The 112,118-nt window shown below is 57.0% G+C and carries 114 protein-coding genes and 1 pseudogene (1 of these 115 only partly in view); 49 read left to right on the top strand and 66 right to left on the bottom strand.

What is annotated here, in order from left to right:
• On the top strand, window positions 1–573 hold the end of the coding sequence (gene hmpA / locus B0B07_RS11715) for an NO-inducible flavohemoprotein (RefSeq protein ID WP_076759125.1). Its footprint begins 612 nt before the window's first position; only the last 573 of its 1,185 coding nucleotides appear in the window; its start codon lies off the left edge, out of view; the stop codon is at window positions 571–573.
• Window positions 574–635: 62 nt separating this feature from the next.
• On the opposite strand, the gene B0B07_RS11710 is transcribed toward hmpA, so the two are convergent.
• The 5 genes from B0B07_RS11710 to B0B07_RS11690 form a co-directional block, all read right to left on the bottom strand.
• Complete coding sequence (locus B0B07_RS11710) at window positions 636–1,454, bottom strand: GNAT family N-acetyltransferase (protein ID WP_076759124.1); 819 nt, start codon at window positions 1,452–1,454, stop codon at window positions 636–638.
• A gap of 179 nt (window positions 1,455–1,633) precedes the next feature.
• Window positions 1,634–2,929 (bottom strand): arsenic transporter, encoded by a 1,296-nt coding sequence (locus tag B0B07_RS11705; protein WP_076759122.1) that lies wholly within the window; start codon window positions 2,927–2,929, stop codon window positions 1,634–1,636.
• Entirely contained in the window at window positions 2,926–3,258 is a 333-nt protein-coding gene (locus B0B07_RS11700) for an ArsR/SmtB family transcription factor (RefSeq protein ID WP_076759121.1), read from the bottom strand. The genes B0B07_RS11705 and B0B07_RS11700 overlap by 4 nt, the downstream gene beginning before the upstream one ends.
• 164 nt (window positions 3,259–3,422) lie before the next feature.
• Window positions 3,423–3,941: a type 1 glutamine amidotransferase domain-containing protein gene (locus tag B0B07_RS11695; RefSeq protein ID WP_076759304.1), complete on the bottom strand. Its 519-nt coding sequence runs from the start codon at window positions 3,939–3,941 to the stop codon at window positions 3,423–3,425.
• A 63-nt stretch (window positions 3,942–4,004) separates the two neighbouring features.
• Complete coding sequence (locus tag B0B07_RS11690; RefSeq protein ID WP_076759119.1) at window positions 4,005–4,598, bottom strand: DNA-3-methyladenine glycosylase; 594 nt, start codon at window positions 4,596–4,598, stop codon at window positions 4,005–4,007.
• 89 nt (window positions 4,599–4,687) lie between these two features.
• Here B0B07_RS11690 and B0B07_RS11685 point away from each other — a divergent pair, with 89 nt between their 5' ends.
• Genes B0B07_RS11685 through B0B07_RS11675 form a run of 3 tightly spaced genes read left to right on the top strand, consistent with a single transcriptional unit; the run spans window position 4,688 to window position 6,391 of the window.
• Window positions 4,688–5,002: a nucleotide pyrophosphohydrolase gene (locus B0B07_RS11685; protein ID WP_076759118.1), complete on the top strand. Its 315-nt coding sequence runs from the start codon at window positions 4,688–4,690 to the stop codon at window positions 5,000–5,002.
• Entirely contained in the window at window positions 4,999–5,790 is a 792-nt protein-coding gene (locus B0B07_RS11680; RefSeq protein WP_076759116.1) for an SGNH/GDSL hydrolase family protein, read from the top strand. Before B0B07_RS11685 ends, B0B07_RS11680 begins: the two co-directional genes overlap by 4 nt.
• 31 nt (window positions 5,791–5,821) lie before the next feature.
• Window positions 5,822–6,391 carry a DUF7010 family protein gene (locus B0B07_RS11675; RefSeq protein WP_076759115.1) on the top strand — a complete coding sequence of 190 codons (570 nt, stop codon included), beginning with the start codon at window positions 5,822–5,824 and terminating at the stop codon, window positions 6,389–6,391.
• 227 nt (window positions 6,392–6,618) lie between these two features.
• Here B0B07_RS11675 and B0B07_RS11670 read toward each other — a convergent pair whose 3' ends face one another.
• The 13 genes from B0B07_RS11670 to B0B07_RS11610 form a co-directional block, all read right to left on the bottom strand.
• Complete coding sequence (locus tag B0B07_RS11670) at window positions 6,619–7,095, bottom strand: peptide-methionine (S)-S-oxide reductase (RefSeq protein WP_076759303.1); 477 nt, start codon at window positions 7,093–7,095, stop codon at window positions 6,619–6,621.
• A gap of 43 nt (window positions 7,096–7,138) precedes the next feature.
• The gene (locus tag B0B07_RS11665; RefSeq protein ID WP_076759113.1) at window positions 7,139–7,480 is read right to left on the bottom strand and encodes a DUF6054 family protein; all 342 of its coding nucleotides are present in this window, start codon (window positions 7,478–7,480) and stop codon (window positions 7,139–7,141) included.
• Window positions 7,481–7,661: 181 nt separating this feature from the next.
• Window positions 7,662–8,108, bottom strand: a complete 447-nt coding sequence (locus B0B07_RS11660) for a GNAT family N-acetyltransferase (protein ID WP_076759112.1) — start codon at window positions 8,106–8,108, stop codon at window positions 7,662–7,664.
• A 112-nt stretch (window positions 8,109–8,220) separates the two neighbouring features.
• A complete protein-coding gene (locus B0B07_RS11655; RefSeq protein WP_076759111.1) occupies window positions 8,221–9,444 on the bottom strand; it encodes an MFS transporter in 1,224 nt (407 codons plus the stop codon).
• A 79-nt stretch (window positions 9,445–9,523) separates the two neighbouring features.
• Window positions 9,524–10,333, bottom strand: a complete 810-nt coding sequence (zupT, locus tag B0B07_RS11650; protein ID WP_076759109.1) for a zinc transporter ZupT — start codon at window positions 10,331–10,333, stop codon at window positions 9,524–9,526.
• Between the two features lie 110 nt (window positions 10,334–10,443).
• Complete coding sequence (locus B0B07_RS11645) at window positions 10,444–12,159, bottom strand: sensor domain-containing protein (protein ID WP_076759108.1); 1,716 nt, start codon at window positions 12,157–12,159, stop codon at window positions 10,444–10,446.
• Window positions 12,160–12,194: 35 nt separating this feature from the next.
• Window positions 12,195–12,857, bottom strand: a complete 663-nt coding sequence (locus tag B0B07_RS11640) for a uracil-DNA glycosylase (protein WP_084186673.1) — start codon at window positions 12,855–12,857, stop codon at window positions 12,195–12,197.
• An 81-nt stretch (window positions 12,858–12,938) separates the two neighbouring features.
• On the bottom strand, window positions 12,939–13,553 hold the full coding sequence (locus tag B0B07_RS11635; RefSeq protein ID WP_084186672.1) for a phosphatase PAP2 family protein: 615 nt from the start codon (window positions 13,551–13,553) through the stop codon (window positions 12,939–12,941).
• 162 nt (window positions 13,554–13,715) lie between these two features.
• A complete protein-coding gene (locus tag B0B07_RS11630; RefSeq protein WP_076759105.1) occupies window positions 13,716–14,684 on the bottom strand; it encodes a siderophore ABC transporter substrate-binding protein in 969 nt (322 codons plus the stop codon).
• A gap of 34 nt (window positions 14,685–14,718) precedes the next feature.
• Window positions 14,719–15,480, bottom strand: a complete 762-nt coding sequence (locus tag B0B07_RS11625; RefSeq protein ID WP_076759104.1) for an iron ABC transporter ATP-binding protein — start codon at window positions 15,478–15,480, stop codon at window positions 14,719–14,721.
• Window positions 15,477–16,427: an iron chelate uptake ABC transporter family permease subunit gene (locus B0B07_RS11620; protein WP_076759102.1), complete on the bottom strand. Its 951-nt coding sequence runs from the start codon at window positions 16,425–16,427 to the stop codon at window positions 15,477–15,479. Before B0B07_RS11620 ends, B0B07_RS11625 begins: the two co-directional genes overlap by 4 nt.
• Complete coding sequence (locus tag B0B07_RS11615) at window positions 16,420–17,370, bottom strand: ABC transporter permease (protein ID WP_076759100.1); 951 nt, start codon at window positions 17,368–17,370, stop codon at window positions 16,420–16,422. The genes B0B07_RS11620 and B0B07_RS11615 overlap by 8 nt, the downstream gene beginning before the upstream one ends.
• Before the next feature lie 316 nt (window positions 17,371–17,686).
• Window positions 17,687–18,553, bottom strand: a complete 867-nt coding sequence (locus tag B0B07_RS11610; protein ID WP_076759099.1) for a DUF6612 family protein — start codon at window positions 18,551–18,553, stop codon at window positions 17,687–17,689.
• A 162-nt stretch (window positions 18,554–18,715) separates the two neighbouring features.
• Between B0B07_RS11610 and B0B07_RS11605 the strand changes: the two genes are divergently transcribed.
• Window positions 18,716–20,434: an ABC transporter ATP-binding protein gene (locus tag B0B07_RS11605; protein ID WP_076759097.1), complete on the top strand. Its 1,719-nt coding sequence runs from the start codon at window positions 18,716–18,718 to the stop codon at window positions 20,432–20,434.
• A 155-nt stretch (window positions 20,435–20,589) separates the two neighbouring features.
• Window positions 20,590–21,645 (top strand): permease, encoded by a 1,056-nt coding sequence (locus tag B0B07_RS11600; protein WP_076759096.1) that lies wholly within the window; start codon window positions 20,590–20,592, stop codon window positions 21,643–21,645.
• A 958-nt stretch (window positions 21,646–22,603) separates the two neighbouring features.
• Here B0B07_RS11600 and B0B07_RS11595 read toward each other — a convergent pair.
• Genes B0B07_RS11595 through nikC form a run of 4 tightly spaced genes read right to left on the bottom strand, consistent with a single transcriptional unit; the run spans window position 22,604 to window position 26,516 of the window.
• Window positions 22,604–23,671, bottom strand: a complete 1,068-nt coding sequence (locus B0B07_RS11595) for an ABC transporter ATP-binding protein (RefSeq protein ID WP_076759094.1) — start codon at window positions 23,669–23,671, stop codon at window positions 22,604–22,606.
• On the bottom strand, window positions 23,607–24,632 hold the full coding sequence (locus B0B07_RS11590) for an ABC transporter ATP-binding protein (protein WP_076759093.1): 1,026 nt from the start codon (window positions 24,630–24,632) through the stop codon (window positions 23,607–23,609). Before B0B07_RS11590 ends, B0B07_RS11595 begins: the two co-directional genes overlap by 65 nt.
• Window positions 24,633–24,667: 35 nt before the next feature.
• The gene (locus B0B07_RS11585) at window positions 24,668–25,609 is read right to left on the bottom strand and encodes an ABC transporter permease (RefSeq protein ID WP_076759092.1); all 942 of its coding nucleotides are present in this window, start codon (window positions 25,607–25,609) and stop codon (window positions 24,668–24,670) included.
• A gap of 16 nt (window positions 25,610–25,625) precedes the next feature.
• Window positions 25,626–26,516: a nickel transporter permease gene (gene nikC, locus B0B07_RS11580; RefSeq protein WP_076759090.1), complete on the bottom strand. Its 891-nt coding sequence runs from the start codon at window positions 26,514–26,516 to the stop codon at window positions 25,626–25,628.
• Window positions 26,517–26,800: 284 nt separating this feature from the next.
• Between nikC and B0B07_RS11575 the strand changes: the two genes are divergently transcribed.
• The 5 genes from B0B07_RS11575 (at window position 26,801) to B0B07_RS11555 (ending at window position 32,147) form a co-directional block, all read left to right on the top strand.
• A complete protein-coding gene (locus B0B07_RS11575; protein WP_076759089.1) occupies window positions 26,801–28,435 on the top strand; it encodes a glutathione ABC transporter substrate-binding protein in 1,635 nt (544 codons plus the stop codon).
• A 215-nt stretch (window positions 28,436–28,650) separates the two neighbouring features.
• Window positions 28,651–29,052, top strand: coding sequence for a DUF4181 domain-containing protein (locus B0B07_RS11570; protein ID WP_076759087.1), 402 nt, complete (start codon window positions 28,651–28,653; stop codon window positions 29,050–29,052).
• A 72-nt stretch (window positions 29,053–29,124) separates the two neighbouring features.
• Entirely contained in the window at window positions 29,125–29,526 is a 402-nt protein-coding gene (locus tag B0B07_RS11565) for a DUF4181 domain-containing protein (RefSeq protein ID WP_076759086.1), read from the top strand.
• 155 nt (window positions 29,527–29,681) lie between these two features.
• The gene (locus tag B0B07_RS11560; protein ID WP_076759084.1) at window positions 29,682–30,407 is read left to right on the top strand and encodes a Bax inhibitor-1/YccA family protein; all 726 of its coding nucleotides are present in this window, start codon (window positions 29,682–29,684) and stop codon (window positions 30,405–30,407) included.
• 135 nt (window positions 30,408–30,542) lie between these two features.
• Window positions 30,543–32,147 carry a glutathione ABC transporter substrate-binding protein gene (locus tag B0B07_RS11555; protein WP_076759082.1) on the top strand — a complete coding sequence of 535 codons (1,605 nt, stop codon included), beginning with the start codon at window positions 30,543–30,545 and terminating at the stop codon, window positions 32,145–32,147.
• A 53-nt stretch (window positions 32,148–32,200) separates the two neighbouring features.
• Here the strand turns inward: B0B07_RS11555 and B0B07_RS11550 are convergent, their stop codons facing one another.
• Window positions 32,201–33,385: a cupin domain-containing protein gene (locus tag B0B07_RS11550; protein ID WP_084186683.1), complete on the bottom strand. Its 1,185-nt coding sequence runs from the start codon at window positions 33,383–33,385 to the stop codon at window positions 32,201–32,203.
• Window positions 33,386–33,612: 227 nt separating this feature from the next.
• Here B0B07_RS11550 and B0B07_RS11545 point away from each other — a divergent pair, with 227 nt between their 5' ends.
• Window positions 33,613–34,299: a YoaK family protein gene (locus B0B07_RS11545; RefSeq protein ID WP_084186670.1), complete on the top strand. Its 687-nt coding sequence runs from the start codon at window positions 33,613–33,615 to the stop codon at window positions 34,297–34,299.
• A gap of 80 nt (window positions 34,300–34,379) precedes the next feature.
• On the opposite strand, the gene hflX is transcribed toward B0B07_RS11545, so the two are convergent.
• Window positions 34,380–35,645 (bottom strand): GTPase HflX, encoded by a 1,266-nt coding sequence (gene hflX, locus B0B07_RS11540; protein WP_407643871.1) that lies wholly within the window; start codon window positions 35,643–35,645, stop codon window positions 34,380–34,382.
• A 49-nt stretch (window positions 35,646–35,694) separates the two neighbouring features.
• Window positions 35,695–36,399: a VOC family protein gene (locus B0B07_RS11535; RefSeq protein WP_084186669.1), complete on the bottom strand. Its 705-nt coding sequence runs from the start codon at window positions 36,397–36,399 to the stop codon at window positions 35,695–35,697.
• A 151-nt stretch (window positions 36,400–36,550) separates the two neighbouring features.
• On the opposite strand from B0B07_RS11535, the gene B0B07_RS11530 reads away from it, so the two are divergent.
• Window positions 36,551–38,113, top strand: a complete 1,563-nt coding sequence (locus B0B07_RS11530) for a BCCT family transporter (protein WP_076759077.1) — start codon at window positions 36,551–36,553, stop codon at window positions 38,111–38,113.
• 47 nt (window positions 38,114–38,160) lie between these two features.
• Here the strand turns inward: B0B07_RS11530 and putP are convergent, their stop codons facing one another.
• Complete coding sequence (gene putP / locus B0B07_RS11525; protein ID WP_076759075.1) at window positions 38,161–39,648, bottom strand: sodium/proline symporter PutP; 1,488 nt, start codon at window positions 39,646–39,648, stop codon at window positions 38,161–38,163.
• Between the two features lie 373 nt (window positions 39,649–40,021).
• Here putP and B0B07_RS11520 point away from each other — a divergent pair, with 373 nt between their 5' ends.
• A complete protein-coding gene (locus B0B07_RS11520; protein ID WP_076759074.1) occupies window positions 40,022–40,390 on the top strand; it encodes a DUF2188 domain-containing protein in 369 nt (122 codons plus the stop codon).
• Window positions 40,391–40,477: 87 nt separating this feature from the next.
• Here the strand turns inward: B0B07_RS11520 and B0B07_RS11515 are convergent, their stop codons facing one another.
• From B0B07_RS11515 to B0B07_RS11505, 3 genes and pseudogenes are all read right to left on the bottom strand, one after another.
• Window positions 40,478–42,442, bottom strand: a complete 1,965-nt coding sequence (locus tag B0B07_RS11515) for a catalase (RefSeq protein WP_200805806.1) — start codon at window positions 42,440–42,442, stop codon at window positions 40,478–40,480.
• A gap of 253 nt (window positions 42,443–42,695) precedes the next feature.
• A pseudogene (locus B0B07_RS11510) lies at window positions 42,696–44,348 on the bottom strand (AMP-binding protein); the annotation flags it as partial.
• A 166-nt stretch (window positions 44,349–44,514) separates the two neighbouring features.
• On the bottom strand, window positions 44,515–46,065 hold the full coding sequence (locus tag B0B07_RS11505) for an FMN-binding glutamate synthase family protein (RefSeq protein WP_234982387.1): 1,551 nt from the start codon (window positions 46,063–46,065) through the stop codon (window positions 44,515–44,517).
• 139 nt (window positions 46,066–46,204) lie between these two features.
• Here B0B07_RS11505 and nfsA point away from each other — a divergent pair, with 139 nt between their 5' ends.
• The 4 genes from nfsA (at window position 46,205) to B0B07_RS11485 (ending at window position 49,740) form a co-directional block, all read left to right on the top strand.
• Window positions 46,205–46,936, top strand: a complete 732-nt coding sequence (nfsA, locus tag B0B07_RS11500) for an oxygen-insensitive NADPH nitroreductase (RefSeq protein ID WP_076759067.1) — start codon at window positions 46,205–46,207, stop codon at window positions 46,934–46,936.
• A 225-nt stretch (window positions 46,937–47,161) separates the two neighbouring features.
• A complete protein-coding gene (locus tag B0B07_RS11495; RefSeq protein ID WP_076759066.1) occupies window positions 47,162–48,340 on the top strand; it encodes a class I SAM-dependent methyltransferase in 1,179 nt (392 codons plus the stop codon).
• A gap of 99 nt (window positions 48,341–48,439) precedes the next feature.
• The gene (locus B0B07_RS11490; protein ID WP_076759064.1) at window positions 48,440–49,261 is read left to right on the top strand and encodes a purine-nucleoside phosphorylase; all 822 of its coding nucleotides are present in this window, start codon (window positions 48,440–48,442) and stop codon (window positions 49,259–49,261) included.
• A gap of 113 nt (window positions 49,262–49,374) precedes the next feature.
• Window positions 49,375–49,740 carry a helix-turn-helix domain-containing protein gene (locus tag B0B07_RS11485; RefSeq protein ID WP_076759062.1) on the top strand — a complete coding sequence of 122 codons (366 nt, stop codon included), beginning with the start codon at window positions 49,375–49,377 and terminating at the stop codon, window positions 49,738–49,740.
• A 15-nt stretch (window positions 49,741–49,755) separates the two neighbouring features.
• Here the strand turns inward: B0B07_RS11485 and B0B07_RS11480 are convergent, their stop codons facing one another.
• The 7 genes from B0B07_RS11480 to B0B07_RS11450 all read right to left on the bottom strand — a co-directional run bounded on the left by B0B07_RS11480 (window position 49,756) and on the right by B0B07_RS11450 (window position 56,733).
• Window positions 49,756–50,370, bottom strand: a complete 615-nt coding sequence (locus tag B0B07_RS11480; protein WP_076759060.1) for a tetratricopeptide repeat protein — start codon at window positions 50,368–50,370, stop codon at window positions 49,756–49,758.
• Complete coding sequence (locus tag B0B07_RS11475; protein WP_076759058.1) at window positions 50,367–51,026, bottom strand: Dph6-related ATP pyrophosphatase; 660 nt, start codon at window positions 51,024–51,026, stop codon at window positions 50,367–50,369. Before B0B07_RS11475 ends, B0B07_RS11480 begins: the two co-directional genes overlap by 4 nt.
• A 67-nt stretch (window positions 51,027–51,093) precedes the next feature.
• On the bottom strand, window positions 51,094–51,639 hold the full coding sequence (locus tag B0B07_RS11470; RefSeq protein ID WP_076759296.1) for a PCYCGC motif-containing (lipo)protein: 546 nt from the start codon (window positions 51,637–51,639) through the stop codon (window positions 51,094–51,096).
• 372 nt (window positions 51,640–52,011) lie between these two features.
• Window positions 52,012–53,394, bottom strand: a complete 1,383-nt coding sequence (gene fumC, locus B0B07_RS11465) for a class II fumarate hydratase (protein WP_076759295.1) — start codon at window positions 53,392–53,394, stop codon at window positions 52,012–52,014.
• Window positions 53,395–53,558: 164 nt separating this feature from the next.
• On the bottom strand, window positions 53,559–54,650 hold the full coding sequence (locus B0B07_RS11460) for a nitric oxide synthase oxygenase (RefSeq protein ID WP_076759057.1): 1,092 nt from the start codon (window positions 54,648–54,650) through the stop codon (window positions 53,559–53,561).
• A gap of 111 nt (window positions 54,651–54,761) precedes the next feature.
• On the bottom strand, window positions 54,762–56,045 hold the full coding sequence (locus B0B07_RS11455) for an ABC transporter permease (RefSeq protein WP_076759056.1): 1,284 nt from the start codon (window positions 56,043–56,045) through the stop codon (window positions 54,762–54,764).
• Window positions 56,035–56,733 carry an ABC transporter ATP-binding protein gene (locus tag B0B07_RS11450; protein WP_076759054.1) on the bottom strand — a complete coding sequence of 233 codons (699 nt, stop codon included), beginning with the start codon at window positions 56,731–56,733 and terminating at the stop codon, window positions 56,035–56,037. The genes B0B07_RS11455 and B0B07_RS11450 overlap by 11 nt, the downstream gene beginning before the upstream one ends.
• Before the next feature lie 343 nt (window positions 56,734–57,076).
• Here B0B07_RS11450 and B0B07_RS11445 point away from each other — a divergent pair, with 343 nt between their 5' ends.
• Complete coding sequence (locus B0B07_RS11445) at window positions 57,077–58,060, top strand: EAL domain-containing protein (protein ID WP_076759294.1); 984 nt, start codon at window positions 57,077–57,079, stop codon at window positions 58,058–58,060.
• A gap of 66 nt (window positions 58,061–58,126) precedes the next feature.
• Here B0B07_RS11445 and B0B07_RS11440 read toward each other — a convergent pair whose 3' ends face one another.
• Together B0B07_RS11440 and B0B07_RS11435 are read right to left on the bottom strand one after the other, a co-directional pair.
• Window positions 58,127–59,698 carry a flotillin family protein gene (locus tag B0B07_RS11440; protein ID WP_076759052.1) on the bottom strand — a complete coding sequence of 524 codons (1,572 nt, stop codon included), beginning with the start codon at window positions 59,696–59,698 and terminating at the stop codon, window positions 58,127–58,129.
• A gap of 65 nt (window positions 59,699–59,763) precedes the next feature.
• Window positions 59,764–60,306 (bottom strand): NfeD family membrane protein, encoded by a 543-nt coding sequence (locus B0B07_RS11435; protein ID WP_076759050.1) that lies wholly within the window; start codon window positions 60,304–60,306, stop codon window positions 59,764–59,766.
• Between the two features lie 277 nt (window positions 60,307–60,583).
• On the opposite strand from B0B07_RS11435, the gene B0B07_RS11430 reads away from it, so the two are divergent.
• The gene (locus B0B07_RS11430) at window positions 60,584–60,784 is read left to right on the top strand and encodes a cold-shock protein (protein ID WP_040225409.1); all 201 of its coding nucleotides are present in this window, start codon (window positions 60,584–60,586) and stop codon (window positions 60,782–60,784) included.
• A gap of 105 nt (window positions 60,785–60,889) precedes the next feature.
• Here B0B07_RS11430 and B0B07_RS11425 read toward each other — a convergent pair whose 3' ends face one another.
• Genes B0B07_RS11425 through B0B07_RS11415 form a run of 3 tightly spaced genes read right to left on the bottom strand, consistent with a single transcriptional unit; the run spans window position 60,890 to window position 61,822 of the window.
• Window positions 60,890–61,117 (bottom strand): hypothetical protein, encoded by a 228-nt coding sequence (locus tag B0B07_RS11425; protein ID WP_076759048.1) that lies wholly within the window; start codon window positions 61,115–61,117, stop codon window positions 60,890–60,892.
• A gap of 18 nt (window positions 61,118–61,135) precedes the next feature.
• The gene (locus B0B07_RS11420) at window positions 61,136–61,351 is read right to left on the bottom strand and encodes a hypothetical protein (protein ID WP_076759047.1); all 216 of its coding nucleotides are present in this window, start codon (window positions 61,349–61,351) and stop codon (window positions 61,136–61,138) included.
• A 27-nt stretch (window positions 61,352–61,378) separates the two neighbouring features.
• A complete protein-coding gene (locus B0B07_RS11415) occupies window positions 61,379–61,822 on the bottom strand; it encodes a MarR family winged helix-turn-helix transcriptional regulator (RefSeq protein ID WP_076759046.1) in 444 nt (147 codons plus the stop codon).
• Between the two features lie 147 nt (window positions 61,823–61,969).
• Between B0B07_RS11415 and B0B07_RS11410 the strand changes: the two genes are divergently transcribed.
• A complete protein-coding gene (locus tag B0B07_RS11410) occupies window positions 61,970–62,467 on the top strand; it encodes a CarD family transcriptional regulator (RefSeq protein WP_076759044.1) in 498 nt (165 codons plus the stop codon).
• Window positions 62,468–63,002: 535 nt separating this feature from the next.
• Window positions 63,003–65,126 carry an MMPL family transporter gene (locus B0B07_RS11405; protein ID WP_076759043.1) on the top strand — a complete coding sequence of 708 codons (2,124 nt, stop codon included), beginning with the start codon at window positions 63,003–63,005 and terminating at the stop codon, window positions 65,124–65,126.
• A gap of 75 nt (window positions 65,127–65,201) precedes the next feature.
• Here the strand turns inward: B0B07_RS11405 and B0B07_RS11400 are convergent, their stop codons facing one another.
• On the bottom strand, window positions 65,202–66,140 hold the full coding sequence (locus tag B0B07_RS11400) for an EamA family transporter (protein WP_076759041.1): 939 nt from the start codon (window positions 66,138–66,140) through the stop codon (window positions 65,202–65,204).
• 154 nt (window positions 66,141–66,294) lie between these two features.
• On the opposite strand from B0B07_RS11400, the gene B0B07_RS11395 reads away from it, so the two are divergent.
• The 4 genes from B0B07_RS11395 to B0B07_RS11380 all read left to right on the top strand — a co-directional run bounded on the left by B0B07_RS11395 (window position 66,295) and on the right by B0B07_RS11380 (window position 69,027).
• Window positions 66,295–66,738, top strand: a complete 444-nt coding sequence (locus B0B07_RS11395) for a VOC family protein (protein WP_076759040.1) — start codon at window positions 66,295–66,297, stop codon at window positions 66,736–66,738.
• A gap of 82 nt (window positions 66,739–66,820) precedes the next feature.
• Window positions 66,821–67,309, top strand: coding sequence for a nucleoside deaminase (locus tag B0B07_RS11390; protein ID WP_076759039.1), 489 nt, complete (start codon window positions 66,821–66,823; stop codon window positions 67,307–67,309).
• A gap of 217 nt (window positions 67,310–67,526) precedes the next feature.
• Entirely contained in the window at window positions 67,527–68,054 is a 528-nt protein-coding gene (locus B0B07_RS11385; protein WP_076759037.1) for a sigma-70 family RNA polymerase sigma factor, read from the top strand.
• A gap of 133 nt (window positions 68,055–68,187) precedes the next feature.
• Entirely contained in the window at window positions 68,188–69,027 is an 840-nt protein-coding gene (locus B0B07_RS11380) for an LCP family protein (protein ID WP_234982372.1), read from the top strand.
• A 112-nt stretch (window positions 69,028–69,139) separates the two neighbouring features.
• Here B0B07_RS11380 and B0B07_RS11375 read toward each other — a convergent pair whose 3' ends face one another.
• The 4 genes from B0B07_RS11375 to B0B07_RS15495 all read right to left on the bottom strand — a co-directional run bounded on the left by B0B07_RS11375 (window position 69,140) and on the right by B0B07_RS15495 (window position 72,194).
• Window positions 69,140–70,531, bottom strand: a complete 1,392-nt coding sequence (locus tag B0B07_RS11375) for a VanZ family protein (RefSeq protein ID WP_076759034.1) — start codon at window positions 70,529–70,531, stop codon at window positions 69,140–69,142.
• Between the two features lie 172 nt (window positions 70,532–70,703).
• On the bottom strand, window positions 70,704–71,171 hold the full coding sequence (locus tag B0B07_RS11370) for a hypothetical protein (RefSeq protein ID WP_076759032.1): 468 nt from the start codon (window positions 71,169–71,171) through the stop codon (window positions 70,704–70,706).
• 250 nt (window positions 71,172–71,421) lie between these two features.
• On the bottom strand, window positions 71,422–72,069 hold the full coding sequence (locus tag B0B07_RS11365) for a pentapeptide repeat-containing protein (RefSeq protein WP_076759031.1): 648 nt from the start codon (window positions 72,067–72,069) through the stop codon (window positions 71,422–71,424).
• Window positions 72,066–72,194, bottom strand: a complete 129-nt coding sequence (locus B0B07_RS15495) for a hypothetical protein (RefSeq protein WP_268753124.1) — start codon at window positions 72,192–72,194, stop codon at window positions 72,066–72,068. Before B0B07_RS15495 ends, B0B07_RS11365 begins: the two co-directional genes overlap by 4 nt.
• Before the next feature lie 105 nt (window positions 72,195–72,299).
• Here B0B07_RS15495 and B0B07_RS11360 point away from each other — a divergent pair, with 105 nt between their 5' ends.
• From B0B07_RS11360 to B0B07_RS11350, 3 genes are all read left to right on the top strand, one after another.
• Complete coding sequence (locus B0B07_RS11360; protein WP_076759029.1) at window positions 72,300–73,445, top strand: zinc-dependent alcohol dehydrogenase; 1,146 nt, start codon at window positions 72,300–72,302, stop codon at window positions 73,443–73,445.
• Between the two features lie 226 nt (window positions 73,446–73,671).
• Window positions 73,672–75,132: a polysaccharide deacetylase family protein gene (locus B0B07_RS11355; protein ID WP_159438444.1), complete on the top strand. Its 1,461-nt coding sequence runs from the start codon at window positions 73,672–73,674 to the stop codon at window positions 75,130–75,132.
• Between the two features lie 244 nt (window positions 75,133–75,376).
• Entirely contained in the window at window positions 75,377–76,519 is a 1,143-nt protein-coding gene (locus B0B07_RS11350; protein ID WP_076759027.1) for a CAP domain-containing protein, read from the top strand.
• 99 nt (window positions 76,520–76,618) lie between these two features.
• Here B0B07_RS11350 and B0B07_RS11345 read toward each other — a convergent pair whose 3' ends face one another.
• Together B0B07_RS11345 and B0B07_RS11340 are read right to left on the bottom strand one after the other, a co-directional pair.
• Window positions 76,619–77,176 (bottom strand): superoxide dismutase family protein, encoded by a 558-nt coding sequence (locus B0B07_RS11345; protein WP_076759025.1) that lies wholly within the window; start codon window positions 77,174–77,176, stop codon window positions 76,619–76,621.
• A gap of 344 nt (window positions 77,177–77,520) precedes the next feature.
• Window positions 77,521–80,808 carry an efflux RND transporter permease subunit gene (locus B0B07_RS11340; protein WP_076759024.1) on the bottom strand — a complete coding sequence of 1,096 codons (3,288 nt, stop codon included), beginning with the start codon at window positions 80,806–80,808 and terminating at the stop codon, window positions 77,521–77,523.
• A 173-nt stretch (window positions 80,809–80,981) separates the two neighbouring features.
• On the opposite strand from B0B07_RS11340, the gene B0B07_RS11335 reads away from it, so the two are divergent.
• Complete coding sequence (locus B0B07_RS11335; RefSeq protein WP_076759023.1) at window positions 80,982–81,872, top strand: TetR/AcrR family transcriptional regulator; 891 nt, start codon at window positions 80,982–80,984, stop codon at window positions 81,870–81,872.
• Window positions 81,873–81,992: 120 nt separating this feature from the next.
• Here the strand turns inward: B0B07_RS11335 and B0B07_RS11330 are convergent, their stop codons facing one another.
• Both B0B07_RS11330 and B0B07_RS11325 read right to left on the bottom strand, forming a co-directional pair.
• A complete protein-coding gene (locus B0B07_RS11330; protein ID WP_076759021.1) occupies window positions 81,993–82,679 on the bottom strand; it encodes a phosphoribosylaminoimidazolesuccinocarboxamide synthase in 687 nt (228 codons plus the stop codon).
• 99 nt (window positions 82,680–82,778) lie between these two features.
• Window positions 82,779–83,816 carry a GGDEF domain-containing protein gene (locus B0B07_RS11325; RefSeq protein WP_076759020.1) on the bottom strand — a complete coding sequence of 346 codons (1,038 nt, stop codon included), beginning with the start codon at window positions 83,814–83,816 and terminating at the stop codon, window positions 82,779–82,781.
• A 494-nt stretch (window positions 83,817–84,310) separates the two neighbouring features.
• On the opposite strand from B0B07_RS11325, the gene B0B07_RS11320 reads away from it, so the two are divergent.
• From B0B07_RS11320 to B0B07_RS11310, 3 genes are all read left to right on the top strand, one after another.
• On the top strand, window positions 84,311–84,769 hold the full coding sequence (locus tag B0B07_RS11320) for a cupin domain-containing protein (protein WP_234982370.1): 459 nt from the start codon (window positions 84,311–84,313) through the stop codon (window positions 84,767–84,769).
• A gap of 372 nt (window positions 84,770–85,141) precedes the next feature.
• A complete protein-coding gene (locus B0B07_RS11315; protein ID WP_076759018.1) occupies window positions 85,142–86,023 on the top strand; it encodes a DMT family transporter in 882 nt (293 codons plus the stop codon).
• A 17-nt stretch (window positions 86,024–86,040) separates the two neighbouring features.
• Entirely contained in the window at window positions 86,041–86,841 is an 801-nt protein-coding gene (locus B0B07_RS11310) for a DUF1835 domain-containing protein (protein ID WP_076759016.1), read from the top strand.
• Between the two features lie 35 nt (window positions 86,842–86,876).
• Here the strand turns inward: B0B07_RS11310 and B0B07_RS11305 are convergent, their stop codons facing one another.
• From B0B07_RS11305 to B0B07_RS11295, 3 genes are all read right to left on the bottom strand, one after another.
• Entirely contained in the window at window positions 86,877–87,749 is an 873-nt protein-coding gene (locus B0B07_RS11305) for a D-alanyl-D-alanine carboxypeptidase family protein (protein WP_076759015.1), read from the bottom strand.
• Between the two features lie 38 nt (window positions 87,750–87,787).
• On the bottom strand, window positions 87,788–88,303 hold the full coding sequence (locus B0B07_RS11300; protein WP_076759014.1) for a hypothetical protein: 516 nt from the start codon (window positions 88,301–88,303) through the stop codon (window positions 87,788–87,790).
• Window positions 88,304–88,381: 78 nt separating this feature from the next.
• Entirely contained in the window at window positions 88,382–89,047 is a 666-nt protein-coding gene (locus tag B0B07_RS11295; RefSeq protein ID WP_076759012.1) for a hypothetical protein, read from the bottom strand.
• Window positions 89,048–89,455: 408 nt separating this feature from the next.
• On the opposite strand from B0B07_RS11295, the gene B0B07_RS11290 reads away from it, so the two are divergent.
• Entirely contained in the window at window positions 89,456–89,773 is a 318-nt protein-coding gene (locus B0B07_RS11290) for a YbjQ family protein (protein WP_076759011.1), read from the top strand.
• A 206-nt stretch (window positions 89,774–89,979) separates the two neighbouring features.
• Here B0B07_RS11290 and B0B07_RS11285 read toward each other — a convergent pair whose 3' ends face one another.
• From B0B07_RS11285 to B0B07_RS11275, 3 genes are all read right to left on the bottom strand, one after another.
• Entirely contained in the window at window positions 89,980–91,005 is a 1,026-nt protein-coding gene (locus B0B07_RS11285) for an NAD(P)H-dependent flavin oxidoreductase (RefSeq protein ID WP_076759009.1), read from the bottom strand.
• A 78-nt stretch (window positions 91,006–91,083) separates the two neighbouring features.
• Window positions 91,084–92,220: a PstS family phosphate ABC transporter substrate-binding protein gene (locus tag B0B07_RS11280; protein WP_234982385.1), complete on the bottom strand. Its 1,137-nt coding sequence runs from the start codon at window positions 92,218–92,220 to the stop codon at window positions 91,084–91,086.
• A gap of 151 nt (window positions 92,221–92,371) precedes the next feature.
• Window positions 92,372–93,742 carry an alkaline phosphatase gene (locus tag B0B07_RS11275; protein WP_076759007.1) on the bottom strand — a complete coding sequence of 457 codons (1,371 nt, stop codon included), beginning with the start codon at window positions 93,740–93,742 and terminating at the stop codon, window positions 92,372–92,374.
• A gap of 176 nt (window positions 93,743–93,918) precedes the next feature.
• Between B0B07_RS11275 and B0B07_RS11270 the strand changes: the two genes are divergently transcribed.
• Together B0B07_RS11270 and B0B07_RS11265 are read left to right on the top strand one after the other, a co-directional pair.
• The gene (locus B0B07_RS11270) at window positions 93,919–94,077 is read left to right on the top strand and encodes a YfhE family protein (protein ID WP_076759005.1); all 159 of its coding nucleotides are present in this window, start codon (window positions 93,919–93,921) and stop codon (window positions 94,075–94,077) included.
• Between the two features lie 52 nt (window positions 94,078–94,129).
• Complete coding sequence (locus B0B07_RS11265; RefSeq protein WP_076759004.1) at window positions 94,130–94,774, top strand: SDR family oxidoreductase; 645 nt, start codon at window positions 94,130–94,132, stop codon at window positions 94,772–94,774.
• A 45-nt stretch (window positions 94,775–94,819) separates the two neighbouring features.
• Here the strand turns inward: B0B07_RS11265 and B0B07_RS11260 are convergent, their stop codons facing one another.
• From B0B07_RS11260 to B0B07_RS11250, 3 genes are all read right to left on the bottom strand, one after another.
• Window positions 94,820–95,020 carry a YwbE family protein gene (locus B0B07_RS11260; RefSeq protein WP_076759291.1) on the bottom strand — a complete coding sequence of 67 codons (201 nt, stop codon included), beginning with the start codon at window positions 95,018–95,020 and terminating at the stop codon, window positions 94,820–94,822.
• A gap of 226 nt (window positions 95,021–95,246) precedes the next feature.
• Window positions 95,247–96,494: a phosphotransferase family protein gene (locus B0B07_RS11255; protein ID WP_076759002.1), complete on the bottom strand. Its 1,248-nt coding sequence runs from the start codon at window positions 96,492–96,494 to the stop codon at window positions 95,247–95,249.
• Between the two features lie 20 nt (window positions 96,495–96,514).
• Window positions 96,515–98,092, bottom strand: coding sequence for an amidohydrolase (locus B0B07_RS11250; protein ID WP_076759001.1), 1,578 nt, complete (start codon window positions 98,090–98,092; stop codon window positions 96,515–96,517).
• A gap of 166 nt (window positions 98,093–98,258) precedes the next feature.
• Between B0B07_RS11250 and B0B07_RS11245 the strand changes: the two genes are divergently transcribed.
• Window positions 98,259–98,570 (top strand): hypothetical protein, encoded by a 312-nt coding sequence (locus B0B07_RS11245; RefSeq protein ID WP_076758999.1) that lies wholly within the window; start codon window positions 98,259–98,261, stop codon window positions 98,568–98,570.
• A 268-nt stretch (window positions 98,571–98,838) separates the two neighbouring features.
• On the opposite strand, the gene copZ is transcribed toward B0B07_RS11245, so the two are convergent.
• Together copZ and B0B07_RS11235 are read right to left on the bottom strand one after the other, a co-directional pair.
• A complete protein-coding gene (gene copZ, locus B0B07_RS11240; protein WP_076758998.1) occupies window positions 98,839–99,048 on the bottom strand; it encodes a copper chaperone CopZ in 210 nt (69 codons plus the stop codon).
• A 131-nt stretch (window positions 99,049–99,179) separates the two neighbouring features.
• Window positions 99,180–99,476 (bottom strand): metal-sensing transcriptional repressor, encoded by a 297-nt coding sequence (locus tag B0B07_RS11235; protein WP_076758996.1) that lies wholly within the window; start codon window positions 99,474–99,476, stop codon window positions 99,180–99,182.
• Window positions 99,477–99,607: 131 nt separating this feature from the next.
• Between B0B07_RS11235 and B0B07_RS11230 the strand changes: the two genes are divergently transcribed.
• Window positions 99,608–100,516, top strand: coding sequence for a cation diffusion facilitator family transporter (locus B0B07_RS11230; RefSeq protein ID WP_076758993.1), 909 nt, complete (start codon window positions 99,608–99,610; stop codon window positions 100,514–100,516).
• Window positions 100,517–100,693: 177 nt separating this feature from the next.
• Here the strand turns inward: B0B07_RS11230 and B0B07_RS11225 are convergent, their stop codons facing one another.
• Window positions 100,694–101,293: a TlpA disulfide reductase family protein gene (locus B0B07_RS11225; RefSeq protein ID WP_076758991.1), complete on the bottom strand. Its 600-nt coding sequence runs from the start codon at window positions 101,291–101,293 to the stop codon at window positions 100,694–100,696.
• Between the two features lie 195 nt (window positions 101,294–101,488).
• Here B0B07_RS11225 and B0B07_RS11220 point away from each other — a divergent pair, with 195 nt between their 5' ends.
• The 3 genes from B0B07_RS11220 (at window position 101,489) to B0B07_RS11210 (ending at window position 102,633) form a co-directional block, all read left to right on the top strand.
• Entirely contained in the window at window positions 101,489–101,668 is a 180-nt protein-coding gene (locus B0B07_RS11220) for a PspC domain-containing protein (RefSeq protein WP_076758989.1), read from the top strand.
• Window positions 101,669–101,691: 23 nt separating this feature from the next.
• Window positions 101,692–102,204 carry a GNAT family N-acetyltransferase gene (locus B0B07_RS11215; protein WP_144264345.1) on the top strand — a complete coding sequence of 171 codons (513 nt, stop codon included), beginning with the start codon at window positions 101,692–101,694 and terminating at the stop codon, window positions 102,202–102,204.
• Between the two features lie 99 nt (window positions 102,205–102,303).
• Complete coding sequence (locus B0B07_RS11210) at window positions 102,304–102,633, top strand: DUF3817 domain-containing protein (RefSeq protein ID WP_076758987.1); 330 nt, start codon at window positions 102,304–102,306, stop codon at window positions 102,631–102,633.
• A gap of 205 nt (window positions 102,634–102,838) precedes the next feature.
• On the opposite strand, the gene B0B07_RS11205 is transcribed toward B0B07_RS11210, so the two are convergent.
• Window positions 102,839–103,204, bottom strand: coding sequence for a hypothetical protein (locus B0B07_RS11205; RefSeq protein WP_076758985.1), 366 nt, complete (start codon window positions 103,202–103,204; stop codon window positions 102,839–102,841).
• A 146-nt stretch (window positions 103,205–103,350) separates the two neighbouring features.
• Between B0B07_RS11205 and B0B07_RS11200 the strand changes: the two genes are divergently transcribed.
• The 5 genes from B0B07_RS11200 to B0B07_RS11180 all read left to right on the top strand — a co-directional run bounded on the left by B0B07_RS11200 (window position 103,351) and on the right by B0B07_RS11180 (window position 106,610).
• The gene (locus B0B07_RS11200) at window positions 103,351–103,755 is read left to right on the top strand and encodes a hypothetical protein (protein WP_076758983.1); all 405 of its coding nucleotides are present in this window, start codon (window positions 103,351–103,353) and stop codon (window positions 103,753–103,755) included.
• A gap of 231 nt (window positions 103,756–103,986) precedes the next feature.
• On the top strand, window positions 103,987–104,487 hold the full coding sequence (gene queF, locus B0B07_RS11195; protein WP_076758981.1) for a preQ(1) synthase: 501 nt from the start codon (window positions 103,987–103,989) through the stop codon (window positions 104,485–104,487).
• A 241-nt stretch (window positions 104,488–104,728) separates the two neighbouring features.
• On the top strand, window positions 104,729–105,397 hold the full coding sequence (queC, locus tag B0B07_RS11190) for a 7-cyano-7-deazaguanine synthase QueC (protein ID WP_076758979.1): 669 nt from the start codon (window positions 104,729–104,731) through the stop codon (window positions 105,395–105,397).
• 62 nt (window positions 105,398–105,459) lie between these two features.
• Window positions 105,460–106,011 (top strand): VUT family protein, encoded by a 552-nt coding sequence (locus tag B0B07_RS11185; protein WP_076758977.1) that lies wholly within the window; start codon window positions 105,460–105,462, stop codon window positions 106,009–106,011.
• A gap of 137 nt (window positions 106,012–106,148) precedes the next feature.
• On the top strand, window positions 106,149–106,610 hold the full coding sequence (locus B0B07_RS11180) for a GNAT family N-acetyltransferase (RefSeq protein WP_076758975.1): 462 nt from the start codon (window positions 106,149–106,151) through the stop codon (window positions 106,608–106,610).
• Window positions 106,611–106,641: 31 nt separating this feature from the next.
• Here the strand turns inward: B0B07_RS11180 and B0B07_RS11175 are convergent, their stop codons facing one another.
• Window positions 106,642–107,274 (bottom strand): LptM family lipoprotein, encoded by a 633-nt coding sequence (locus B0B07_RS11175; protein WP_076758973.1) that lies wholly within the window; start codon window positions 107,272–107,274, stop codon window positions 106,642–106,644.
• Between the two features lie 154 nt (window positions 107,275–107,428).
• Here B0B07_RS11175 and iadA point away from each other — a divergent pair, with 154 nt between their 5' ends.
• Genes iadA through B0B07_RS11160 form a run of 3 tightly spaced genes read left to right on the top strand, consistent with a single transcriptional unit; the run spans window position 107,429 to window position 110,585 of the window.
• Entirely contained in the window at window positions 107,429–108,583 is a 1,155-nt protein-coding gene (gene iadA, locus B0B07_RS11170; RefSeq protein ID WP_076758971.1) for a beta-aspartyl-peptidase, read from the top strand.
• 37 nt (window positions 108,584–108,620) lie between these two features.
• A complete protein-coding gene (gene nhaC, locus B0B07_RS11165) occupies window positions 108,621–110,105 on the top strand; it encodes a Na+/H+ antiporter NhaC (protein WP_084186661.1) in 1,485 nt (494 codons plus the stop codon).
• Between the two features lie 24 nt (window positions 110,106–110,129).
• A complete protein-coding gene (locus B0B07_RS11160; RefSeq protein WP_084186660.1) occupies window positions 110,130–110,585 on the top strand; it encodes a hypothetical protein in 456 nt (151 codons plus the stop codon).
• Window positions 110,586–110,683: 98 nt separating this feature from the next.
• Here B0B07_RS11160 and B0B07_RS11155 read toward each other — a convergent pair whose 3' ends face one another.
• Window positions 110,684–111,136, bottom strand: coding sequence for a GNAT family N-acetyltransferase (locus tag B0B07_RS11155; protein ID WP_076759286.1), 453 nt, complete (start codon window positions 111,134–111,136; stop codon window positions 110,684–110,686).
• A gap of 134 nt (window positions 111,137–111,270) precedes the next feature.
• Window positions 111,271–111,987, bottom strand: a complete 717-nt coding sequence (locus B0B07_RS11150) for a dihydropteridine reductase (RefSeq protein WP_076758969.1) — start codon at window positions 111,985–111,987, stop codon at window positions 111,271–111,273.
• Window positions 111,988–112,118 lie beyond the last annotated feature (131 nt).

The following is a 112,118-nucleotide window of genomic DNA, read 5'->3' as shown; positions in this document are numbered from 1 at the left end:
ATCCGCCAGTACAGCCTGTCCCGGGCTCCACGCGAAGACATGTTCCGCATCTCCGTGAAACGGGAGGACGAATGCAATCCGGAAGGCCGAGTATCGACATTCCTGCATCGCCAGGTGAACGTGGGCGATACGGTCGAAGTGAGCGCACCGGCCGGCGTCTTCCATCTGGATACGAAGGCAGCCACTCCGGTCACGCTCATCTCGGGCGGCGTGGGCCTTACCCCGATGACGGCAATGTTCGAACACATCACGGGCCGGCAGCCGGAACGTCCGGTTTCGTTCATCCACTCCGCCCGCAATCCGCAGGTCCAGGCCTTCGATGGTGACCTCCGGGAAATGGCGGCAGAATCGGAACATGCGACATATGCCGTCAGGTACTCGGAGACGGACGGATTCCTCGACCGGAACTTCCTGGAAAGCCGTGTCCTTGACGGCAGCGACGTCTACATCTGCGGACCGGCTCCGTTCATGAACGCCATGATCCTCGAACTCAAGGCACTCGGTGTACCGATGGAGCAGATCCACTACGAATTCTTCGGACCTGCCGCTGAACTTGAAGCCGTCACTGCGTGATCAACCGAATACGAAAAAACCGGCCGGGAACGATTCCCGGCCGGTTTTATTTATGATGTTGCTCAGGCTTCCGCTGCCGTTTTCTCGGATGCGAATGTCCACATGCACCATTTGCCGATATCCTTGAAGCCGATCCGCTTATAGATGCTGCCGGCTGCAGGATTATCATAAAAGAGACAGAGCATCTTCCCTTCTTCGAGAAGTTCCCGACAGAGCGCCGACATGCAAAATGTCGCCAGGCCTTGTTTCTCATGCCCGGGAACGGTCCCGACGCCGACAATCATCGCAGACAGCGGATTTTCCGCCGTGCTTGAAGCCGAGCTGATGATCGCTCCGTTCCGCTCGATCAAATAGGCACGGGCCGTCCCGTCCGACAATGTTCTCCGCTTATGCTCAACGCTGTAATCCCCGTCGGCAAACTCCGGAATGGCATACATCTGATCGATCAGTGCCGCCGCATCACCCGGCACCGCTTTCCGGACGACATGCTCAGGCGGAATGTCCGGCAATGCTCCGGCCGTTTCGCATTTCGCGTAATAGAGCACCCTCGGATTGGCCGGTTTTGCATGGAGATGCGGCTCCACTTTCCGGACAACCTCTTCAATTCCCGAAAGGAACCGGGACGACCGGTCGGCATCGAAGATTCCGGCAAATCCTTCCGCGTCAAATTCTCCCGGAGCCCAGACGATATAGTTGTCCGTGTACCTCAGTAGGATGCCGCGCATCGTCCCGTCCTCCCGGAAGTCCCCCCACAATGTCTGGATCGGATCGCTGAACCCGTATGCGTCAATATCCCCGATGATGAACAAGTTCTCCGCCGGCTGCCCGCCGACAAACGCCATTGCCTGCTGCCGGTCGGCTTCGGACAACTGTCTGATCATGGCCCTGCCCCCTTTTTGGGTTTCCGGCCATCATAGCACACTTGCCTTTTCTTCACAACAGAATTTTCAGTTTCATTGCCGGAGGCCATGAAGCGGACAGACAGGAATCCATAAAAATGCCTGTGCGGAAACGCATCCTCTTCACTGGCTTTTGTCATGCCGTACTCATTCTTCACCTGTCACCCCAGAATTTCGAGCCAGATGTACAGACCGGTCAGTGCGGCGAACAGGACGGGAATCGTCAGGACGATGCCGACCTTGAAATAGTAGCCCCACGAAATCCTGACACCCTTCAGAGACAGAACATGCAGCCAGAGAAGCGTGGCGAGCGAGCCGATCGGCGTCATTTTCGGACCGAGATCGGAGCCGATGACGTTTGCATAGATGAGCGCTTCCCTCACCCGTTCCGGGACGTCCGCATCGGCAATGGCGATCGCATCGATCATGACGGTCGGCAGGTTGTTCATGACCGAAGATAATATTGCGGCGATGAACCCCATGCCGATCGTTGCGGCATAAAAGCCATGGCCCGCCGTCCACTCGATGACGGAAGCCAGGACATCGGTGAGCCCGGCATTGCGCAATCCGTAGACGACGACGTACATGCCGATCGAGAAGAAGACGATCGCCCAAGGCGCACCTTTGATGACCGCCTTCCCGTCGACGGCCTTGCTCGGCGCGGAAACTCCGAGGAACAGGACGGCCACCGCCATGGCGATCACAGACACCGGCACGCCGATCGTCTCACTCAGGAAATACCCGGCGAGCAGCACGGCGATGACCGCCCAGGACAGGCGGAACAGTTTCGGGTCTTTGATCGCAGAACGGGGCTCTGCGAGTTTCGACGCCTCAAAAGTTTTCGGAATGCTCTTCCCGAAGTAGAGATAAAGCACAAGCAGGCTTGCCGCGAGGCTGAACACATTCGGGACGATCATCCTTGAAGCATATTCCGCAAAACCGATTCCAAAGAAATCGGCGGATACGATGTTCACAAGGTTCGAGATGACGAGCGGGAGCGACGTCGTATCGGCGATGAACCCGGACGCCATGATGAACGGCAAAATCAGCTTGTCCTTGAAGTCAAGCGCCCGCATCATCGCCAGCACGATCGGCGTGATGATGAGCGCCGCTCCGTCGTTCGCGAACAGGGCGGCGACGGCCGCACCGAGCAGCGTGACGAGGATGAACATCCGGATGCCGCTCCCCTTTGCGAACCTCGCCATATGGAGCGCTGCCCATTCGAAGAAGCCGATTTCATCGAGGATGAGGGAAATGAGGATGAGGGCGACAAACGTCAGTGTCGCGTTCCACACGATGCCCGTGACATCGACCACATCGCCGAAGCTGACAACCCCCGCAGCAAGTGCGACGGCCGCTCCTCCGATCGCGGACCAGCCGATCGACAGCCCCCGGGGCTGCCAGATGACAAACACGAGCGTGACGAGGAAAATGAGCGCCGCAAGCCAGGCGGTCATGCGCCGTTTCGTCCCTTCGTGCTGTTAACTTCATGGACGGGGGACGCAGGCTCCGTAGCCTGGACCCTCGACAGCAGGTCGATCAGGCATGGCTGCAGCGGGTGCCGCCCGTTCAGCGACCAGAATGTCCAGCGCCCCCTCTTTTCTCCCTCGACGAGGCCTGCTTCTTTCAAGCGCTTCAGATGCTGGCTCACGGCCGGCTGTGTCAGTCCGACGAGCGGCGTTAGATCCTGGATGCATACCGGGCCTTCTGTGAGCTGCTGCAATATTTTCAGACGGGTACCATCCCCCGCCGCTTTGAAGAATTTTTCGATTTCCAATAAATCCACCGGAATCCCCTCCCACAAAGAATGCCGGCTTAATTATAGGGGCACGCCCATCCATAAGTAAAGACTTATCGGACGGGACGCCCGGGACGGACTCCATGAATCGGCAGGACGACGGCAATAGAAAAACGCGCCGCAAACGGGCGCGCTTTTCTTAAACAGAATCATTATTTTCCTTCAAGCAGTTTCAGCGATTCGCGGTTGAATGCCGGAATATCGTCAGGCTGGCGGCTCGTGACGAGCTGGTCCTGGCAGACGGCGACTTCCTGGTCGACGAAGTCTGCGCCGGCATACTTCATATCCTGAGCAATCGATTTATAGCCGGTCGCCTTGCGGCCTTCAAGCGCTTTTGCCGTGATGAGCAGCTGCGGTCCGTGGCAGATAGCGAACACCGGTTTTTTCGCGTCCATGAAATCCTTCGCAAAGTCCACAAAGCGCTCGTCCGCACGGAGCTGATCCGGAGAGAAGCCGCCCGGGATGAAGAGGGCATCAAAGTCCTGTGCGTTCACGTCGTCGATTCCCTTGTCGATCGTGACGGTTGCTTCGCCCTGCTTGCCTTTCACCTGCTTGCCCGATTCTTTTTCAATCGTGACCACTTCATGGCCGGCATCCTTGAATGCTTTTGCCGGTTCCGTATACTCCGAGTCCTCGAACATATTCGTAATTACCGTTGCAATTTTAGCCAATCCGATCACTCCTTTATAAAAGTACTGCCTCTTTTCTATTCCCCTCTTGCATTCTTCCAAACCTCACCGGTATTTTGAAACGAACGGATTGCCCGCTTCATAAAACCGCCACGGGTAATGGACGGCCTCCCCCGTGTTCCCGATGCCGACACGCGGGCCGGTCATGAGCTCCCCGCCGAGACCGGGTCCCGGCGCGATGAACAGCGGCTCCTCATACCATCGGTTTCCGTAGTACTTCATGGTCACGCCGAGCGCTTTTGACAGCTTGCCCGGCCCGTTCGTCAGGTCGGGGATGCGCAGATGCTCTCCGCGGCGCTGCTGCATGAGCGCCAGGCCGTCCACCGGTTCGGCTCCTCGGATGAGCACGGCATGGGGCGTCCCCTCAGGCCCCGCCACGACATTCATGAGCGTGTGGGTGTGCATCTGATACGTGTAGACGAGGCCGGGGTTCCCGAACATGATCTCCGTCCGCTTTGTCCGGCGGTTGTTGTAACTGTGGGCGGCCCGGTCTTCCGGCCCGTGGTACGCCTCGGTTTCCACGATGCGGGCGGCAGCCAGCCCTTCCGGCGTCTCGTGGACGATGTATTGTCCGAGCAGGGACGGGGCCAGCTCCAATACCGGCTGACGGAAGAATTCAGGATCGATCGGCTGATACATGGGCACTCCTCCAAAATTCAAACATTCTTCCATACATTGTCGCCCGGATCTGTTGTATACTCAAGAAAACCGCACAGGGGGAAGCAACCTTGAAGCAACTCACAGACGAAATCCTCGCCTTCAATGAAGTTCGCGGGTGGACGGCCGGCAACCGTGACGCCCGCAGCCTCGCCATCTCCATCTCGCTTGAGGCGGCGGAACTGCTCGAGCATTTCCAGTGGCAGTCCGGTGAGGAGGCCGTCTCCCAAAATCGGACTGCGGTCGAAGACGAAGCGGCCGATGTGTTCATTTATCTGCTGCAGCTCGCCGACGTGCTCGGCATTGACCTTGAAGAAGCCGCCCGCCGGAAGATCGAAAAGAATGCGCTCAAATATCCGGCACCCGGACAGGAGTCCGTCCGATGAAGCGCATGAAATGGATCCTCGTCATGGCGGCGGTCGGAGCCCTGCTTCTTTTATTCAAACCGGACGGACGCGGCGGAAGGGCCTCGGCAGACGTGGCCAAAATCGAAGCGGTCGACCCGTTCCTGAATCCGGGCCAGCCGATTGCGGACTATCTCGTCTTCCGGGCGCTTTCCGCGGGAGAAGCCCGCATGGCCGTCACGGGGAGTTCCGTGACGCGCGGAACCGGCGCCACCGCGCAGGCAAAGACGTGGCGCGGGCTCACGGAGCAGAAACTCCGCCTCGCCTATCCGGCACTGAAACACTTGAAAATCGAGAATTTCGGGCACTCCGGCTACACGTCCGTCCGGCTGCTCGAAGACGAAGTGACCGAACCGATCCTCGCGTCGAAGCCGGACGTCCTGCTCATCGAAACATCCGTCATCAACAACCACAATAAAAACGTGCCGCTCGAAGACACGTACGACTCGCTCCTCCGGCTGCACGAACTGTACACCGGTGCCTTGCCGGAGACCCGGATCGTCTTCCTGTCTCCGAACCCGTGCACGGACAATAAATTCGGACCGCCCGTCAACAAGCTTGGACTGCGCTTCACCGACTATGTGTACGGGACCGCATCATTCATCCATGAACAGGGCTGGGAGTACGTGAACGTGCATGATGAAATGCTCGCCGGGCTGGACAGCCGCCACATCGCGCTCCCGGACACACTGAAAGACGGCATCCATCCGAACGACCTCGGATACGCCGTCTGGGCGGATATTCTCTGGCCGCACCTGACGACCCGCTAAACGCCACGGATCTCAAAGGGGGAGCTTTGAAATGGACCTGACCGAACTGAGGCAAGACCTGGCACTGAGGAACAAAAACGGACTGCCGTTCCTGTTGTCCGCCATGATTGTCTGGGTGCTGATCACCGGACTGTTCACACTGCCGCTGGAACTGCGGTTCCAAAACATCGGGATGCTCATGCTTACGGGAATCATGTTCCCGCTCGCGATCGGCCTCTCGTCACTGCTGAAGACGGACTGGAAATCCGAAGGGAATCCGCTGGCCGGGCTCGGGCTTATCCTGAACGTCGCCCAGTTCATGTACTTCCCCCTCGTCTTCTGGGCATTCGGCGTCCATCCGGAGGCGATGCTGCTCGTTTTCGCCGTCATCACGGGGGCCCACCTGTTCCCTTACGGCTGGCTCTACATGACGAAAGCCTATTACATCCTCGCACCGGTCATGGCCGTGGCGGCCACCGCCATTGGCTTGGGAATCGGCTCCTCGGAACAGTGGCCCATCCCGCTTGCGATGGTCCTCCTGCTCGCCGTGCTGAATCTCCTGCTGTTCCTCAACTACAAAGCCAAAACCGGTGTTTCGCTGACACAGAACAGGCCCGCCTGACGGTCCCGTTCACTTGACCCGGAGAAAGGCACCCGGACAAGGGGGTGCCTTTTGATTTGCCCAAATTTAAAAGGGCGGCAAACGCCGTCCTGTTGGTTTTTCTTCTTCAACGAAGCGAGTGTTAAGCTTTCGTGCGTGAGTGTTAAGCAAAAGCGCGTGAATGTTAAGCAAACCCTCATGAGTGTTAAGCAACGAGCCGCGAGTGTTAAGCAACGGTCTTTTAACGTTCATCTTCTTTTATACTTGTTTAACATGTCCTCCGGAATATGACAGTAATCGTCCGGACACCTGTCCAGCCGGTCCTGGTGTTCTTCCGCACTCCGCACATAGTTTTTCAGAGGCAGCACTTCCACTGCGATCCGGTCGCGGTCCGGCCTGCCATCGATGAACGCCACTGCTTCCTTCAGGTGTTCATCCTGTTCACTATAAAGTCCGGTTCTGTATTTCTCGCCGACATCCTGGCCTTGCCGGTTCAGGCTGTACGGATCGATCACCTCAAACAGATAGCCCATCAGTTCCGTCACCGAAACAACCGACGGCTCAAATTCTGTTTTTACGCATTCGGCGTACCCATCATACTTTCCATCAAGTGAACGGCTCGTTCCATTGGCCCTTCCCGCTTCTGTGGACACGACCCCGGGCAATGTTTTTACAAAGGCCTGCACGCCCCACAAACACCCGCCTGCCAAATACACTGTCTCCATCATGATTCTCCCCTTCATTGACCATCCTAACCGTTCCGATCAGTCAACCGGCTGGATCCGATACGGTGCAAGCCCGTTCGCCGGTTTCGGAAAAGCTTGCCCCCGCGCCCCAGTCGAAACGGAGGAAGGCGCCTTCCCCGCCGCCCGAACCGGTCAGATGAACTTTCGTCTTCCCCTCGAAGTTGTCGGCGACGAGAGTGAGCGTTGCCCGGTTGCCCGTGCGCATAAAGTATTTTTCCATGACGAGGACGACCGATGTCCGGTGACCGCAATTCCGCGTGTAATGATCCACCAGCCGGCCGCTGACCGATCGGGAGATCTCGTCCATGACCAGATCCGCTGCGCGCGACGGATCGACCGTCACGTAAAAATCCCGTTTTTCCATCCAGCCATCCCTCCCCTTTTCTCTTTATACGAAGTTCCGTCACTTCGGTTCCTTTACTTTCAGAATTTAATTACATGGTGAGATCTACGCCGAAATCCTCCGGAAAATAGAAGAGCTTTAGACACGATACAAAAAAGCGCCTGTCTCCGCCGGGGGACCGGGCGCTTTTTCATTGCTCCTCTTACCCTTTCCTCATCACCTGCTCGCCCTTCGTGTCATATTCATCGAGCAGCACAAAACCGAGCTTCCGATATAACCGGATGGCCGCCTCGTTGTCCGGGTAGACGCTCAGGTAAATCGGCTGCTCCCCATACTCCTCCAGCACCCTCTCCATCAGCATTTCCATGAAATGGAGCCCATACCCCTGCCGCTGGAACCGTTGGTCGATGAGCAGGCGGTCAATCCAAAGGTTGCCGCCGCCTTTTCCGTCGCCGAGCCAGCCGTACATCGCAAACCCGACCGGCCGGCCGGCCGAATACAAACCGACCGGACGGAATTCTGTCCAGACCCGGGCTTCCTCCAGGCACTCTTCCGGCGTCTCGATGAATCCCTTCTGGTCTTCCCCAACTTGAAGACGGAGGATCTCCGCCTCCTTCTCTTCTGTCACCTGTTTGATCTCCAGCTTCATGCTTCCCAGTCCTCTCTTTGCTGTTTCTATTATAGGGAAGGGCTGCTGAAGGAGCCAAACCAAAACACCCCTCCGCAGCGGCAAGGGCCGCAGGAGAGGGGTGTCCGGTTGTCTATTCGAGTTCGATCTGCTTCGTTTCCGTGCCCAGGAAGACGACGGCCAGCACGCCGATCAGGATGGCGCCGCAGAAGATGGCGAAGATCGGGCCCAGACCGACGCCGGCGCCGACGAGCGAACCGACAAGGAGCGGTCCGAAGATGCCGCCGATCCGGCCGACTGCAGCCGCCGTCCCGGTCCCCGTGCCTCGGATGACAGTCGGGTACTGTTCCGGCGAGTAGGCGTAAAGCGCACCCCAGGCCCCGAGATTGAAGAAGCTCAGGAAGGCGCCGGCCGTCAGCAGGATCCATGTCACTTCCGCACTCCCGAACACGAGCGCGCTCACGGCCGTTCCGATCATGAAGACGCTCAGGACGAACTTGCGGCCGACCTTCTCGATCAGCCAGGCGGCAGTGAAGTAGCCCGGCAGCTGAGCGACCGTCATGAGCAGCACATAGCCGAAGCTGTGGATCAGGTCGAAGCCCTTCATGACCATGACGCTCGGCAGCCAGAGGAACATGCCGTAGTACGAGAAGACGACCGTGAACCAGACGATCCAGAGCATGAGCGTCGGCTTTCTGTACTTGGAGGACCAGAGTGACGCCAAGTTTTGCATGACGGTCCCGGTCTTCTCTTTTTTTGCGGTGAATTCCGGGGAGTCCGGCAGGTGCAGCCGCAAATAGATCGCATAAAGTGCCGGAAGTGCCGTGAGCACGAGGGCAATGCGCCAGCCGTATTCCGGGATGACGAAATAGGAGATGAGCGCTGCGATGAGCCATCCGCCCGCCCAGAAGCTTTCCAGCAGGACGACGACCCGGCCGCGTTCTTTCGACCCGACACTTTCCGAGACGAGCGTCGATGCGACCGGAAGTTCCCCTCCGAGGCCTGCTCCGACGATGAAACGGAGCACCAGGAAGGCGGCCAGTCCCGTAGTGGCGGCGGACAGGCCGCTCGCAACTGAAAACAGGACGAGTGTCATGATAAAAACATTTTTACGCCCGATCCTGTCCGCGAGGAGGCCGAACGCAAATGCGCCGACTGCCATGCCGATCGAATTGACGCTGCCGATCCAACCCATCTGCCCGGGCGTGAGTGCCCAGTCGGCGGCGAGCGCCGCGATGACGAACGACAGGATGCCGACGTCCATGGCGTCAAACATCCATGCAAGCCCTGCGGTGCCGAGAAGTTTATTTTTTGAGATGGCGGGTGAAGAAGTCCGCCCGGTTGCTGCTGTCGCCATTTTCTCACCTGTCTTTACATTTGTATGGTCAAGTAACCTACCTAACTATACAACTTTCCCGTCAGATTGACAACAGGTGTCATGACACAAGGACGAGACTGATCGCCATGACCGCCATGCCGGCGATCAGGCCATAGATGGACAGATGGGCTTCGTCAAATTTCTGTGCGGCCGGAAGCAGTTCATCAAGCGAGATGAACACCATGATCCCGGCGACCGCCGCGAAGATCACGCCGAACATGACACCGTTCAGGAACGGCATGAGAATCAGGAAGGCAATGAGGGCGCCCGCCGGTTCCGCAAGGCCCGACAGGAAGCTTAGCTTGAACGCCTGCATCCGGTTCCCGGTCGCATAATAAATCGGGACCGCGACCGCGATGCCCTCAGGAATGTTGTGGATGGCGACAGCAATGGCGATGGCGACGCCGAGCGTCGGATCCTGCAGCGCTGACGTGAATGTGGCGATGCCCTCGGGGAAGTTATGGATTGCAATCGCCAAGGCCGTGAAGAGACCCATTTTCCGGAGCTTTGCATATTCATCATTCGTCGGCCCGATTCCGACATCTTCGACCCCCTTCACTTCATGGGGATTTCCGGCTGACGGGATAAAATGATCGATGAGCGCAATGAGCAGCATCCCGCCGAAAAAGCCGGCAAGCGTCGCCCAGTATCCCGGCCGGTCGCCGAGTTCCGCCACCAGCTCCACCTTCGCCTTCACGAAGATTTCCACGAGTGACACGAAGATCATGACGCCCGCAGAAAAGCCGAGTGCGGCGGACAGGAATTTTGTGTTCGTCCTGGAGGTGAAGAAAGCAAGCAGGCTGCCTATGCCGGTGGCAAGCCCGGCCAGCAAGGTAAGTCCAAATGCAAACGCAATATTTCCGTCCATTCATTCAACCACTTTCTTTTCATGATGCTGTTATTGTATTCCGAAAGTTTCCCTTGCGCAACTATTTTTCTAAAAAAAAGCCGATCTTGGCCATCAGACCAGAGATCGGTTCACTCGGCCGGTGTGCGGTGCCCGGCCAGATACTTGTTTTCAAATTGTTCCGCGGTCAGCGGCTTGTCAAAGTAGTAACCTTGGACAATCGGACACCCCGCAGCGGTGAGAAAGCGGAGCTGCTCTTCCGTCTCGACACCTTCTGCGATGACATCCAGCCCCAGGCCATCTGCAAGTGTGATGATGGATTTCAGGATGGCCTCCGACTTGGCGGACTTGCCGATCAGGTTGATGAAAACCCGGTCAATCTTGATCTTGTTCACAGGGAAGTTCGTCAAATACGAGAGACCGGAAAAACCGGTCCCGAAATCATCAATCGATATGGCGATGCCCGCTTTCTGGCATTTCCACAGGTTGTTGAGGACCCGTTCAGAAAAAAGCAGTTCACTTTCTTCCGTGATTTCGATCTCGAACCAATCCGGTGATATGGCATACTTCTTCAGCTTTCGGATCAGGTTGGAGTAAAACATCTTGTTCTCCAGCAGGTTCGGGGTGACGTTGACGGCGATTTTTGGAATTCCTCCGTACCGGCCGATCCATCGATCTGCCGTATCCAGGATCAGTTCGAACAGATGGCGGGTGAGCAGTTCAATGGCCCCGCTGTCTTCGGCAACCTGGATGAATTCGAACGGGGAGATCTGCCCGAGTTCCGGGTGATTCCAGCGGGCCAGCACCTCGATGCCGATCAGGGTTCCGTCCCTGCCGTCGATCTGGGGCTGCACCACATAATGGAACCCCTTGCTGCTGAACTGTCCGGAAAACAGATCGTCCTCGATGATGCGCCTGCGTTCGAGCTTGGCCCTCATCTTGCCATGGTAGACCGAGAAACAATTTCCTCTTCTCTGCTTGGACTCATACATGGCCGTATCCGCCATGCTGAGCAGTTCACCCATGCAAAGGCCGTCCACGGGATACCGGCTGACCCCGATGCTCGCCGTGGTGCTGAAGTTGAATGTCGGCGTCAGCTTCACGGGGATGCTGATCTTCCTCAGGATCTCTCTCGTCCAGTCTTCCAGTTCCGCGGATTCAGTGCAGTTGGACAGGAACATGAACTCATCCCCGGCGGTCCGGGTCAGCACATCCCCGGGATGCATCAGCTCTCTGAGCCGCTCTGCGATCGCTGCAATGTACCGGTCACCTGTATCATGTCCATGAAGGTCATTGAGCTGGCGGAAACCGTCGATGTCCAGAAGGATAATGGCAAACTGTGTTCCTTCGCCGATCCACTCTTCGGCAGTTTCAATGGCCGCTCTCCGGTTCAGCAGTCCCGTCAAGTCATCACGGTACGCCATGAATTCAAGCTGGCTTTCGGCACTCTTGTATCGGCTGATGTCACTGAAGTAAACAGCAAGCCGGTCCCCGTCCACCGGCTGTCCGACGACTTCGAACCAAGTATCCATCGGACTATAATAAATCTCGGTCTGGAAGCGCGTCTGTTTCTCAAACGCCGCCTCATAAATGTCCCTCAAAGGGGCCTCTGCCTCCCGGAATTCCTCCCAGGCATTGCAGCCGACCAGATTCTGTCCCACACGGCCCAGGATCTGATAGGCAACATCATTCAGATAAATGAATGTCCCTTCCCGGTCCAGCATATAAAACCCGTCGGACATATTTTCGAGCAGATAAAACGCATCCGAGGCGCTGAATGGCCGATTTCGTCTCCCTGCCTCGGGGCGGGGCGCCTCTCGCCTGTTCTTATCGGTATTTTCTTTCATGTGCCCCCCGCCTCCTTTTCAGTAATGAAGCTTACTCAAAGCCCGTAACTGTTGAAACTGTCCAACGCCCCGCCGATTGCTTCCCAGTCGTTTTGCACCAGTTCGCGCAGCTTCGGGTTGTAAAAAACCGAAGCCGGATGGAAAGTCGGGATGACCGTCCTCGGAGTGTCCGTCAGGCTGTAGGAACGGTCGGAAGGATCCGCCAGGAACCGGATGGGTGCCTGGATGAGCCGGCCGTGGACTTCCCCAACTTTGTATTCCTTGCCGAGCAGGCGCTGAAGCCCGATATTCCCGAGCGTGACAATCAGCTTTGGACGGACATTCGCCAGCTCATCGTCAAGCAGCGGCGCATGGGCCAGGATTTCCCGGCTGTTCGGGGTCCGGTTATATTTCCGCTCCGTCAACGTTCCGTCCCGCTCCCGCCTTGTGCCCCATCTGTAAGGCCTTGAACGGACGGCACTCGTGATGTAGACATCGTCACGCGTCAGCCCGATCGAGGCCAATGAAGCCATCAGTTCCTTTCCTGCACGGCCGATGAACGGGATGCCGTCCACAAGCTCATGTTCACCGGGGGCTTCGCCGATCAGCATCAGTTCCGGCTCTTCCGGCCCCTGTCCGTAAACGAAGCCCTCGACCGGTGCATCGCCCATCCGTTCGACGCCGAGACGTGCAAGCTCTTCGCTGATCCTGTATGTCATGAAGTAATCACTCTTTTCAATCCTTTACCTACCTATACCACTTTTTTGCGTTCTTTAACAATAATCCAAGATGCAGAAGGCTCATGCCCTCCGCCTGGATGTCCCGTTCCCGTACCCATTGAACACGAAGGCGAGCAACAGGAACCAGGCCAGGCCGAGCATCCATCCGCCGAGGACATCCGTTGCAAAGTGCCTTCCCAGTGCGATCCGGGACAAACCGATCAGCACCGCCAAAAGCACGGCCGCCATCCAGATCAGCCGCCGGCCGTTGCCTGAACGCACGGATTGTGCAAAAAGAAAGGCAATGGTCATCAAATAAACAATCCCCATCTGGGAATGGCCGGACGGAAAGCTGAAGCTGGCAAGCTGATGAGGGATATCGGGCCTCAGCCTGCCGAATACCTGTTTCAGGCCTTGATTAAGCACAGTTCCGCCCCCCATGGAGATTCCCATGAAAAGCAGGCCCGTCCAATTTCTTCTGATGTAAAGCACAATGGCAGCGGTCAACAGGACGGCCGCAATGAACCTTGCATCCCCGAACGGTGTGAACAAGGCGAGAAACCGGTTGCCTTCCAGCAGATCAGCCATCCGGTTGTCGAGTGCGATGACCGCATCAGTGTGGAGAGCGGAGGCGAGCCCTGCGAAAAGGGCGGCAGCCACAATGGCACCGAAAATCATCCATCGATCTCTGTTCATGGTGTCCACCTCCGCAATATTTGTCGTATTTCATTGTATCATGTCTTTTTATGGCACACCTACCCTATTAAAGTCTGGCAACCCGACCATCGCGTTAAACAACGAAACGCCGGAAGTGCCTGTCCAGGCACTTCCGGCGTTTGTTTTCGTGATATCAGCCGATCAAAGGCTGTTTTCGACTTCGGTGATCATTTCCTTCATGGACTGCAGGCCGCCACCCGAAAGGTACCAGTACTGTCCGTCCAGGTAGAAGATTTTGTCGTTCTTGAATGCATTCGTTTTTTGGACGAGATCGTTCTCAAGTGATGCCTTGACGCTGGAATCGGTTCCGATTGCCGCATCCCGGTCGATGACATACAGGATGTCCGGGTTCGTATCGAGGATGTACTCGAACGTGATATTCTGGCCGTGTGTGGAAGCTTCGATCGAATCATCCGCAGGCTTCACGCCAAATACATCATGAATGAGGCCAAAGCGGGAAGCAGGACCGTACGCGCTGACTTTGCCTTCCGTTCCGAGGACGATCAGGCCTTTGTCATCGGTCTTCGAAGTTTTTTCCTGGATGCCCGCGATGCGGTCATCGATGTCCGCCAGTTCTTCCTTCATTTCATCTTCTTTATTGAAGATCTCGGCGACCGTGTTCATGTTTTCCTTGAAGGAATTCACATAGTCGGTCGTGTCAAGAGGGATGTAGACGGTCGGCGCGATCTCGGCAAATTGGTCGTAAAGGTCCGCCTGGCGGCCGGAGATGAAGATGACGTCCGGCTTGAGCGCGTGGATCGTCTCAAAGTCAGGCTCTTTCAGGCTGCCGACGTTCGTGTAGTCATCGGAAGCATACTTTTCGAGATATTTCGGAATGTTCGTCTGAGGAACGCCTTTCACATCCACGCCGAGCTCGTCGAGCGTGTCGAGGATTCCGAAGTCGAAGACGACGACATTTCCAGGATTTTTATCAACTGTCGCTTCGCCGAGTTCATGCTTGACGGTAACGGTTTCGGTTTCTTCCGCTTTGCTGTCACCGGATGCACTGTTGCTGTTGTCTTCTTTTCCGCTGCCGGCATCTTTGTTGCCGCAGGCTCCGAGAACCAGGATGAATGCCATCAGGATGGCGAAAATCGAAAGCTTTTTCATCGTCATTGACCTCACTTATGTTGGGTAGTTGTGATTATGAATTGAAGTATACGCAGATCCGGCAGTTGCTCATCTGCTTGATCGGAATGTCCATGTCATAGATCTCTTTCAATGAATCTGAATTGATGATGTCCTCTGTCGGTCCGTCTTTCACGACCCGTCCGTTCTTGAGGGCGACAATCCGGTCAGAGTAGACCGACGCAAAATTGATGTCGTGAAGGACGATGACGACGGTCTTGCCGAGCTCGTCGACGAGGCGTCGGAGGATCTTCATGATCTGGACAGAGTGCTTCATGTCCAGATTGTTCAGCGGCTCATCAAGCAGGATGTATTCCGTGTCCTGTGCGATGACCATTGAGATGAATGCCCGCTGCCGCTGGCCGCCGGACAGCTCATCGAGGAAGCTGTGCTGGATGTCCGCGAGTTCCATGTAATCGATCGATTGGTCAATGATGCGCATATCTTCCGCGTTCAGACGCCCCTTCGAATGAGGGAAGCGGCCAAACGAGACGAGTTCGCGCACCGTCAGTCGGACATTCATGAAGTTGGACTGCTTCAAGATGGACACACGCTTCGAAAAGTCGTCGGATTTCATTTTCCGGACGTCGTCTTTGTCGACGAGCACTTCACCCGTATCCGCATCCAAAAGCCTGCTGACCATCGATAGGAGCGTGGATTTGCCCGCCCCGTTCGGCCCGATGAATGATGTGATTTTGCCACGCTGGATATTGACCGAGACCTTTTCGACGACGGCTTTCTTCCCATAAAACTTCGACAGTTCACGGACTTGGATCATGCGGATCGACTCTCCTTAAGTAGTAGATAGATGAAGTACACGCCGCCGGCGAAATTGATGATGACGCTCAGCGTCGTCGAGAATGTGAAGACGCGCTCCACGATCCACTGGCCGCCGATCAGCATGATCAGACTCATGCCGACGGCCCCGGTGATCAGGACAGAATGTTTGAATGACCGGAAAAATTGGTAGCTCAGGTTGGCCACGATGAGACCGAAGAAGGTGATCGGCCCGACAAGCGCGGTCGAGACGGCGATCAGCACCGACGACAGGACGAGTGTCTGCTTGACAAGACGGTCGTACGGCACGCCCAGGTTGACGGCGATGTCGCGGCCAAGCGAGATGACGTCCATGTACCGGAGCTGGCGCCACCCGATGATGATGCAGATCGCCACAACTCCGGCCGACAGCCAGACAAGATCGGCATTGACATTATTGAAGCTGGCGAACATCCGGTCCTGCACCCGCAGGAATTCATTCGGATCGATGAGCACCTGGAGGAATGTCGAGATGCTGCCGAAGAATGTTCCCACGATGATGCCGACGAGGAGCAGGAAGTATACCGGGCGCTGGCCCTTCTTGAACAGGAACTGGTAAAGCAGCAGAGCAAAGATGATCATCACTGCGACGGACAGGAGGAAGTTCACCTGTTTATTGACGACCGTCACGTGGGTCGAACCCAGGAAGAAGATGATCAGCGTCTGCAGCAGCAGATAGAGCGAATCGAGCCCCATGATGCTCGGTGTCAGGATCCGGTTTTGGGTGATCGTCTGGAATACGACTGTCGCATAGGCGATCGCCACGCCGGTGATGGCCATGGCGGCGACTTTCACGCCCCTTCTCGGAAGGGCATAGTCGAAGCTGCCGTTGAGACCGTGGAACAGATACAGACCGCAGAAGACGGCCGCAGCTGCATACAGGATGATGAGTTTGACGGAGTCACGCATAGGCTTTCCCCCTGAACAGCAGATAGAGGAAAATCCCGCTGCCGATGACCCCGACCATCAGGCTGATCGAGATCTCATATGGATAGATGAGCACACGTCCGAGAATGTCGCAGAGAAGCAGGAAAATTGCTCCCAGCAATGCCGTGTGCGGCAATGTCTTTTGTAAGTTGTCCCCTTTTAGGATGGAGACGATATTCGGGATGATGAGGCCGAGAAACGGGATCATGCCGACCGTAAGGACGACCGTCGTCGTGATGAGCGCCACGAGGACAAGACCGAAGTTGACCACCCAGCGGTAGTTCAGGCCAAGGTTTTTGGAGAAGTCCTCTCCCATTCCCGCCACGGTAAACCGATTGGCATACAGGTAGGCAATGATCAGGACCGGGATGCTGATGTACAGCAGCTCATAGCGCCCTTTCATGATCATCGAGAAATCTCCCTGCAGCCAGGAGGAAATGTTCTGGATGACGTCCGCCCGATAGGCGAAAAACGTCGTCAGTGACGAGAGGATATTCCCGAACATGAGTCCGACGAGCGGGATGAAAATCGCATCCTTGAACTTGATGCGCTCGAGGATCTGCATGAACAGCAAGGTGCCCGCCAATGCAAATGCAAACGAGATGGCCATCTTTTCGAGGGTCGTCGCATTCGCGAAAAGCAGCATCGAGACGAGGATCCCCAGCCGGGTCGCATCGAGCGTTCCGGCTGTCGTCGGCGATACGAACTTATTGCGGCTCAGCTGCTGCATGATCAGGCCGGTGATGCTCATGCCCGCCCCTGCAAGCAGGATGGCAATGAGCCTCGGCAGCCGGCTGATCAGGAATATTTCCAATTCTTCGGATCCCGGATTCAAGAGATCCGCTGGTGTGATGCTGCTCGCTCCTACGAACAATGAAAGGAACGACAGGACGAGCAGTCCGGCGATCAAATAACGTTTCTTCATGGCTATCCCCGATGCAAAACTATTTGAAAGGCGATTGAGAATGTTCGTTGAAAATGATTATCAATGCCCTTCGCAATGCCTATTATAGCATGGGTCAAGACGAAGTCAAAGGATAATTGAAAATGATTATCAATGAGAGCGGGAATTGGTGAAAAAGTCACGGAATTGTACGGAAAGCGTGAGGGGGACCGAGCGTTTTTTGCCGAGGATGTCGATGAAGTGAATTTATCCGATCCCGGGCCGGGCCCCGTCCCCTTCATGTGTATGCAGCGTGCGGGCATATAAAAACCCGCGGCATCACGGCCGCGGGTCCCGGTTATTGCTGCTGGATATCAACTGCGGAATCAATCACGTCCTGAGGGACTTCGATGTTCTCGATTCCGTTGATGTTCGTGTAGACGGATTTCATATCCATGGCGATGGTCATCTCTTCGCCTTCCGCTTCCATCGTCATCGTCATCTTCATGTTCATCGCTTTCAGGTCATACGTCTTCTTGTCGATGTGAATTTCGTAGGCCATGTCGCTGATGTTCATGTTCTCGAGCGACTGGCGCTCTTCTTCGCTCATGCCTTCGAGCATTTCAGGCGGCAGCTGTTCTTCCATCGTTTCCTTGACGAGGTCATTGAACTTTTCACCGTCGGCATCGAGCTTCAATACGTAATCATCATCGGTTTGTTCAAATTTCATTTCCTTCGCGTACTGCTGAAGCTGGGCAAGCTGCTCTTCCGGATCCGGCTGCTGCGCAGTCAGCTGGTCGAGCCCTTCCATCATGCCTTCCATCTTGAGCCACTGGTCGGCTTCCGGCGTGTAAAGATAGATCGTGCCGTCTTCGGTCATGTACATGTCGATGTCCATGGCCATTTCTTCATCGTTCATCTTCATCGAGGTCTTGCCCTTTTGGTGCATGGCAAGCGGTTCGAGAACCATCTGGACGTCAAATTCCGAATCGGATGTCATCTGGACATCCTGCCCCGGGACTTCAATGTCCTGGCTGATGTTCATTTTCGCTTCCGCGCTCTTCATGTCTTTGGAAGCTTCCATCGCTTTCTCGTACACTTGCTCCGCAGTCATGTCGCTCGTTTTTTCCTTGCTTGTGCCGGGGGCCGGCTCTGCCTTGTCGCTGCACGCGGCTAGGCCGAAAGCCAAAGCACCGGCAGCCAAGGCTGTCAATACTTTCTTCATAAGGGTGATCGTCCTTTCTTTGCTGTGTCTGTTTCTGTATACGGGAAAACGAGTTGAAAGTTCCGGAACTTTGTCGAAATGAAACAAAAGTCCTATGCATCTATCTCCCGCGCCGTGTATCGGCTATAATAACGGAAGCCGAAATATTTCCGGGAGGACATTATGCTGAAGCAATTCTTTTCCTATTATAAGCCGCACAAACGGCTGTTCATCGTCGACTTCTCAAGTGCCGTATTCGTGGCGCTGCTTGAACTTGCATTCCCCGTTGCAGTCCAGTGGTTCATCGACGAACTGCTGCCGACCGGCAACTGGGGCCGGATCGTCTGGGTGAGCACCCTGCTGCTCGCCGTCTACCTGCTGAGCACACTTCTGCAGTACATCGTCTCGTATCTCGGGCACATGCTCGGCATCAATATCGAAACCGACATGCGGCAGCAGCTGTTCAATCATGTCCAGCGGCAATCGTTCCGGTTTTTTGACAACACGAAGACCGGCCATGTGATGAGCCGCATCACGAATGACCTGTTCGATATCGGGGAGCTTGCACATCACGGTCCGGAAGATATCTTCATTGCCATCATGACGATCATCGGGGCGTTCACGATCATGTACAACATCAACCCGGAGCTCGCGCTCATCACGATCATCATGGTCCCGTTCCTCATCTGGCTCGTCACGTTCTGCAACATCAAGATGAACAGGGCATGGCGGAACATGTACGGGCGGATCGCCGAAGTGAACGCCCGCGTCGAGGACAGTGTATCGGGCATCCGCGTCGTCCAGTCATTCACGAATGAATCATTTGAGATGGATCGCTTCCGGAAAGACAACGGCAGCTTCCGTCTCGCCAAGCTGGTGGCCTACAAAGTGATGGCGCTGACGCATTCGAGCATGTACATGATGACGCGCCTGGTCACCCTGCTCGTCCTCGTCGTCGGCGCCTGGTTCTCGTTCAACGGCCGCCTGACCTACGGCGAGCTCGTCTCCTTCGTCCTGTTTGTCAACGTCCTGACCAAGCCGGTTGATAAAATCAGCGCCCTGCTCGAGCTGTATCCGAAAGGGATGGCCGGCTTCCGGCGGTTCCGCGAACTGATCGGGGAGGAGCCGGATGTGCAGGACCGCCCGGATGCGCTTGACGTCGATTCCCTCGAAGGCAATATCCGCTTCCGGGATGTGTCCTTCCGCTATGATGACCAGAAGCCGGTCCTCAGCGGGGTCAGCCTGTCGATCCGCTCCGGCCAGACCGTCGCATTCGTCGGGCCGTCCGGTGCCGGGAAGACGACTATCTGCTCGCTCATCCCGAGATTTTATGATGTGAACGAGGGGGCCATCACGATCGACGGCATCGACGTCCGCGACATGACGATGCAGTCACTCCGCGCCCAGATCGGGATCGTCCAGCAGGATGTCTTCCTGTTTACCGGTACGATCTTCGAGAACATCGCATACGGAAAGCTCGATGCAACCGACGCGGAAGTGTACGAGGCTGCGCGCAAGGCGCATCTGGAAGAGTTCATCTCGGAGCTGCCGGACGGCTACGAAACCGAAATCGGCGAACGCGGTCTGAAATTGTCCGGCGGCCAGAAACAGCGGCTCGCCATCGCCCGCATGTTCCTGAAAAACCCGCCGATCCTCATTCTCGACGAGGCGACATCCGCACTGGATACCGAAACCGAACGGATCATCCAGCAGTCGCTTGCCGAACTGTCCGAAGACCGCACCACGCTTGTCATCGCCCACCGGCTCGCCACCATCCGCGAAGCTGACCGCGTGCTCGTCGTCACGAAGGACGGGATTGCGGAAGACGGAACCTACGATGAACTTGTCCGCAAAGATGGTCTGTTTGCACGGCTTCACAACATTCAGTTCCAGGAAGTTTGAATGCGCTGAACTTGAACGCTATGCAAGCCCTTTTGGACAAGCGCCCCACGGCATCCCGCCGGGGGCGTTTCATATTCCCGGAAAGATATCCGATGGCAGAACTCGGGAACCGGTGGTATACTGTATCGGTTAACTTTTTTCAGGAGGTCCTGAACTTGAATCCATCTGCCCGGTCCGCAGGAAAGCGGACGGTCGCATATATTGCTTTGTTTCTGGTTGTGGCGGTCGCAGGGCTTGCCTATGTCAAATGGGTCCCGTACTGGGACAAGAGCCTGACGGCGATCACCACCCATTCCATCGGTGATTCGATCCTCGGGGACCCTTCCGCGGCGGGCACATTCTCGTGGGAGAGCACCTGGTCCTACGTCACCGCCTATTTTCTCGCCGTCTGGAAAGCCGCGGTGCTCGGGATCATCCTCGGTTCGCTCGTCCAGGTGCTCATCCCGGCAGACTGGCTTCTCCGAACACTCGGCAAAACGACATTCGGCAGCACGGCCATCGCCGGTCTCTCCAGCCTGCCCGGCATGATGTGCACATGCTGCGCGGCACCGGTCGCAGCCGGGCTCCGGAAGAAGAACGTTTCGGTTGGGGCGGCCCTCGCGTTCTGGCTCGGAAACCCGGTCCTGAACCCGGCCGTGCTCATCTTCATGACCTTCGTCCTGTCCTGGAAATTCACATTGATCCGGGTGCTGGTCGGCGCAGTCCTCGTGTTCGGCGTCAGCTACTTCGCCAACCGGTTCGCTCCGTCCGCCATGCCTGAAAGGATCGACAAGATGATGGAAGAAGCGGAAACAGAGGCGGAGGAAGGACATTTCCTTTCCCGCTGGCTGAAGGCGATGGGCCGCATGGCGCTCTTCATCGTGCCGGCCTACTTCCTGTCCGTCCTGCTCATCGCAGCGATCCGGCCATGGCTGTTCCCGCTGCTTGACGGCGCATCGGGCAATTCGCTCCTGATGATCCTGCTGTTCGCGATCGGCGGCATGCTGTTCGTCATCCCGACAGCTGCCGAAATTCCGATCATCCAGACATTCCTGACAGCCGGACTCGGCAACGGCCCCGCGGCCACCCTGCTCATCACACTGCCGGCCATCAGCCTCCCGTCGCTTCTGCTTGTCGCCGGCGCGTTTCCGAGAAAAGTCCTCTGGTTCGTCTCCGGCGCCGTCGTCCTGCTCGGCATGTTGAGCGGGCTGATCGGCATGTTGGTTTTGTGAATAGAAGAAAGCCCCGTTCCGACAGCGGAACGGGGCTTTTTGTGAGGTGAGGGTTCTGTAGTTCAGAACGGGCGGCCATAATTCATATCCTCGTTCCATAATTCAGAACGGCCCGCCATAATTCACTTTCCCGCTCCATAATTCAGAACGCTGCTCCATATCGTAAATCTGCACTCCATATCTCAAATCCGTCCTCCATATTGTAAATCCGCATCCCATACTTCAAATCCGCTCTCCATACTGTAAATCCACTTCCCATATTTCAAATCCGTTCTCCATATTGTAAATCCGCATCCCATATTTCAAATCCGTCCTCCATATTGTAAATTTGCATCCCATACTTCAAATCCGCTCTCCATACTGTAAATCCACTTCCCATATTTCAAATCCGTTCTCCATATTGTAAATCCGCATCCCATATTTCAAATCCGCTCTCCATATTGAAAATCCGCACCCCATATTTCAAATCCGCTCTCCATATTGTAAATACACTCTCCATATCTCAAATCCGTTCTCCATATTGTAAATCCGCATCCCATATTTCAAATCCGCTCTCCATATTGAAAATCCGCACTCCATATCTCAAATCCGTCCTCCATATTGTAAATCCGCATCCTATACTTCAAATCCACTCTCCATACTGTAAATCCACTTCCCATATTTCAAATCCGTTCTCCATATTGTAAATCCGCATCCCATATTTCAAATCCGCTCTCCATATTGAAAATCCGCACCCCATATTTCAAATCCGCTCTCCATATTGTAAATCCACATCCCATATTTCAAATCCGCTCTCCATACCTCAAATCCACGCTCCATACTGCAAATCCACGCTCCACATCTTCCATCCGCCCTCCATCTCTCCCCTTTTTCCCACGCAAAAAACCGGACGTCCACGATGCAGGCGGGCGTCCGGTTTTCGGTTAACACGATGGAAACTGCAGTTTAAACAATTCTATTAAAACGTTGTGACCTGGAGTTCTTTCGGTTTCACTTCGCCGCGTTCGATTTCTTCGACGAAGTGGCAGGCGGCTTCGTGGCCTTCCTGCATGCCGTCGTGGCGCACAAGTTCCGGCACGTCGACACGGCATTTTTCCTGGGCGAACGGGCAGCGGGTGTGGAACCGGCAGCCGCTCGGCGGGTCGATCGGGGAGGGGACATCTCCGCGCAGGACAATATGGTTGCGTTCCCTGTCCGGGTCTGGCACCGGGATGGCCGACAGCAGGGCCTTCGTGTACGGGTGTTTCGGATTGTCGAAGATGGAGTGCTTGTCACCGATCTCGACGATCTTGCCGACGTACATGACGATGACCCGGTCCGAGATATGCCGGACCACGCCGAGGTCATGGGAGATGAACAGGTATGTGAGGTTGTACTCGTCCTGAAGTTCATCGAGCAGGTTCAGCACCTGTGCCTGGATCGAGACGTCCAGCGCCGAAACGGCTTCGTCGCAGATGATGAGCTTCGGGTTCACCGAAAGCGCACGGGCGATGCCGATCCGCTGGCGCTGGCCGCCGGAGAATTCGTGCGGATACCGGTCCGCCTGTGCGGCGTTGAGCCCCACGGTCTCGAGCAGCTCGATGATGCGGTCACGCCGCTCTTTTTTCGGCACGACTTTTTGGATCTCCATCGCTTCATTCAGGACGTCCGAAACCGTCTGGCGCGGGTTGATGGAAGCATACGGGTCCTGGAAGATGATCTGCAGATCTTTCCGGTGCTTCCGCATCTCCCCCTTCGGCAGCTTCGTCAGATCTTCGCCGTTGAAGACGACCTTGCCCTCGGTCGGCTCCTCGAGACGCAGGATGGCGCGTCCGGTCGTCGACTTTCCGCAGCCTGATTCTCCGACGATCGAGACGGTCTCGCCTTCATGGATCGTGAAGCTGATGTCATCGACTGCCTTGACGTGATTGACCGTGCGGCCGAGGAATCCGCCTTTGATCGGGAAGTATTGTTTGAGCCCGTCAACAACGAGCAGTTCTTTCTTCTCCAAAGACGTCCACCTCCTTCTCTCCCGGCCACTGTTCATTGTAGATCCAGCAGCGCACCTGGTTGCCTTCCCCGTCGTCGAACAGGTCCGGAAGCTTTTCCCGGCAAAGATCGGTCGCGGCCGGGCAGCGCGGGTTGAACCGGCAGCCGACCGGCATATGGAGCGGCGACGGGACCGTGCCGTGGATCGGGATGAGCTTTTCCTGATCTTCGTCCGGCCGCGGCAGGGACTTGAGCAATCCGACCGTGTACGGATGCTTCGGCTTGCGGAACAAGGTCCGCACGTCGCTGTATTCGACGACTTGCCCGGCATACATGACCGCGACATAGTCGCATGTTTCCGCCACGACGCCGAGGTCATGGGTGATGAGGACGACCGACATGCCCATGCGCTGCTGCAGGTCCCGGATGAGCCCGAGGATCTGTGCCTGGATCGTCACGTCCAGCGCGGTCGTCGGCTCATCCGCTATGAGAATTTCCGGATTGCAGGCGAGCGCGATGGCGATCATGACCCGCTGGCGCATCCCGCCGGACAGTTCATACGGGTATTGCTTCACCCGCTTGTCGGGCGACGGAATGCCGACCAGTTTCAACAGGTCGACGGATTTCGCCATCGCCGCTTTCTTGGACATCCCCTGGTGCTCGATGAGCGTCTCGGAGATCTGCTGTCCGACGGTGAACACCGGGTTGAGCGAGGTCATCGGCTCCTGGAAGATCATCGAGATTTTATTGCCCCTCAGGCTGCGCATTTTCTTTTCTGAGTAGGCAAGCAGATTGTCGCCCTTGAACCGCACTTCACCTCCGACGACTTTGCCGTTCGAGGCAAGGAGCCGGAGGATCGACAGCGAGGTGATGCTCTTGCCGGAACCCGACTCGCCGACGATGCCGATCGTCTTTCCTTTCGGGACGGAGAAGCTGACGCCGTCGACGGCCTTCACTTCTCCTTCATCCGTATAGAAGGAGGTGCGCAGGTCGCGCACATCCAGAATGGTTTCTACCATGTTGCTTCCCCCTTGAGCCCAGAGGCCGGATCGGATCAGCCGAGGTCGATCCGCTTGTTGAGCAGTTTATATGAGATATCCACAATCAGGTTCACGAAGACGAACAGAACGGAGATGACGAGGACCGCCCCCTGGACGATCGGGAAGTCCCGTGTGTTGATCGCCTGGACGGTGAGCCGGCCCATGCCGTTGATGGCGAAGATCGTCTCGGTGAGGACCGCCCCGCCGAGGAATCCGCCGAACTCGAGCCCGACGACCGTGACGACAGGGATCAAGGCGTTCTTCAATGCATGGCGGTATGTGATGACCCGGTCAGTCAGCCCCTTTGCACGGGCCGTCCGGATGTAATCCTGTCCGATGACTTCGAGCATCGAGGAACGGGTCATGCGGGCAATGATCGCGGCGCCCCCGGTCCCGAGCGTGATGACCGGAAGGACGACCTGTCGCCAGCTGTCGCCCCAGCCGGACGGCCGAAGCTTCGCCCATGCCGGAAGCCAGTCCCCGCCGATTGCAAACCAGTCGATGAGCACGAGGCCGAGCCAGAAGTTCGGCATCGAGAGTCCGAACAGGGCGACGATCATGATGGCCGTATCCGTGAATGTATAATGACGGACCGCGGAGATGATTCCGGCCATCAGGCCGATGAAGACGGCCAGGATCGTGGCGTAGGTCGCAAGCTCCAGCGTCACCCAGAAGCGGGTCTTGATCTCGTCGACAACCGGACGGCCGCTGCGGACCGAATTCCCGAGGTCTCCCTGGACGACGCCGCTCATATAGTTAAGATATTGCTTGTGGATCGGTTCATTCAAGCCGAGGCGTTCCCTGATCTGCTCGACCGTCTTTTCCGGTGCCCCTTCCCCTGCGATGATCTGCGCCGGATCACCCGGGATGAGATGCATCAGGGAGAAGACGAGAATGGACACGCCGATGAGTACCGGAATCGTCTGCAGGAGACGCCGGATGATGTATTTGGTCATTCTGTTTCCCCCTCAGTCATTTGTTCATTTTCGGATCAAGCGCATCGCGCAGCCCATCGCCGAAGATGTTGAAGGCGAGGACGACGATGACGATCATGATTCCGGGGATGAGCACCATATGCGGCGAGTCGTGCATGAATGTCCGGCCGGCCGACAGCATGGCCCCCCATTCCGGTGCGGGCGGCTGTGCCCCGAGGCCGAGGAACGACAGGCCGCTTGCCGTCAGGACCGCGGTCGCAATACGCAGCGTCGCCTGGACGATGATCGGCGACGTGACGTTCGGCAATATATGCTTGAAGATGATCCGCAGATCGGATGCCCCGAGCGCCTTCATGGCGTCTATGTATTCCAGCTTCCGTACGGATAGCGCGGACCCCCGGACAATCCGGGCGAATGCCGGCACCGAGAAGATCCCGATGGCGATGATCATGTTCGTCAGGCTCCCGCCGAGCACGCTCACGATGGCGAGTGCAAGCAGGATGCCCGGGAATGCGAGCAGGACGTCCATGATGCGCATGATGATCGTATCCACCCATCCGCCGTAATAACCGGCGACGATTCCGAAGATGACGCCGACCACACCGCCGATCATGACGGAAAGGAATCCGACGATGAGTGTTAATTTCGCTCCATGGATGATACGGGTGAACATGTCCCGGCCATAGTTGTCTGTCCCGAACCAGTGGTCTGCGGAAGGAGGCTGGTTTTTATTCGTGATGTCGGTGGCATTTGGATCTATCGGAGTGAGCATCGGTCCGAAGATTGCCAGCAGGATGAAGAAGATGACAATACCCCCGCCAATGACGGCGGACTTGTTTTTTCTGAGCCGTCTCCAGATCCCCTTGTACATTTCAAGCCTGGGATTGTACCGTTTCGGCACTGCGGCTCCCGCTGCATGTTGCGTCATTTTAGTATCCCTCTTTCCCCCAGGACGCCGGACAGAGCCCCGCCCCGTTTTTCTCTCACTTACTAACCGATACTATAACATGAAAGTTCTAAATTCTGAATGATATTTTTCAATTCAATCTTTCCGTGCGAAAGCAAAATTTACATCCTTCCATCAGTTACTAGCAAGCGTAACCAATTATAGAAACTGCTATTGAATTCGGTGATGGGGTATGGTATATTTTTTCTGAATATTGCGGTCGATTCCGTCCGTAATATCCATAACAAATAGTAGGGGGAGACTGCATGAAGACCAAACGCAGTACACTGCTGTTGTTCATCATGATGCTTGTCGTATCCATGTTCCTCGCGGCATGCGCCGGTGGCGGAGACAATGCTTCCGACGGAGGCGACGGCAACAAAGATGAAGGCAACAAGCAAGACGAAGGCACCACAGACGGCGGTTCTGAAGGTGGGGACCTTGTCCTCGCAGTACTGTCCGATGCATCCTCGCTTGACCCGCATGGCTCCAACGATGTTCCATCTTCTGCCGTGCAGGAGAACATCTTCGAAACACTCGTAAAACGAAATGATAACAATGAAATTGAACCGGGTCTCGCAACCGAATGGGAAGCGATCGACGATACGACCTGGGAGTTCAAGCTGCAGGAAGGCGTAAAATTCCATGACGGCGAAGACTTCAATGCGGAAGCAGTCAAGAAAAGCTTTGAACGCGTACTCGACGAAAAAGTCGCATCGCCGCGCTATTTCCTCTTTGAAATGATCAACAGCGTCGAAGTCATCGACGACTATACGGTTCAGTTCAAGACCGACTATCCGTTCGCTCCGCTTCTCGCCCACATGTCCCACAACGGCGGCAGCATCATCAGCCCGAAGTCGATTGACGAAGACTACGCAGCAATGGAAGACGGCAAAGAACCGGGCTCCGTCATCTCCGAGAATCCAGTCGGCACCGGCTACTTCAAGTTTGACAGCTGGAGCCCGGGCTCCGAGATCAAGCTCGTGAAAAACGAAGACTACTGGAACGGTCCGGCGAAGGTCGACTCCGTCGCCTTCAAGGTTGTCCCTGAAAGCGCCACCCGTGCAGCCGAGCTCGAAACCGGCAACGCGCACATCATCGACCCGGTCCAGCCGAACGAAGTCGCGCGCATCAACGACTCCGGCAACGCCACTGTCGACCAGACACCATCCTCGAGCCTTTCCTATATCGGCTTCAACACCGAGAAGGCACCGTTTGACGATGTCCGCGTCCGCAAGGCGATCTCCATGGCCGTCAACAAAGAAGATATCATCGACGGCGTTTACGAAGGATTCGGCATTCCGGCCAAAGGCCCTCTCGCACCGGGCATCTTCGGCTATGACGAAAAACTGAAAATGATCGACTACAACATGGACGAAGCAAAGAAGCTCCTTGAAGAAGCGGGCTACGCAGACGGCTTCTCCACCACCATCTGGACGAACGACAACCCTCAGCGGGTTGACATGGCCGTCCTGCTCCAGCAGTCCCTGAAAGAGCTGAACATTGATGTAAAGATCGAGCAAATGGAATTCGGCACATACCTCGAAAAGACGGCAGCCGGCGAGCATGACATGTTCATCCTCGGCTGGTCCAACCCGACGGGCGACGCGGACTACGGTCTCTACGCGCTGTTCCACTCGTCCCAGAAGGGCGACCCGGGCAACCGCTCGTTCTATGAGAATGAAAAAGTCGACCAGCTGCTCGATGAAGGCCGCAAGGAAACCGATCCTGACGCACGCGTCGGCATCTATGCGGAAGCCCAGCAGCAGATCGTAGAAGATGCTCCGATGATCTTCATCCATCACCAGGAATACCTCAACGGAGTCAGCGACAAGGTCAAAGGCTTCAGCATCGACCAGGCTGGCATCTACAAACTCAAAGACGTCACTCTCTCTGAGTGATCCAACAAAAAAACCGGTGCCCGCGTTCATCCGCGGGCACCGGTTTTTTCTGTTCAAATCGGTCAGAACTGCTCCCTGGAACGGCCTGCCGCTGGAACCCCGCATCATTTCGCCCTTCACGTTTATGAAATAGGTCTTCCCGTTTTTCACATATTTTAGTATAATGGATAGAATCAAGAAAATTCAAAGATCTTTTTTCGGAAGGAGCGGTGCCCTTGATTATCATCATCGGCTTTCTCGCCATTCTGTCCATGCTCACCTTTTCGTTCATCGTGAGGAAATGGTCCAATTCCTCTTATACGAAATGGTTCACTCCGTATTATGTAAATGATCGCCATAAAAAGCTGGACCGGCGGATGCGCCTCATTTTACTGATTCTGATCCTCACGTACTTCCTGTTTGTCATCACCGGTGACAGATTTGACCGGCTTCCATGGTATTTGGAGCCTTGGTCCCTGATCTGCATCCCCTTTGCGGCAAGCGCCTTCCTGCAGGCCCGGATGGAAAAGAAATACGCGAAAAACCAGAAGGCTTATGTGGCGACGCTCGCAGAGACGGCGTTCGGGACCATCCTGCTCCTGACGCTGGCCGCAACCCGATTCTTCGGCTATGCGTGAGCGTAGCCGGCTCCGTTTTTCATGGTTCAAGAATGCCTGTAGAAACGAGGGCAATGAAAGGAGCCGATTCGAGTGATCGCTTTGTTTATTCTGGGGATGCTTCTCGCGTCTGCCGCCTTTACCTATGTGATCAAGAGATGGGCGGGCGTCAAAAAAGGCAAATGGTTCACGTGGGATTATGTGAACGACCGACACCGGAAGCTGGATAAATGGATCCGCATCACATTCATCGTCCCGTATCTGATTTATCTCGTCCCGGCCATTATGACCGGCTGGAACGAACGGGCACCTTGGTACTTGCAGACGTGGGCACTGCTGGTCGCGTTCTTCGGCGTCCTTACCCTTTTTCAGGCTTTCATGGAGAAGAAATACTCCGACAACCCCAGGGCCTACTTGGCGACGCTCGGCGACGGGGCGTTCATCATCGCGCTCTTGCTGATCGTGATCAGAAGCGGATTTTTCGGTTACCTATAAGAGTGCCGGATCATTTAAAGTGATGACTTCACCGCCGCTCATGCTATAATCTTCAAAACGCCCGTCCCTTTTTTCCGGCCGGACGGCTTGATCCTGTTGCTCAACAAGCATAAATTGATCCCGCTGCTCAACAAGCATAATTGGAGGTATTCCCTTTGCAGTCCAACAACCCGATCTTGAAAAATGAAGAATTCGGCCGCCATGCGTATTCCGGCGAACGGATGTCGGTCGCCGGCACCGTCAACAAAACCACGCTGTCGCTTCTCCTGATGTTCGCTTCGGCATCGTATGTCTGGTTCAAGTCGTTTGCGGGCGAGCCCGTTTTTGGCCTCATGATCGGCGGCGCCATCGGTGCGCTCGTACTCGTGTTCCTGACGGTGTTCGTCCAGTCCGCCGCACCGATCACCGTGCCGCTCTATGCCATCTTGGAAGGATTGTTCGTCGGCGGGATTTCCGCGATGTACCAGGGTCTTTATGACGGCATCGTCCTCCAGGCGGTCCTGCTGACCATCGGCGTCATGGCCGTCATGCTCGTGTTCTACCGGACCGGCATCCTGAAAGCGACACCGGCATTCCGAAAAGGAGTCATCGTGGCGACACTGGCCATCCTCGTCGTCTATGTGATCGATATCGTGATGCGCCTCTTCGGCGCGGCGATGCCGTTCCTGCATGATGCCGGCCCGATCGGCATCATCATCAGCCTCGTGATCGTCGGCGTTGCCGCATTGAACTTCATCATCGATTTTGACACGATTGAGCGGGGCGTGGCGATGGGCGCACCAAAAAGCATGGAGTGGATCGGTGCGCTCGGCCTCCTGACGACACTCGTCTGGCTTTATCTTGAAATGCTCCGCCTTCTCTCAAAAATCAACCGGAACTGATTCCGAAGCCGGCACTGCCCTTGCAGTGCCGGCTTTTCTTTATTTTCTAAAATCTATTGCGGTCCCTCCGATCCTATGATATATTTTCGGAATATTACGCTTGCGTAATGAACCAGTAGATTAGGGGGAAAAGAGATGAAACAGAAAACCGGCTTATTGCTGGCACTGTTGCTCGTCCTGTCCGCGTTCCTCGGGGCATGTGCGGGCGGCGGTTCGACAAAAGGGGATAAAGACGGCGATGGCGGCGAGGCCTCTGCCGGAGGGGGAGAAGGCGGGGATCTGATCCTGGCTGTCCTGTCCGATGCATCTTCACTGGACCCGCACGGATCAAATGACGTGCCGTCCAATAATATCCATGCCAACATTTACGACACACTCGTGAAACTCAATGCCGATACGGAAATCGAGCCGAGCCTTGCAAAGGAATGGAACCAGATTGACGATACGACCTGGGAATTCAAGCTCGTGGAAGGCGTCAAATTCCATGACGGTGAAGACTTCAATGCGGAAGCCGTGAAGAAAAGCCTTGACCGTGTTCGTGACGAGGCGGTCGGCTCTCCGCGCTTTTACCTGTTTGAAATGATCAACAGCGTCGATGTCATCGATGATTATACCGTACAGATTAAAACGGACTATCCGTTCGCTCCGCTGCTGTCGCACCTTGCACATGACGGCGGAAGCATGATCAGCCCGAAAGCGATCGATGAAGACTATGCCGCGATGAAAGAAGGAAAAGATCCGGGATCTGTCATTTCGGCCCACCCGGTCGGAACCGGCTACTTCAAATTCGAGAGCTGGAACCCGGGTTCGGAGATCAAGCTCGTCAAAAACGAAGACTACTGGAACGGACCGGCAAAAGTCGATTCCGTGACGTTCAAAGTCGTACCGGAAAGCGCGACCCGTGCCGCTGACCTGGAGACGGGCAATGCGCACATCATCGATCCGGTCCAGCCGAATGAAGTCGACCAAATCAATGACTCGGGCAGCGCAAAAGTAAACCAGGAACTTTCCCGCAGCCTGAGCTATCTCGGGTTCAATACGCAGAAAGCACCGTTTGACGATGTACGCGTCCGCCAGGCGATTTCCATGATGGTGGACAACGAAGAAATCGTCGAAGGCATCTATGACGGTTTCGGTGTTCCCGCGAAGGGTCCGCTGTCCCCTGGATCGTTCGGCTACGATGAAAACATCAAAGGACTCGGATACAATCCCGAAGAGGCGAAAAAGCTCCTTGAAGAAGCGGGCTATGGCGACGGCTTCAAAGCCGAAATCTGGACGAATGACAACCCGCAGCGGATCGACATCGCCGTCCTTCTCCAGCAGAAACTGAAAGAACTGAACATCGACATCAAGGTCGAACAGATGGAATTCGGTGCGTACCTTGATGAGACGAGTGCTGGAAAGCATGACATGTTCATCCTTGGCTGGTCGAACTCGACCGGCGACGCCGACAACGGCCTTTACTCGCTCTTCCACTCTTCCCAGCAGGGAGCCCCGGGCAACCGGACATTCTTCGACAATCCGGAAGTCGACAAGCTTTTGGATGAAGGCCGGCAGGAAACAGACCAAGATGCACGCCTTGCCGTTTACGACAAGGCACAGAAACTCCTGATTGAAGAAGCGCCGATGGTATTCATCCATCACCAGGAATACCTGACGGGCGTCGCCGACAATGTCAAAGGGTTCACGATCGACCCGAGCGGCATCTATCAGCTGAAAGACGTCACCATTACTCAATAAACCGATTTGAAAGGCCTGCAGGAAACCTAACCGTTTCCTGCAGGCCTTTTCTTTCATTCCCCTTCCGTCGGTTCCCACTTCAAGACCGGTCTGTTGTCGCTGTGCAGATGGTTGCGGATAAAGTCATCCGTCAGCGGCAGATGCTCCTTCAGCAGCGATGGCGGCGTCTGGGACATCCACCGGCTCAGGGAGATTTCTGCGAAATGGTCACTCCTGAACATCTCCAGGAAACGGAGAGGCGTATCCCCGGTGTTCTGGATATAGTGGCCCATCGCAAACGGCACATATCCTGCATCCCCTTCGCGGAAGTCATAGGTTCTCGCCTTCCCCGTCGCTGCGAACACCGTCATCCGCCCCTGGCCCTCCAGGTAGAACTGCCACTCTGCCTCGTTCGGGTGCCAGTGCAGTTCCCGGATGCCGCCCGGTTCAACCTCGACGAGCGCGGCGGCAATGGTCGTGGAACGCGTAAAGTTCTTCGAATCGACGATCCGTGCGGTCCCGCCGTCCGTTTTCACCGGCTCCGTGTCATAGAAACTGAAAGTGAACGGGTTCTCAACACCTTTGTTCGGATTTTCAGGCAGCTCCTGCACGATCGGTCCGGGCACCTCCCCTTGGAACATATACAGCTCTCGGTCCGGGAATTTGTCGAATGTCTCCTTCGGTACCCCGAAGTTGGCGGCCAGCACGTCCTTCGGCGTATGGGCAAACCAGTCCGCGATCGAAAATGTGCTGTTCTCCGAAAAGCTACCGTCATCGAAGACCAGGACGAACTCCGCCCCGTTCTCCAGTCCTTTTATCGAGTGCGGGATGCCCGACGGGAAGTACCACAGTCCTCCTTCTTCCACGTCATCGATAAACAGGCCGCCGTCGGTGTCGATCGCCGTCACCCTGGCCGATCCCTTGATCATGAACGCCCATTCGGCTTCCTTGTGCCAATGCAATTCCCGGACCGCTCCCGGCTCAAGGTGCATATTGACCCCGGCAATCGTATCCGACTCCGGCATCTCCCTCATCGTGACTTCCCGGGACCATCCGCCTTCCTGTATTCTCATATGGCTCAATTCATAAGGGAATTTGAGACTCGGCATGGTGCCATGATCCGTTTCGGGCGGGACGATCGTATCAGGGTTCTGGCGGTCCAGTTGGGGATTCCTCGCACCCCATATATCCCCGCCTTTCCTTCCCCTTCTCGGCTGAGGCAGCGGGTCGTTCTCGATCAGGCGTGTCTTTTTATCCACTGTTTTCATGCTCCTTCCCAAAGCGATGATATTTCCGCCTTCCCATCGAATCGGACAAAATATTCCACCAAAGGCGGGTCTACTCCAACTACTACCCTATCCATTTGGGAAAACACATACTATTTTTCTTTTCAAAACCGGCCGCTTTCGGTAGAAATGCCTATATTCCTCATGAATGGGTATCAGCGTAATGTGAATGAAAAACTTCTCCTGGAGGACGTGACACATTGACTGCACAACCGGCTTACAGTCAGAGGGTGCTCACCCTGCTGACCGGTTTCGCCACATTTCTGATGGGGTTCATCGATGCCTACACGTACATGGAACACAATGGAGTCTTCGTCAGTGCCCAGACCGGGAACATCATCGTGTTCAGCGCGAAGATGTTTTCGGGCGACTGGCATGAGGCCGCCGGCCATATTACCGTGTTCGCCGGATTTGCGGCGGGCGCGTTCATCGGAGAGGCGATCATCGAACGGTCCGGAGGCGGTTCACTGGGCAAGTACAGGACATTCCTGCTTGCACAGGGCGTACTGCTGCTCGGTCTCGCCATTTTTCAGCACGCCATCGGCCAATCCATCATGGTTTTTGCACTCGGACTTTTATCCGGTTATGAGCTGTCGGTTTTCCGGAAAATCGGATCCACTACGATCAACAACGGCATCATGACCGGAAATACGAAAAACATGATGAACAAGCTTTACCGGGCGGTTTTCGACCGGGACCGGGAGGCGGGGCGGGATTTCCGCAATTTGCTGATCGGCCTGGTTCTGTTCATCCTCGGTGTCGGCACAGGTGCGTTGGTCGTCGGCCGGGATGAGCAATTGATCCTCTGGCTCGCCTTCGTGTCGAACGGCCTGCTGTTTGTCTGGCTTCTCGCTGCAGGGAAACGGAAAAAGACCGGGGAACGATGATCCCCGGCCCCTAAACTTGAAAGCCCTCCCTGACAACTGCCAGGAGAGGGCTTTCAAGCTTCCCTTTTTCGATTTCTCATTTACTGAACAAACTCCGAAAGCCGGTTCCGGTCCGCTTCTCTCATGTCGACATCCATGAGCGTTCCGTCTTCCGTATATTCGGTCTCCAGAACGTCTGCATGCTCGTTGAGCCACGAAACGATGTCCCCCCGGTCGAACGGGACGAGCAGCCGGCACCGGACAAAATCACCGAATACCTTCGCGGCGATGAGGCGGGTGAGTGTATGGATATCCCCGGCCTCTTTCGCCGAGATCCAGATGTCGTTGTCCCGCACTTTCGGATGTTCAAGGCCGGCAAGGTCGGATTTGTTGTAGACGAATACTTCGGTGATCCCCTCGATGCCGATATCGGACAGCGTATCCTCCGTGACTTGCATCATATACCGATATTCCGGGTGCGAGACGTCCACCACCTGGAGCAGCAAATCTGCATCCGCCGCCTCCTCGAGCGTTGAGCGGAACGCCTTGACGAGATGATGCGGCAGCCTGCCGACAAATCCGACCGTATCGGTGAGCAGAAACTCCCGGTTGTCCTCCAGCTTGATCTTCCTCACCGACGTATCCAGCGTGGCAAACAGCATATCTTTCTCAAGCACCTGCCTGCCCGCTTCCTCCCCGAGTCCCGCGAGCATACCGTTCATGATCGTGGACTTCCCGGCGTTCGTGTAGCCGACAAGCGAAACGACCGGCACTTCCCGCTTCACCCGGCGCTTACGCTGGGTTTCCCGGTGGACTTTCACCGATTCGAGCTCACGCCGGAGCCGGGCGATCTGATCTTCGATTTTCCGGCGGTCCAGCTCCAGCTTCGTCTCACCCGGCCCGCGGGTCGCCACGCCGCCGCCCGTTGAACCGGCCTGCCGGCTCAGTGAGGCACGCAGACCGACAAGCCTTGGCAGCATGTATTGAAGCTGGGCGAGTTCCACCTGCATCTGCGCTTCCTTCGTCTTGGCGCGCCTTGCGAAAATATCGAGGATGAGCATCGTCCGGTCGATCACCTTCGTCTCCAGTTCTGTCTCAAGGTTTCGGATCTGCGAGGGCGACAGCTCATCATTGAAGATCACGACGTTCGAACCTGTCTCGTCATGAAATGCCTTGATCTCCCGAACTTTCCCAGAACCGATGTAGTGGGACGGATTCACCCTGTCCAGCCCTTGCGTGACGGCTCCGGCCACTTCGACCCCGCATGCATCCGCAAGGCTGGCGAGTTCCTCCATGGAATAATCAAACTGATCATCCCGGTCGAGTTCCACTCCGACAAGCACTGCGCGTTCCTGCACTTCTTCCACTAAGCGTCCCTCCATTCCTCTCCTGCAAGTATACCCGTAATCGTACCGTTCAGTTGCCCGTCTCCTGAATCACTTCTACATCCACGAGCCGTTCCGGTCCTGCACCGCCCTGTACGAATACAAGATCCACTCCGTTCTTCAAAGGAATCCGGTCGGCTTCCGGCGCGTCAAGTCCGAGGACTTCTGCCCAGCGGACCGCCGTCCTGGCCGGGTCATGCACCTGGAAAGTGCATGATCCGATACGGAATGACCGGTTCGCTTCGGGCATGGTGCCGGTCCTGAGCAATCCGGCAATCCGTTCGTCATCCGGCATGCCCCAGTCGATGAAAAACGGGAACGGCAGCGTTTCACCCGCCCCCTCTTCGATGAAAAGCATCTTCCATTCCAGAAGTTCACCTGAAACCGTGCGTCTCGATGCATCAAGGACTCCGGTTGTCCGGAACCCGCGGCTTCGGAGCCTTTCATCGAATTGGTACAAATCTCCGGGACGCAGGCACACCGTGCCCCATCCCGCACCGTTCTGTAAGTCATGCATCAAAAGACGGGTGAGCGGATGGGTTGAGGCCGCAGCCATTTCAGGCCGTTCCACGGAGAGCGATTCGATATATCCGTTCTTTGCATAAAACAGGGCGTTTTGGGTCCCCCATTTCTCATGGCTGCCCCCGGGCGCGGCGGACATCCCCTGATCGTTCCACAGGCGGGCATCCTCCTGCGGAGTCCGATTGCTAAAATATACCGCATGATCAAACTTCATCAGCTTTTCGCTCCTCCCCTGCCATTCTAGTCATTAAGTCCCAACTTCCTTGCAAATACCCGTTTTACCCTTGAATGGGCCGAGTATCTTCGTTACCCTCGGGTATACACCATTATGACGTTATTTTTGCAAAAATCAAAAGGAGAGTGGCATGGACAAATCTTCGTGGAAAAATCCTGTATTCGTTGTTTCTTCGTTGTTTATTTTAGCCTTGGTCATCATCGGGGCCGTGTTCCCGAAACAATTTGCGGCGGGTGCTTCCGTCGTCTATGACTTTACAATCGACAAATTCAGCTGGTTCTACCTGCTGTGCGTATTCCTCCTCATCGTTTTCCTGTTCGGGCTGGCCGTAAGCAAATACGGCAGCATCCGGCTTGGCGGTGAGGACGAGCGGCCGGAGTTTTCATTCTTCTCCTGGATCGCCATGTTGTTTTCGGCAGGGTTCGGCGCAGGTCTCGTCTTCTGGGGCGTGGCCGAACCGATGAGCCATATTTACAATCCCCCATTCCGGGACCTTGAACCGATGTCTGCGGAAACCGCCCGCGTGGCGATGGGGTACTCCTTCTTCCACTGGGGCATCAGCCAATGGTCGATGTTCGCCATGACCGGGCTGGTCATTGCATTCCTGCAATTCCGAAAGAAGAAAAACGGGCTGGTTTCGACCGCCCTTGAACCGGTCGTCGGCTCCGCAAAACCGGTGAAGACGACGATCGATATCCTTTCCGTCATTGCGACCATCATGGGGATGGCGACCTCGATCGGCCTCGGGGTCCTTCAAATGAACGGCGGGCTCAACTCCGTCTGGAATGTACCGAACACCCCGTACGTCCAGCTCATCATCATCGGGGTCATGATGGTCGCCTACCTGATCTCGTCCACAACCGGCCTGAACCGGGGCATCCGATATTTGAGTAACCTGAACCTCGGCCTGGCACTCGGACTTCTGCTGTTCGTCTTCTTCGCCGGACCGACCGTCTTCATCATGGAGACATTCATCGTCGCACTCGGAGATTACATCACCAATTTCGTGGAATACAGTCTACGGCTCGAGCCGTACTCCGGCCGGGAATGGGTCCAGGACTGGACCGTCTTCTACTGGGCATGGGTGATTGCCTGGTCCCCGTTTATCGGGGCATTTGTCGCCCGGGTTTCCCGCGGGAGGACCATCCGTGAATTCATCATCGGCGTGCTGATCATCCCGCCGGTCATCGCCCTGTTCTGGGTTGCCGTCTTCGGCGGCACAGCCATGTGGAATGATCTGAACGAGGGGACGCATATTGCCGAGATGGTCAACGATGATGTGACGAGCGCCCTGTTCACGACATTCGACCAGACGCTTCCGTTGCCGGGCATATTGTCGGTCCTGTCCATCTTGCTGATATTCACGTTCATCGTCACATCCGCCGACTCGGCGACCTATATCCTGGCCAGCATGACATCCGGCGGGACTCTTAATCCGAAGATGCCCGCAAAGCTGATCTGGGGCGTTCTGATGGGTGCGATTGCCGGCGTGCTCCTGTTCACGGGCGGAATCAACGGGCTTGAAACCGCATCCCTGGCCTCGGCCCTGCCGTTCGGGATCATCCTCCTGATGCTCATCTACTCGATGATCGTCCTGCTCAGGCGGGAGCCGGCCCCGATCCGGAAACGCGACATCCGCCGTTTTCAGCGGCTGGAGGCAGAATCGAGGAAAGAAAAGATCAAGCGATCATAACGTCAATAAAAGAGGTTCCGGATGATACATCCGGAACCTCTTTTTATTCAACGCTCACGCGCAAGCGTTTCAATGGTCTCGTCAAACTCGTTCTGAATATCCGGGTTCGGCCTGTAGGTCATGAGGCTGACCACAATCGCAACGACCATGCAAAGGATGAATCCCGGGACAATTTCATAAAGGTTGCCGAAGTGAACCTTGAGATAGCTCTTCCAGATGATGACGGTTGCCGCACCCGCGATCATTCCCCAGAGTGCCCCCTGGGAAGTCAGCTTCCGCCAGTACAAAGACAGCAGGATGACCGGACCGAACGAGGCACCGAAACCGGCCCAGGCGAATGAAACAAGGGCAAGGATGGTATCATTCTGCTTCCACGACAGAATGAATGCGATGATCGCTACCGCCAGAACGGCGAGCCGTCCGTACAAGACGTACGTTTTGTCCGGAGCGTCCGATTTGATCACGGCCTTGTACAGGTCCTCGATCAGCGCAGAGGATGTGACGATCAGCTGTGAGGAGATCGTACTCATCACAGCGGCCAGGACGGCGGCCAGCATGATGCCGGCAATGAACGGATGGAAGATGATCTGTCCCAGTTCGATGAATACCGCTTCGGGATCAGACAATGACAGCTGGGGATTCTGCAGGAAATATGCATATCCGACAAGCGCGGTAAATGTCGCGCCGATCAGGCTGAGCAGCATCCAGCCGATGCCGATCCTCCGGGCGGACTTGGTTTCCTTGACTGTATTGATCGCCATGAAGCGGACGATGATATGCGGCTGGCCGAAATAGCCGAGACCCCAGGCAAGCGATGAAATAATCCCCATCACTGTGGTGCCTGCGATCAGGCTCAGGTGATTCGGATCCGCTTCCCTGATCGTAGAAAAGGTCTCGGACGGGCCCCCGGTCATGAAAAACCCGACGATCGGCACGAGGATCAGCGCCAGGAACATGATCAGCCCCTGCACGAAATCGGTGTAGCTGACGGCGAGGAAGCCGCCGAACAATGTGTACGCCAAGACCACGAGCGATACGATGATCAGGCCCGAATGGTATCCCAGTCCGAAAGAGCTTTCAAAGAAGACGCCGCCTGCCACCATTCCGGAAGAAACGTAAAAGGTAAAGAATATGAGGATGATGGCACCGGAAGCGATTCTCAGCAGCGGCGAGCGATCTTTCAGCCGGCTCTGCAAATAACTCGGGATGGTGATCGAGTCACTTGAAACATGTGTATAGACCCGCAGGCGAGGGGCCACGAACAGCCAGTTCAGGTAGGCGCCGACCGTCAGGCCGATCCCGATCCATGCCTCCCCCATGCCTGTCAGATAAATTGCTCCGGGGAATCCCATCAGGAGCCATCCGGACATATCTGCAGCCCCCGCGCTGAGTGCAGTGACCGCAGGGCCGAGTGAACGCCCTCCAAGCATATAATCCGTCAAGTTGGCCGTTCTCCGGTAGGCATACCAGCCGATGAGCAGCATGGCCGCCATGTAGATGATGATTGCGATGAGCTTGAAAGTAGATTCCGTCATTTGTTTTCCCCTCCTTTTCAATTATCCTAACACAGGATTCTTGTTTGAAGATTCCTGATATCAGAGTTGTCAGTTGTAAAATATTCCGTCAGTGCGTCTGACCGTGTCGGACCGCCGCGGAATATTTCCCGGGAAATCGACTCGGAATGACAAACCGGCGTTTCATCGCGTTTCAGCAAAAAACAGGCGGAAGAAGAGTAAGTGGAAAGGCGAAACCGGCCGTTCACCATGATCCGATCAGGCGCGTTTGCTTACGTTGACTGAGCAGTGCTGCTGCTCATGACCGAATGCTGCATGAATGGTGGCGGATTGCCCCGGCGTGTTTATCCTGCGCCCTCAAGGGAATTTGATTGATAAAAAGGAGGCATCGGCCATGCCATGGACAGAACACGATTATCCTGACTCGATGAAGAATATGGACAAAGACGTCCGCAGCAAAGCGATTGAGATTGCCAACGCACTGCTCCGGGAAGGTTACCCGGATGAGCGGGCCATTCCGATTGCAATGGACAAGGCAAGGGACTATGTGGAAGGCGATTCAGGCAACCGCCCGGTGTTTGAGGTGAAGGAAGACGGAGAGGACTGGGTGCTCCGCGAGTCCGGAAAGGACAAAAACATATTCAGTGAAGATACGAAAAAAGCCCTTCTCGACAAAGCGAAGGAGCATGTCAACAAGAAAGACGGCATCCTGAAAATCTACAAGGGTGACGGGGACCTGGAAGATACCCTCTACAGAGGCTGACAGGCATTCATCTGCGCAGAGAAACAGCACACCCGATGGTGTGCTGTTTCTTCCGTTCACTGAGTGCCGGGACTTCACGTCAGTCTTCTATTTTCTGTCCCAGAAACGCTGATGGGCAATCGCCGCTACAAACTCCTTGGCGAAATCCGGATTGTTCGAGGCAAACACGACCCCGGCCAGATTGTTCTCATTCGACGCTTCCAGATAAGCCCGGCCGGCCTCCGCGATTCCGATCGGCTTATAGTGATTGTACGCAACCCGGATATAATCCTTCACCTCGTAATTAAACTGATTCTGGTTGCTTGAACTGCCCCCAACAACATAAAGTGAATCCAGCAAATACGGATTTGTGGTCAGGAACGTCTCATTGACCGTCAGTTTCATGCCGTTGTCCCCCAAGACCGTGCCGAGCTTATCGCTTACGACGACAACAAAAACCCCATGTTCTTCCAGAGCCTTGATTGTCCCGGCCACCTCATCCGCGTTGAAACCGTTGCCGACCAGTACTCCCACCTTTAGTGAATATGCATATTTGGGCGTTCCGGCCTGGCTGAGGGACGGATAGCTCGTCGACACGGGGACGTTCGTCCCGTCCGGACGGCTGACCCCGACGTTGTCCGCCACAATATCCGCCATGCCTTTATCCACGTACACGAGCTGACCTACGGTTTGCTGACGCACCGACTCGCTTTTCACGCTGCCGACCTGATAATTCAGCGCTTTGATCATATGCTGTTTTTCAATCGGCGTTAAGCTGTTCCAAAAGATCCTGGGCTGCGTATAGTAGTCATCGAAAGCCGCGGGCCGCTTGCGGGTGACATGCCCTTCCGTTTTCGCCGGGTAATGCGCAAAGCCCCCTTTTTCGGGCGGCGTGGTGTACGGGGTGTTGTTGTCCAGCGAGTTATTATGATAGCTCGTTTCGTCCACGTCGATCCGGTACCTCATATAGCCTTTGCGTTGATTGTTATGGAACGGGCAGAGTGGCCGGTTGATCGGCAGATCCTCGTAGTTCTTGCTGCCCAGACGGTGATACTGCGCCGTTTTATAGGCAAGCAGCCTGCCCTGAAGAACCGGATCGTTGGAAAAGTCAATTCCGGGCACGACGCTTCCGGGGTTGAATGCCGCCTGTTCAATCTCGGAAAACTCATTGTCCACGTTCCGGTTCAACGTCATTTTCCCGATGATCTGGACAGGGATGAGTTCTTCCGGCCAGAACTTCGTCGCATCCAGAATATCGAAGTCGAACTTGAATTCATCTTCCTTTGGGATGAGCTGAACCCCCAGCTCATACTCAGGAAACGCCCCCCGGTCAATTGCTTCCCTGAGGTCCCGACGGTGGAAATCCGGGTCGATGCCGCCGATTTTTTGTGCTTCGTCCTGCAGAAGCGAATGTGATCCGAGAACCGGCTTCCAGACGAATCTGACGAATGTCGCGACGCCTTGCTCATTCACGAACAAGTACGTATTGACCGACCATGACTCCATCATCCGGTAGCTTCTAAGGATTCCCCTGTCTGACATGACCCAGAGCGTCATATGGAGGGCTTCGGGATTATTTGCGACATAATCCCAGAAGGTGTCATGTGCACCGGCGGCCTGCGGGATGCCCGTACGGGGTTCCGGCTGATAGGCATGGATGATATCGACAAATTTCATCGCATCCTGGTTGATCAAAACCGGGAATGCGATCATCGTCATGTCATAATTTCCTTCTTCAGTATAAAACTTAACTCCCAGACAGCGAAGGTCCCTCGCCGTATCTTTGGACCCCTTGCTCCCCTGCACAGTGGAAAAACGGACAAACAGAGGCGTTTTTTTGCCGGCTTCCTGCAGAAACCCGGCTTTGGTGTACGCCTTCATCGATTGATAGCACTCGAACACCCCGTGTGCCCCGTACCCTCTGGCGTGTACCTTTCTTTCGGGTATTTCTTCATGTACGAAGGATGTGATTTTCTCAAAGTAATGAACATCTTCCATCAAGCCGGGCCCGCGTTCTCCGGCTGTTAAGATCCGTTCATCGTCCGAGATCTTCCTTGCCTGGTTTGTCTCCATCGGATTTCCAGCATTTCGGACCCGGAATTTTTCCAGTTGCTCGTTTTTGCTATTTTCATTTACTCTTTTTTGATGGTTCGAAGACGAATGTTCAACCAAAACATCACCTCTTGAATTTATTGTATCTTTACATCATACGCATGCTTCAGCCCCCCTATCACTTTGCCGGCAACGCCGAACATCTGGCCTTCCCCATAAAAAAGCAGCCTGCAAACCATTGATGGTTTGCAGGCTGTTGAGTATAGAATATGATTCATACTTCAACCCGCTGCTCGGACATTTCACGGAGTTTGAACTTCTGGATCTTTCCGGAGGCGGTCATCGGGTATTCTTCAGTGAACTCGATGTAACGGGGGATTTTGTGATAGGAGATCTTCCCTTTGCAAAATTCCCGGATCGTCTCTGCCGTCTCCTTTGCTCCCTGCTTCAGGATGATCCACGCCATCAGCTCTTCCCCGTACTTCGGATCCGGCACGCCGACGACCTGGACGTCGCTGATGGACGGATGGGTGTAAAGGAACTCCTCGATCTCCCTCGGGTAGATATTCTCCCCGCCGCGGATGACCATGTCTTTGATGCGGCCGGTGATGTCGATATAGCCGTCCCCATCCATGACGGCGATGTCCCCGGTATGGAGCCAGCCGTCCGGATCAATGGCCGTGCGCGTCGCTTCTTCATTATTATAGTAGCCCTTCATGACGTGGTAGCCCCGGGTGCACAGTTCCCCTGGCTCGCCCTGCGGCACTTCCTCCCCGGTCGCCGGGTTGATGATCTTCACTTCCACATGCGGGTGCGGTTTGCCGACGGTCGAGACGCGCTTCTGGATCGGATCGTCGGTCCGCGTCTGCGTAATCACCGGCGAAGACTCTGTCTGCCCGTAGCAGATCGTGATTTCATCTGCTCCCATGTCGTGAATGACTTTTTTCATGACTTCGATCGGGCAGGTCGATCCTGCCATGATGCCAGTCCGGAGCGAGGATGTATCGAAATTCTTGAACTCCGGATGCTCAAGCTCCGCGATGAACATCGTCGGCACCCCATTGAGCGCCGTGCATTTCTCGTCCTGCACGGCCTTCAGCACCGTAAGCGGCTTGAACTGCTCGACGATGACACAGGTGGACGCATGAGTGACCGCCGTCAATGTGCTGAGCACACAGCCGAAGCAATGGAAGAACGGCACCGGAATGCAAAGCCGGTCCTTCTCGGTCAGCTTCATGAAATCTCCGATGAGCTGTGCATTGTTGACGATGTTGTTGTGCGTCAGCATGACACCCTTCGGAAATCCGGTCGTCCCCGACGTATACTGGATGTTGATCACGTCATCCGGATCAAGCGAGTCAAAGCGTGACTCCAAGGATTCATCGGCTACTTCCTCAGCAAATGCTTCCAGTTCCGACCACTTATACATGCCGGGTTCGTCGCTCTCCGTCATGAGGATGATCCGCTTCAGCTTCGGCAGCCTGTCGCAACTGATTTCCCCCTTGGCCGAATGGGCGGATTCCGGACAGACCGCCCGCACGATGTCGATATAGCTCGTCCCCTTGAAACTTTCATCGAGGATGAGTGTCGTCGCGTCCGATTGCCGGAGCAGATACTCCAGCTCCGCGGCCTGGTAGTTCGTGTTCACCGTGACGAGCACGGCCCCCATCTTGCCGGTGGCAAACTGGCTCAGGAACCACTCCCGCTTGTTGTCCGACCAGATCGCGACATGTTCCCCTTTTTGAATCCCCATGCCGATGAACGCTTTTGCCAGCCGGTCCGTTTCCCCATCGAACTCGCGGTACGTCTTCCGGATTCCATGCTCCGGATATACATAGGCTTCGACTTCCGGAAATTGCCGTGCCTTCTCCCGGACGACCTGCCCGACTGTCTGATTTAAAAGTGACATTCCGCCATCCCCCCTGAAATCGCTTTCAGATTTATATTAACATATTTTTCTGACCCTTTTGAAGAATAATCGCTGTGACCGATTTCATGCAGCCGTGCTTGAACGGCAGTCGGATTGCGGATGCCATCCATCCGGAAATATCACAGCAAGCAAAAACACCGCCCGGTCGGACGGTGTTGCATAATCAAGAGCTCACGTGTTCCCGGCAGCTGTGGACGGGATGGGCTTTGCCGCGTTCATCCATATAAACAAGGTGGCTCCGGTTGAACTGGGTCGGCGAGTCGAGGCCGGCTGCCGCCGCGATGCGGAACAGGCCTTCTCTCATCGTGAGGATATAGTTCGTGACCCGGTATTTCTTTTCATCGACGACCAGCGCCTTTTGAAGGCTTTCATCGGTCGTCGCAACGCCGGCCGGGCACTCGTTCGTATGGCATCGGAGCGCCATGATGCAGCCGACGGAGATCATGAATCCGCGGGCGACCTGGACAAGGTCCGCACCGAGTGCAAGGGCGACGGCCGCTTTGTCGGGCGTTGTGATCTTGCCCGAAGCGATGATCTTCACACGGTCACGCACGCCATGTTCACGGAGCGAGTCGTCGAGGATCGTGAGCGCCGTCTTGATCGGAAGGCCGAGGCTGTCGGCCATATCCCGGTAGGTCGCGCCGGAGCCGCCCTCCGAACCGTCGACCGTGATGAAGTCCGGGCCCTTGCCGGTCTTTTCCATCCAGGACGCCAGTTCATCGGCCTCGCTTTTGCTGCCGATGACGACTTTGATGCCTACCGGCTTGCCGCCGGCTTCGCGGATCTGCGAGATGAAGTCAAACATCGACGGGTAGTCGCTGAACTGATTGAACCGGTTCGGACTGTTGATCGTCGTGTACGGCTGGACCGTCCGGATCTGGGCGATCTCTTCGGTGACTTTGGCCCCTTCGACATGCCCCCCGCGCATCTTCGCCCCTTGAGCGAGCTTCAGCTCAAATGCCCGGACGTTCGGCAGGGCCGCCTTCTCCCTGACCTTTTCAATGCTGAACTCGCCGTCCTCCGTCCGGAATCCGAACAGTCCGGATCCGATCTGGGCGATGATCTCCGGGCCGCCGGCAAGATGATGATCCGACAATCCGCCTTCCCCCGTGTTCATCCAGGCGCCCTTCGCCATCCCGATCCCCTTTGACAGGGCGGTGATGGCATTTTTCCCGAGCGCCCCGTAGCTCATGCCCGACTGGCCGAGCAGGCTGCGTGCCCTGAACGGGTGCTCGCAGTCCGGTCCGATGACGACCGCTTCGTCTTCCGGCAGCAGCCAAGGCAGTGCCGGTATCTCTTCCGTATGTTCTTTTCGGGTGAAGAGTCCCTCATCGTCGATCACGTAATGGCGGGTGTTGACCAATTCTGAGTTGTCCACCCGCATTTCTTCGTTCTGTTTTGTGAACATGGCGTTCTTGATGTAATAGCCCGGCTCCTCGAAATCGCGCTTCGAGCCGAAGCCGATCAGATTGCTTTTGTACTTGCCCGGAAGCACCATCGCGAGGTACTCCTCCCGGCTGAACGGCTTTCCGGCATTGTCATCGGAAAACAGGTATTGCCGGAATTCAGGACCCGTCCGTTCCAGGAAATAACGGACCCGCCCGAGGATCGGAAAATTCCTCAGGATCGAATGCTGCTTTTGTCCCCGGTCATAGAAGAACAGCCAGACGACTGTCACAACCGGTCCGACGACAAGCAGGATGAACAAAATCATGGCGGTCAGCGATACGTTCTCAAAAAAATTGCCCACCGTGAACTCCCCTTTCATCTGCGAATACTAAAAATTGTTTACCCTAAAACACTTTTGATAAGCTATAAGGTATGACAAAAGACAGGGAAGGCGGAGAGTATAGATGGTAATTGAGTTGTTGATGTCACATGCTTCGGTGAGGGACTATGAGGACAAGGCACTGGATCGGGAAACCGTGGCCCGGCTTGTCCGTGCCGGACAGCATGCAGCGAGCTCCCATTTCGTGCAGGCCTACTCCGTGATCCACGTGACGGACCCGGACAAGCGGAAAGCCCTTGCCGAACTTTCGAAGAATCCTAAACAGTTTCTCGGCGCGGGGGCTGTGCTGATCTTCTGCATGGACTTCCGCCGTCTTGAAAAGGCAGCGGGCCTTCACGGATCGTCGATCAGCTTTGCCAATGCAGAAGCGCTCCTCGTCGGCGTGACCGACACGGCGCTGTTTGCCCAAAATGTCGCCGTTGCCGCAGAATCGGAAGGCTACGGCATCTGCTATATCGGCGGGGTGCGGAATGCTCCGGCGGAGATCAGCGAAGTGCTCGGCCTCCCGGACGGCGTCGCACCGATGTACGGCATGACGATCGGCGTGCCCGCGGTCCGGCACGAAGTCAAGCCCCGCCTGCCGCTAGAGGCCGTCCTTCATGAAAATGAATATGACGACGAAAAATACGACCGCCTGCTTCCCGAGTATGACCGGACCATTCGTGAGTACTATGCGTCGAGGAGCGCCAATACCAAGGAAGACGACTGGACTTCCTCCATGGCCCGATTCCTCAAAGATCAGCGGCGGGTCCATATGAAGGAATTCCTCGAGAAACGCGGATTCCGGTTTGACTGATTGGCGCGGTGCGGTCGGAAAGTACCGGCGTGAGTGAGGCAAGTTTGGCTCTGTGTGAGGCAAGTTTCAGCCCGAGTGAGGCAAGTTTTGCCTGAAGTGGCCGATGTTTCGCCTCGAGTGGCTGAAGTTTCACCTCGAGTGGCCGGAGTTTCGCTCCTAAAGATCAAAGATCGGCGATGCCCTCCCCGGCAGAGCCGCGCAGTCCTGAAGAAAGCAGGGTGAAGGATGGAATTTAAAGAGATGCTGGATGAGTTCGCCGGACGTGTGGCGGATGGCCGCCTGATCAAGGCGACGATCAGCGGACCGCGGCGGAAGTCGGAAGGGCTGCAGCGCGTCCGGATCAAGCCGGTCGAGTTGCGCGGCGAGCTCCATGTCCAATTTGAATATCAGTATGAACGGATCCTGAAGCACGAGAACATCCCGGCAGGCGAAGTCCGTTCGGAACTCGGCCGTCTGCTCGGGGATTTCCGCCAGGTGCAGGCCTCGTTCACGGGAGAAGATGTCCAGATCCTCCTGTCGAAGAAGCTTAAAGTGTCCTGGAAGACGGAAAGAACGGAGAATGCGGCTTCGGCCGATCTGTCCCATGACCGGAAGAAAAAGTACCTGCTCGAGGAAGGCACCCCGTATCCGTTCCTCGTGCGGCTCGGCGTCCAGACGCCTAACGGCAAAGTGAAAAAAGGAAAGATGGACAAGTTCCGGCAGATCAACCGGTTCACCGAGTTCATCGACGACAGCCTGCGTCACCTGCCGAAGGACCGGACGCTCCGAATCCTCGACTTTGGTTCGGGGAAATCCTATCTGACCTTTGCGCTCTATCATTATCTGAAGATCGAGCAGGGGCTCGATGTGCAGGTAACGGGCCTCGATCTGAAAAAAGAGGTCATCGAGGATTGCCGGCAGATTTCAGCTGACCTAGGTTACGGGGACAGCCTTGAGTTCCTCGTCGGGGACATCAACGATTATAATGATGAAACGCAGGTCGACATGGTTGTGACGCTGCATGCCTGCGACGTGGCGACCGATGCGGCACTCGCCCGCGCAGTCCGCTGGGGGGCTGACGTCATCCTCAGCGTGCCGTGCTGCCAGCATGAACTGTTCGCGCAGCTCGATGCACCGGAGCTCGGCGTCATGCTCCAGCACGGGCTGATCAAGGAACGATTCGCTGCGCTTGCGACCGACTCCATCCGCGCAGAGCTGCTGGGACTCGTCGGCTATGACGCCCAGCTGCTTGAGTTCATCGACATGGAACATACGCCGAAGAACATCATGATCCGCGCCTACCGCACCGGAAGAAAACCTGATGTCCAACGCGTTCTGCGGTACAAGCAGTTCCGCGGTCTGCTCGGCGCCGATCCGTTCCTCGAGCGGGAACTGAGCGGCCGGCTTGGTGATATTTTAAAATGAATAGACTGTGCCAGGGGCTTTTCTCTGAAGGGCTCACACTTAAAGAGTGTGTTTCACAATCCCTCCCCTGCCTATGACCTACAGAATGGAGTGCATCACATGGATCTGATCAAAAAAATCGAAGAAGCGAAGGAATTTATCACAGGCAAGACGGACCACCAACCTGCAACAGGGCTGATCCTCGGCTCGGGGCTTGGTTCGCTCGCGGATGAAATCGAAGAAGCCGTGCACATCCCGTATTCCGAGATTCCGCATTTTGCGAAGTCGGGCGCGGTCGGACATGCAAACGAGCTGGTAATCGGCCGGCTGAACGGCCGGACGGTGGCAGCGATGAAGGGCCGCTTCCACTATTATGAAGGGTTCACGCTCGAGGAAGTGACGTTCCCTGTGCGCGTCATGAAGGCGCTCGGCGTGACCAATCTGCTCATCACAAACGCATGCGGTTCGGTGAATGAAGGCTTCAAGCCGGGGGATCTGATGCTGATCACCGACCATTTGAATCTGACGGGGACGAATCCGCTCATCGGACCGAACATCGACGAGCTCGGCACACGCTTCCCGGACATGACCCGTGCCTATGATAAGGAACTGCGCTCCCTGGCGGCACAGACAGCGGACCGGCTCGGTTTCGGCCTCCGCGAAGGCGTGTATGCCTGGTGGAGCGGTCCGGCGTACGAGACACCCGCTGAAATCCGGATGATCCGTACGCTCGGAGCCGATGCGGTCGGCATGTCGACCGTGCCGGAAGCAATCGTCGCGGCGCACGCCGGGCTTCGGGTGCTCGGCATCTCCTGCCTGACGAACATGGCGGCCGGCATCCTCGACCAGCCGCTCAGCCATGATGAAGTGATCGAAGTGGCGGCCAATGTCCGCGAAAAGTTTGTCAGCCTTGTGAAGGGCGTACTGAAAGAAATGAATTAAATACGCAAAATACCGGCGATCCACGGGGTCGCCGGTTTCTTTTTATCGAAGTTCCTGCTATGATAGTCAATGGTGTAAATTTTCAAAATAAATAAAAAGGTGTGTGCAAACCATTGACTGAACCACTATTATTCGGAGACCGCCTGAAAGCCCTCCGACTGCATCACGAATATTCACCCGACGAGCTTGCGGAAAGGATCGGCGTCGCCAAAAGCCTGATCTGGAGTTTTGAAATCGGGAAAAAGCAGCCGACCTACCCCCAGCTGATCCTGCTGGCCGACACGTTTGGCGTCTCGACAGATTTCCTGCTCGACCGGGACAATGCGCCGATCGATTTCAGGGATTCTGCCGACAGCCTGATGAGCCGGTATGATTTCAGTCTTGACGGAGTGCCGCTGTCAAAGGATGAACTGCTCGAAGTCAGGACATGGATCCGGGAAAAACGGGTGAAGGAAACACCCGAGGCCGGTGTCACATGATGACACACCGGCCGGTCATTTTCCGGTCAGCCGCCTGATTTCCGCCTCTCCTGCCTTGTCGCCCGCACGCTTGAAGGCTTCTATGGCCATTTCCCATGCGACTGCAGGATCATGGTGCATCACTTGGCTCGCCTTCCCGATCCCCCGCCAGGCACAGCCGATACAAATATCGTCTCCCGCGGATTTCCCTTGTCTGAGCGCCTGCCGGAAAGCGGACAGGGCCAGCTCGGGCTCCCCTTCCTGTAAATGCAGTTCTCCCAATTCGTATGAGTTTGCCGAAAAGCCGGAGTGATCGTCCGTAAGGTGCTCACGGCGGAATTCCAGCTCTTTGCCGAACCACTTTCGCGCACCGGCCGGATCCCCCTCAAGCCGGAAGGTCATGCCAAACTGATGCATGGCGATCGCCGCTGCACTCCGGTCCGTCCGTTCCTCCGCACGGCGGAGCAATTCCCCATACAAATCGCGGGCTTCTTCGTAAGCCTCTCTCATGGCCAGCGTGAACCCGAGCATATGCATGGCCGCCTCTTCCTCTTGAGGCCCGGCGGCCCGGCCCAGCCGTTCCCGGTACAGCTTCTCCGCCTCCGGCCAGTCTCCCCGGTCGAATGCGTCAAACGCCGCATCCCTCCTCATTTCCCGAGCACCACGTTTGCGAACGTATAACCATTGCGTCCGACGGTTCCTTCCAGACGGACCGGCACCGGTTCACGGAAGACCGGGCCATCGATCACCAATGTGTGGAACTCGCCCGATTCCCCGCACGGATCGATCCCCCGCTCTTCCATCTCACGGATGAGCGCGGCATCAAACAGCCGGCCGACCCATTCAGACGGAAACCGGCTGTCCTGCCCGACAACGACCCGTGCACGGAAGCCCGCGGCGAGAAACGCTTCCACGGTTTCTTTCCGGCTCATGCCCCAGAGCGGATGCTCGGCCGTCATCCCTTTTTCAGCACAGGTGTCCCGCACCCATTTCAAATGATCCTCCAGGTCGACATCGCCGAAGACGCCCGTCCCGATGCCCGCTTGTTTGATCTCCTCCAGGCCGGACAAAAACTCTTCCTTGTAGTTTGTCCATCCGGCACGCCGGATGACAAGCGGCACCCCGAGCCGCTCCGCCTGGGCGCGGATGACCGCTTCGCTCACTGCATGCGACTTTGACCGGTCCCCCTCGTCATCGAACATCGTGAGCAGCCGCACCGGCCGGCCGCCGTTCTGCATGGCTTGATACAATGCAAGCGCCGAATCCTTGCCTCCACTCCACGAGCAGAAAAATGATCCTCCATCCACAGGTTATGCCCCCTTTCTTCCATTAACCGGAGTGTACCATATCCCTCCCGATGAAAAAAACCGGCCCTCAAGCCGGCATTGGCGTCGGGGTCGGTTCTGCAAAGCCTTCTTTATAAGTCTCGTCGATTGTCTCGCGGATTTCCTTCAGCGATTTTCCATCCTTCGCCATCTTTACGGAATCAACCGCAATCTCCAGGCAAGTGAGGCAGCGCGTGCCGTGGTCGTCCCAGACGACCGAACCGTCTTCCTTCACTTCGGAGATGAAGCAGTTCAGGTTGCTCTTGTGGCCTGCGCTGTCCCCGCATCCGCAGTAGCACGGCATCCATTGGAGAATGTCGGTCGCGGCTCCTGCCGCCTGGTAAATGAGCCGCATGTCTTCCGGCTTGTCGTCGAGGAAGGAAGGCAGTTCATCCGCCGATGCGGTCGCTTCCTGCAGGTCGCCGTTCGGGAGGACGGTCTGGCCTTCCTTCACCTCACGGTCACCCGGCGCCGCGTGGTCATGTCCTGCATGTGCTTCTGCGTCCTGCTCCGGCTCCTCTTTCGCCGCTTCATTGCCGCAGGCGGAGAGGACGAGTCCGGCCGCCGCCAGCAGATAAATGAGCTTCTTTTTCATGATGAAGTTCACTCCTTTGGCACCACTATACCGGATCGGGGACCGGAAGTGGAGTGACAACTTATCGAATCGTTTGGCCAGCCGGTGTGAGTCCCTTCCTTTCTTCGGTGAATCGCTGCCTTTCCTCTGCGAATCGCTACCTTTGGATTTCGAGTCCCTACCTTTTGTGCCCGAGCCGCTACCTTAGGTTCCCGAATCCCTACCTTTGTTCCCCGAGTCCCTACCTTTGCTTCCCGAATCCCTACCTTTTGTGCCCGAGTCCCTACCTTTGTTCCCCGAGTCCCTACCTTTTGTGTCCGAGCCGCTACCTTCCACTCCAAACACGAAAAAACAGCCGGAGACACGAGTCCCCGGCTGCTTCCTTCATTCCTATTACCGTCCGATCATCTTCGACGGAACGACCCATTCGTCGAACTGTTCGGCTGTGAGGAGTCCGGATTTGACGGCGGATTCCTTCAGTGTGGTGCCTTCCGCATGTGCGGTTTTCGCGATCTTCGCCGCATTTTCATAACCGATGTGCGGGTTGAGGGCGGTGACGAGCATGAGCGAGTTGTCCAGGAGCTCCTGGATCTTCTCTTTGTTCGGCTCGATGCCGACCGCGCAGTTGTTGTTGAAGCTGATCATCCCGTCGGACAGGAGGCGGACCGACTGGAGGAAGTTGTAGGCGATGACCGGCTTGAACACGTTCAGTTCGAAGTTGCCCTGGCTTGCGGCAAATCCGATCGTCGCGTCGTTCCCCATGACCTGGGCGACGACCATTGTGAGCGCCTCGCTCTGTGTCGGGTTGACCTTGCCCGGCATGATCGAGCTGCCCGGCTCGTTTGCCGGGATTGTGATTTCGCCGATGCCCGAGCGCGGACCGCTTGCGAGCCAGCGTACGTCGTTTGCGATCTTCATGAGGTCCGCCGCGAGCGCCTTGACCGCGCCGTGTGTGAAGACGGCTTCATCGTAGCTCGTGAGCGCCTGGAATTTATTTTCCGCGGATGTGAACTCGATGCCGACCTGTTCGCTGATCTGGGCTGCCACCTGGTCGCCGAAGCCTTTCGGTGCGTTGAGCCCCGTGCCGACCGCCGTTCCGCCGATTGCGAGTTCCTTCATCTGCTCGACCGATTGCTCGATCATCACGCGGTCTTTTTCGAGCATGCGCACCCAGCCGCTGATTTCCTGGCCGAGCGTGAGCGGCGTCGCATCCTGCAGGTGCGTCCGGCCGATCTTGATGACATCGTCGAATTCCTTCGCCTTCTTGTCGAGCGTGTCTTTGAGGACATCAATTGCCGGCAGGAGGTTTTCGATGACCGACGTGACGGACGCCACGTGGAGCGCAGTCGGGAACGTGTCGTTCGACGACTGGGACTTGTTCACGTCATCGTTCGGGTGGAGACGGTCTTCTTCGCCCCACTCTTCGAGAAGTTCGTTGCCGCGGTGGGCAAGCACTTCGTTCATGTTCATGTTCGACTGCGTGCCGGAACCGGTCTGCCAGACGACGAGCGGGAAGTTGTCGTCGAGTTCGCCTTCAAGCACCTCGTCGGCTGCCGCCGCAATCGCCTTCGCCTTCGCGTCGGACAGGTTGCCGAGCTTGTTGCTCGTGATTGCCGCTGCCTTCTTCAGGTGGGCGAACGCCTTGACGATCTCCTTCGGCATCTTCTCTCCGCCGATCCGGAAGTTCTCTTTGCTCCGCTGCGTCTGCGCGCCCCACAGCTTGTCCGCCGGCACTTTGATCTCGCCGATCGTATCATGTTCGATGCGGTATTCCATCATTCCTCATCCTTTCCGTCTCCATCAATTCAATCCACCCTCTATTTTGCTATATTTCAGCCGGGGATACAATAGAGGGGCGTGAAGCCCGGCCGGGAGACAATCCGCAGCAGCCGGTCACGCCCACTCAAAAACCCGTCTCCTCTTCCGGAGACGGGTCCCTTTCAGTCTTTCTGATAAAAGAAGTTCGGCTTCAGGACTTCATTGTCATACGGCCGGTGGAAAATATGCGTGGCGGCCGGAGAGAGCGGCGGGATGAGCCAGGTCCAGTTGCCGGTGACCGCCCGGCCGGCGTCTTGCTCCTTCTTCTCGAATGCCCGGAACTGGCGGGCGGCGGTATGGTGGTCGACGAGCGTGACGCCCGCCTGCCGGTAGGAGTGCAGGACGGCGACATTCAGTTCGACGAGTGCCCTGTCGATCCAGAGGGACCGGGCTGAGCGGGTATCGAGGCCCATCACCCGGGCAACGGACGGAAGCAGATCATAGCGGCCGGTGTCCGCAAGATTGCGCGCCCCGATTTCCGTCCCCATGTACCATCCATTGAACGGGGCGGTCGGGTAGTCGATGCCGCCGATTTCAAGCCGCATGTCGGAAATGATCGGAACTGCATACCACCGGACGCCGAGACCTGCCATACCGGGGAGGTCCGGATGGGTGATCTGGACTTCCATGATCAGCTCTTCCGGAAGCGGAAACAGTTTCGGCTCTTGGCCCCGCTCTTCGATCACGAGCGGCAGCACATCGAACGGTGTCCCCTCTCCCCTCCATCCAAGCCGCTCGCAAGTCTGCGTGAACCCGACGGAAGCCGGATCTCCGATGACCGACTCCCCTTCCCGGTAGCCGGCATACCGGATCAGCTGATGGTTGCGGATGCGGAGCGGGTCGGTCCCGTCCTTGCGGGGCGGGAAGACGGTGATCGTCGAGCGGATGTTCCCGCCGTTCGTCGCATGGCGGATGTGCCGAGTGAGCTTATCATAAGCCTCTTCCGCCGTTTTTGTCTCCCGTTCATCAAAGACCTCAAGCGTCTCCCAGAGCAGCCGTCCGATGCAGCGGTTGCTGTTGCGCCAGGCCATTTTCGCACCATGTACGAGTTCGGCCCGCGTGTGTGCATACGTGCCGCTTCGCCTGATCTCTTCTTCGATTTCCCGGATCCGCTCCTCCTGCTGCTCTTGGGGCAATCCCAGTTCCCTGTAGCAGTCGCGGATAAAGCGAGCGGCTTCCGTCAGCAAGCGTTCATGATTGATTGACTTCACCATAAGATCAACTCCATACCCTGAGTCTATCACGGGCACGGGGTGGCGGCGCACGGGAGTTTCGCCAACTTTATGTCAAACAAAAAAGAAGAGCGCAGGCTCTTCTTTTTTAGATCAAAGTTCGTGCCGGAGCGCACCGATCACATCCGTCTTCGTCGCTTTCCGTGCCGGGCGCCAGCCGGAGATCATGGCGACGCCAAGGCTGATGGCGGACGCAATGAGGACGAGCTGCCACGGGATGACGGAGAATGTCACGCCGAGGTCGGCGCCGTCTTCCCCGAGGGCCGCCGTCACGATGACCGGCAGCACGGCATTGGCAACCATGCTGACGCCGTAGGAGATCAGCACCGCAATCACGGTCCCGACAATCCCGATCCAGGCGCTTTCCATGATGAACAGCCGCTGGATGAGCTTCGGTCCTGCGCCAAGCGCCTTCATGACGCCGATTTCCCGCGTCCGCTCCGTGACCGCCATCGTCATCGTGTTGAAGATGCCGATCGAGGCGATCAGGATGGCAATCGTGCCGACGAAGACGAGACCCGCCTTGAGTGCCAGGAAGAAGACGTCGAGCTGCTCGATTTCTTCAGACACCGAGTAGACCGAATAGCCGTCATCCTTCAGTGCACCGGTGACGCTTTTGACGTTTTCCAGCTTGTCGACATAGACGTTCACCTGCGGATAAGTGAAGCCATCCGGCTCCACGCCTTCCTCCGGTTCCGGAGAAACGGCGGCAAGGCCTTTTTCCATCTCCGGCATCAGCCGGTCATCCATGTACAGGTAGCCGTCAAACGCCCAGTCTTTGCCCGGTGCTTCCTTGATGCCGACAATCTTGAGCGGCCACTCCTCCGATACCGCGCCTTCTTTGAGTGGTTCGAATTTAAATGTGACCGTCTTTCCGAGCAGGGCTTCCTTGTAGGTCGGCAGCTCTTCGCCTTCCTTCACGGTCGCCTTTTCGTCGATCAGCTGCTCGGCGAAACCGGAGCCGACGACGACTTCGCCCGGTTTTTCAGGGAACCGGCCTTCCGCCAGCTTGAAGCCCGAAGTTGCTTCTTCGCCAAAATCAGTAAAGTAAGCATTGAGTCCGGCCGTATAGCCGTCAAGTTCAGCGAATGCAGTCGGGGCCAGCTGCTTGCGGTGGACGACCGCCTTCACATGATCCATCTTTTTCATCGCGTCTGTTTTCGCGTCCGTCAGTTCCTCGCTGTACACTTCCACCTGCGTGACCATCTGATTGGACAGGACCTCATCTTTGATCGTCTTGTGCAGGCCGAACCCGACTGACGCGAGGACGATGAGGAACGCCGTGCCCATCGTGGCGGCGAGCACCGTCATGAACACGCGCAGCCGGTTGCGCCGGATATGCTGCCGGACGAAGGCGATCTGGTCTTTAAATGACATGGCGGAGTCCCCCTTCCGCGAGCTCTCCGTCGTGCATCCGGTATGTGCGGTCCGCGATTGCGGCGACTTCGTCGTCATGTGTGATAATGACGAACGTGATGCCGTACGTTCGGTTGAGCGATTGGATGAGCAACAGGATGTCCTGCTCCGTCTCGGAGTCCAGGCTGCCGGTCGGCTCGTCCGCGAAGATGATCGGCGGCTCGGTGATGAGCGCCCGGGCAATCCCGACCCGCTGCTGCTGGCCGCCCGACAGTTCATTCGGGTAGTGGCTCCGGATGTCGCTCAGTCCGGTGCTCTCGAGAAGCTCTTCCACTTTGCGCCTGCGCTCTGCGGCCGGAACCCCTTTCAATGTAAGCGGGAGCTCGACGTTTTCGAATGCGGTCAGGCCCGGCATGAGCTGAAAGTTCTGGAACACGAAACCGAAATGATCCAGCCGGTACGCCGCCCGCTGCGCTTCGTTCATCGCCGTCAGGTCCGTGCCGTCCACGAGCACGCGGCCGGAATCCGGCTGCAGGAACCCCGCGAGAATATGAAGCAGCGTCGACTTCCCGGAACCGCTCCGTCCGACAATCGATACGATCTCCCCGTCCGCCGCCTGGAGCGTCAGCCCCTTCAGGACCGGCACTTCCGTCTCCTTCCCCTTCTTGCCGACCCGGAACGAATGGGCCAGCCCTTTCACTTCGATCATGTTCATTCCTCCAATAATGAGTGCTGACTTCAGTATAGAAGGGAAATCTGAAGGAAAAGCGAGGACGAACATGAAGAATTTCTTAAGATGACGGGGCCGGGAAAGATGAGTGTTAAGCAATGTGCCGTGAGTGTTAAGAAACTGCCTCTGAATGTTAAGCAAACAATCCCGAGTGTTAAGAAACGGTTCCTGAGTGTTAAGCAACCACATCAGGGCGTATGATGACCCCTGTTTAAACGTGCCACCCGGCACCTTCTGGAATATAATGATAGAAAGATCAATGAAAAACAGGCGTCTGACGGATTTCCATCCGGACAAGCCTACAGAAAGCAAGGGGATCCTCATGTTTTGCGATATCTGCAGGCCTCACGCACTGGAATTTGAAATCGAATATTCAACTCCCGAAAACCGGCAGCACCTTCCGGCGATTCACCGCCATCTGGAAGAACTCGGGTTACTGGTCAGGGAAGGAGACAGCAGCCACATTGTACGGGAAGCCGCAATGAAGGGGCTCCTTGACTATATGGAACAGCACATGGATACGGCGCATATCCGCTTCCGGATCGACCGGCGGGATGCATGGAGGCCGGTCAGCGAAGCATCCGGGCTGGTGGATGCCGAGTGGATCGACCGGATCATTGACGAGCAGGCGGTCCATTTCCATGTCCAGCCGATCGTGGATGCAAGCGGCAGCGTGTACGCCCATGAGATGCTGGCCCGGTTCCGGAATGAAGACGGGGACCTCCTTTCTCCGTTTCCGGTGTTCGAAGCCGCGAGAACCCGCAACCGTCTGTACGCACTCGACCGGGTCTGCCGAATGAATGCGGTCCGCCAGTCAGCTGCTGTCGGGACCCGGGTTTTCATCAATTTTGTCCCGAACTCCATTTACTCGCCTGAGCATTGCCTGCGATCGACGGTGCAGCTGGCAATCGAGCTGGGCATCGATCCTTCGCAATTCGTCTTCGAAGTTGTCGAGACCGAGAAAGTGAAGAACCAGGCCCATCTGAAGCGGATTCTCGACTATTACCGGAAAAACGGCTTCCGGTATGCCCTTGACGATATCGGCGCCGGGTTCAACACAGTCGAGACGATCCGTGAAATGCGGCCATACTATACGAAGATTGACCGCCAATACGTAACCGGTGTCCACCTCGACCCCCAAAAGCAGAAAGTCGCGCTTGACGTGCTTGAGGCGACCCGCTTCACCGGCGGCGTCCCGCTCGCCGAGGGCATCGAGGATGAAGCGGAGTTCCGCTGGCTGAAAAATGCCGGATTCGAGCTGTTCCAGGGCTATCTGTTCGGAAAGCCGCGTCCGATTGCCGGTTAAGAATCATTCAAACAAAAATCGGAGACCGCACCTGTATCACAGGACGGTCTCCGGCTTTCTTCTTTATTAAATTTCCACGGTCTCCACATCACCCGCCGGCGACTCATCTTCCGGCTTCACGGCTCCCGGGCCTTCCTTCTCCCGCTTTTCCTTCATTTCAAATGCGATGTCGTTCAGGCTCGGACGGAGGTTGTGCTTGCCCGAGTAGTTTTCGAGCATTTCCTTCACGTCGATGCCGGACGAGGCTTTGAGCGATTCCTGCAGTCCGGTCATGAGGCTTGTGGCGTAGCCGGTGACGCGGTTCGCACCGCCGCCTTCGCCGCTGCCCGTGTCGACGACGGTGAGCTTGTCGATGTTGCCGAGCGGCGCCGCGACGTTCTTCGCGTATTCCGGCATCATGCGGACGATCATATCGAGGACCGCAGCCTGGCCGTACTGCTCGAACGCTTCGGCGATCTTTCGCTTCGCTTCAGCCTCGGCAAGACCCTTCAGGCGGATGACATCCGCTTCGGCCTCACCCTGCGCCCGCTCGGATTCGGCCTTGGCCGTTCCATCGAGCCGGACTTTTTCGGCGTCCGCTTTTGCCCGCGCTTCGATGCGGTACTTCTCTGCATCCGCCTCGGCGAGCTGTTTCGCCTTCTCTGCGGCCGCGTTCTGCTCGATCGCATAGCGGTCGGCGTCCGCCTTTTTCTTCACTTCAGAATCATACTGGCGCTCCCGGCGCTGGATTTCCTTTTCCTCGAGCTCGATCTGCTTCTGGCGCTCGATGATGCGGACCTGCATTTCCTGCTCGGTCACTTCCTGCTTGGCGCGGGCCGATTCCAGCTCATACGCCTGGTCGGCACGCGCTTTCGCGACGTCCTGCTCGCGGCGGTATTCGGCAACCTTCAGCTGGTTGTCCTTCTCCGATTCCGCGATTTCCGTGGCGCGTGCAAGCTCGGCCTGCATGGCATTCTTGTCGGCTTCCGCCCGCTTGATGCGCGTCTCTTTTTCCGCTTCCGCCGTCGCAATGTCGGCGTCGCGCTTCACCTGGGCGATCCGTGGTTTTCCGAGCGAGTCGAGGTAGCCGTTTTTGTCGCGCACGTCCTTGATCGTGAACGACACGATGACGAGGCCCATTTTCGCGAGGTCATGGGAAGCGACGCGCTGCACTTCCTGGGAGAACTTGTCGCGGTTCTTGTAGATCTCCTCGACGGTCATGGACCCGAGGATCGAGCGGAGGTGGCCTTCAAGGACTTCCTTCGCCTCGTTTTCGCGGTCTTCCTTCGCCTTGCCGAGGAACTGCTCGGCGGCGGTCGCGATTTCGGTGATCGAGCCGCCGATCTTGATGATCGCCGTGCCGTCCGCCATGACCGGCACGCCCTGCTCGGTGTATACTTCCGGCGTCGTCACTTCGAGCTTGCTCGAAAGCAGGCTGAGCGGTGCCGCCTGCTGGAATACCGGGAGGACGAATGTCCCGCCGCCGCGGATGATCTTGATTTTATTGCCGGATCCGTCCGTGTGCACATTCTTCGTCCCAAGATAGCTCCCCGTGACGATGAGTGCCTCGTCCGGACCGGCCGTCCGGTAGCGCGTCACATAGACGCCGATGATGGCGAGCAGCACGAACGCCGCAATGCCGACTGCAATCCATACCATAAATGTTTCCCCCTTTTAGTTGTAACTGGCTTCAACGACCCGACGGCAGCAGGACGGGCGGCCGCTCATTTCATGTCCGGAAATCGGAACGGTTCGTACTCCTTCACGATGAGTGCCCCATCCTTGATCTCCAGGATGAGCACTTCCTTGTCATAGGCGATCTCCGAGTTCCCGTAGCCTGCCGCCCGCTTCGGGATGAGGCCGTTCACCGTCTCGATGACGACTTCGCCGAACCCGTCTGCCGGCACAGGCACGATCACCCGGCCGACTTCGCCGAGCAGCGACTCATCTGTATATGCGGTCGAGGCCTCTGCGGACCGGAGCGGCAGCAGTACGAAAAAATAAAGAAGGAACGACAGCACCGCAGCCAATGCGCCCGCAACCACCATGATCAGAACGCTTCCAAGATCCGTCGTCTTCTCCAGGATGAACCCGCCCGCCGACAGGAATGTCAGGAATGCCAGGATCACCGCAGGATTCACGAACGGCAGTGCTTCTCCGGCGCCGTCCGCCACATCTCCGAAAAACAGATACAGCACCGTTGCCAGGCCGGCGACCACGAGCACGATCAGATACAACTGGGTCACCGGCAGCCCGAACACTTCCATTTACCCCACCTCCGCCGTCTGCTTGACTGATATACGGACGAACCCAATCCAAGGTTTCAAAAGTTCGGAAAATTATTGGGATTATTTGAAGACGGAGGTCTGTCCTCATGAAGATTCTCCAAAACCCTTGCACGAATTTCCCAAAGCTGTTATGATGACAATGAATTATTTTTGTTCGGCGTGACGTTCGGATGGATTCAATTTCATCTTGACTGATCAGGACTTGAGCAAGGATAGTAACACACGTGTGCCACAAGCACGCAAGGAGGAAATAAACATGGAACAAGGTAAAGTAAAATGGTTTAACGCAGAAAAGGGCTTCGGTTTCATCGAACGCGAAGATGGCGACGATGTATTCGTACACTTCTCCGCTATCCAGCAAGACGGTTTCAAGTCCCTTGATGAAGGTCAAGAAGTTGAGTTCGAAATCGAAGAAGGCCCACGCGGTCTTCAAGCTGCGAACGTCGTAAAAATCTAATTTTAGATAACGACTACAAACGCCGTCTCCTCCGGGAGGCGGCGTTTTTTATGTGATGGAACCTAAAAGCCGCCGCCCTCTTTCCGGGCGGCGGTTCGTCACTTTTTATGCGGGATGAATGAAGATGAATCCGAGCAGGCCGATGCCCACACCGAGCATGTTCAGCCACCGGTGCTTCTCTTCCCCTTTTTGGGGCCGGATGACCCGGTAGGCAAACGAGGCGGCGAGCACCAAAAACAAATATCTCAGCAGGGCCGGCTGAAACATGGCCCCGATCCCGATGATCGCAATGAGGATTATGAAAAACACTTCAGGCTTACCGATCTTGTTCATCATCTGCACCTCCACGTATTACCGGGCAAACAGGAACCCGGCCAGCAAGATCAGGACGATCAGGAGATTCCACGACCGCTTTTCCCCCTCCTTCGGCCGCACCGCCCGGTAGACGAAGGCAAGTGCGAATGTCAGGAACATATAACGGAAGAGGCTGCGCTCGAAGAACGACGCAATCAGGATGATGAGTCCGATTCCGAGCAGGATCCATTCCGTCATGGACAGTTTCGGCAAATGATCCCTCCTTTGCCCGGTTCATGATTAATCCGCAGGTCTTTCTTTATCCATTCCCCAATCTTCGGCGAGGATCACTTTCAGCTGTGCGAGCCGGGCTGCCCCGATCGTGTCTTCCACTTCTTGTTCCAATCCGTGTTTCAGCCGTTCGTTCTTCTCCAGGCATTCCGTTCCGAAACCGGTCAGCCGGACACGTCTCGCTTTTTTATTTTCTTCGTCTGCGCTTACCTCGACTAGCCCTTTTTCCAGAAGCTTCTTGATGAGTTTATGGGCTGCCTGCCGGGTGATGCCGGTCTGTCGGGCAACTTCGGCAATTGCCGGCTGTTCCCCGCCGATCCGTCCGATGAGAAACCACTCGGAGCTGGAAATCTCCGTTTCCGACTGCTCGGCCCAACGCTCTTCCGCTGTCCGTCGGAGCTGTGCATACTGTTCCCCCAGCAGGTCGATCAATCCTGGTTGGCGCTTTTCCATGTGGTTTCTTCCTCTCCACTTCCTACAAAATGCGTGTTAATCATGGCAAGCCTCGCGTCATTTGTCAACCAAGTTGACCAAAATGGGAAAGTTGCGTATAATGATTGTAAACCAGGTTGACGTTTCAACCGGAAGGAGGCCTTGCGGATGTTTGAGATTGGAGATGTTGTCGTCTATGCGAAACACGGACTCTGTAAGATCACGGACATTTGCGAGAAGGATTTATTTGGCCGCACACGGACATATTATTCGCTCCACCCGCTCGATGAGCCGTCGCTGAAGATCAGCACACCCGCAGACGGGAAAAAACAGAAGATCACGAAGGTGATGAGCCGGAAAGAAGCCGAGGAGCTGCTGGCGCTGTTCGGACAGCCGGGGATCGAGTGGATCCAGGACACGAGGGTCAGGGGCCGGTCCTATGATTCGCTCGTCCAGTCGGGAAGCCGGAAAGACATCGCCATGGTGGCCAATGCCCTCATCACCCGGCAGCTGACGACCGACCAGAAAATGTACGATCAGGACCGGAAAACCCTGTCCACGATCCAAAACCTGCTGTTCCACGAAATCGCCATGGCCCTGGACCTCACGTCTGAGGAAGTCGGCAACCGGATCAATGATCAGATCTTGGCGGGACAAGGGGTTTGAATGATGATGGAAGAGGATGGCGTTTGCCATCCTCTTTTCATTTTCATCAGGCAACGTTAGCTGTTAATTGATCCAAATGGATTGCCGCCTTCATCTGCATCAACAAATCCGGTCCGATTTGTCCAGCCGGTTCAAAACCATAATCCATTGCTTATGGAGAGCCGTTGTGAATTATGGACCGTTCTTATGGATTATGGAGAGCCGTTGTGAAATATGGACCGCTCTTATGAATTATGGACGACCGTTGTGAATTATGGGCACTCCTTATGAATTATGGAGGGCCCTTGTGAATTATGGACCGCTCTTATGAATTATGGAGGCCCGTTGTGAATTATGGACCGCTCTTATGAATTATGGACGACCGTTGTGAATTATGGACCGCTCTTATGAATTATGGACGACCGTTGTGAATCATGGGCACTCCTTATGAATTATGGACCGCTCTTCGGGCCCCCTCCCGCACGACAACCCTGCCCCCGTCCTGTAAACTGATGAGAGAATGATTTGATTATTGGCAGGGAAAGGAAGACATGCAGTGCGCAGCTTAGCAAATTTTGTGATCCGCTTTCCGAAGTGGATCATTGCTCTTTGGATACTCCTCGCGGGATTCATGGCGTTCCAGGCCGTGAAGCTGCCCGGCGTCCTCGAGGGTGACGGGTTCCGGATGGACGGAGAGCATGAACAGGTGATGGAGTGGGTGGCAGACGAGTTCGGCATGCCGGCAGAGACGCTGTTCCTCGTCTTTGACGGATTGTCCGAGGAGTCGGTCAGGCAAGAGCTGGACCGGGTGGAGGCGCTCGGCATCACCGAGGATATCGCCTCCCCGCTCGACGATCCCGCGCTCCACTCGGACGGGCTGTCTTATGCGATGCTCCAGTTTGGCGATGAGGCGGATATGCCGGCAGCTGTTTCTGACATCCGCAAAGCGGTGAAGGAGGACGGCACGACGCTCACCGGCGGGTCCGCCATCACCGAAGACATCAACAAGGCGAGCCAGCGCGACCTGATCAAGGCGGAGGCGATCGGGCTGCCGATCGCGCTCATCGTCCTCCTCCTTGCATTCGGTTCCGTTGTCGCGGCGCTCGTGCCGTTTTTCGTCGCGATTGCGACCGTGCTGACGACGTTCGGCATTCTGACGATCCTCGGCGGCTCGGTCGACCTGTCGATCTTCATCATGAATATCGTCCCGATGCTCGGGCTCGCCCTCAGCATCGACTTCTCGCTCCTCTTCATCAACCGGTATCGTGAAGAACGGAGAAAGCAACCGGTGCCGGATGCGGTCCGGACGACCATCCTGACCGCCGGGCGGTCGGTTCTGTTCTCGGCGTTCTGCGTGTTCATCGGACTCGGCGCGATGTTCATCATCCGGATCGAGATCTTCCAGAATATCGGACTCGGCGGCATGATCCTCGTCTCGCTTGCCGTCCTTACGTCGCTTACACTGCTGCCGTCGGTCCTGCTCGTTCTCGGGGACCGGCTGAACAAATGGACCGTCATCAAAGTGAAAGAAAACGGGACGACCGGCTGGCGGAAGTTCGCAGAACGGGTCATCCGCCGGCCGGTGCTCGTGACAATCGGGGCCATTCTCATCCTCGGCATCTTCGTCATCCCGGTGAAGGATATGGAACTCACGATTCCGGAAATGGATTCATTGCCGAAATCGAACGACTCCAGGCAGGCATTCGAAAAGATCGAGGATGAATTCGGCCTCAGCAACTCCAATGCCTATCTCATCGCCGAGCGGGACGGCGGCTGGGACGACGAGGACGGCATCCGGGAGATTGAAAAAATTCAGGATGCCCTGCTTGGCGACCCGCGGACGGATGAAGTAACGACGATCTTCACCGAAGGGGATATCAGCGGAGCCGATGAATGGATGCAGGCCGCTCAAATGCCTCAGGCCGACGCAGCGCTCGAACCGCTGATGGACGCATTCACGGACGGCGACGCCCTTCTCGTCCCGGTGACGCTCAAGCCCGACGGCGCCTCTGCGGGTGCCCAGGACTGGGCCCGCGACTGGGCGGAAAAAGACACGGAGTGGAACCTGTCCGTCGGCGGCTATCCGAAGTTCAACCAGGAAATCTTTGATGAGATCTGGGACAAGATCGGATGGGTCCTGGCCCTCATCGTCGTCTCGACATTCATCATCCTCATGATCGCCTTCCGCTCCGTGCTCATCCCGCTGAAGGCAATCCTCATGAACATCATCGGCTTGTCGGCTGCATTCGGCGCGCTCGTCTACATCTTCCAGTGGGGGCACTTCGGGCTTGAAGCGGGGACGATTGCGCTCATCATCCCGGTGCTCGTCTTCAGCCTCGTCTTCGGCCTCAGCATGGACTACGAGGTGTTCCTCATCTCGCGCATCCAGGAGGAATACACGAAGGACTTCGACAATGACCGGGCGACCGTCGAAGGGCTTGCCGCAACGAGCAAGATCATCACTTCCGCGGCGCTCATCATGATCGTCCTCACCGGCGCCTTCGCCTTCACAGACGTCATGCCGGTCAAGCAGATCGGCGTCGGCATCGCGATCGCCGTGGCGATCGACGCCACGATCATCCGCCTCCTCCTCGTCCCGAGCCTCATGAAGCTGTTCGGGAAATGGAACTGGTGGCTGCCGTTCCGGAAAGGACCGTACAGGGGCGGGAATTGGCACTGAGCAATTTGGAGTGAATGAAAAGCGAGGGTGCCCAAAGCACCCTCGTTTTTCTCATCTATGTTGAACCCCAAAACTCTATAGGTCCGCTGCCTGCTGCGCCCCGCCAGTCCCCTTCCGGCTTCCGGTGAGCGCCAGCATCAGGATCATGCCGATGAGGCAGCCCGTCCCGAGCCATTGGAAGAGGCCGAATGGTTCCCCGAGCCAGAACACCGTCGTGAGCACGGCCGCGAGCGGCTCCAGGCTGCCGAGGAGGCTCGTTTCTTTCGGCGCCAGACTCTGAAGGCTTTCAATGTAAAACCAGAATGCCAGCATCGTCCCGAAGAGGATGACGAAGACGAGGTAGCCGTATGCTTCGGGCGGCAGTCCGGCAAGATCCGCCCTCCACGGCGGATGAATGAAGCTCAGCGCGGCCCCGCCGATCGTCATCGCCCAGCCGACGATGACGAGGGAATCAAACCGTGCGAGGAGCGGGACGGCATAAAGCGTATAAAACGCGAGCGACACGCCCGACAGGACTCCCCAGACAACAGCCGGCATCGGGACGGAAAGCCCTGCGAGCGAACCGTTCGTCAGCAGGAGGAAACAGCCGCCGAGTGCCAGGATGACCGTCATGATGTCCCGGCTGCTCAGAATGGCCTGTTTCCGCAGCACCGTATAGACGATGATCATGACCGGCGCCAAGTATTGCAGGAGCGTCGCCACTGCCGCATTGCCGTGGTCGATGGACGCCATGTATGTATACTGGACGGCCAGCATGCCGAGCAGGCCGAAAAGGACAAGCCGGAAAGCGGTCGCCTTGTTCCGCCATACGTCCAGGATCTGGCTCCGGTCCTTCCAGAGGAACTGGACCGCGAGCAAAAGAATGCCGGCGATGAGCAGCCGCGTCGACACGAGCCAGTTCACTTCGATTCCGTATTGCTGGAACAGCTTTTGGGAGACGGTTCCGCCGACGCCCCAGAAAACGGCGCCCGACATGACGAGCAGCAGCCCGGTTGTCCGACTTTTTTGACTCATATGCATTTCTCCATCTATTTAATCTGTTAGTATGATCTTAACGGAAATACCGGATGTCCGGAAGACCCGGATTCCGACCGGACCGAAATCAGAGGATGGCCTGCAACACGGGACGAATCGGTTCCGGACAGATTTCATCTTGAGGAGGAAAAATATGAACAGATTGAACCTGGTCACCCTCGGCACAAGGGATATCGTCAGATCCCATCATTTCTTTAAAGAGCTTGGGTTCGACACGTCCATCCGAGGAACAGAGGAGCAGCCTTTTATCATCTTCTTCAGAAATGAAGGAAGCCGGATCGCCCTGTACCCGCTGGAGGAGCTTGCAAAAGATGTGAATGAAGCCCTGCCGCCTGCTGTTTCAAGCGGATTCCCCGGAATCACTTTGGCCTATAATGCGAAGTCCATGGAAGAAGTGGATGAGGTGATGTTCCGGGCGGAAGCAGCCGGGGCGACCATCCAAAAAGCTCCGAAAAAGACGGACTGGGGCGGCTATGGAGGTTATTTCACCGACCTGGACGGCTACTATTGGGAAGTGGCTTATGGCGAAGACTGGCAATTCGACGAATCGAATATGCTGGTCATCGAGGACCAATGAGCATGCACCTGTCTTGGCCGCAGCCGGCTTTTGACCCGCCCATGACCGGGCACCCCCAAAATGGAAGTGAGGAGGATCTCCGATGATCAACGATGCAGACTTGGAGTTTTTGAACCGATGCGTGGATCTGGCGAAGGAAGCTTTGGAAAAGGGCGATGAGCCGTTCGGTTCCGTCCTGGTGTCTGCCGGCGGCGAAATTCTAATGGAAGACCATAACCGGGTGGCCGGCGGGGATCATACGCAGCATCCGGAATTCGCCCTCGCACGCTGGGCCGCGGAAAACCTGACACCGGAAGAAAGGGAAACCGCCACTGTCTATACGTCCGGCGAGCACTGCCCGATGTGTGCGGCCGCACATGGATGGGTCGGCCTGGGCCGGATCGTCTATGCCAGCTCATCGGCGCAATTGGCGGGTTGGCTGAGGGAAATGGGGATGGATCCGTCGCAATCCCGTGTCCGCAGCCTTCCGATTTCCGAGGTGATCCGGGATACCCGGGTGGACGGCCCTGTCCCCGGACTGGCAGAACAAGTCCGCGAACTCCACCGCCAGCTTCATATTGGAAAATCCTAAGATCAGAGTCCCCGACAAAGGCTTCCTGCATGGAACGGAATCGTCCCGTGCAGGAAGCCTTCTTCAATTTATGGCAATGATCAGATTCCCGGCCCAGACCGGCTGATCTCCCCCGCCAATCAAATCTCCCCACGATCTTTGATTTTATTATTGAACCGATTCTGTTTCAGCCGTCGTCTAATAGCTGAATTCAAATATGAAAGGGGTGGATACCCGGTTGGACAAAGAAGAAAAGGATTTCATATTGGAAAAATTGATGGTTGAATACGGTGATGAACTGGTGCGATTGGCGTTTTCTTACGTGAAAGATGCGGAGAACGCCAAGGACCTGGTCCAGAATACGTTTATCAAATGTTATAAAAACCTTGATTCATTCCGGTTTGATGCACAAATAAAGACATGGCTCTACCGGATCACCATCAATGAATGCAAAGACTATTTGAAAAGCTGGAATCACAGAATGGTACAGGTAAAAAGCTTTATTCATGACACCGCGATTTCACTGTTGCCGTCAACCGAACATGCCGTGATCGATAAGCATCATGAACAGTACATAAAAAATACGATCTATTCCCTTCCAAAAGTGTACCGGGAAGTGGTCTACCTTTACTATTACGAGTCATTGAAGACAACCGAAATTTCCGAAGTTCTGGACATACCGGCGAATACAGTGAAGACCCGGCTGAGAAGGGCAAAGCAGCGTCTGGAGCCGATGATCAAGGAGGCGGAACTTCATGAAAGATAAACGGCCAAAAGACCGGTTCGGTCATACGTCCGATCCTGAACTCAAATTCACTGAAGAAGACCGCAGTAAAGTCTTTGAACAAGTGCACAAGCTGGAAAATACGTACACGAAAAAGAAGTCGATCGTTTCGTATATGCTGCCGTTGACGGCTTCCGTATTCGTGGCGGCACTGTGCTTATTTTTGTTCTTCCCCTCGATTTTCTCCGGCACCCCCAACCATGAAGACGCCGCAGGTCCATCAGCAAATCGGGAAGATCCTGTCTCAACCATCCTATTCACTGTGAAAGACGATCACAATCGGATCCCCGTCAACCTTCTCCTCTCTTACCGAAAAGACAAAAAGATGATCAACACCCTCTCCATCCCCCGTGATACGTATGCCCCGATATCGGGTCAGGATGACGGAACCCCTTCCTATGACAAATTGACATTTGCCTATGAACGGAATTCGGGAGGAGCTGAAAATGTAAGATCGACGGTTTCAGAGCTTTTTGATTTGCCGATCGATCATTATGCGATCATGGATTTAGAAACCTTTTCATCCATCATTGATTCGACGGGCGGAATCGAATACGAGCTCCGGGACGATATTCGCGTAAGGGCCCTATCCAAAGTGTCCTTTGAATTCAAGAAAGGGATGAATCGCTTCAACGGCGAAGAGGTTGCGGCCTTGTTGATGGATGCTGCGGCAGGAAAAAGTCTGGATGCACAAGACCAATCAGCCATCCTGAACGCGGTCATCCAGCAACTCAGCACAGTGCCCAAAACACAATTGAAACCAGTTCTCTTGCAGGAAATAGAGGGCAACATTTCAATCGGACAATTGCTGGAGGATCGGACGGAACTCCCCTCGATCCGATCGGTATCCCTCTTGGATGGAATCAAAGATGAAATGATAGACGGGGCGTACTACATCACATTCGAGGAAGACTTCCTGAAATCCGTCTCAAAGGATTTCACCTCATTCGACTGAGCGGGACCCGCGGCGCGTTTTGAGAAAAGTCTCGGAAAGAAACAAAGGCTTCCTGCATCGGACGAAATCGTCCGTGCAGGGAGCCTTCTTCTGTTTATGTTCAAAACAACTGTCAGATCGCCGGAACGAGGAGGGTCTTGTCCTCGCCGTCCATTTCACAGCGGAAGGCGTACACCGGCTGATAGTAGCCTTTGGAGTCGAGCGAGTAGCTCATCCGGACATCCCGGACCTCCAACGCACCGATCGTCCGCTCGTCCGAAAAGGTCAGGAATTTGCCTTTGAGAAGGTCTTCGTATGCTTCCTGCTCACTTTTCACACGCACTTCCTTCACTTTCTCGTAAGTGACCAGGCGGTTGTCGACCTGCTTCACGGTTCCGTCGTTGTAATACACGGCGGTCAATGTGCCGTCCGTCAGACGGTTTCCGCTTTCCAGCTGTTTTACGGTCCACTCATACTTTCCCGGGCCGGCTCTCTGGAACGCGGCGTCCCGGGGGATGTCCAGCCCGAACCGGGCCAGGCTTTCCCTCAACGTTTCTTCATCCGTGTCTTCCGGTTCCTTGCCGTCATCGAGCTGCGAAAAATCCGTCAGTTCATAGCTTCCGTCCCGGAACCGGACGGACAGCTGATAGGCTGTTTCCCCGTGTAGCCGGTACAGGGCTTCGTCAGGATAAGAGAGGTCCTCGATATCCGCCGGGTTTCCGCCAAGCCGCCCGAAAAACCTGCGGGCAAACCCGTCGGCCTGTTTCTTCGTATAGACGGGCGCCCTGTAGACGGGAATGGTCTTGCTTCGGTCACTGAACGAGAGGTCCGCCATGACCCGGGCTTCCTTTAGATCGGCCCGGTGTGCCGGAACAATGGAGAGATTCCCGAATTCCTTCGCTTCGTAATAACCGAACAGGCTGCCCGACAGGACGGCCACGAGCAACAGAGGCGTAAAATAGGGCAGCGACCGCCTGAACCCTTTTTCTTTGAGACTGATGACGCCCATCGTCAGACCGTATCCGATGATGGCCCCCATCAGATTGTTGAACAGATCATCGGCCACAAAGTTGCCGTAGCCGGTCATCAACTGGATCGTCTCGATGGACAGGGTGAGCAAGGCCGCAAGCCCGATCGTCCAGGCCGCCTTCCTGAAACGAGGATGCAGCAGCGGCAGGAGGACGCCGAACGGGACAAGCATCAGGATATTCAGATAAATGAACTGCCAATGCCGCACACTGAACAAATACCAGGCTTCCCGGTAAGTCGAAAAGAGTGACAGGTCCACCCCGCCCTGATAGCCCGGTCCCCTGTTCAGGAATGTGACGCCGGCAACCATGATCATATAGCCGATAAACGCGGCGATGGCAATCAGCCGTTTTTTCGGGATTGGCTCCTTCCCTTTCAGGACTGTCTTCCGCCCGGCATAGTAGAGGAGGCCAAAGACGGCGGCCAGCACGAGAACCGCAATCAAAGCCACATAAAAATAGTCCCTCACCAGGCCGAAGATTTCTTGCAGCCTCAATTTCATCCCCCCCTTACATGCTTGCCGGCTTCAAAATCAGCCGCCCCTCTGGATGGGACGGCTGCACGGTTTCATTGATCCACTTTGTAGAACACCCAGAAAGAGAGCAGGACGCCGATGATGACGAGGATGAAGATCGTCATGAATACGAGCAGGAACCTTTTGCCGTCCATCAGCGGTTTCCGCCTCCCTGGGGACGGAAGCCTTCGTCCAGCAGGTAGACGTGCGCTTCCTTGGCGGAGCCGAATCCTTCTTCCAGGTTGTCCCCGTAATACAGGTTGAAATAGCCGTTTTCTTCTTTCAAGTGAAGCACGGTGCCTTCCCGGTTTTTCCATGTTTCATTGACCGGTTCGCCTGCCGGATCCGTGGACAGATAGGCGATGGCATCGGCGATCACTTGCTCCAGTTCTTCCGCGGAGAATTCGCGGATGTTGATGAAGCCTTTCTTGTCGGCTTCGTACTCCGGCAGCTTGCCGACGTAGACAAACCCGTTGCCGTTCTCGTGGAGATGGCGGACGACGATCTTCTTTTCATGGAGCGACTCGTCGAAGTGGTAGTTCACCCGTCCCATCGATACTTCTTTCCGAGTGAGTTCGGGGAACTTCCCGATGATGGCCTCTTTTTCTGCAAAATTGAGCATGGCTGCACCTTCCTTGTCTGGTTGAGTTGTGCGGATCTTGGCAGTGTGTGCGTTCTATCTGCCTTTCATTTTTGGTGAGTCGTACGCAAACTGGTGCGGATTCATCGCTTGCCCTTCTGGGTGCGTCGCAATTCGGTGCGGAAGGCACCTCCGGCCCCGGTTCGAATCGAAGAGTCCGGAGACGACTGAAGCCGTTGCCGCGGCATACGGGCCAATTTCTCCGGCTGGCTCGCGGCGTCCTCCCTTACATTTACTCCTCTATCTCCAGGCCGAACGTCCTCGCAAAGCCGATGGCCTGGTCACGGGTGACCTTGCAGCCGGCGAGAAGCCGCGGAGTGACGGTGATGCGGCTGTATTCGGTCTTGGTCAGGTCGATGCCGGCGAGGTCGGTGTCGAGGAAGCTGGCGTCGTCGAGCTGGTTCTTGCCGTATACCACACCCTTCAGCTCGCATCCGACGAAATCGGCGGATTCCATTTCATTGTCATCGAACTGCGTCCGTTCGATCTTGGAGAAGTTAAAGCTGGCATACCGGCCCGCGCACCCTTCGAATCGGACGTCACGCAGCGAGGATTCACTGAAGACGGCCCCGGTCAGCTTCGCCCTCCGGAAAATGCAGCGGTGCAGCGAGGAACGCGAAAAATCGGCATTCGACAGATCGCATCCGTCAAAAATCACATCAAGCAGTTCGGATCCGGCAGCCTCGAATCCGCGGAAATCGACTTTCCGGAATTCCGCCCCGTCAAAACGGACACGCCCGCCGTCCGAAAAAGCCGTCCCGCCTTCGATGCAGACCGCATGGACGGTGCCTTCATCCTGATCAAACGCTTCCTCCCATCCCGCTTCCGGCAAGACTTTCCCGACCTTGGGCTTCTGGATCTTGATCGTCTTTCCCGTCATCTTGTCCACCACTCGGCGAAGAAGACAAAAAGAAGGACGACGCAGATCGCCACGACATAAAACCAGCCCGGTACGCTGTCCATCCCGAAAATCATCGGTTCTTCCCCCTCTTTCGTCCACCACATTTCGTCCTTCCAGTATACCTTGTCCCCCGCGCGCCCGCACCCCCTGCGTTTATTTGGGCATCCAAACGGCAATCCATAGAAGAGACACCCAAAGGAGGATTCCGAATGAGAGCCGTTACGTTCCAGGGCACGAAGGATATTCAGGTCAAGAACGTCGAAGCGCCGAAAATCGAAAAAGACGATGACATCATCATCCGGGTCACGTCCACCGCCATCTGCGGATCCGATCTGCACATTTATCTCGGATCCGTCCCGACGCGTCCAGGCTATGTAATCGGCCATGAGCCGATGGGCATCGTCGTGGAAACCGGGAAAGCCGTGACCAAGGTGAAAAAGGGCGACCGGGTCGTCATCCCGTTCAACGTGGCGTGCGGCGAGTGCTGGTACTGCACGCATGACATGGAGAGCCAATGCGATCACCCTGACACGAACCCGACGCCGCATACCGATTTCGGCGGGTACTTCGGTTACACCGAAATGTACGGCAACCACCCGGGCGGCCAGGCGGAGTACCTGCGCGTGCCGTTCGGGAACTTCCTGCCGTTCGTCATCCCCGAGTCAGCGGAAGTGCCGGATGAAGCGGTGCTGTTCATGTCGGACGTGCTGCCGACTGCTTACTGGAGCGTGCTGCACTCCGGCGTGAAGAAAGGAGATACGGTCATCGTGCTCGGCAGCGGGCCGATCGGACTCATGACGCAGAAGTTCGCCTGGATGATGGGCGCCGGGCGGGTGATCGCGGTCGACAGCGTTCCGTACCGGCTTGAAAAGGCACGCCGGATGAACAAAGTCGAGACGGTTGCCTACAAAGACCCCCGGGAGACGGGCGATTACCTGAAGCACCTCACGAACGGCGGGGCCGACATCGTCATCGACTGCGTCGGAATGGACGGCGAAAAAACCCCAATGGAGAAGGCGGAACAGAAACTGAAGCTGCAGGGCGGTTCGCTCGGCGCGCTCCGGACGGCACACCGTGCTGTCCGCCGGTTCGGCACCGTCCAGCTCACCGGTGTGTACGGTCTTTGGTACAACGCATTCCCGCTCGGCCGGTTCTTCGAACGCAATGTGACGATCAAGACCGGCCAGGCACCGGTCCCCCATCTCATGCCGGACCTGTTCAAGATGATCACGGAGCATAAAATCGATCCGACCGAGATCATTTCCCACATCGTCCCGCTCGAAGAAGCGCCGATCGCCTATAAGACGTTTTATGAGCACGGCGACGAATGCACGAAAGTCATCCTGAAGCCCTGACCCTTGATCATCCATGAAAAAAGCCGGCGGGAAGCGTCCGTTCCCGCCGGCTTTTTTCGTTTGGGCCTTCCCCGGCAAGGCGGCACTTTTGGATTATCTTACCCTTCTGAATCTTTTTTGCCCTCTGCCGGAATCTCTTTCCAAATGGTATAATCGAAGAATCATAGAAGGCGGTCCGACAGAGAGAAGACCGGACGGCCGAAATTCGGAAAGAGGCTGGTTCGAGGTGCTGAGGAGAAAGGTGAAATGGCTGCATATTCCGCTATGGGTCCTGCTCGTCGGGCTGTCGACGGCCGGATTGCTTGTTCTGAGCCTGGCGATTCCGTCGCTGACCGGGAAGGAAGAGCAGAGCGGACAGGCGACGGCGGTCGTGACGGAGCAGAAGGGCGTGCTCCCGGGCCTGGATCTGAGGACGACGGTCAAGGACACAGATACATACACATCCGCGATCAGTGAGCTGTCATCGGATAGCGAGACGGTGAACGCCCCGATCCGGGAGTGGATCGACGGACAGACACGGACATTCAAAGAAGAGTTGAAGGAAAACGGATCAAAGCAGGGCGAAGAGATGCGCGCCCACTTGAATATCGGACTCGATACGAAGCAGGCCGGCGATTCGCTTTTCAGCCTTGTATTCACCTCCTACCGGTTCACCGGCGGGGCGAACGGCCAGACGGAAGTCATGCCGTTCACGGTGGACATGAATGAAAAGCGGATCGTGCCGCTCGGTGAACTGTTCGACCTCGAAGGCGGCCTGGATGCAGCGGAACTCGGCCGGCTTGTGAAGGAAGCGATCGAGGCACAGGACGGACTCATGGATCAAGTGTCCGATGAAGCGCTCGAGGCTGCGCTCGCCGATCCTTCCTCCTGGAAGTGGTCGCTCGGCGACGGATCGTTCACGGTGTATTTTGATGAGTATGAAGTTGCGGCCGGCTCGGCCGGAATCGTACAGGCGGAACTCCCGTATGATCAGGTTTCCTTGCTCATGAACCCTGAAGCCTCGGCGCGCATCGGCGTGGCGAAGCCTTCCGGTACGATTGACGGCGATGTCAGGGGCACGGGGGAACCGGAACCGCTGGATCCTGACGGCAAATATGTCGCGCTGACGTTCGACGACGGGCCCCATCCACAGGTCACCCCGCGGGTGCTCGAGACACTGGAAAGGGAAGATGTGAAGGCGACGTTCTTCATGCTCGGCTCACAGGCGGAATTCTATCCGGATGTGGCGCGGCAAGTCGCGGAGGCCGGCCATGAGATCGGCAACCACTCCGACAGCCACCCGGACTTGACGAAGTTCGGGATTGACGGCATCCGCCGGCAGATGGTCGGCTCCGCCCGGAAAATCGAGGCGGCAACGGGTGTACGGCCTGACGTGGAGCGGCCGCCATACGGAGCGATCAATGATGCGGTCAAGCAGGCCGCTTCCGAATCAGGCACGCCGATCGTGCTCTGGTCCGTCGACTCGCTCGACTGGAAGAGCCGAAATGCCGGCGCGGTCAACCGGCTTGTCTCCGGGAGGGTCCATCCGGGCGCCATCATCCTGATGCACGACATCCATGCGTCCACAGCGGATGCGCTGCCGCAGATGATCGCCGAATTGAAGGCGAAGGGCTATCAATTCGTCACCGTGCGTCAGCTCGCAGGACTGACCGCCGACTCCGGAATCGGTCCATATTTTAATCAATGAGACTCACCCCCGCCTGATTGGGCGGGGATTTTTGTTTGGGCCGTGACGATACCGGGACTAAAAGAACGATACCGGTGCCTACCTGGCCGGACCGCACGCTTCTGTAAGTCCCCCGACATGTTCCCCTCTCACTCGCCACTCAATGCCGCCCGGTAATCCCAGAAATTCACACCTCCCCCAGCCATCGCAATGCATGAAACGCCCCGCTGCGTGGTAAAATGGTGGGACGAGGGGAGGTGTGCACGTGAGACGGTTATTGTCACTCATACTGCTGGTTGTCCTGATCTTCCTGGCCCGGCCGCTCTGGGAAGGCCCGGTTTCCCGGCATGTTGACCTGACATTCCTGGACCGGATCGACACGGCGATATCCGATTTTCGAGACAAGCCGGCGGTGAACGAGGCAATCGGCAAAATCGGGGACGGGGCGGAGTCTCTTTATGCGAAGCTCGAGCAGAGCGTGAAGGACGACCGCGCCCGCAAGCGGGAGACGGACACGGAGACAGTGGACAAACCGGATCTCCGGACGCCGGACAATGCCCCCGTCACCGTGCACAACCTCGCCATCGGGGATTCGCAGGACCGGGTCCGGGACGAACTTGGAGAACCGGTACGCTCGACCATGAACGAATATGGCACCGACTGGGACACCTACCATGACGCCTACCACAATTTCGTCATGGTATCCGTCGACACCAAGGGCCGTGTGAATGCGCTATACACAAACCAGGATATGATCGCCTCGAAAGCCGGCATCCAGTACGGTGCCCGGAAGGCTGAAGTCCGGGCGGCCTACGGCAGGCCCCTTGACCGGATCATCAAGGGACGGAATGCGTTCCTCATGCAGGACAACGGCGAATATGACGTATATGAGCTCGGCGGCAGCTACGTGACCTTCTTTTATGACGTGCACCAAAACGACGCCGTCACCGCCGTCCAGCTGATCGACAAGAAGCTCGAGCTGAACCACAACGCCCTGTACGCCGAGGCTGACCCTGCACTGAAGGAAGGATTCGAACGACAGCTGTTTGACCTGACGAACGCCGCCCGGGTCGTGCATGGCGAAGGCGTCCTTGACTGGGACGGCCGAACCGCGGGGACCGCCGTGAAGCACAGCGAGGACATGGCCCAGAATGATTACTTCGCACACGAGAACCTGAAGGGCCAGTCCCCGTTCGACCGGATGGCCGAAGACGGCATCCAGTTCCGCGGTGCCGGGGAAAACCTTGCCTACGGACAGCCAAGCGCCGTCTTTGCCCATGAAGGGCTCATGAATTCACTCGGCCACCGCAAAAACATCCTGAACGAGGACTACCGCCTTCTCGGCGTCGGAGTCGCGTTCAACGACGAAGATCAGCCGTACTACACGGAGAACTTCCTTTACCGATAAGCAGAACGCTCCTCCGCAGCCGGATAAAAACCGGCTGCGTTTTTTCAAATCTGACGTGAAAAAACGGCACCCGCCGGTAATCCAGCGTGTGCCGTTCCTTTATTTCTTATTGAAGGCCGCACAGGCGATGCGCTTGCCGGAGTTCCCGGCAGGATCTGTCTTGTAGTCGTCGGGACCTTCGTGGATGACGATCGCACTGCCGTCCTCATCGAGCAGATAACCCGGCTTGCCTTCCTTGAGCGAAAAGTGTTCGGACATCGTCTCGAGATCAACTTTGCCTTCTTTGTCGACTTCGATGTTCGGAAGATCGCCGGCATGGAATCCGTTCGGGTTCTCGAACCCGTGCTCTTTCGAGTGAGGGTTGAAATGGCTCCCGGTCGATTCAAAGTCCGGCGGCTCGCACATGCCGGTTTCATGGACATGGATCGCCTTCACGCCGGGCTCGAGCCCCTCTGCGGTGATCCGGATGCCTGTCCCCTTGTCGTCACCGGTCAGCAGCACCGTTCCGATCGCCTCCCCTTTGGCATTGATCAGGTCCGACTCCATCGCGACCTGTGCACCTTCCGTCATGACCGGCACCTGCGCTTCCTTCCCAGCCTTCATCCCGCAGCCCGCAAGCAGCAAGACAGCGGCTGCGGCCAATAAGATCTTCTTCATTTATCCATCCTCCTTCCCGTGAAGGATGGGGAAAATGCGCACGATCTATTCAGGGAAATGTCCGGGCAAAGCCTGACGCCCGGGAAGCGGCCGCAAGATGACCGGCAACGGCTTCCGTTTGCGGGCGGGTGTGGGGCAAATCGGCCGGATTCCGGGAATGCGCCTTGTATGTTAAGAAAGACCGTCTGTATGTTAAGAAACGCACTCTGTATGTTAAGAAAGCCTCGCTGTACGTTAAGAAAAATCCTCTGTAGGTGAAGAAAACCTCCCTGCTTCAAAATAAGTCCTATGGACATCTGGCAACAAAAAAAGCACCCGCCGGAGCGGGTGCTTTCAATCATCGATTATTCCTCTTCCACCAATGGCTTGCGGCGGAACTTGGCGAGGATTTCGTAGACAATCGGCACGATGAGCAGGGTCAGCAGAGTGGAGCTGACGAGGCCGCCGATGACGGTGATGCCGAGGCCTTTGGAAATCAGGCCGCCGCCTTCCGCGCCGATTGCAAGCGGCACGAGGGCGAAGATCGTGGCGAGCGCGGTCATCAGGATCGGGCGGAGACGGGTGGCGCCGGCTTCAAGCAGGGCCTGGCGCGTCGATTCGCCTTCCTTCTCTTTGTGGATGACCCGGTCGATGAGCACGATCGCGTTCGTGACGACGATCCCGATCAGCATGAGCGCCCCGATCAGCGCGGAGACACTGATCGGCTCGCGGGCGATCCAGAGTGCGACAAGGCTGCCGATGATTGCGAATGGCAGCGAGAACAGGATCGCAAACGGAGCAAGCGCGCCGCCGAACGTCACGACGAGGACAAAGTAGACGATCGCGACGGCAGCCGCCATGGCGAGGCCGAGCTGCGTGAACGATTCATTGATCTGTTCGGTGATGCCGCCGAACTCGACGGTGGAGCCGGACGGGAGGTCCAGCTTATCGATCGCGGCTTTGGCATCCGCCGAGACCTTGTTCGTATCCTTCGCCGTAATATCAGCCGTGATCGCTGTATACAGCTTGCCGTTCCGGCGCGTCACGGTCGTCGGTGCTTCCCCTTCTTCCACGGACGTCAGTTCCCCGAGCGGAACGGACGTGCCGAGAGCGGTCGGGATTTCGGTTTTCTTTAGATCGTCGAACGTGCCGAACTCCTTCGACTCGGTTGCGATGAAGACGTCGAGCGTATCGCCGTCTTCCTTGACGGTCGTGACCGCGGCGCCTTTGCCGCTGTCGGAGAGCGCCATGCCGATCTGCGCGGTCGTCAGGCCGAGTGAGGCAAGTTTCTTCTGGTCTGCGACAAATGTGTACTGGTCATATGCTTCCGCCAGGTCCGTCTCGACATTCTCGAGTCCGTCCTGCTTCTTCAATGCACCGGTGACATCGTCGGAGGCCTTCTTCAGGTCTTCCCCGTTGTCCGCGTACACGTACAGTTCAAAGCCGCCGCTCATGTTGGCGAAGTCGACAGTGCCCCATTCGCCTTTGTCGGATTCGCCGTTCAGCTTATCGACGAGCTTCTGCGGCTCTTCGGAGAAGTTCTCAAAGTCGGAGTCGTATTCGATGAAGAACAGTGCGGAGTTCGCCCCGCCGCCCATCATCATGCCCATGCCGCCGCCGGCTTCCTCGATCGAGTACTGGTAAGACGTGACGCCTTTCCGGTCCTCGAGGAACTTCTCGGCGTCGCCGACAACTTCGAGCACTTCCTCTTTCGGCTGGCCCGGATCCGGCTTGTAGGTCGCCATGACGACTTTCTGCTCTTCCTCCGGAAGGAAGGTCACGCCGATGAGCGGCACGAGGAAGAAGCTGGCGACAAGCAGGACAACGGACGCTCCGACCGTGATCCATTTATGGTTGAGCGCCCAGTTGAGGACGCCCTGGTACCAGTTTGCGAGCCGGTTCGGCCGTTCCGTCTTCGTGGCTGCCTTCGCACGGCCGTCCGCGCCGTACAGGTTCTTGCGGAACATCGTGTGCGCGAGCATCGGCACGACGGTGACCGCGACGAGCAGCGACGCGAGCAGCGCGAAGACGACTGAGAGCGCAAACGGCACGAACAATTCGCCGACCTGTCCGGTCACGAGGGCGAGCGGCAGGAACACCGCTATCGTGACGATCGTGGATGAACTGATCGGGATGAACATCTCGCGCGTCGCTTCAAGGATGAGTTTCTTGCCCCGGAGCGGTTCGTCCGGCAGGTGCATCCGCCTGTAGATGTTCTCCACGACGACAATCGAGTCATCGATGACCCGTCCGATCGCGACCGTCAGCGCACCGAGCGTCATGATGTTGAGCGTGATGTCCATCGAATGGAGGACGAGCAGCGCCATGAGAAGCGACAGCGGGATCGAGATGACGGAGATGACCGTTGTCTTAAAGCTTCTCAGGAACAGCAGGATGATGATGACGGCGAACAGCGCACCGTACAGTGCCTTGCCGAGCATCGTTGAAACCGCTTCTTCTATCGGCTGGCCCTGGTCGAACGTCGACTCGATGTCGACGCCGTAGTCTTTCTCCAGCTTCTTGATTTCGTCCTTGACGCCGTTGACGACGTCGACGGTGTTATCATCCGGCCCCTTGACGATCTGGAGGCCGATCGAGTCCTTGCCGTTCGTGCGGGAGATCGACTTTGATTCATTGACGACGTCGATCTTGGCCACATCAGACAGGGTGACCGTCGGCAGGCCGGCCGCCTGCATGGCGGCTGCCTGGTCTTGGTTGGCCGCTGCCTGATCCTGACCCGCAGCGGCCTGCCCCTGGTTGCCCGGCGTCTGGCCGGCTGCCCCTTGGGCGGCATCCATGCCGCCGGCCACTCCGCCCTGTTCTCCCTGGGCCATTCCATCCTGGCCGCCCGCTGCATCTGTACCCGGCATTCCGCCGGCACCCTGGTCAGCGCCCTGGCCGGCGCCCGCCGGCACGGCCGGAAGCTCCAGATTTTCCAGGGCATCCAGCGAGGCGATCGAGCCGTCGATCACAATGTTTTTCATCGAGCCGTCGAGCTGATTCAGCCCGAGCGGGTACGCCAGGTTCGATCCCTGGATAATACCGGTGACCGTTTCACGGTCCAGGCCGGCTGCTGCAAGCTTTTTGTCGTCGAATGAGATTTCAATTTCCTTGGACTTCTGTCCGCTCACCTGCACATCCGCGACGCCGCCGACTTTCTCAAGCGCCGGGGTGAGGTCTTTCTCGACGACCTCCGTGAGCTGGTCAAGGTCCCGTGAATCGTCGGTCACGCTGAGCGCAATGACCGGGAAGGCATTCAGGCTGATGCGGGAAACAGACGGTTTTTGCACATTTTCAGGCAATGTCAGCCCTTCAAGCGCACTGTCCACTTCCAGTGTGGCACGGTCCATGTCCTTGTCGAAGCCGAATTCCAGCTGGATCGAAGATACGTTCTCCATCGAGGAGGACATCACTGTCTTCACGCCTTCGACATTTTTCAGCCTCTGCTCGACCGGTTCCGTCACCGAATCGGCGACTTCGTTCGGTGCCGCACCCGGATAGACGGTTGTGACCGATACGATCGGCACCGTGATGTCCGGCATCGATTCCTGCTTCATGCTTACCGCGGAAACTACACCTGCGGCGATCGCCATGATGGTCAGCAGCCAGATGGCAAACTTATTCTGAATCGAAAAATTGATGATCTTCCTCAAGAATGGCTCCTCCGTTCTCTATGACTGACTGGTCAGTTACACTAGACAAGGATAAAACAAAACGGTCTCCATCGCAATCAAAAGCCTGGACGTTATGGGACAAAAACTAGCATGTCTGCTATAATGAACGCACTGACCCACGGGTCAACCGTATGAAGGAGGACCTTCCGGATATGAATGAAATCAAGAAAAAAATCATCGAAGCCGCCGCAGCCCTGCTGACCGAACACGGCTTTCACGGCACGGCAGTCCAGGACATCACCGCGCGCGCGGGCATCTCGAAGGGCGCCTTCTATCTCCATTTCAAATCAAAGGAAGCCCTGTACATCGAAATCTTCCATTACTATTACACTGAACTGAAGAAGGAAGTGGAGCAGGCCGAGGATCCCGCCCTCGCCCCTTCCGAAAACTACCGGAACCAGCTGGAGATCCAGATCAGGCAGTTTATGAACAATACCAGCCTGATCACAATGTATATCCGGGAGCAGGCCTTCAGCATCAATGAGCAGCTGCTGTCTTTCATCCGTCTCATGCATACGGATATGGCCCATTGGTACACGGCCCACCTCACCCGGATTTACGGAGAACCGGTCCGTCCGTTCGTCCCGGACATCGCGACCTTGGTCGAGGGCGTAAAAAATTCATACATGCAGCTGTTCATCGCCAATCCCGAAAAACTCGACCCCCGCCGCCTGACCGATCTGCTCATCTGGCTGACCGAACAGGCAACCCGGGGCTTCCTTGCCGGCGAACAGGAGGCGCTCCTCGATGCCGGGATGATCGAAGGGATCTTCACCGGACTGCTGCCGGAAGAAAAAGACAGGGAAGCCGGCATCACGGAAGAAATGTCGGTGATACGCTCACTGATCGGTTCCCTGTCCCTTCCCGCTTCGACTTCCGGTTTCCTCTCCTCGACGGCAGACTTTCTCGAGAATCAGGCCGCCTGCGGAACGGATGCCGACCCGCAGGCCATACAGGGTGCCCTCGCCGCGTTCAAACCGTATCCCGAATTCTCCGCCGCCTGCCACCGGCTTTCAGAACTTCTCGGCATCCCGCTCCTTTAATGATCCACTCGGGAGCGTGCATCGCAGACGCGATTGGTCCCTGCCGAGGCACATATGGACGCGACATCAGACTTAAAAAGAGCCCGGCCGGATAATCCCGGCCGGGCTCTTTCCATTCATTTATTCCGCAAACAGCAACTGTTCGAGGTCCAGAGGGGCAATGTATTCGCCGTCTTTGTACACACGCATGTTGCCGCCGGAGATTTCATCGATGAGGAGGATCTCGCCGGTGCGGCTGTCACGGCCGAATTCGAGCTTGATGTCATACAGGGCAAGGCCGCGGCGGTCGAGGTCATCTTTGACGATTGAAGCAATTTCCTTCGTGAGCTGTTCGAGTGTATCGTATTCGCCGGCCTCGAGGATGCCGAGCTGGACGAGGGCGTCTTTGCTGATCGGCGGATCGTTGCGGCCGTCGTCCTTGATCGTCACTTCGACGAACGCATCAAGCGGCTGGCCATCCGCTGCGTATGCTCCGTAACGGCGAAGGAAGCTGCCGACCGCACGGAAACGGCAGATCACTTCCAGTCCCTTGCCGAATACTTCGGCTTTGCGGACAGTCATTGTGGCGCCATCAACATCCGCCTCCACGAAATGGGTCGGAACGCCGGCATCTGCAAGCTTTCCGAAAAAGTGCTCGGTCATGCGGAGCCCTGCCTTGCCGGCCCCCTCGATGGTCAGGCCGACGGTATTGGCACCCGGGTCGAACACGCCGTCTTCGCCTGTCACGTCGTCCTTGAACTTCAGCTGCAGGTTCCCATCTTCCAACTGATAGACATCCTTCGTCTTCCCTTTATACAAAAGCTCCAAGCTCTCCACCTCTTTCGGCTGATTTCTCCATAATTATAACCGAAAGACGAACGTTCCGAAATATATTCAACGTATTTTTCGTATTTATTCCTCAAAATCTTATTTATCCATCCACCCTGTGATCCGATTTCGGCCGTCTTCCTTGGATTGATACAACCGTTCATCGGCCCGGGATTGGATCGATTCAGGCGTATCATCCGGACGGTTGCCGGCAATCCCGAAACTCGCGGTCAGCCTGCCGGCACTGCCGAAGTGGTGGGCTTCAATGGCCGCACGGAGCCGCTCCGCAAGGGCAGCCGCCTCGTTTTCCCCGGAACACGTGAGGACGATGAATTCCTCTCCGCCCCAGCGACCGAACAGATCCCTTTCGCCGAGCTCATTCTTCACGACTTCCGCCAGCTGTTTCAGCACGTCGTCACCCGTCCTGTGTCCATGCTCGTCGTTCACGCACTTGAAATGATCCAAGTCGAAAAAAAGAACGGAGAACGGAGTCCCCTCCCGCTCCCCCGCCGCAATGTACTCGGTCAGCCACAGGTCTATCTGATGGCGGTTGGCGATTCCGGTGAGTGCATCCAGATAGGCGTAACGCGTGAGCACCCGCTGTTCGGCACTCTTCAGATAAAGCGAATTCAGGAAATAAAAGACGAACGTGTACACCACGAGCGCGATATACATGAGCAGGACCGAGTCCAGCTGGCGGGAGTCGAGCTGTCCCCAGGCCGGGATGACGGGAGCAATGAGAAGAAGCAGCAGGACCCCGTTCGCCACGGCCGCCTGCCTTTTATCGAGCACGAGGAATGTCGCGATCACGATGAGCGGCATCCAGATGATGAAGTCGCCGAGGCTCGGCTCCCCTCCCCCGAGCATGTCGAAGTAAAGCGCCTGGAGCAGCATCGAAAGCAGGTACAGCCCCGCCAGCGTCAGCATGGTCCATTCGGTGATGACGAACGGAAACTTGGTCAGGAGAAGGAACCAGCAGACGATCACGCCGCCGAGGATCGCCAGGTTCGTATACAGGCTGAATGCCTGTCCGGCCTGCAGAACCGTGTTCATGCCGAGCGCCACCGCCAAAATCGGCAGCACGACCTGGTAGACCCGCCTTTTCATCTCATCAAAACGACGACGTTCCTGCTCCATCGCTTCCCCTCCTCCCGGTTTTTACAAGTTCTATTCCCCAACCCGGACCAAAAAACGCGTATTCCCGCTTGAATGTTTGAAGGTCGGAGGGTACGGACCGGCGGGCCGCTGCATAGGATAGCCGGGACACGAAGAATCAGGAGGCGAACATATCATTGTTCCATCATGCCTGTCCGATGCCCTGCATGTGCTGTATGCCTGTTCCATACACGGTACAGCCGGAATTTATGCCTCAGATGATGACGGGGGAATTCGCTGAACAAAGCGCAATATATCCCATGATGCCGAATGAAGCTGCCTGGCCGGGTATGTTTCAGCCCATGGTGCCAAACGAATCTGCCGGACCAGGTTCTCCGCCTCCCATGATGCCAAATGAAACCCCATGGCAGGGGTCTATGCCTCACATGATGCCGGTGCAGCCCGGATTCCCTGGACGGCCCGGATTTCCCGGTGGTGTGTATCCATGGCATCCGGCAGGGGACGGTCAAGCCGGAATGCCGTCGAATCACGGCCAAATGCATACCGGCCGACCGGTCCGTCCTTATATGGCGGACCATGGAGGCCGTCCGTTCACAATCAACATAGAGGAAGCTGCAAAGCAGAATGATACGTTCCGCACCGCACTATGGACCGGCGACCATCTGCAGCTCACCCTCATGAGCATCCCGCCAGGAGGAGACATCGGGCTGGAGGTCCACCCCCACACCGACCAGTTTCTCCGGATCGAAGACGGGCAGGGGCTTGTCCAGATGGGGCCTTCAAGGGACCGGCTCGATTACCGGATGCCGGTCTCCGACAACGATGCGATCTTTGTCCCGGCCGGCACGTGGCATAATCTGACGAATACCGGCTCCGCGCCGATCAAGCTTTATTCCATCTACGCCCCGCCGAACCACAAGTTCGGCACTGTGCACCGGACGAAGGCGGAAGCGGAGGAAGAGGAAGGACATTGAATCTGTGCGGGCCCGAGTTCTATCGGGCCCGCTTTATACTCGCGGGGATGGACAAGCGTCCGAGTCCTCATTTCATGACAGCTGCAAGAAAGAAAAGCCGGGAACCCGGAACGGGATTCCGCTTTTTTTGTGCATAACTTTTTTAAAGGGATGAAACAACGCTGTGGATAAGCGGGTTATCCCCGGATTCAGGAGGATAACAGCGCGAAATATGTGGAAAACACAGAATACGGCGGGTTACTGCCTAAAGGGGAAGGGCCGGATATCCACAAACGGGGAAATCGGCTGATGTCCGGCACCTCCCAAATTTCCTCTTCTTTCCCCCTGTCCGCGTGATATATTAGAAGAATGAGTTTTGGAAGGGGAATGGCGATGAAACAATACTTGGGAGATGTACTGCTGCTGATCACGGCGGTCGTTTGGGGAAGCGGATTTGTCGTGACGGCGATTGCGCTGGAACATCTGACGGCCTATCAGGTGATGGCCGGGCGATTCGTGCTGGCGACGCTCATCCTGTGTGTGCTGTTCCACCGGAAACTCCGGACGCTGTCACGGTCCGTTCTCTGGAAAGGCGCAGTGCTCGGGACGATCCTGTTTGTCGCGTTCGCCCTTCAGACGGTCGGCCTGGAGTATACGACGCCATCCAAGAATGCCTTCATCACGGCGGTGAATGTCGTGATCGTGCCGGTGATTGCGTATCTCGTCTTCAAGAGACGGATCGACCGGCATGAGGGGCTGGGCTCGGTGCTGGCGCTTGCCGGGATCGGGTTCATGTCGCTCCAGGGTTCCATGACGATCAACATCGGCGATTTCCTGACGCTGCTCTGCGCGGTCGGGTTCGCTTTCGATATTTTCTACACGAACTTGTTCGTCAAGAAAGAAGACGCGCTGTCACTGACAATCGTCCAGTTCGCGACCGCCTCCATCCTGAGTGTGGGGGCCGTCCTGGTGCTCGGCGAAGTGCCGGCGGGCCTGAACGGTGCCGCCATCTGGCCGGTCGTCTACCTGGCCGTCTTCTCGACGACGATCGCATATGTATGCCAGAACATCGCCTTCCGCTACACGACGCCGACAAAGGCTGCGGTCATCCTGTCGCTCGAGTCGTTCTTCGGCACGGCGATGTCGGTCCTCTTCCTACACGAAGTGCTCACCGGCCGCATGGTGCTCGGAGCCGTCCTGATCCTGACGGCCATCCTGATCGCCGAACTGAAGCCCGCATTCAAGTTCAGGCCGAAGATCCGGCCGGAACATTGAAGGGAGGAGTTTTGTAAATGATCCATATCTGTTTTGGCGCATCCGTCACAGGCGCCCTCAGGCATGCCTTCCGAAAAAGCGGTGACGGGGTGATCGGGTTTCCCGTCGATTTCTCCATCGGCCCGGTGGCGGACATCGATCAAGACCCTGGCATCCACCGGCACTTTCAGTGGCAGCGGGAGACGCTGCGTTCCGTGTTCGGCGAACCTGTCGATGACGAATCCCGTTACCGCGAAGCCCTCCGGCAACTGAGGGACATCCCGTCCGGAAGTCCGGTCACGATCTGGACGTGCAACAATGCGTCCGAGCAGTTCGGGCTCCGGCTGGCCCTTCTGTTGCTGAAAGACCGGCAATTGCAGATCTGGACGGTGAATACGGCCGAGGCGATGGACGCCTTCAATGAAGGGCTGGAATACCGGATTGAGATCCTCCACTCCGGCGAATGCAGTCCGGAACAGCTCGTCAAATTCTACGGGACGCACCGCATTTCTTTGCCTGCCGAAACGGCGTCGCGGCGGCAGCGCGAAGGAGAACAGCTTCTGCGCAATCAAAGCCTCGTGCGCTCATGGACGGACGGTCGCGTTTCGGACGAGCCGGTATCGCGGGATGACCGCCGCATCCTCGGGCATGCGAAGAAGCTCCGGCCGAGAGGATTCCTTCCTGCTGCCCGGCTGATCGGCGAAGTGATCGGGCATGCCGACCGCCCGATGCCTGATCTGTGGATCGAGTACCGGATCCGCACGCTCATCGAGGATGGTCTGCTGGAATACAGAGGCGATTTGCATTCGATGCGGATGTACGAAGTCCGTGCAAAATGACCATGGGGAAAGGCCGTCCGGGATTCCGGGCGGCCTTAATCGATTGCCTCGTATAATTTCAATGTATCTTTGATCTGGGCGCCGTCCGGGTGTTGGATATCCCGGAGCGGTGCGCCCATCACGACGGCGATGTATTCTTTGCCGTTCTTTTCGGCCAGTGTCGCCCAGCACTCCCCGGCTTCATACGTCGTGCCGGATTTCCCGCCGAGGATGCGGAAGCCTTCCTCATTCACGCCGCTCAGCCTTGAGAGGACCGTCGACTGCAGCAGGATGCCGTCCGGATGGTCCGGTGTTGCGGAGGTCCGGAACGACTCCTTTGTCAGGAGGGCGCGGAAATGGCCATTGTCGAGCGCCCGGTCCAGCAGCTTCGCCATGTCGGCGGCGGTCGTATACTGATCGCGGTCCTGCAGGCCTTCCGGGTTTGTGAATCGGGTCCCGTCGAGGCCGAGCTCGTCCGCTTTCTCGTTCATCAGGCCGACGAACGCATCCACACTGCCCGCCGTGTTCACCGCCAGCGAGTTGGCCGCTTCCCCGCCGGAAGGGAGGATCGTGCCGTACAGCAGATCCCGGTAAGTCACCGGTTCCCGTCCGTGGAATCCGGCCATAGATGCGTTCGCCGTGACCATTTGACGGTATGTATCCAAATCGACCGGCGCCTGTTCGGCCAGGTCGCCGATCTGCTCAAGCGCGACCAGCGTCGTCATCATCTTCGTCAGAGAGGCCGGATACGCTTTGGCATCGGCATTCTTTTCATAGACCGGCTTTCCGGTTTCCCTGTCAAGCACGTAAATGTACGGGCTGGTATAGGCATCCTCGCCGGCAAGCCGGTCCGGCCGGATGACTCCGAACTTCATGAGGGCAAGCACCAGCACTGCCGCCATGGCTGCGAGCAGCAAGATTTTCTTCATGTCTTCAACCTTCTTCCATGGGCTGCGAATTTCGGAGGTCAGCGGGAAGGGATCCAGAAGCCCGCAATGTTCACGGCCCGGATTTTCTGCTTGTCCAGATGGACTTCACCTTCCGCGAAGATGAAATACGAATGGAAAACGAAATCAGAAACTATTTTGCGCTCCGCTTCCACCCGAAGTTTTTCGCCCTCTCTGACCTTTTCCACTTTCACGCACTCTGCGCCTGTGCAGTATAGCCGGTGCTCCTTTTCCAGATACGCTTCAAACTCCTGCTCGCTGGTCGGCACCCCGTACATGGCAAAAACCAAAATTGCCACAGCCGTGTAGGACGCCTTCTTCTTAGTCGGGGTGTCCCCTTCAAGAATCAGCGCGATGGCACAGACCAGCACAATCCACGCGGCCTGATCCATATCCAGGAGGATGATCGCGGCCAGAGAGACAATCAGACAGAATGCGATATAGCACTGAAGCTGTCCGACGGGTTGTTTCCCCTTAAATATGAACAGCGCGGCAATGAACACCGCGCAGAACAGCAGTCCTTTGATCAGCAGCATCGGTGCTCCCCCCGTCAACACGTTTCCATCCATGATACTTGGCTGACTGAAGAAAAAACAGGGGATTTCCGAACTTCGTCAGGAAGCGGCCCGCCGGAACGGAATCCGCAGCAGCCGACGGCGGAGGGAGCGCGGGTGTTCGATGACCCGGACCGGTTTCGGTGCGGTCCAGCCGGCAAGCGGGCCTTCATAGACGGGCTCGAGATGCTCGGATTCGGCAAAGTCCCTTGCCTGCGCCCGCCAGGCCGGCGTATCGGTGATCCGGATGTCTGCCGTCGACAGCGTCATCACGACAAACTGCGAACAGAAATAAGCCCGCTTCCGGGAAATTTCCCGATTGAGGATGATGCCGATCAAGCCGAGGAAGTTATAGGAATAGCGTTCCCGGTTCCGCTCAATCTCCCGGATCCTTGCCCGGATGCGCTGCAGTTCCTCTTCCGTCACACGGAAACGGAAAACGGCACACTCCGCTTCCTTCAGCAGCCCCTCCCCCGGCCGTTCCCGGACGAACCCGCCGGAAAATGGGTTGTGCCGCTGCACTCGGCCGAAGCTGTACATTTCCTGCAGCCGCTCGTCAAATGCGATCGATACATGGTTCAGTCGGCTGCCGGTGTACCGCCGGATGATTTTTGACAGCACCGTCCCGGTGTCCGTCAGCACGATATAGATTTCCTTCACCGTTCCCACCCCGTTCTCCCCGCCCGGCGCTCCGGACATGGGGATATTGTTCTTTGCTTCTATCATGAACCGGAACGCCCCTTTCCAAAACGGCCCCGAGCGGGAATCCGTCTCGGTCCCGGGACCGATGCCGGTCCGGGACCCGTTTGACTAATATACGACCGGCAAGTGCCGTAAGTTTCCATCGATTGCCCCGTCACCAAGGAAAATTTTTGAGTGCCGGATGAGTCCGTCACGTTTCGGCGAAGGCTGCGCGGGAAACGGACTATGTATGGGATGGTTTACTCCGGCGGATAAAGAGGACATGGGCCGGACAGGCTTGGGCGCGTGTCCGCTGTGTGATCCCTTAATGCCATCTTACTCGGCAATTCTGAAGTTTTGCTTCATGGGAAAATGAAGATTTCATGAAGAAGGGATGAAACTTTCCGCCCGGAACAAGCGTATGTTGATTATCTAAACGAGGAGGGATTCACAATGCTCGTAACAACGACGAACACTTTGGAAGGCAAGACGATCGAGACGTACCACGGCATCGTGGTCGGCGAGGCAATCATGGGGGCAAACATCGTGCGCGATATTTTTGCATCTGTGACCGACGTGATCGGCGGACGCAGCTCGGCCTATGAAAACAAGCTGGCCGAGGCACGTGAAGTGGCACTGGAAGAGATGGAGGAACGGGCGAAGCGGCTCGGCGCGAACGCGGTCATCGGCGTCGACCTGGACTTTGAAACGCTCCGGGAAGGCATGCTCATGTGCATCGCGACCGGGACGGCCGTCACCGTACGGGGCTGACCCTCCGGATCATAAAACCTCCTCCGCAGAAAGGACTGCGGAGGAGGTTTTTTCGTCGCGGAAAAACAATAGAATCGGATTGCTTAACATTCGGAGGCCGTTGCTTAACACTCGGGGCCTGTTGCTTCACACTCAAAGCCGATTGCTTAACACTCGCCGCGCTTTGCTTAACATTCGCGGATCCGGGGTATTCATCCCGGGCCAGCTCAGTCGCCCGATCCGAGCCCCGCCGCAAGCCGTCTGACGATTTCCGCGAGCGGCCCGCCTTCGTTCCGCCAGCCGTTTTCGCCGGCCCAGAGCGACAGGAGGCCGCTGTCCCCCCGCTTTCCGGCTTCTGCCCGGATCGGCTTCGTCAGATCGTTCTGGACCGGGTATGGAGCGATGGGCGCAACGGCCATTTCCCGGATGAACCGGTTCGACACGCCGCGGGCATTCTTCCCGCTGAACGCCCTTGTCAGAACGGTGTCCCCTTCGCCGGAATCAAGGATCGCCTGCTTGTGCAGCGGGTGGGCGCCGCTTTCTTCCGAGACGAGCAATGCAGTCCCGACCTGGACGGCGGAGGCGCCGGCGGCCAGTGCACCGCCCGCCGTTTCCGCGTCATGGATTCCGCCTGCGGCAATCACAGGGATGGAGACGCCGGTTTCCGCCAGCAGGTCGGCAAGCTTCATGAACCGGTCCTCGCCGAGGAACGAGCCCCGGTGTCCGCCCGCTTCCTTCCCCTGAAGCACGACGGCGTCCATGCCGGCCCGCGCCGCCGCGTCCGCTTCCTCCGGCGTGGTCGCCGTGCCGATGAGGAACGCACCGGCCGACTTCAGCCCTTGGACCGTCCCTTCACCGGGCAGACCGAACGTGAACGACACGACCGGCACCTTCTCCTCGATGAGCACCCGGACCTGCCCGTCGAATTCGCTCGCGGATAAGGCAGGCAGCTCATCCGCTAAGCCGAGTTCCCTCCGGTAAGGCGCGAGTGCCTCATGGGCGGCCCCGATTTCCGCCCCGTCACGGACCGGATTTTCCGGGACGAACAGGTTGACGCTGAACGGCCGGTCCGTCCGCTTCTTGATCTCCTGCACGGCCGCCCGTGTCTTGTCGGCCGTCATGTAGCCTGCGCCGAGCGATCCGAGAATGCCCGCCTCGCAGGATGCCGCGACGAAAGCCGGCGGCGTCGATCCGGCCATCGGCGCCTGGATCATCGGGTATTTCAGGTTGAATCGTTTCCACCATATCGTCATCAGAATTCCTCCTTTATTTTGAACCGCGTCAGTGAGCATATGGGCCGGACGCGCAGATCCACAAATCCCTGCTTCATTTTATTCTCCGACCCCCACGTATCCCGTCTTCTCCACGAGCGACTGGCCTTCCTCCGAAAGGATCCACTCGATGAACGGACCGACGTTCGGGTTGCCGGTGCCGGCGGTGATTGCGTAGATCTCCCGGGTGAGCGGATAGGCGCCGGACCGGATTGTGTCCGGGGTCGGTTCGATGCCGTCTACGGCGAGGAGTTTGACGTCGTGGTTGCCGACCATCTCCTCAGAATAGCAGCGGAATGTGAACCCGATCGCGCCGCCGAAGTTCCGGTAGTTGGACACATCTTCTATGATTCCGCTCATGAGGTCGGCGGTGCGCTCAGTCGGGGCATCCATGATCGGCACATCTCCCATGAACCCTTCGAGCGCAGTCTGGCTGCCGCTGTCCGCCGGCCGCTGATAGGGCCGGATTTTCGTCCGCTTGCCGCCGATTTCGCTCCAGTCCGTCGTTTCTCCGGAATATATGCCGCGGAGTTCCTCTTGGCTCAGATTGTCGACCGGGTTGCCGCGGTTGACGAAGAAGACGAACGCTTCCTTGCCGATCGGGGTGAGGCTGAGTTCTTTTCCTGCTGTCTCCGCCCGCTGCTTCTGCGCTTCTGAAGGAGCCAATGCGAAGATAAGATCAACATCACCATTGATCAGGCTTTCGTATGCCTGTCCCGTTCGGTTTGACATCACTTCCCCTTCATACGGGAAGTACTCCTTCTCCGGATAGACAGCCTGCGCGAACGCGGCATACACCGGGTACAGTGCAGTCGCCCCGTCGACCACAGGGATGTTGTCCCGTATTGAAAATGACGCCGGCCCGTCCAGAGCCGCTGTCTTCGGCCCGTCGAACGGCATGTAATCAAACAGGGCGACCTCCCCCGCCGGGACGACCGGCTTTGAATGGACATAGATCCCCGGGACCGATGCGGCCAAACCGGCGAGGAGGATCGCTGCCGGCACCCCATAGAATACTTTGCGGCTCCGGACACCGAAAAACGCCAGTCCGATGATCGTAATGAACCCGATGAGCACACCGAAAAACGCAGGCGTCCAGTGGGTCTGGCCACCGAACACCACCCAAAGCATCGGCATGATGGAAAAGATCAGGATAAACAACGTGATCAAAAACAGCGATGCAATCTTGCCGGCCACCTTCAAACAGCTCCCCCCTTGGCACCCTTATATTTGCCTCCATTATATCGGATTGACGATTCCAGGTGGAGGCGGGTTTCCAATTACAGGGCAAATCTCGGAACACAAAAAGCGCATGCTCAATTCCCGCATGCGCTTCTCCCCGAGGATTTCACCGATCTTTTATGGTCACATCTGTCTTCAGCAGTTCAAAAAGGATACGGGCATGATCCGTATTGTCGAGCAGTCCGGAAAAGCGGCTGCTCTGCGGCCCGTAAGCATAGACGGGGACATCTTCGCCCGTGTGCCCGCCGGTCGTCCAGCCGGTGCCGGAGCGCTCGTCGAAGATGCGCTCGATCGCATCGTCGATTGCCGTCGCATCACCGCCGGCGGCAGCCTGCCGGACAGATCCGACCTCGTCTTTTGTCAGCGGAAGGTCGACGTACTGCTTCAGTACTTTGGCTGCATCGGCACCGCCCGCGATCTCGGCGGCCATGAAGTCCGGTGTCCGCTTCGCCGCCTTCAATGGTTCCCCGGACCAGCGGTATTCATCATTCGCACCGACTGAAAGGCCGCCCGTGGAATGGTCTGCAGTCGCGATGACGAGCGTCTGTCCATCCTGTTCGGCGAACTCAACGGCTGCCCGGAATGCTTTCTCAAAATCTTCCATTTCACTCATCGACCCGACGATGTCGTTGTCATGGCCTGCCCAGTCAATCTGGCTGCCCTCGACCATCAGGAAAAATCCGTCCTTGTTCTTCTGGAGTGTCTTGATCGCAGTCCGGGTCATTTCCTCAAGGGAAGGGATTGAATCTTCCCGGTCGATCATCTTCGGCATTCCCCCCGGCGCAAACAAGCCGAGCAGCTTCCCTTTCTTGTGGTCCAGCATCCCTTTCCGGTCCGTCACATATGTGTAACCGTCCTGCTCGAACTCCTTCGTCAGGTCCCGGTCTTCCCGCTTCAACAGATCAAGGCCGCCTCCGAGGAGGACATCCACTTTGTGCTCGCCGCCGATGAGTTCATCATAATAATCATCCGCGATGGCCTCCATGTTCTTTCTCGAGGGGTCGTGCGCGCCGAACGATGCCGGCGTGGCGTGTGTGATTTCAGACGTGGCAACCAAACCCGTCGACTTGCCCTTTTCCTTTGCAGCTTCGAGGATTGTCTTCACCTCGGATTTGTCGTTGTCCACGGCGATGGCGTTGTTGTACGTTTTCACGCCGCTGGACATGGCGGTCGCCGCGGCTGCCGAATCCGTGATGCTCTCTTTCGGGTCATCCGGATACGTCATCTGCTGGCCGATCAGATATGGATCAAATTCAGTCGGCTCCATCTTTTTGGTCTTCGGATCATCTTTCATCGACCGGTAGGCGGACAGATAGGATGTTCCCATCCCGTCCCCGATCAGGAAGATGACATTTTTCACTTCTTCCTGGCCGGTTTCTTTTGATTTTCCGGATGTGACCGCGACCCCCGTTACTCCCGCAATCACCGCGGCCGCGAGGGCCACCGGGAGAATCTTCTTCATCGCATCGCCTTTCATCTGCTCCCCTCCCAACTGATCGTTCACTACAAGCCTATCGGCCGGTTGTTAAGCGGGCATTAAGGAACTTTTATGATTTGTAAAAGTTCCTCCGGACATACGGCCGGGGTTTGCCGAGTTTCAAGGCAGATCGTAAAGGAAATGATACGGATAAAGAGCCGAAAGGAGTGACGGAGATGAATGAGAAAAAACCGCCTCACGAGCGTATGACCGAGAAGGATAACGGTCTGACCGATACACAGGAAGTCCTGTATCAGGATGATTTCAACCGGGCGGACAAAGCGACCGGGAAAGAAGACCAAGAAAACAAGCAGTCTGAAAAAGACGGACAGTGATCAGACTAACCGCCGCCTGACTGTCGGGCGGTTTTTAGAAAGGGTGCATCCCATGAACGTATTGGTCATCGGCGCCAACGGACAAATCGGCCGGCAGGTGGTCGGACTTTTGAAAGAGAGCAGAGAACACCATCCCCGGGCGATGGTCCGGACCGACGAGCAGGCGGAGCAGTTCCGCAGTGAAGGGGCAGAGTCGATCACCGCCGATCTGGAAGGAACGGTGGAGCAGCTCACGCGCGCCATGGTCGGGGTCGACGCGGTGGTCTTCACGGCGGGATCCGGCGGGAAGACCGGTCCGGACAAGACGCTGCTCATCGACCTGGACGGAGCCGTCAAGGCGATGGAGGCGGCCGAAGAAGTCGGAGTGCGGCGGTTCGTCCTCGTCAGCGCGCTCCAGGCACATCACCGGGAGAACTGGAATGAAGCCATCCGGCCTTATTACGTCGCGAAGCATTATGCGGACCGGGCATTGGAGGCGAGCAGCCTCGACTACACGATCATCCGGCCCGGCGGACTGCTGAACGAGCCCGGAACCGGCCTCGTGTCAGCGGCCAAAAATCTGGAGCGCGGAACAATCCCCCGGGAAGATGTTGCCCGTACCATCGTCGCCGCGCTGGATGAAGCAGGAACGATCCATCGCTCCTTTGACCTCGTATCCGGCGAAACACCGATCGAAGAGGCATTGTGCGAATTATAATAAACGCCGCCGTCCGGGATCAGGACGGCGGCGTCTTTTTGGGCTTCAGTCTTCGATGATCTCCTGGACACGGCCGACCTGGCCGTCCTCAAGCCGCACCTTGATGCCGTGCGGGTGCGTCGGGGAATTGGTCAGAAGGTCCTTGACGATTCCTTCGGTGAGTGCGCCGGTGCGCTGGTCTTTTTTCAGTACAATATTCACACGCTGGCCGGGTTTCACGTCTGCGCGGTTTTTTCCGTTTTTCATAGCGAATCCTCCATTGAAAAAATTGAGATCGTTGAGTGACGGCAGTTGCCTCATCAGATGCCGGAAGCCTGTCCGGTCCCGTCCGATCCGTTCCTTCAAGTGTCGCCGATTGTGATCCGCACGTCAATTTCCCCTGGCTGTCCGGACAAAAAAGCAAAGCCGCTCCGCACCGGCAGAACGACTTGTTTCAGAGTGTTCCCTTTTAACCAACAAATAAACAGAAAATTTATTCTCCTCCTAATTCCTTCACAAACAGCTCCAGGCGGCGCTGTACTTCCTCCTCGGTGAGCGTCGTCACCCCGAAGGGGCTCCAGAGACGGCTGATCCCTGACGGACCGGCCTCTCTGATCCAGCCGCTGATCGCACGGATGTCCCATTCCGGTCCGTATGCGAATCCTTCGCCGGCCGAGTCACGGTACGTCTTCAGAAAACGGTCTGCGATTTTCCGGCCGTGGATCAGCACGAGTGCGATGCGCATCCGCCCGATGTCGAGCTGCGCCGGCCCGGTGCCCGCCCGTTCCCAGTCGGCCAGACCGCTCATCCGGCCTTCTTCGAACAGGACATTCGACGGTTCGAAGTCACCGTGGATCAGGCAGTGCGGGACGGGGGCCGCAGGAACGGCAGCCAGTCGTGCTGCCCGCTCCCACACGGCACGGTCGACCGCCCACCCGGGAACAGCCGGTTCGGCGATTTGGACATTTGCCGGCGGGAAGCCCGAAGGATCCGCCGCATGGACCCGGCCAATGAGGCCGGCCAGTCCGTCCGCCCACAGATCGAAATCGAGCGGATGCAGAAACGGCCCGCCCGGGAGCTGCTGCATGAGCAGCGTGCCGGCCCCGGTTTCGGTTTTGTCACGGTCCGCGGCGAGCAGCCCGGGAACGGGAAGGCCTCGTGCCGAAGCAAGCCTGAGCGCATCGGCTTCCCGGGCGGCCGTCTCTTCCGACAGGGACGCCTTCACGACAAATGAATCGCCCGCATCGTTTTTGAATGAATACAGACGATGTCCTTCCCCGCCGGCCGGGAGCTCCCGGAATGACCGCTTATCGGCTTCTCCGATTTTGCCGCCAAGCCATTCGAATGTCCGGGCCGGGAGGTCAATGGCCGGGATGAGCGTCTTGCGCCAGAAAATGAGGCCGAGTGCAGATCCTGCAATGATGAGGGAAAATCCGGGCCAGTTGATGACGGCCGCCGAAAGGACGAGCGTGAGCACGGCGACGCTGAATTTCCTTTTCCAGATGAGCATGATACCGAGCCCGATCATGAACACGCCGAAAATCGTCGGGAACAGGAGCGAGTCGAGGCGGAGCCAGATGCCCCTTGTCACCTCGACGAGCACCGGTTCACCCCGCCCGGGCAGGCAGAGAGCACCGTAAATCCGGAGCCAGTACATGTAATAGTAATACACCGTATAGATTCCGCCGGCGAGCACGAGCAGGCCCGGCAGAAGGTTGCGGATCGGCCGGGCAGCAGCCATGGCCATCCCTCCTCAGTCGATTACCCCTTTTTGAACTGAACGTCCCCATCCACGACAGTCATCAGCACGTCCGTCCCGACGATCTCCGCCTCCGGAACGCGCTCAAGATCCCGGTCGATGATCGTGAAGTCGGCAAAGTGGCCGGGTGCGATCATGCCGCGGCGGTCTTCCTGGCCGAGCACCCGTGCCGCCTCGCTCGTGTAAAGCCGGATGGCATCATACCGCGTCAGCTTCTCTTCCGGCAGGTAGCCGCCTTCCTTCGGGTCGTCCGGCATTTTGCGGGCGACCGCCGTGTAAATGCCGAGGAACGGATCGGCCGAATCGACCGGCGAGTCGGAGCCGCCGCCGCAGATGAACCCGCGGTCCATGAGCTTTTTCCACGCATATGCCCAGTCGAGCCGGTCTGGCCCGAGGCGGTCTTCCGCCCACGGGAAGTCGGAGCCGACGAACACCGGCTGGAGATCCAGGATGATCGGCAGCTTCTCCATCCGCTCCACAAGGTCTTCCCGGAGAACGCAGACGTGGATGAGGCGGTCGCGCTTGCCGGCCGGGCACGGATGCTTTTCGATCAGATCGATCGCCAGCTCCGCTGCCGCATCGCCGATCACATGGACGGCGATCGCTTCCCCGTGCCGGCGCGCCCGGAGCACGAGCTCTTCCGCTTCGTCAGGCGTGACGACGAACGTGCCGCGGTTGCCCGGATCATCCGAGTAATCCCCGGACAGCGCCGCGGTCTTGCCCCCCAGCGCTCCGTCGATGAAGAACTTCATGGCGCCGGGTTCGGCCCACGGCTCGTTGTACTCGGCTCCGTCCGCGATCATCTCTTCGAACACGGTCGACCGGCGGAGCAGATGGGCCCGGAACTTCCGCTTGCCTTCTCCGAGCACTTCATGGAAAGCTTTGAGCGGATTCTGATAGCGGCCGAAATAGCCGAGGTCGTCCGTGTGGCAGCCTGTGAGCCCCATCGACGCCAGGTCATCGACTGCCGTCTCGAGCGCCCTCTGCACCGATTCGGCAGACGGCGCGGGAACGATCGCCTCCACGAGATCCTGCGCATCCTCTTTCAGGAAGCCGGTCGGATTTCCTTCCCTGTCCCGCACGATCACCCCGCCGTCCGGGTCCGGCGTATCGTTCGTGACGCCGGCCAGCCGGAGGGCCGCCGAATTCGCGAGCAGCATATGCCGGCATGTCCGCTTCAGCATCATCGGCTTGTCCGTCACCGAATCGAGTTCGGCCAGTGTCGGCACATGCTTGTCGGGAAACAGGTTCTCATCCCAGCCCTCGCCGAGCACCCACTCTCCGTCCGGCACCCGGTCTGCCGCCTCCTTCATGATGCGGAGCAGTTCACCCGACGACCGGACCGCCGACAGGTTGTTGCTCAGCAGCTGCTGCCCGTGCCCGATGATGTGCATATGCGTATCGACGAACCCCGGATAGACGAATGCCCCCTCGACGTCTGTCTGATCATCCGACCGGTCCTTCAGTTCCTCAAATGTACCCGTTGCGACGATCCGACCATCCTCAACGAGCACCGCTTCCGCCGTTTCCCCTTTAGCCTTCATCGTGACGAACGTTCCCCCGTGCCAGAGCGTCTTCATGCCCCATTCCTCCCATTTCGTGTTTTTTCTTTTAGTGTAACACTTTTCAGAATGATGAAAAGGTGAAGGTTTTAAGACGGTTTGGGATTCAGGTTCAATCCGTGCAGCTTCCTTGGAGCGGTATGGAGTATAATGGATGAAATCGAAATACAAGGAGGTTGTCGGAATGGATGATTGGGTCGGTGGAGTTGTCGCTCTCGGGATCATGGCGGTGCTGGTCTACGGCATTGTTGGGCAAGTGCGGGAAACCCTGCAGTTTCACGGGCACGGCGGTCCGGACATGAAGAGAAACCGGCTCTTGTCGGTATCCGGAATCGGCTTCATCGGGTTCTACGCGCTGAATCTCCTCCCGGCATTCGGAGTCAGCTCAGTCCCTCATCATGAAGCCACCTTCGTCGGCTGCGGAATCAGCCTGATCGTCTACTTGTTTGCCAAATTCGGCATGAAGCCAAAAGAGAGATCCGGAAAATTGGTTTGACACAATTCCTGCTCGTCGATTCTTGGGGACGGGATTACGACAGCCGGGACTTTGGCCCGATCCAGACCGACCGCATCGCCGGCAAGATCATCGGCAATGAAATAAAAGCACAGCGGAGACACTCGCCTGTCTCTGTTGTGCCTTTTCATTCAAGGGTCTGGCCCGGCGAAGGGAAACGTCCGGCACTCCTTCGGCCCAGCCCCCCCTTCCGGACGGGTCGCCGCAATAATAAAGGACCGTGACGGAAATCCGCCCGGCCCTTCATTTTTTATTTCTGGACATCGTAGCCCTGGTCTTCGATCGCATCCACAATCTGTTCGACCTTCACTGCTGCCGGATCAAAGGACACATCGACCTGCTTGTCCGAAAGGCTCACATTCACGGACTGTACGCCGTTCAGTTCGCCGACGCTCCCTTCGACCGCGTTGACGCAATGACCGCACGACATGCCTTCGACGTTCAGTTTAACCTGTTCCATTTCATTCTCCTCCTTTACCCCAAGGGGGTATCGTTCGTCCAAAAAAATATGCGCCGGAACCGTCTTCCCTTTGACCTTACTATACCGCCTGCGGGCATGTCAATCGTCTCACGCTGCGCCGCAGGGCACCATCACTGGGACTTGGAGAACCGCTTGAACACATCCATCAGCTCATCGATTGCGTCCTCGCCCTCGCCGTTTTGGATGGCGTTCGTCACACAATGATGCGTGTGCTTTTCGAGCAACTGCAGGCCGACATTTTTCATCGCAGCGTTGACTGCCGAGATCTGTGTGAGGATATCGATGCAATAGCGGTCATTCTCGATCATGTTCTGGATGCCGCGCACCTGTCCCTCAATCCGTCTCAGGCGGTTGATCAGTTGTTCTTTCTCATCAAGCGAGCGGGCGGTTGTCCTGATTTCCTCCATCTTATCCACCCCTCTTCCCGTTAATTGAACCAACTGCAGGGTATAAGGACAGTGTAGCACACATGCCAATCAGATACCCCCGCCCCGCATCTCGGAAAATCAGGGGAACGGGAAGAGAAAGGACGGGTTGCATGGGACAACAACACGATCATTCCCACAGCCACGGCTCCGCAAATAAAAATGCGCTGTTCTGGGCATTCATCCTGATCACGGCATTCATGTTCGTCGAGCTCGTCGGCGGGTTCCTCACGAACAGCCTCGCCCTGCTGTCGGATGCAGGCCATATGCTCAGCGACTCCGCGGCGCTCGGGCTCAGCCTGCTCGCACTCATACTCGGAACACGGGAGGCGACCGCCGACAAATCCTATGGTTACCGGCGGTTTGAGATCATCGCGGCCGCGCTCAACGGCATCGCCCTGCTCGTCATTGCGGCCGTCATCACGATCGAAGCGATCCGCCGCTTCTTCTCGCCTCCGGAAGTACAGAGTACCGGGATGCTCGTCATCGCGGTCATCGGCCTCCTCATCAACATCCTGGCCGCCTGGATCCTCATGCGCGGCGACAAGGATGAGAACCTGAACATCCGCAGCGCGTTTCTCCACGTGATCGGCGACATGCTCGGATCGGTCGGCGCCATCGTTGCCGCCCTTCTCATGATGGCATTCGGCTGGTGGCTTGCCGATCCGGTCGCAAGCATCATCGTCGCCGTCCTCGTCGCCGTCAGCGGACTCCGCGTCACGCGGGAGGCGGCGCATGTCCTCATGGAAGGCGTGCCCGACCGGATTGATCCCGCCTCCGTCCGGGAATCGCTCCTGACGGTTGACGGCGTCCGGGACGTGCACGACCTCCACATCTGGTCGATCACCCCCGAAAACCCGATCCTCACCTGTCACCTCACAATCGGGCGGGAGACCGACCCGGATCAGGTCCTTTCCAGCGCCAACCGCCTGCTTCATGACGAGTACGCCATCGAGCACAGCACGATCCAGCTCGAGACGGACGGCGGAGGGTGCCCGGGACCGCACGGAAACTGTAATTGAATACACCGGAAAGCGCCTGAACCGGTTTCAGGCGCTTTGTCTTTGGCAAAGCCAATTCGGGCCGAGTGTTAAGCAAAAGTCCTTGAGTGTTAAGCAATCGTTCGTGAGTGTTAAGCAACCCGCCGTGAATGTGAAGCAAACGCCGCGAATGTGAAGCAACCATCACCGGCTGCCCCCTCAATCCAGTTTCTCCGCAAGCATCTCTTCGGTGAGCGGCTGCAACACCTGCTCGATCACCACGCCGTCCTCATCCAGAAGGTACGTCACCGGATAAAAGCGGACCTCGTACTTCTTCGAGACGGCCCCGTCCTCGTCCATCACGACAGGAAAGTCCAAGCCGTTCTCCTCGACGAACGGTCCGACCGCCTTTCCGTTGCCGCGCTCCGTGTCGGTTGCGTTCACGGCAAGGATCTCAAACGCCTCCCCGCCCCCGGCCGTATCGTAAAACCGCTGCATATGCGGCATTTCTTCGCGGCACGGCGGACACCACGTCGCCCAGAAGTTCAGCACCACTTTCTTGCCGCGGAAATCACTCAGCCTGATCGATCCGCCGTCCAGTGAAGCCAGCTCAAAGTCCGGTGCCCGCTCGCCCGGCTTCAGCCCAAGGTCCGGCAGTTCCTCCACCTCCGCATCCGGATCCGCCCCGATCGTCGCATCCTCATACGCCTCCTCATCGAACCCGCCAACCGCCGGAAAATTCGTCTTCACCATGACAAACACCAGCCAGCCGACGAGCAACAGTGCCAGCAGCGTCCCGGCCCACCTTAATCCCTTCATTGCACACCCTCCTTGCCACACAAGCTTAAACGCCCCGGACCGGAAAGAAAAGCAGCAGACCCACCGTCCGGTTGATCCTGCAGACACCCCTGTCCGGTCCGCCCGTAAATTCGCCTCCACCGCCCCAATAAAGGAATAATCGCTCCAATCCCGAATATAGAGACTCCATACGACGATTCGGGAGGCTTGATTGGTTTGACGAAACTCGCCCGCTCTTTGAACGACAAGGCACTCTTCGGTGTCTGTTCCGGCATCGCGGCGTTCATCGGAATCTCACCGTTCTGGATTCGCCTGCTGTTCCTGCTCACACCGGCATCGCCCCTCATCTACCTGGGTCTGGCGATCACCCTGCCGCCGGATCCGGCACCGCTTTAACCAACAAGAGGAGGTCTCACTCATTGGAAACCATCATCCGCAACATGGAAAAATCCGATATTCCCCAAGTCCGCCGCGTCGCTGCCGACAGCTGGCATGCAACCTATGAAGGACTCATCCCGCGCGAAGTCCAGGACCGCTTCCTGGACCAGGCGTACAGCCCGCAGTCTTTGGAAGCGAGGCTCACCCGGTCACCGTTCTTCGTGGCGGAGTCCGATGGGAACATCATCGGTTTCGCCAACTTCTCCCCGCTCCGCGAAGACGGCAGCGCCGAACTCGGCGCGATCTACCTCCTTCCGGAAACACAGGGACACGGCATCGGAACCCGGCTTCTCGAATACGGAGTCGACTCACTGAATCCGGCCGCGGTCTTCATCAACGTCGAATCCGGCAACCGGATCGGAAAGACATTCTACGAGGCGAAAGGGTTCAAAACGACAGAGGAATTCGATGATGACTTTGACGGACATATCCTGAAGACGACCCGGATGAAACTGGAGCTTTCCGGCCGATTGGAACCGATCAGCCAGGATTGATCGCGCGGCCGGAGTGCCGGTCAACAATTCGACATGATTCTCACCGCACACCCCGTCCTTGTCCGGTATACTGTCCTCAACAAGGCAAGGAGGGTTCCAATGGTCATCCATTCATTGAAATTCGCGCGGATTGCGGGGATTGCAGACGGCATCTCGCTCCTCGTCCTGCTCGGCATTGCAATGCCGCTGAAATATTGGGCCGACATGCCGATGGCAGTCACCATCACCGGCTCCATTCACGGCGGCATTTTTCTAACCTATGTTCTATCTATCATCCTGGCCCAGATGATCGTACGCTGGAACATCATCTGGTCGGTTTGCGGCATCGCAGCGGCATTCATTCCGTTTGCGAACTTCATCCTCGACCGAAAGTTCAAGAAGATGCAGCTGGACAGGGAAGCCCGGCTGTCCGGTTCAGTTGCCGTTTAAACAGGATGACGGGCACAGCTCATGCCGCAGGTTGACGGGGGTCTCACCGAATCCTGGAAAGACATTCTAAAGGCAAAGGTCTTCCGAGCGGCCGGAGAATCCGCTGACGACGTTGACGGGCAGCCTCGGATGCGCCTTGACCTCTCGAATAAGCGAAAAGGAGGAGAACAACCATGCGTTGTTCTCCTCCCTCGCAGTTGCCCATTCAAATGGAAGTGATGACAGCAAACGGAGCCGGTTCGCCGTTGATCCGTGTCTCAATCGTGTCCAGCTTCCAGTCTGTCTCTACTTTGTACACATGTGTTTTTATCTGATCGGATTTGGGAGGCGCTTCCTTCAGATCGATGATCAGGGTGCTTCCTCTCGTTTCAAACTCCGGTTTGACGGATAGGTATGTGCGGAATACCAGGTAGGATGCCGTGCCATTATCAATCATCTGAAGAGAATGCTCAGTCTCAATGGCTTCCTCCACTTCTCGCGGAACCCGGTCCAACTCTTCCACTGCGGGACCGGAAGATCCGCATCCCGCCAGCCATATGGTTCCGAGCAACACCGTCACCAACCGTTTCATTTACACCCACCCCTTTCCAATTATTATAATCGATCCCGGTTAAAGTCACATCATCTGTCCCTGCTGTACTCTCGACCGGCAGGGGCAACCCCAGTATCATCCGAACAACTTCAATCGAAATGACAGAACAGGAAAGGAGCGACGATATGGAGACACGAACCATCGGTAAATGGACAATCGGACTGGAGCCCCCCAAGGCCCGCGAACCATATCCTCCATGCGGCTGCCGGTCCTGTCTGAATTTCCGGGAAGCCGTCATGGATCTAAATGACGTAGAACGAGACTTGTTCCGGCAACTTGGCATCAACCCCGCCCTGCCAGACCTCCTCTCCGATTTTCCGGCGGACCGGGATTCTGAGCGTCTTTACCTTGGCCATTACGCCCTCGGGGGCCGTCTGCTCTCCGGACCGCTGACCGCACCAGAGAACTGGCAAGAGGAAAACACAGCGTTGATCGGACGATTCCGGATCGGCTTTTCCGGCGGACAGGATCTGCAGCTGGAGTTCGAGGCAGTCCTTCCCTGGGTGCTGGAAGAGCCGCAGGAAGACTGACAGGAAACGGCATTGACCTTTCCAGCAATCCCCTATATGATAATGAAAGAATTGAATGCCCGCGCGAAGCGGGAGAGGTTGCATAGTGATCACCCTCTATAAAAAACCTATGGAAGCATGACGATTCCGCCATGTCCATATTGGACATGGCGTTTGTTGTTTCTGTTGTTTTTTATAGAAGATGAAGCCTCTCTTGCGCGTGCCGGCCGACACGACAAGGAGGCTTTTTCCATGCCTGGACGAAACAAAGAAGAAGGACTCAAAGACCTGACCCTGCTCGGCAACCAGAACGTCCCCTATGCTTTTGAATACGCGCCGGAAGTGCTCGAGGCGGTCGACAATCTCCACTCGAGCCGGGACTATTTCGTGAAGTTCAACTGTCCTGAATTCACGAGCCTGTGCCCGATCACGAACCAGCCCGATTTCGCGACGATGTACATCTCCTACATCCCGGACAAAAAGCTCGTCGAAAGCAAGTCGCTCAAGCTGTACCTGTTCAGTTTCCGCAACCATGGTGACTTCCACGAAGACTGCGTGAACATCATTATGAACGACCTCATCGATCTGCTCGACCCCCGCTACATCGAAGTGTGGGGCAAGTTCACCCCGCGCGGCGGCATCTCAATCGACCCTTGGTGCAACTGGGGCAGGCCCGGCACACGGTACGAGGAAATCGCCGAATACCGGCTCATGAACCATGACCTGAACCCGGAAACGATCGACAATCGTTGAAGGACGGAGAACCGCGAATCGCTGCCTATCGACGGTGAATCGCTACCTTTGGCGTGTGAGTCTCTACCTTTCGACTGCGGGTCACTACCTCCGGCCCGTGAGTTACTACCAATCGACTGCGAGTCACTACCCCCGGTCCATGAACCGCTGCCTTTCACTTCCGGGCAGTTGCCGGCGGTTGTCTTGGATATCTTCATCCAGCTGAAACGCTTAAAAAATTCAACCGGAAAGGATGATCCCGATGCTCCAACATGAAAAAGCGCTGGTCGTCTTCAGCGGCGGACAGGACAGCACGACGTGCCTTCTCTGGGCCCGGCAACAATTCGCCGAAGTGGAGGCCGTGACGTTCGACTACGGGCAGCGCCATGAACTCGAAATCGAATGCGCACGGGAAATTGCCGGTGAACTCGGTGTCCGCCATCATGTCCTCGACATGTCGCTTCTCGGCCAGCTGGCACCGAACGCCCTGACCGACACCGGTCTGGAGATTCAGGACGGAGAAGACGGCGGACTGCCGTCGACATTCGTCCCCGGACGCAATCTGCTGTTTCTGTCGTTCGCCGGCGTGCTCGCGGGCCAGATCGGGGCGAAACACCTCGTCACCGGTGTCTCCGAAACAGACTTCAGCGGGTATCCCGACTGCCGCGACGCCTTCATTAAGTCGCTCAACGTCACGCTGAACCTGGCCATGGACGAGCCGTACGCCATACACACGCCGCTCATGTGGCTCGACAAGGCCGGCGTCTGGGAACTCGCTGACGAACTCGGCGCACTTGAATTCGTCCGGGTAAAAACCTTGACCTGCTACAACGGCGTCAAGGCCGACGGCTGCGGTGATTGCCCTGCCTGCCGGCTGCGCCGAAAGGGACTCCAGCAATACCAGGCGCAAAAAGCCCAGCCCGCCCGCTGATATGAAACTGAAACAACCCCGATTTGCACGATTCCAGAACATACCGAGGAGTCCTGAATTCAATGAGAATCTTGAGTTACCTGCTGTCCATCGTCATCGCCAACGTCATCACCGCCGCCCTCGCCCCGCTGCAGTTCGGCATCTTCATCGTGCCGATGGGCACCTTCTTCGTGGGCGCCACCTTCATCTTCCGCGATCTTGTGCAAAACCAGATCGGCCGCAACCGGACGTATCTCGTCATCGCCGCTGCGCTCATCCTGTCGGCTATCGTCTCATTCATCCTCGGCGACACCCTCATGATCGTCGCCGCCTCCGCGCTCTCGTTCGCGCTCTCGGAAACGGCTGACACCGAAATCTATTCGAGGCTCAAGCTTCCGATGGCCTGGCGGGTGTTCTACAGCGGCACCGTCGGCGGACTGCTTGATTCCGCCGTTTTCGTGATCGTCGGGCTCAGCCCACTCGGCGCTGGCTTTCTTCCATGGGCAGCCGTCCCGGCCGCCATTGTCGGCCAGGTCATCGTCAAGACGACCCTCCAGTTGATCGGCGCCCTCATCCTGAGCCGCACCCGCTTTCTCAGAAATGAAGATCCGTATTACACAACGACCGCAAACTGACCATTTGACCGCCGGCATCCCGCATTCGGGTTGCCGGTTTTATTCGGCCGGGCGCGGGCCAGGCAGGAGCCGGAGAACACCTTGTCGAAAGTGGACAATACCCAATCGGGAACAATTACGGAACAGGGGAGATCGCTTTGGATTTCAGGACGGCCACACAGGAAGACCTGCCGGAAATCGTAAGGCTTCTGGCTGACGATGAGCTTGGTGCAGGAAGAGAGAAATACGAGGATCCGCTACCGGAAGCGTACATCCGCGCATTCACCGAAATGGACGCACAGGGCGGCAATGAAATCCTTCTGGCAACCGAGGACGGAAAAGTCATCGGCTGCCTCCAGCTCATGCTCATCCCGGGCCTCGCCCGACTCGGCATGAAGCGTGCACAGATCGAGGGCGTCCGCGTCGACAGCCGATACAGGGGACAGAAAGTCGGCGAGGCGCTCTTCTTCGAAGCCATCCGACGGGCAGAAAACGAAGGCTGCGGCCTCGTCCAGCTCACGACCGATAAACAGCGCCCGGACGCCCGCCGTTTTTATGAAAAACTCGGGTTCACCGCAAGCCACGAAGGCATGAAACTCCTATTCGACGAAAACAAGTAAAGGGAACCGCTTCGGCGGTTCCCTTTTCCATTCACTGCTGGATTTCGAGCAGTTTAATATATTTCAGGACATCCGCCTCATCCCCGGGGTCAATCGCCACCAGTTTCGTGTTTTCCACGATCTCTTCGGTCAGTTTCCGCATGTATTCCCCGTCGACAGGCGCCGGGCTTTCCCAACGGAGCGGCACATTGTACACGCTGACCGTCCCGTCGCCATTCCCGCTGTACGTGACCGAGCCATCCACCAGCCGGGTTCCGCTTAGCTGAATCACGTCCTCGGGATAGCGGGCGCTCGTCTCGTCATCGGGGTTGACCGGCTCCCCTTCAGGGATTTTACGGACGTCCAAGGCGTCGATTTCCGGATTCGGGCCGAGCTGCAGCCACACTCTGGCGTATTCGACCTCTTCGCTTGAATGAGCAGACAGCTCTCCTCCGGACGATGCCGCTTCTCCGTCGGTTGCACCCTTTTCTTCTGTTGCTGCATCAGCGGCCTCAGCCGCCTCCGTTTCCCCGGACGGTTCGGCGGCCCCTTCCCCTTCTGCTTCGACGACTTCCTCTCCAGTTTCCGGTTCGGGCGCCGCTCCCTCTTCCTGTCCGTTCTGTCCGCAGCCTGCCAACATGAATACCATCAGGCCTGCACCCACAACGACCTTTCTTTTCTTCATCCGACTTCCCCCTATGTAATCAAACCCAAAATCTGTTCTCCGGCCATTTTAACACATGCAGCCGGCCGAATCAGAACCGTTCTTCTTCTCACAACTTAGTGACACGAATCATTATTTAGAATATACTATTTCACTGTAGGAAGGAGATGCACAAATGCTGACACTCATCAAGAACGGAGAAATCCTCTCCCCTGAACGTCTCGGCCGGCAATCCATCCTGTTTGCCGGCAATGAAACACTGAAAATCGGTGAAATCGATGAAGCGGCACTCGCTTCCGCAGGTGTTGAAGTCGAAATCATCGACGCAGCCGGAAATTTTGTCATTCCCGGCCTCATCGATCCGCATGTCCACTTCACCGGCGGCGGCGGAGAAGGCGGTTTTGCCACGCGCACGCCGGAAATCGGCCTCAGCGACCTGATCAGCGGTGGCATCACAACCGCAGTCGGCCTGCTCGGTACGGACGGCACGACCCGCCATATGAGCTCACTTCTCGCGAAAGCACGCGGGCTCGATGAAGAAGGGATCACCACCTACATTTACACCGGCAACTATGACGTCGACACGCCGACGATCACCGGCAATGCCAAGGACGACATCATCCTGATCGACAAGATTGTCGGGATTGCGGAAATTGCCATCTCCGACTCCCGCTCGGGCCAGCCGACCGTCGAAGAACTGTCCAAGCTTGCGGCACAGGCACGGGTCGGCGGACTGCTCAGCGGCAAGGCCGGCGTCGTTCATTTCCATACGGGACCGGGCAAGGGGTATCTGTCCCCGCTCCACGAGCTACTGGACCACTATGACATCCCGCCGACTACCCTCTATGCCACGCATATCAGCCGGAGCCAAGGACTGTTCGACGATGCGATCCGGCTCGCCGCACGCGGTTCGTTCGTCGACATCACGGCAGCTGATGACACCGGCGAATGGATCCGCTACTACAAGGAAAACGGCGGCGACATGGGCCAGCTCACCCTTTCCTCCGACGGCAACGGAAGCCTCCCGGTGTTCAACGAAGCCGGAGAAATGACCGGCCTCGGGGTGGCCAGCACCCGCACTCTGTTCGAACAGTTCATCTCCGCGGTGAACGACCACGGCATGTCCATCGACGAAACCTTGCCGCTCGTCACTTCGAACACGGCGCGCGCACTGAAACTCGGACGTAAAGGCCGCATCGCCACCGATGCCGATGCGGACTTCGCCATCCTTGACAAAGAATCGCTTCAGCTCCGTGAAGTCGTGGCGAAGGGCCGCCGTTTGATGAAAGACGGCGAGATCCGGGTGTACGGCACATTCGAGAAAAGATAAAATCCGCAACCGGTCAGTCCTATGAAGGAGGCTTTTTATGAAATCAATCCGCAAACCGAACTTTTTCGAAGCATTTTCCCCAATCGTCGTCATGCTGCTCCTGCTCGCCATCGGCTATGGTGTGTTCAAATTCCCGCCGGAGCCGCTCCTCATCCTTGCTTCCCTCTACGCCGGGCTCATCGCGCTCCGGCTCGGCCTGAAGTGGGATGATATGATGGACGGCATCCAGGACAAGATCCGGCAGGCGATGCCGTCGATCCTGATCCTGATCTCGATCGGCATCCTGATCGGCACGTGGATGATCTCGGGGACGATCCCGATGCTCATCTACTACGGACTCAACCTGATCAATCCGGACTTCCTCATCGTGATCGCCTTTATCGTGTCCGCGCTCATCTCCATCGTCACGGGCACATCATGGGGATCGGTCGGAACCGTCGGCGTGGCGCTCATGGGCATCGCGACCGGACTCGATGCAAACCTGGCCGCCACGGCCGGTGCCATCGTTTCGGGTGCTTACTTCGGGGACAAGCTGTCGCCGCTCTCCGATACGACGAACCTGGCACCGATCGCGGCCGGCAGCGAACTGTATGAGCATATCAAGCATATGCTTTGGACGACGGTTCCGGCCGCACTCATCGCGCTCGTCGCCTACTTCATCGCCGGGCTCCAGCTGTCCCCGGGCAACGTGGAAACCCCGGAAACGATGACGGCGATGCTCGCCACGCTCAAGGAAATGTTCAAATTCAGCTGGCTCCTGCTCCTGCCGCCGGCCATCGTGCTGATCGGCTCGATCCGGAAATACCCGACCCTGCCGGTCATCATCTTCTCCTCGATCGTCGCGGCTATCATCGGCTGGCTGTATCAGGGCTTCAGCGCGACGAACATCTTCGCCTCGACGGTCTCCGGCTTCACCGTGGAAATGGTCGAAAAAGCCGGATTCGATCCGGAAGGCGTCATCTTCGAAGTGACCCGGCTCGTCAACCAGGGCGGCATGCAGTCTATGACCGGCGTCGTGCTCATCGCATTCGCCGCATTCATCTTCGCCGGCATCATGACGAAATCCGGCTCGCTTGAAGTCATCATCGAAGCACTCATGAAAATCGTCAAGCGCACCGGCGACCTCATCCTGTCGACCGTCCTCTCGTGCATCACGATGGCGCTCGTCACCGGCAACTCGTACCTGTCGATCATCGTACCGGGCGAAATCTACAAAGATACATACAAGTCGAAGGGACTCGCCGCGAAGAACCTGTCCCGGACCCTCGAGGACTCCGGCACCGTCATCGTGCCGCTCATCCCATGGTCGTCCGCCGGCGTCTTCATGGCCGGCACGCTCGGTGTCTCGGTATTCGAATATGCGCCGTGGGCCATCCTTTGCTACACCGGCTTCATCTTCGCCATCATCCTCGGATATACCGGAATCGGGATTTCGAAGATTGACGGCGGAAAGACGCCGCCTCCCCCGAACGGAGGCAGCCGGGCAGCCGACCGTCCTGCCGTATCCGCGGTAAACAAGTAACCATCCGGATGAGAGGAGAGGATTGTGATCAGCCGATCGATCAAGGTATTCATGGGCTTGTTGTTCACCCTCGTTTTAACCGGCTGCATTGGCGAAAGTTATGATTTCAATCCTCCCGCCGTCGAGCTTTCGGGCGACCGCATGATCGGACCGCAGGAATTGGAACAAGGGGCGATCGACTGGCGCGGGGAGAACAATGAACCGGTCAAAAAAGAAGAAACCGACATGAAGTCGATTGCAGACGGACAACAACCGATGAATTTCGGTACTGGAGAGAAAGCGGAACTGCTTTTCAGCCACGCTGATTTCGACACCGAGGAGCTGAGCGTCTCGCTTTGGCAAAACGGCACACAGACAGCGTTGGACGTGAACGACATCTCCTTCACAATGCCGGATGATCCTGGCGAATATATGCTGGAGGTGAACCTCCGGACCGACAGGGGGAACGTCCAATACATCGGAAAAGTCGTCATTTCATAAAAGTCTGCAGTCCATTTCGGCACCCATCCCGGGTGCCTTTTTCTTTTTCCGCACAAAAAAGGACGGCTTCCGCCATCCGTTTAATCCCCGGCCTCTCCTTATAGATCCTGTGTCAGGCGCACCATATCCCGGCACTGGATGCCGTTTTCGATGATCTCCTCGGGGTAATGCCGGACAAAGAAGTCCAGATCCACACTGACCATCCGGAACCCGCATTTTTGGTAAAGGGCCAGTTGCCCCAGGCTGGAGTTCCCGGTCCCCACTTCAATCGTCATGAATCCTCTTGCCCGGGCCGTTTCAATGGCGTCCATCACCAGCCGCTTTCCGATTCCCCGGCCGTGCAGTTCCTCCGCAACGGCCACATTCACGAGCTCGACCGTCCCCGGCCTCGTGGGAAGCAGCACATAGACCCCGATCGTTCCCTGTTCGCTTTCTGCAATCAAGCACTCTCCCCTGCCGATATACTCCCCGACCATTTCTCTTGAAGGGTCGGCCAGCAGCAGCAATTCCATCGGGGGTTCTTCCCCGGTTTTGAGCCTTCGGATTTTCATGTCCATCTCTGGCCTCCTGTCCAGCCGATTTCCTTGTTCATGCGGACTCTTTCTGTGCATCCAAATAAAAAAGGCAGCAGGCGCCGCCTCGGGATTCATTGTTCATTCCTGCATTTCACCAAAGGCTGCCCCGCTCAAACCGTCAGATCGACCTGGAGGAACTCCGGCAGCTGTCCTTCGCGCTTGTCGAGCATGATCTGATCAGGCCGGATGCCCTCCCCGCGCAGCACTTCGATGTTCTGTTTCAGAAACTCGTCACTGCCGACCACATAGAACAGGCCTTCCTTGTCTGCGGCAAGATCCTTCACTTCTTCATAGTAATCGTTCCGGTTATCAACGAACCGGGAGGTGAACTTCCTGTCAGGCGCCGGTTCGAATACATCCGGGAACAGGAACGCATTCGAAGAGTCGACGTTCAGGGAATGGATCCGGTTGACCCCTTCTTCACGATTGAAGAAATCAAGCACGAGCGGCCGGAACGTGGCCAGTCCGACGCCCGAAGACAGCAAGTACACATTTTTCCCCTCGCGCTTGAGCGGGACATTCGAGTGGGTTTTAAAGATCGCCACTTCATCCCCGACTGTCAGATTGCGCAGGATCGATTTGAACTCGGAGCACTGTTCCCGGATCCGGGTCGTGATGCCGATCGAGTTCTCATGCGGCAATGTGGAGATGGACATATGCCGGATCAGGCTTCGATTCGGCTTTTCGCCGGCATTGAACCCTTCGAGCGCCATATGGGTATGGGATCCTTCTTCCCATTCGAAGCCTTCCGGCCGGTCGAGCAGGTACGTCTTAACGTCAGGCGTTTCCTCAATAATCTGATTTATTTTGGTCCAGTATATTTGCATGATCCTGTCTCCCCGCTAATATGAAGTGTCTCTATCAGTCCCATCATACTATAAGTGATAACGGTTCTCAATTAAAATGACGCTTCATGAACCGAGAAAACAGATGACCGGCTGTCGGCGTCGGCCGGTTT

The sequence above is a fragment of the Edaphobacillus lindanitolerans genome (genome assembly GCF_900156305.1).
Taxonomy (GTDB): Bacteria; Bacillota; Bacilli; order Bacillales_A; family Planococcaceae; genus Bhargavaea; species Bhargavaea lindanitolerans.
Note: the sequence above shows the minus strand (reverse complement) of the source record. Positions and strands in the feature narration are given on the sequence as shown.

What these genes read in the sequence shown, in the direction of transcription:
- B0B07_RS11515 (WP_200805806.1), bottom strand. Translation starts at nt 42,442, where the DNA reads ATGGAGACAAACCAGGCAAGGAAGATCTCGGACGATGAACGGATCTTA.
- B0B07_RS11640 (WP_084186673.1), bottom strand. Translation starts at nt 12,857, where the DNA reads ATGACATACAGGATCAGCGAAGAGCTTGCACGTCTCGGCGTCGAACGG.
- B0B07_RS11425 (WP_076759048.1), bottom strand. Translation starts at nt 61,117, where the DNA reads ATGAACAAGATCGGTAAGCCTGAAGTGTTTTTCATAATCCTCATTGCG.
- zupT (WP_076759109.1), bottom strand. Translation starts at nt 10,333, where the DNA reads ATGGACGGAAATATTGCGTTTGCATTTGGACTTACCTTGCTGGCCGGG.
- B0B07_RS11450 (WP_076759054.1), bottom strand. Translation starts at nt 56,733, where the DNA reads ATGATCGAAGTGAAAGGGCTGGCCCATTCGTTCCGGGTCGGCAAGAAG.
- nfsA (WP_076759067.1), top strand. Translation starts at nt 46,205, where the DNA reads ATGGTAATTGAGTTGTTGATGTCACATGCTTCGGTGAGGGACTATGAG.
- B0B07_RS11295 (WP_076759012.1), bottom strand. Translation starts at nt 89,047, where the DNA reads ATGATAGAAGCAAAGAACAATATCCCCATGTCCGGAGCGCCGGGCGGG.
- B0B07_RS11690 (WP_076759119.1), bottom strand. Translation starts at nt 4,598, where the DNA reads ATGTATCAGCCGATCGATCCTGAATTCTTCCGTCAGCCGGTATTGGAG.
- B0B07_RS11155 (WP_076759286.1), bottom strand. Translation starts at nt 111,136, where the DNA reads ATGAAAATCCGAAGGCTCAAAACCGGGGAAGAACCCCCGATGGAATTG.
- B0B07_RS11235 (WP_076758996.1), bottom strand. Translation starts at nt 99,476, where the DNA reads ATGGAGGAAATCAGGACAACCGCCCGCTCGCTTGATGAGAAAGAACAA.
- B0B07_RS11645 (WP_076759108.1), bottom strand. Translation starts at nt 12,159, where the DNA reads ATGAAAGAAAATACCGATAAGAACAGGCGAGAGGCGCCCCGCCCCGAG.
- fumC (WP_076759295.1), bottom strand. Translation starts at nt 53,394, where the DNA reads ATGGAATACCGCATCGAACATGATACGATCGGCGAGATCAAAGTGCCG.
- B0B07_RS11150 (WP_076758969.1), bottom strand. Translation starts at nt 111,987, where the DNA reads ATGCAAATATACTGGACCAAAATAAATCAGATTATTGAGGAAACGCCT.
- B0B07_RS11460 (WP_076759057.1), bottom strand. Translation starts at nt 54,650, where the DNA reads ATGGTGAAGTCAATCAATCATGAACGCTTGCTGACGGAAGCCGCTCGC.
- B0B07_RS11210 (WP_076758987.1), top strand. Translation starts at nt 102,304, where the DNA reads ATGGTCATCCATTCATTGAAATTCGCGCGGATTGCGGGGATTGCAGAC.
- B0B07_RS11245 (WP_076758999.1), top strand. Translation starts at nt 98,259, where the DNA reads ATGGATGATTGGGTCGGTGGAGTTGTCGCTCTCGGGATCATGGCGGTG.
- B0B07_RS11625 (WP_076759104.1), bottom strand. Translation starts at nt 15,480, where the DNA reads ATGATCCAAGTCCGTGAACTGTCGAAGTTTTATGGGAAGAAAGCCGTC.
- queC (WP_076758979.1), top strand. Translation starts at nt 104,729, where the DNA reads ATGCTCCAACATGAAAAAGCGCTGGTCGTCTTCAGCGGCGGACAGGAC.
- B0B07_RS11480 (WP_076759060.1), bottom strand. Translation starts at nt 50,370, where the DNA reads ATGAGGAGGGATGCGGCGTTTGACGCATTCGACCGGGGAGACTGGCCG.
- B0B07_RS11410 (WP_076759044.1), top strand. Translation starts at nt 61,970, where the DNA reads ATGTTTGAGATTGGAGATGTTGTCGTCTATGCGAAACACGGACTCTGT.
- B0B07_RS11530 (WP_076759077.1), top strand. Translation starts at nt 36,551, where the DNA reads ATGGACAAATCTTCGTGGAAAAATCCTGTATTCGTTGTTTCTTCGTTG.
- B0B07_RS11300 (WP_076759014.1), bottom strand. Translation starts at nt 88,303, where the DNA reads ATGCTGCTGATCAAAGGACTGCTGTTCTGCGCGGTGTTCATTGCCGCG.
- B0B07_RS11315 (WP_076759018.1), top strand. Translation starts at nt 85,142, where the DNA reads ATGAAACAATACTTGGGAGATGTACTGCTGCTGATCACGGCGGTCGTT.
- B0B07_RS11470 (WP_076759296.1), bottom strand. Translation starts at nt 51,639, where the DNA reads ATGAAAAAGAAGCTCATTTATCTGCTGGCGGCGGCCGGACTCGTCCTC.
- putP (WP_076759075.1), bottom strand. Translation starts at nt 39,648, where the DNA reads ATGACGGAATCTACTTTCAAGCTCATCGCAATCATCATCTACATGGCG.
- B0B07_RS11255 (WP_076759002.1), bottom strand. Translation starts at nt 96,494, where the DNA reads ATGGCTGCTGCCCGGCCGATCCGCAACCTTCTGCCGGGCCTGCTCGTG.
- B0B07_RS11270 (WP_076759005.1), top strand. Translation starts at nt 93,919, where the DNA reads ATGAATGAGAAAAAACCGCCTCACGAGCGTATGACCGAGAAGGATAAC.
- B0B07_RS11390 (WP_076759039.1), top strand. Translation starts at nt 66,821, where the DNA reads ATGATCAACGATGCAGACTTGGAGTTTTTGAACCGATGCGTGGATCTG.
- nhaC (WP_084186661.1), top strand. Translation starts at nt 108,621, where the DNA reads ATGAAATCAATCCGCAAACCGAACTTTTTCGAAGCATTTTCCCCAATC.
- B0B07_RS11260 (WP_076759291.1), bottom strand. Translation starts at nt 95,020, where the DNA reads ATGAAAAACGGAAAAAACCGCGCAGACGTGAAACCCGGCCAGCGTGTG.
- B0B07_RS11250 (WP_076759001.1), bottom strand. Translation starts at nt 98,092, where the DNA reads ATGAAGACGCTCTGGCACGGGGGAACGTTCGTCACGATGAAGGCTAAA.
- B0B07_RS11595 (WP_076759094.1), bottom strand. Translation starts at nt 23,671, where the DNA reads ATGAACAGTGGCCGGGAGAGAAGGAGGTGGACGTCTTTGGAGAAGAAA.
- iadA (WP_076758971.1), top strand. Translation starts at nt 107,429, where the DNA reads ATGCTGACACTCATCAAGAACGGAGAAATCCTCTCCCCTGAACGTCTC.
- B0B07_RS11670 (WP_076759303.1), bottom strand. Translation starts at nt 7,095, where the DNA reads ATGGAGACAGTGTATTTGGCAGGCGGGTGTTTGTGGGGCGTGCAGGCC.
- B0B07_RS11320 (WP_234982370.1), top strand. Translation starts at nt 84,311, where the DNA reads ATGCCGTCGAATCACGGCCAAATGCATACCGGCCGACCGGTCCGTCCT.
- B0B07_RS11360 (WP_076759029.1), top strand. Translation starts at nt 72,300, where the DNA reads ATGAGAGCCGTTACGTTCCAGGGCACGAAGGATATTCAGGTCAAGAAC.
- B0B07_RS11590 (WP_076759093.1), bottom strand. Translation starts at nt 24,632, where the DNA reads ATGGTAGAAACCATTCTGGATGTGCGCGACCTGCGCACCTCCTTCTAT.
- B0B07_RS11660 (WP_076759112.1), bottom strand. Translation starts at nt 8,108, where the DNA reads ATGAAGCTGGAGATCAAACAGGTGACAGAAGAGAAGGAGGCGGAGATC.
- B0B07_RS11275 (WP_076759007.1), bottom strand. Translation starts at nt 93,742, where the DNA reads ATGAAAGGCGATGCGATGAAGAAGATTCTCCCGGTGGCCCTCGCGGCC.
- B0B07_RS11610 (WP_076759099.1), bottom strand. Translation starts at nt 18,553, where the DNA reads ATGAAGAAAGTATTGACAGCCTTGGCTGCCGGTGCTTTGGCTTTCGGC.
- B0B07_RS11400 (WP_076759041.1), bottom strand. Translation starts at nt 66,140, where the DNA reads ATGAGTCAAAAAAGTCGGACAACCGGGCTGCTGCTCGTCATGTCGGGC.
- B0B07_RS11380 (WP_234982372.1), top strand. Translation starts at nt 68,188, where the DNA reads ATGCTGCCGTTGACGGCTTCCGTATTCGTGGCGGCACTGTGCTTATTT.
- B0B07_RS11495 (WP_076759066.1), top strand. Translation starts at nt 47,162, where the DNA reads ATGGAATTTAAAGAGATGCTGGATGAGTTCGCCGGACGTGTGGCGGAT.
- copZ (WP_076758998.1), bottom strand. Translation starts at nt 99,048, where the DNA reads ATGGAACAGGTTAAACTGAACGTCGAAGGCATGTCGTGCGGTCATTGC.
- B0B07_RS11585 (WP_076759092.1), bottom strand. Translation starts at nt 25,609, where the DNA reads ATGACCAAATACATCATCCGGCGTCTCCTGCAGACGATTCCGGTACTC.
- B0B07_RS11305 (WP_076759015.1), bottom strand. Translation starts at nt 87,749, where the DNA reads ATGAAGAAAATCTTGCTGCTCGCAGCCATGGCGGCAGTGCTGGTGCTT.
- B0B07_RS11185 (WP_076758977.1), top strand. Translation starts at nt 105,460, where the DNA reads ATGAGAATCTTGAGTTACCTGCTGTCCATCGTCATCGCCAACGTCATC.
- B0B07_RS11455 (WP_076759056.1), bottom strand. Translation starts at nt 56,045, where the DNA reads ATGTCATTTAAAGACCAGATCGCCTTCGTCCGGCAGCATATCCGGCGC.
- B0B07_RS11285 (WP_076759009.1), bottom strand. Translation starts at nt 91,005, where the DNA reads ATGACGATATGGTGGAAACGATTCAACCTGAAATACCCGATGATCCAG.
- B0B07_RS11675 (WP_076759115.1), top strand. Translation starts at nt 5,822, where the DNA reads ATGGACCTGACCGAACTGAGGCAAGACCTGGCACTGAGGAACAAAAAC.
- B0B07_RS11445 (WP_076759294.1), top strand. Translation starts at nt 57,077, where the DNA reads ATGTTTTGCGATATCTGCAGGCCTCACGCACTGGAATTTGAAATCGAA.
- B0B07_RS11575 (WP_076759089.1), top strand. Translation starts at nt 26,801, where the DNA reads ATGAAGACCAAACGCAGTACACTGCTGTTGTTCATCATGATGCTTGTC.
- B0B07_RS11615 (WP_076759100.1), bottom strand. Translation starts at nt 17,370, where the DNA reads ATGAAGAAACGTTATTTGATCGCCGGACTGCTCGTCCTGTCGTTCCTT.
- B0B07_RS11665 (WP_076759113.1), bottom strand. Translation starts at nt 7,480, where the DNA reads ATGGAAAAACGGGATTTTTACGTGACGGTCGATCCGTCGCGCGCAGCG.
- B0B07_RS11705 (WP_076759122.1), bottom strand. Translation starts at nt 2,929, where the DNA reads ATGACCGCCTGGCTTGCGGCGCTCATTTTCCTCGTCACGCTCGTGTTT.
- B0B07_RS11325 (WP_076759020.1), bottom strand. Translation starts at nt 83,816, where the DNA reads ATGGAGCAGGAACGTCGTCGTTTTGATGAGATGAAAAGGCGGGTCTAC.
- B0B07_RS11200 (WP_076758983.1), top strand. Translation starts at nt 103,351, where the DNA reads ATGGAGACACGAACCATCGGTAAATGGACAATCGGACTGGAGCCCCCC.
- B0B07_RS11680 (WP_076759116.1), top strand. Translation starts at nt 4,999, where the DNA reads ATGAAGCGCATGAAATGGATCCTCGTCATGGCGGCGGTCGGAGCCCTG.
- B0B07_RS11490 (WP_076759064.1), top strand. Translation starts at nt 48,440, where the DNA reads ATGGATCTGATCAAAAAAATCGAAGAAGCGAAGGAATTTATCACAGGC.
- B0B07_RS11620 (WP_076759102.1), bottom strand. Translation starts at nt 16,427, where the DNA reads ATGCGTGACTCCGTCAAACTCATCATCCTGTATGCAGCTGCGGCCGTC.
- B0B07_RS11635 (WP_084186672.1), bottom strand. Translation starts at nt 13,553, where the DNA reads ATGAACAGAGATCGATGGATGATTTTCGGTGCCATTGTGGCTGCCGCC.
- B0B07_RS11265 (WP_076759004.1), top strand. Translation starts at nt 94,130, where the DNA reads ATGAACGTATTGGTCATCGGCGCCAACGGACAAATCGGCCGGCAGGTG.
- B0B07_RS11335 (WP_076759023.1), top strand. Translation starts at nt 80,982, where the DNA reads ATGAATGAAATCAAGAAAAAAATCATCGAAGCCGCCGCAGCCCTGCTG.
- B0B07_RS11310 (WP_076759016.1), top strand. Translation starts at nt 86,041, where the DNA reads ATGATCCATATCTGTTTTGGCGCATCCGTCACAGGCGCCCTCAGGCAT.
- B0B07_RS11370 (WP_076759032.1), bottom strand. Translation starts at nt 71,171, where the DNA reads ATGCTCAATTTTGCAGAAAAAGAGGCCATCATCGGGAAGTTCCCCGAA.
- B0B07_RS11290 (WP_076759011.1), top strand. Translation starts at nt 89,456, where the DNA reads ATGCTCGTAACAACGACGAACACTTTGGAAGGCAAGACGATCGAGACG.
- B0B07_RS11205 (WP_076758985.1), bottom strand. Translation starts at nt 103,204, where the DNA reads ATGAAACGGTTGGTGACGGTGTTGCTCGGAACCATATGGCTGGCGGGA.
- B0B07_RS11435 (WP_076759050.1), bottom strand. Translation starts at nt 60,306, where the DNA reads ATGGAAGTGTTCGGGCTGCCGGTGACCCAGTTGTATCTGATCGTGCTC.
- B0B07_RS15495 (WP_268753124.1), bottom strand. Translation starts at nt 72,194, where the DNA reads ATGTGGTGGACGAAAGAGGGGGAAGAACCGATGATTTTCGGGATGGAC.
- B0B07_RS11505 (WP_234982387.1), bottom strand. Translation starts at nt 46,065, where the DNA reads ATGATTTTGTTCATCCTGCTTGTCGTCGGACCGGTTGTGACAGTCGTC.
- B0B07_RS11430 (WP_040225409.1), top strand. Translation starts at nt 60,584, where the DNA reads ATGGAACAAGGTAAAGTAAAATGGTTTAACGCAGAAAAGGGCTTCGGT.
- B0B07_RS11225 (WP_076758991.1), bottom strand. Translation starts at nt 101,293, where the DNA reads ATGAAGGGATTAAGGTGGGCCGGGACGCTGCTGGCACTGTTGCTCGTC.
- B0B07_RS11345 (WP_076759025.1), bottom strand. Translation starts at nt 77,176, where the DNA reads ATGAAGAAGATCTTATTGGCCGCAGCCGCTGTCTTGCTGCTTGCGGGC.
- B0B07_RS11655 (WP_076759111.1), bottom strand. Translation starts at nt 9,444, where the DNA reads ATGGCGACAGCAGCAACCGGGCGGACTTCTTCACCCGCCATCTCAAAA.
- B0B07_RS11535 (WP_084186669.1), bottom strand. Translation starts at nt 36,399, where the DNA reads ATGAAGTTTGATCATGCGGTATATTTTAGCAATCGGACTCCGCAGGAG.
- B0B07_RS11440 (WP_076759052.1), bottom strand. Translation starts at nt 59,698, where the DNA reads ATGGTATGGATTGCAGTCGGCATTGCGGCGTTCGTGCTGCTCGCCATC.
- B0B07_RS11605 (WP_076759097.1), top strand. Translation starts at nt 18,716, where the DNA reads ATGCTGAAGCAATTCTTTTCCTATTATAAGCCGCACAAACGGCTGTTC.
- B0B07_RS11630 (WP_076759105.1), bottom strand. Translation starts at nt 14,684, where the DNA reads ATGAAAAAGCTTTCGATTTTCGCCATCCTGATGGCATTCATCCTGGTT.
- B0B07_RS11175 (WP_076758973.1), bottom strand. Translation starts at nt 107,274, where the DNA reads ATGAAGAAAAGAAAGGTCGTTGTGGGTGCAGGCCTGATGGTATTCATG.
- B0B07_RS11415 (WP_076759046.1), bottom strand. Translation starts at nt 61,822, where the DNA reads ATGGAAAAGCGCCAACCAGGATTGATCGACCTGCTGGGGGAACAGTAT.
- B0B07_RS11365 (WP_076759031.1), bottom strand. Translation starts at nt 72,069, where the DNA reads ATGACGGGAAAGACGATCAAGATCCAGAAGCCCAAGGTCGGGAAAGTC.
- nikC (WP_076759090.1), bottom strand. Translation starts at nt 26,516, where the DNA reads ATGACGCAACATGCAGCGGGAGCCGCAGTGCCGAAACGGTACAATCCC.
- B0B07_RS11395 (WP_076759040.1), top strand. Translation starts at nt 66,295, where the DNA reads ATGAACAGATTGAACCTGGTCACCCTCGGCACAAGGGATATCGTCAGA.
- B0B07_RS11230 (WP_076758993.1), top strand. Translation starts at nt 99,608, where the DNA reads ATGGGACAACAACACGATCATTCCCACAGCCACGGCTCCGCAAATAAA.
- B0B07_RS11710 (WP_076759124.1), bottom strand. Translation starts at nt 1,454, where the DNA reads ATGATCAGACAGTTGTCCGAAGCCGACCGGCAGCAGGCAATGGCGTTT.
- queF (WP_076758981.1), top strand. Translation starts at nt 103,987, where the DNA reads ATGCCTGGACGAAACAAAGAAGAAGGACTCAAAGACCTGACCCTGCTC.
- B0B07_RS11555 (WP_076759082.1), top strand. Translation starts at nt 30,543, where the DNA reads ATGAAACAGAAAACCGGCTTATTGCTGGCACTGTTGCTCGTCCTGTCC.
- B0B07_RS11520 (WP_076759074.1), top strand. Translation starts at nt 40,022, where the DNA reads ATGCCATGGACAGAACACGATTATCCTGACTCGATGAAGAATATGGAC.